We start from the raw sequence: 113,114 nt of genomic DNA, 5'->3' as shown, positions 1-113,114 counted from the left end.
ATGCCGTTGTAGACGTTGACGAACGCGTAGTCGAAGTCGTAGTCCTCCTTCACCACGAAGTCGTCGTGCGCGTTGAACGTCTTGGCGGCGTAGATGCCGTACGGCGCCTTGCCCTCCCACACGTTGTCGCCGTCCCAGTACGACGGGATGAAGATCCAGTTGTCGTAGAAGGTGTTCTGCCGGGTGTCGTAGACGCAGTGGGCGGAGGTCGCCACCAGGTTGCGGTACTTGCCCTGGACGGAGCTGGCCGAGCAGTACCGCCAGTTCTTCGGGTTGCGCGGATCGGTCCTGGGCAGCGTGAAGAACACCCGGCCGACCGTGTTGGGCAGGTTGACCTGCCTGCTCTTGCCGGCCTTGGCCTTCTCCCCGCCGATCGGCGGGACCGATCCTGGCGGCCCGTCGGGCGTCTGGTTGCCGCCCCTGCCGCCCCTGCCGACCTTGACGCCCCTGGACGACACGTCGAGCGCGCCGTCGTAGTCGGTGGCGAGCCTGATGCGGTCGGGCGTCCAGAACTGCACGGCCTGCTCGGCGGGGGTCGCCGCGTTCCTGGACACGACGTCGGGGGCCGAGGCCGCCTCCGCCGCGGCGCCGGTGGCCGGGCCGGCGGCCAGAGCGGCGGTCACCAGCGCGGTGAGGGGGATCGCGATGCGCCTTGCTCGGGAAAACATGGAACTCCTCTCGGTTCTCGGCGGCCCAGAGCGGGGTGCTGCGCCCCGGTGGGCCAGGAAAACGTTGAGAACGCTAATGAATGGCGCAACCCGTCAGCCAGAAAGCGACGCGAAAAGGTCGGCCCCGGTTCCGTTTCGTTATGGAAATAGCGAAATTGCATGTATTCAAAAAGGGCATTCTCGCAGGTCAGAGCCGCGACGATGAGTCTGCAGCAACAGCGGTAACGCTGATTATCAAACGCCCCTGCTTATCAACCGAATGTTGTTCTGGTTAGATGTCCGTATGGATCCACGCACCCCCTGTCTCATCGGCATCGCACAACGCACCGTCCGCGAACAGCCCGGCCCGGAACCGCTCGATCTGTGGGAGTCGGTCGCCCGCGAGGCGGCCGAGGACGCCAGGCTGCCCCCCGGACGGCTCGACTCGATCCAGATCGTGCACACCGACTCCTGGCAGTACGACTCGCCCACCGGGCGGCTGGCCGAGCGCCTGGGCGCCACGCCGAGCCACACCGCCTACTCCAAGGTCAGCGGCACGGCTCCGCAGCTCCTCATCGGCGCGGCCGCGGCCCGGATCGCGGCGGGCGACCTGGACTGCGCGCTGATCACCGGGGCCGAGGCGCTGGCCACCCGGCGGGCCTACCGGCGGGCGGGCGAGCACGTGCCGTGGAGCCACGCCGCCGATCCCAAGCCGCCCTACGGCTGGGAACGGCCCCCGCACCCCGCCGAGCTGGCTCATGAGCTGTTCCTGCCCGTGCACACGTACGCGATCATGGAGACCGCGCGCCGGGCGGCCGCCGGGATGACGGTCGAGGAGGAGATGCTCGACCGGGGCCGGATGATGGCGCCGATGACGGAGGTGGCCGCGGCCAACCCGCATGCGTGGCGGCGGGCCGTGCGCACGCCCGAGGAGCTGGTGAAGGGCAACCGGTTCGTCGGCTGGCCGTACACCAGGAACACCGTGGCGGTCATGGAGGTCGACCAGGCGGCGGCCGTCGTCCTGGCCTGCGCGGAGCTGGCCGACCGGCTGGGGGTGCCGCAGGAGCGGCGGGTCCACCTGCGCGGCTGGGCGTACGCCGAGGACACCTGGGAGGTGGCGGCGCGGCCCGCGCTCGGCTCGTCGCAGGCGATCGGGGCCGCCGCCGAGGCCGCCTTCCGGCGCGCCGGGCTCGCTCTCGCCGACATGGACGCCCTCGACCTGTACAGCTGCTTCGCCGTCGCGTTGCGGCAGGCGTGCGACGCGATCGGGCTCGACCCCTACGACCGGCGCGGCCTGACGGTCACCGGCGGCCTGCCGTACGCCGGCGGCCCGGCCAGCGACTACGTGCTGCACTCGACGGCCACGATGGCCGGGCTGCTGCGCGCGCAGCCGGGCCACGGGCTGGTGACCGGCGTGGGGATGCACCTGACGAAGCACACGTACGCGGTGTGGTCCAGCGAGCCCGGCGGGCCGCCCGGGGACGCCGTCCCGGTGTTCACGGCGGCCGGGGTGCCCGTCGTGGGCTCGTACGCGGGGCCCGCCACCGTTGCCGGCTACACGGTCGCGCACGGCCCGGACGGCGAGCCGGACAAGGGCATCCTCGTCGTCGACCTGCCGTCCGGCGGGCGGGCGCACGCGCACGTGCTGGAGCCAGAGCTGCTGGCCGACGCCATGTCCCGGGAGCTCGTGGGGCAGCGGGTCGCCCTGGTCGCGGGCGACGGGCCCAACGTGGCCACCTGGTGATCCGGCCGAGGTTGTGAAGTTGTGACCTCGTGCGGCGACTTCGCCGGGTTCGAGGGCTTGCGCGGGCGGATGTCGCTCAATTGAACTGGGGGTGAAGGGCGCAACCCGCACTAACCCGGCGAGGCACGTCGTGTCCGACCAGTTCGACGTCATCGAGGCAGGGGGGCGCGGCCGCCGCCGGTGGATCGGGCTCGCGGTGGTGCTGGCTCTGCTGGTGGTCCCGGCCGTCAGCCTGCTGCTCAGCCGCGACCCGGGGCCGCAGCCGCCCGCGCCGTCCGCCACCACGCCCATCCGCTCCCTCACCAGGATCGAGAACGGCCCCAACGCCCTGCGCATCCCGGCCAGGACCAAGGGCCACGACGAGATCATCGACGTCGTCTTCCCCGACGGGCTGAAGGCCGAGGTGCGCTACCCGGCCGACCTCGACCTCAACGAGCTGGGGGTGCGGCCGTTCCAGGGCGCGTGGATCGACGGGCGGTTCCGGCAGTTCAGCGTGCCGTACAACGGGATCGCCGAGGTGACCGGCGGCGGCCGGCCGATCCGGAGCTACGGCCCCGGCGTCACCCTGTGGCCGCCTCAGCCCGGCGGGGGCAGCGGGCAGGTGCTGCTCTTCGCGTTCGGACGCTGGCGGGTGGCGATGCAGGACAGGGGTGAGGGGCTGACCTTCGACCAGCGCGCGGCCCTGGCGCGGGAGCTGCACGGGAAGGTGACCCGGGACGGCTACCTGGTGCTGTCGGGCGAGGGATCGGTGCGGCTGGCCCGTCCGGGGGCCGTGACCCAGGAGGGGCCGGCCGGGCCGCAGCTCTGGTTCGGCGGGGGAGTGCGGGAGATGGTCGTGCTGGCGCCCACGCCCGACTGCGTCAGGAAGGCCCGGCTGCCGAAGGTGATCGAGGGGCGCGGGCGTCCGGGGGAGTGGACGTGCCGGGGGGACGTGGAGGTCGCCGTCGCCGGCTCCGACGAGTTCCGGCGCCGCGCCCTGGCGGGGATCCGGGTGACGGTCCGGCGGTGAGCGGCGGGGCGGTGTCGCGGGCGGCGGCGGGTCGGTTAGTAGGGTGCGGCCATGTTCGCCGTAACCGCCACACAGACCGATCCCGACAATCCGCTCGCCGGGCTGACGCTCGGTGAGCACCCCGACCCGAAGGCGCCCGACGGCTGGACGACCGTCTCGGTACGCGCCGCCGCCCTCAACCACCACGACCTGTGGACGCTCAAGGGCGTGGGCATCAGGCAGGACCGCCTGCCGATCGTGCTCGGCTGCGACGCCTCCGGCGTGGACGAGGACGGCAACGACGTCATCGTGCACGCCGTCATCGGCACGGGCGCGGACGAGACGCTCGACCCCAGGCGCTCGCTGCTGTCGGAGGTGCACGACGGGACGTTCGCCGAGCGGGTAGCCGTGCCGCGGCGCAACCTCGTGCCCAAGCCGGCCGCGCTCACCTTCGAGGAGGCCGCCTGCCTGCCGACGGCCTGGCTGACCGCGTACCGCATGCTGTTCGACAAGGCCGGGCTCGAACCGGGCTCGACCGTGCTGGTGCAGGGCGCCGGCGGCGGCGTCGCCACCGCGCTGATCGCGCTCGGCCGCGCGGGCGGTTTCCGGGTCTGGGCGACCAGCCGGTCGGAGGAGAAGCGCGAGCGGGCCCGCGAGCTGGGCGCCGACCAGGTCTTCGAGACGGGCGCGCGGCTGCCCGAGCGGGTGGACGCGGTCATGGAGACCGTCGGCCAGGCCACCTGGGACCATTCGCTCAAGTCGCTCAGGCCGGGCGGTCGCATCGTGGTCTCCGGAGCCACCAGCGGCGCGGTCCCGCCCGCCGACCTCAATCGCGTCTTCTTCCTGCAACTGTCCGTGGTCGGCACCACCATGGGCACCCGCGACCAGCTCCAGCGGCTGGCGGTGTTCCTGGAGCAGACCGGCGTGCGGCCGGTGATCGACCGCGCGCTGCCGATGACCGAGGCCCGGGACGGCTTCGCGGCCATGGCCGAGGGGGAGATCTTCGGAAAAATCGTCTTTACCAGCTGAATAAGTGAAGGGTTACTTGTCCGCCTTCCGGGTGATACAGGAAGAATGACGTCGTATCACCCTGGAGGCGTTCACCATGAACGTTGAGCCGTTCGGCCCGGGTTCGATGCACTGGGACACCGCGGGCGAATACCGCAACCTGCTCGTAGCCGGCAGCGCGCTGGTCCTCCAGACCATGCATCCGGCGGTCGGCGCGGCCGTGGCGGAGCACTCGACGTACAAGGACGACCCGTGGGGGCGGCTCAACCGCACGCTCGCCTCCGTCCAGAAGTGGGTCTACGGCGGTGAGGGCGGCCTGGCCGAGGGGCGGCGGCTGCGCGAGCTGCACCGCTCCATCAGCGGCGTGGACGAGCACGGCCGCGCCTACCACGCCCTGAACGGCGAGGCGTGGGCCTGGGTGCACCTGTCGCTGTTCGAGCGGTTCATCACGCTCAACCGCTACTTCGGCACCCCGTACACCGAGGAGCAGCAGCGCCGCATGTACGCCGAGTCGCGGCAGCTCGGCGCGATCCTCCACGTGCCGGAGCGGGAGATGCCGGCGGACCTGGAGGCGTTCTGGCGCTACTTCGACACGATGATCGCCGACCGGCTGGAGCCGCACCCGACGGCGCTGGAGGTGCTCGCCGTCATGCGCGGCACGCCCGCCCCGCCCGGCCTGCCGAGGCCGCTGCGCCGCCTGTGGACGCCGGTGGGGCTGGGATCGGGGGAGTTCAACCACTTCGTCACCGTCGGCACCCTGCCGCCCGCCGCGCGCAGGAAGCTGGGCCTGCGCTGGACGGCCCGGGACGAGCGGCGGCTGCGGCACCTCGGGCACGCCGTGGCGATGCTGACCGCGCGCCTGCCCGAGCGCCTGCGCTACATGCCGGTCGCCTACCACGCCCGCAGAGCGGCCCGCGGCCACGCGCGCCCGCAACCCTCGCACCGCCCGCTGCGCTCGGCCTAGCGCCCGCTGGACGGCGGCTCAGCGCTGGAGGATGTCGCGGATGCGGGCGGAGGTCTCGTCGAGCACGGTGTGCAGCTCGTGCAGCTTCTGCGTGGTCAGGGCGGCGTCGGCGGCCTGCGTGCGGGCCTGGGCCACGAAGTCGGCCAGCAGCTCGCCCAGCTCGCTGTCGAGCTCGGTCCGGCGCACGGTGTCGCCGCCCAGCGTGGTCCAGATGTCTGACCAGATCCGGCGCCACTCGCCGGCCAGCCGGTCGCTCTCCACCTGCCACTGGTTGGCGTGCGCCATCCACTGCCGCTTCTGCTGCTCCTTGAGCCGTTTGAGCTCCTCGGCCCGCGCCTTGGCGTCGTCGCGGGCGCCGGTGCGCACGTCCTTGGCCATCCGGGTCAGCTCGTCGCGCAGCGACTTGACCGTGTCGCGGACGTCCTCCTTGACCTCGCGGGCGATGTCGCGCACGGAGGCGGAGATCTCCTGCTCCAGGTCGTCGAGCTCGTCGAGCCGGGCGTTGAGCTCCTCGCGGCCCTTGTCGGTGATGGAGAACACCTTCTTGCCCTCGATCACCTCGTGCGTGACCAGGCCCTCCTCCTCCAGGCGGGCCAGCCGGGGGTAGATCGTGCCGGGCGAGGGCGAGTAGACGCCGAGGAAGCGGTCCTGGAGCAGCCGGATGACCTCGTATCCGTGCCGCGGGCTCTCCTCCAGCAGCTTGAGCAGGTACAGCCGGAGCCGGCCGTGACCGAAGACAGGGCTCATTCCTTCTCTCCCTTGAGCAGCGCGACCTCGCCCGAGACGGTGTACGCCGACAGTGAGGCCATGCCGCCCCCCAGCCGTCCGGACAGCGTCTTGGAGCCGGGGCCGTTGTTCCCCGACAGCCCGCCGAACGTGGAGCTCAGCCTGCCGGAGGTGGACCTCATGCTGACGTCGGACTCGACGTTCTCCGGCACCCGCACCAGGATGGCACCCGAGACGCTGTTGAGCGTCACATGACTCGTCGGCCGGAGCGTCAGGTCGGCGGTGATGCGGCCGGACACCGTGCTGGCCTTGAGCCGGCGCGGGCTGCCGTCGGCGAGGGTCAGCTCGCCCGAGACGGTCTTCAGCGCCAGGTCGCCCTCCATGGCCCGGCTCTCGATCGAGCCGGAGACCGTGGTGGCGCTCACCTCGCCGCTCACGCCGTCGAGGACGACCTCGGAGGACACGCTCTTGACCCGGGTGGACCGCTCGAACCCGGCCAGCACCGTGGACGCCGAGACCACCTCCGTGTTCACCCGGCAGCCCCTGGGCACGGTGAGCGTGAGGTTGGTCCTGCGCTTGTCGCGCCGCAGCCAGCCGAGCAGCCCGTCCAGGGTCAGGCCCTCGTAGGTGACGACCAGCTCCTTGGTCAGCGGGTCGTAGCTGACCAGCAGCGGCGCGGCCGACTCGATCTCCGTCAGCTCCAGCGTGGGCGGGCCCTCGCTGGCCAGGACGGCCAGCCTGCCGGCGACGATCCGCACGTCAAGTGACTCAACCGGCCCGAACGTGAGCTGCTCGGGAGCGTCCAGCGTCCACTTCTCCATGAACGTATGCCTCCTTGACGAGTACGTCTCCTACGAGAACACGATATGTCGCGTTACTCGAAAACTCAAGATGTATCGCGTCTTGGCGGCGGAAACCCGTCAGTCGTCGTCCTCGTCGTCGAGGCGGGCCAGCCAGGTGGCCAGGCGCTCGATCGGGGTCTCGAACTCGGGGTTGAGATCGACGAACTCGCGCAGCCGCTCGCCCAGCCAGAGCACGCTGACCTCTTCCTCGCCGCGCCGATCGACCAGCTCCTCGATCCCTCGATCGGTGAAGTACATGGGTTGTCTCCTTCGTGCAGGCAGGGGCCTCACCCTGCCGGTCAACACAGGCCGGTCAACACAGAAGCCCCCGGCCGGACGGCCGGGGGCTCACTGGCGGCCTGCTCAGCCGAAGAGCTGGTGGAGGATCTCCTCCAGCTCGGTGTCGTGCGAGTTGTGCGAACCCGTCGCGGGCGAGCTGTTCGGGGTCCGCGAGACGCGGCGCAGCGACCGGCCGCCGAGCGTCTGCGGGTCTTCGGCCAGCTTCAGCGTCAGGTAGGGCCACGGGCCCATGTTCACCGGCTCGTCCTGGGCCCACACCAGCTCGGCCTGCTGCCCGTAGCGGGCCAGCTCGGCGGTGAGCTCCTCGGTGGGGAACGGGTAGAGCCGCTCAAGACGGACGATCGCGACGTCGTCACGGCCCGTCTTGTCGCGCTGCGCGGCCAGGTCGTAGTAGAGCTTGCCCGAGACCAGGACGACCCGGGTGACCTTGGCCGGATCGACCGTGGTGTCGCCGATGACCGGCTGGAAGGTGCCGGTGGTGAAGTCGGACGCCTTCGACGTGGCCGCCTTGTGCCGCAGCAGCGACTTGGGCGTGAAGACCACCATCGGCTTGTGCCGGTTGGACTCCACCTGCCAGCGCAGCAGGTGGAAGTAGTTGGCCGGCGTGGACGGCTGCGCGACCGTCATGTTGTCGAGCGCGCAGACCTGCAGGAACCGTTCGATCCTGGCCGAGGAGTGGTCGGGGCCCTGGCCCTCGTAGCCGTGCGGCAGCAGCAGCACGACGGAGGAGCGCTGGCCCCACTTCTGCTCACCGGACGAGATGAACTCGTCGATGATCGTCTGGGCGCCGTTGACGAAGTCGCCGAACTGCGCCTCCCAGGCCACCAGGGCGTCGGGACGCACGACGCTGTAGCCGTACTCGAAGCCGAGCGCCGCGAACTCGCTGAGCAGCGAGTCGTAGACGTAGAACTTCGTGGTGCCCTCGTTGAACTGCTTCAGCGGCGTGTGGTCGGCGCCGGTCATCCGGTCGACCAGCACCGCGTGCCGCTGGGTGAACGTGCCGCGCCGGGAGTCCTGGCCGACCAGGCGCACCGGGTGGCCGTCGATCAGCAGCGAGCCGAACGCCAGCGTCTCGCCCATCGCCCAGTCGATCGAGTCGGTCTCGACCATCTGGCCGCGGCGCTGCAGCACCGGCGCCAGGCGCGGGTGCGGCGTGAAGCCCTCGGGCAGGTTGAGCTGGGTGTCGACGATGCGCTTGAGCGTCTCGTCGCTGATCGCCGTCGGCGTGTCGGCGTGGGACCACTTGACGACCTCGGCCGGGGGCACCCGCATGGCGGCCGCCTCCTTGGGCTTCTTGGCCGCCTCGCGCGTCTCGGTGAACGCCTGCTCCAGCTTGGCCTGGTAGTCGCGCAGCGCCGACTCGGCCTCCTCGACCGTGATGTCGCCCCGGCCGATCAGCGCCTCGGTGTAGAGCTTGCGGGTGGAGCGCTTGGCGTCGATCAGGTCGTACATCAGCGGCTGGGTGAAGGCGGGGTTGTCGCCCTCGTTGTGGCCGCGGCGGCGGTAGCAGATGAGGTCGATGACGACGTCCTTGCGGAACGCCTGGCGGTATTCGTAGGCCAGCTGGCCCACGCGCACCACGGCCTCGGGGTCGTCGCCGTTGACGTGGAAGATCGGCGCCTGGATCATCCGCGCGACGTCGGTCGCGTAGACCGACGAGCGGGAGGAGGCCGGCGAGGTGGTGAAGCCCACCTGGTTGTTGACCACCACGTGCACGGTGCCGCCGGTGCGGTAGCCGCGCAGCTGCGAGAGGTTGAGCGTCTCGGCCACCACGCCCTGGCCGGCGAAGGCCGCGTCGCCGTGGACGAGGACGGGAAGGACGGTGAAGCCCTCCTCGCCGCGCTCCAGGAGGTCCTGCTTGGCCCGGACGACGCCCTCCAGCACCGGGTCGACCGCCTCCAGGTGGGAGGGGTTGGCCACCACGGACGCCGTGATCGTCTTGCCGCTCGGGGCGGTGAACTCGCCGCTCGCGCCCAGGTGGTACTTGACGTCGCCGGAGCCGTGGGCGGTGCGCGGGTCGATGTTGCCCTCGAACTCGCCGAAGATCTGCGCGTAGGACTTGCCCACGATGTTGGCCAGCACGTTGAGCCGGCCGCGGTGGGCCATGCCGATGACGACCTCGTCGAGGCCCTCGTCGGCGGCGTCGCTGATCACCGAGTCGAGCAGCGGGATCAGGGACTCGCCGCCCTCCAGCGAGAAGCGCTTCTGGCCGACGAACTTCGTCTGCAGGAACGTCTCGAACGCCTCGGCGGTGTTGAGCCGGGACAGGATGTTCAGCTGCTCGTCGCGCTCGGGCGAGGCGTGCGGCTTCTCCACCCGCGCCTGGATCCAGGCCCGCTCCTCGGGGTTCTGGATGTGCATGTACTCGATGCCGACCGTGCGGCAGTAGGAGTCGCGCAGCACGCCCAGGATCTCGCGGAGCTTCATCAGCGGACGGCCGCCGAAACCGCCCGTGGCGAACTCGCGCTCGAGATCCCACAGGGTCAGCCCGTGGGACTGGATGTCGAGGTCGGGGTGCTTGCGCTGCTTGTACTCCAGCGGGTCGGTCTCGGCCATCAGGTGGCCGCGCACGCGGTAGGCGTGGATCAGCTCGATGACCCGGGCCGACTTGGCCACGTCGTCGTCGTGCGAGGCCGAGATGTCCTGGACCCAGCGCACCGGCTCGTACGGGATGCGCAGGGCCTCGAAGATCTCGTCGTAGAAGCCGTCCTCGCCGAGCAGCAACCGGTGGATCTGGCGCAGGAAGTCGCCCGACTGGGCGCCCTGGATGATCCGGTGGTCGTAGGTGCTGGTCAGCGTCATGACCTTGGAGACGGCCAGGCGCGACAGCGTGTCGGGCGAGGCGCCCTGGTACTCGGCCGGGTATTCCATCGCGCCGACGCCGATGATCGTGCCCTGGCCGGGCATCAGACGCGGGACGGAGTGGACGGTGCCGATCGTGCCGGGGTTGGTCAGCGAGATCGTGGTGCCGGAGAAGTCGTCGACGCCCAGCTTGCCCGCACGGGCCTTGCGGACGACCTCTTCGTAGGCCACCCAGAACTGGCGGAAGTCCATCTCCTCGGCGCCCTTGATCGAGGGCACGAGGAGCTGGCGCTCACCGTTGCTCTTCTGGACGTCGATCGCCAGGCCGAACCCGACGTGCTCGGGCTTGACCAGCGTGGGCTTGCCGTCGATCTCCGTGTAGGAGTAGTTCATCTCCGGCATCGCCTTCAGCGCCTTGACGATCGCGAAGCCGATCAGGTGGGTGAAGGAGATCTTGCCGCCACGCCCCCGCTTGAGGTGATTGTTGATCACGATGCGGTTGTCGATGAGCAGCTTGGCCGGGATGGCCCGCACGCTGGTCGCCGTGGGGACCGTCAGGGACAGGTCCATGTTGGCGGCGGTGCGCGCGGCGGCGCCGCGCAGCTTCACCTCCTCGGCGCCCTTGGGCACCGGGGTGGCCGGCTGCTTCGGCTTCTCGGCTGCCGGAGGCGCCTTCGGGGGCGCCTTGGGAGGTGCGGGCGCGGTCGCAGTGCCGTTCGCCGCCTCCCTGACCGGGGTCCGGCCCGGTCCGTAATCAGGGTTGTAGTCAGCGAAGAAGTTCCACCAGGCCTTGTCGACAGACTCTGGATCTTGAAGGTACTTCTGGTACAGCTCGTCGACAAGCCACTCGTTCTGACCAAAGCTTGCCAGCGGGTTTGTCCGCGACGACTCAGACGACACGGCGGAAATCGCCCTCTTCCGCAGATCGGCGTTGATGTTAGAGAACCTGTCCAAGGCTACTCGCCCGGACCGGCAGCGCGCGCCGAAGAGCACGCGCCGCCTCGAACGATCCTCTCAGGACACGCCGAAGAGGTCACGCCCGCCTAGTCAATCCAGGGAGAGCCGCCATTGTTACTGTTTGGTATCAACGTATGGCCGGCAGGTTTATTTCCCTCCGGGCACGATTCTGCTGGTGATCCGCACCCCGGGTGACAGCTCCTCCAGCAGGCCCGCCAGCTCCTTGCCGGCCTGCCGGAGCTCCTCCATCGACATGGGCTCCAGCCGTTCGAGGAGGAAGATCGCGTTGGTCGTCTCCTCGGTGAGCCGGGTGCGCGCCACCTGACGCCAGTTCCACCGGCGGCAGGTCACGCCGGCGTCGTCGCGCCAGATCACCTCGCCGGGCTCGGGCTGCCCGAGCGCCTCCTCCGAGTGCTCGTCGCCGCTCGCCCGCACCAGCCGCGCCGGGCCCTGGTAGCGGTCGAGGTCCTCGCCGCCGATGGGCAGCGCGTGCTTGACGCTGATCGTGTTGTACGCGTCGACCACCCGGTTGATCTCCGGCAGCGGCATGCGCCGGGTCAGGGCGTCGACCGAGGGCCTGGTGCGCTGCGGCTTGGCGCCGAAGGCGCGGTAGGCGTCCTTCCAGGCGTCGATCTTGTCGCTCTGCACCTCGGCCGCCGACGCCTCGGCCAGCCAGGCGCGGGTGCGGTCGTCGGTGGGGCCGTTCCGCAGGCCGTGGGCCAGCATGACCAGCACGGCGAAGTCGGGGCGCAGGGCGAGGACGGCGTCGTCCACGCGGATGTCGTCGAGCATCCGCCCAGTTTAGAAGGTCGGGGAGTTCGCAAAAATCCCTTTGCAAAAAAGGCTTTGCGGTCTACGCTCGTGCTCATGGAGGAGCAGTACAGGATCAGTGACCCGCAGGTGCTCAAAGTGGTCGCCCACCCCTTGCGGGTGCGGCTGCTCGGGCTGCTGCGCAGTGACGGCCCGGCCACCGCCAGCGAGCTGGGCCGCAAGGTCGGCGAGAGCTCCGGCTCGACCAGCTACCACCTGCGCGAGCTGTTCAAGTACGGATTCATCGAGGAGGACCCCGACCGGCGCGACGGCCGCGAGCGCCGCTGGCGGGCCCGCCACCGCTACACCTCCTGGGACAACCAGGAGCTGTCCGGCACCCCCGAGGGCCGGGAGGCGGTCCGGATCATGCGCATGCGCCAGGTCGAGGTGCTCGCCCGCGTCAACCAGGACTACGACGAGCGCGAGTGGTCCCCCGAGTGGGTGCGGGCGGCCGGGCTGAGCGACGACGTCGTCGAGCTGCCCGCGGCCGGGCTGAGGGAGTTCAACGACCGGGCCATGGAGCTGCTGCGCGACCTCGCCGCCCGCTACTCAGGCGACCCCGACGCCCGCCAGGTCAACATCTGGATGGGCGGTTTCCCCCGCGACGGTTCTCCCGCCGACGGTTCTCCCAGCGATGGTTCTCCCGCCGACGGCTTTCCCAGCGACAAGGAGCAGGACCGATGACCGCTCGTTCCGCGTTACGGCGCTACATGCTCGTCAGCTTCCTGACCTGGCTGCCCCTGGGCCTGATGGCCGCCGTCATGGTGCTGCTGATGACCGACAGAGGGCTCAGCCTGACCCAGATCGGCCTGGCGGTGACCGTGTTCTCGGTCGTCACCGTCAGCCTGGAGCTGCCCACGGGCGGCTTGGCCGACGTCATCGGACGGCGGATGGTGCTGGCCGCCTCGGCGGTGTTCACCGCGGCGGCGCTCGCGCTGATGAGCGTCTCGACGACGTTCGGGATGTTCCTCGTCACCTGCGTGATCAAGGGCGTGGCCAGGGCGCTGTCCAGCGGCCCTGCCACCTCCTGGTACGTCGACACCCTGCACGAGCTCGAAGGCGAGGACGCCGACCTCAAGCCGGGCCTGGCGCGCGGCGGCGCGCTGGAGTCGGTGGCCATGTGCGCCGGGGTGCTGGTCGGCGGCGCCGTGCCGCTGCTGGTGCCGCCTGGGACGATCACGCCGCTGGCCGTGCCGCCGCTGCTGGGGGCCGTCGCGGCCGTCGTCCTGCTGGTCGTGGTGGTGTTCGCGCTGCCCGAGCCGGCCCACGCGCGGCGGAGGCTGGGGAGCGTGCTGCGCGAGGTGCCCTCGACGGTGGTCGGCGGGATCCGGCTGGCCGCGGGGGGAGCGGTGCTGCGCCGCCTGATGCTCGCCGCCGCCGCGTCCGGCGTGCTGCTGATGACGATCGAGCTGCTGACCCCCGGCCGCCTGGCCGAGCTGGCCGGCACCTCCGAGCGCGGCAGCCTGGCCTACGCCGTCGTGGCGGCGCTGGGATACGCCGCCAGCGCCACGGGCAGCGCGATCGCGCCCCGCGTGGCGCGCCTGGCGGGCGGCTCGGCCCGCGGCGCGGCCATGGGCGCGGTGCTCTGCGCGCTGTCGGTCGGCTCGCTGGCCGCCACCGCCGGGCTGGACGGCGTGCCCGGCCTGGTGACGGCCGGGCTGGCCTACCTCGTGATGTTCGCCGGGCTGTCGGTGACCGGGCTGCTCTGCCTGGAGATGCAGCACAACGCGGTCTCCGCCGCCGAGCGCACCACGGTCACCTCGACGTCCTCGCTCTCGCTCCAGGCGGGCGGGGTGCTGGCCAACTCCACGCTCGGCGTCCTGGCCGCGCAGGCGGGCGCGTCGGCCGCCTGGTGGGTGGCCTCGGCGGTGGTGCTGGCCTCGGCGCTGCTGTTCGCCGCGATGCCGAGGCCGGGGGTCACAGGCTCCAGTCGAGTTCCGGTCCTACCGGAACGATCCTGCTCGGGTTGATGTTCGTCTGGGTCATGTAGTAGTGGCGTCTGATGTGGTCGAAGTCCGTGGTGTCGCGGAAGGCGGGGATCGCGTAGAGCCTGCGGGTGTACGCCCACAACGCCGGATAGTCGGTCAGCCGCCTGATCGAGCACTTGAAATGGCCGTGGTAGACCGTGTCGAACCTGACCAGCGTGGTGAACAGCCGCACGTCGCTGTCGGTGAGCGTGCCGAACAGGAACTCCGACTCCGCCAGGCGCACCTCCAGCAGGTCGAGCGTGGTGAACACGCGGGCGACCGCCTCCTCGTACGCCTGCTGCCCGCGGGCGAAGCCGGCCTCGTAGACCGCGTTGTTGAGGCCGTGGTAGAGGCGGTCGTTCATGATGTCGATGTCCGGGCGCAGGCGTTCGGGGTACAGGTCGGGCGCGGTGCCCCACGACGTCTCCAGATCGAGGGTGATCTGCGGGAAGTCGTTGGTGACGAGGCGTTCTTCCTGGATGTCCCAGATGCACGGCACGGTGTAGCGGCCCGTGTAGCCCGGTTCGGTCGCGTGGTAGAGCTCCGACAGGTACGGCGGGTCGCCGTCGGGGATCCGCCAGCCCTTCTCGTCGCGGATGGGGTCGACGATCGTGACGTCCAGCAGGTCCTCCAGGCGGAGCAGGGCGCGGACGATCAGCACGCGCTGTGCCCACGGGCAGGCGTAGGAGGCGTAGAGCCGGTAGCGGCCGGGCTCGGGCGGCCCGAGCCGTTCGGTGAAGCGGTTCGGCTGCCGGACGAAGCGGCCATCGTCCGAGATCTCGCGGCTCAGCTTCATGACCCCTAGTAGAACATGATTCGGGACCAGAACTATATTCGGGGCCATGGCTAAGTTCGTGGTGACTCCTTCCAGCGTGGCGCAGCGTGAGGCATGGATGAGCGGGGCGGTTCCCGTCGTCGAGCGGGTCCGGCCGGGGCTGTGGTCGATCCCGGTGCCCATCCCGGTCAACCCGCTGCGGTACGTGCTGGTCTACGCCCTCGAACTGCCCGGCGGCGTGGCCATCGTGGACGCCGGATGGAACACCGACGAGGCCTACGACGCCCTCGCCGCCGGGCTGGCCGTGGCCGGGTACGGGATCGCCGACGTCAGGGCCGTCCTGGTCACCCACCTGCACCCCGACCACTACGGCCTGGCCGGACGCGTCCGCGAGGCGTCGGGCGCCTGGATCGGGCTGCACCCGGCCGACGCGAAGCTCGTGCGCGAGCGGTACGACGACGACGCCATCGACTCGCTCGTCCAGCGGGAGCGGGCCCTGCTCCGCCGCTCCGGCGTGCCCGACCTGAGCCTGGACGAGCTGGCCGGGGCCTCCATGATGATCAGGCACATGGTCACGATGGCCCGTCCCGACCGGCTGATCGAGGACGGCGAGGACCTCGGCCTGCCCGGCTGGGACCTGCGGGCCGTCTGGACCCCCGGCCACACGCCCGGCCACCTGTGCTTCGTCTCGCCGGAGCGCAGGCTGCTGCTGTCCGGCGACCACGTGCTGGCGAAGATCACGCCGATCGTGGCCGTGCACCCCCAGTCGGGCCCCGACCCGCTGGCCGACTACCTCGGCTCGCTGGCCGCCGTCCGCGAGCTGGAGGTGGACGAGGTGCTGCCCGGCCACGAGTACCGCTTCCTGGAGCTGGCCGCACGCGTCGACCACGTGCTGGCCCACCACGACGAGCGGCTGTCCGAGATCGAACGGGTCGTCGGCGAGGACGACGGCGTGACCTGCTGGGACGTCGCCACCCGGCTGAGCTGGTCGCGGCCCTGGGAGACGATCCCGCCGTTCATGCGCCGGGCGGCCAACAACGAGACGCTGGCCCACCTGGTATGGCTGGCCGGACGGGGCAGGGTACGCAGGGGGGAGGGCGAGCCCGAGCTCTGGAGACGCGCCTGAGCCGGTCGGTTATCGTACTCCTACCAGAATGTTGTTCTCTTGCTCTGGAGGTTCGATGCTTCGGTTCGATGACAGGGTCGCGATCATCACGGGCGCCGGGCACGGCCTCGGCAGGGCGCACGCGCTCCTGCTCGCCGAGCGGGGCGCCAAGGTCGTGGTCAACGACCTCGGCGGCGCGCTCGACGGCACCGGCGCCTCCACCGGCCCCGCCGCCGAGGTGGTCGAGCTCATCACCAAGAACGGCGGCCAGGCCGTCGCCAACACCGACAATGTCGCCACCCCCGAGGGCGCGAGGGCGCTCGTGCAGACCGCCGTCGACGCGTTCGGCCGGGTCGACGTCGTGGTCAACAACGCGGGCATCCTGCGCGACAGGTCGTTCGGGAAGATGACCGTCGAGGACTTCGACAGCGTGCTGGCCGTGCACGTGCGCGGGTCGTACCTGGTCAGCCAGGCGGCCTACCCGCTGATGAAGGAGGCCGGGTACGGCCGCATCGTCAACACCTCCAGCCCGGCCGGCCTGTTCGGCAACTTCGGCCAGGCCAACTACTCCACCGCCAAGATGGGCCTGGTCGGGCTGACCAAGACGCTGGCCATCGAGGGCGCGCGCAACGGCATCAAGGCCAACGCCATCGCCCCCGTCGCCTGGACCAGGATGACCGAGGCGCTGCTGCCGGCCGAGTTCGAGGCCAAGTTCACGGCCGAGCGGGTGAGCGCGCTGGTGGCCTACCTCGTGCACGACTCGTGCGAGTCGAGCGGGGAGGTCTTCACCGTCGGCGGCGGGCGGGTGGCCCGGGTGTTCGTGGCCGAGGGGCCCGGCTGGAAGGCCGACGACCTCACCCCCGAGGCGATCGCCGACAACTGGGGCTCGGTGATGGCCGAGCAGCCGTACGTGCTGACGGCCGGCGACTCGATGAAGGCCATGCTCTAGCGCCGGAGCCTGCCGGAAGCCGGTCATCGCCCGCAGGGGCGGTGGCCGGCTTCCGTGCGTTCGGGAGGGTTCTGGCGAACGTCGCAAGCCAGGCTTTGTTCGATCTTCGGCATAAGTCCGCGAGGTTCGGTCGAATCAGACTCTTGATTTGCCGCATGAGTGATCTTATTGTTCCCGCATGACCCCCCAGCCGGGCTCGGCTGCCGACGTCCTGACGCTCATCAGCGCCGGATCGGCGACCACCCGTTCCGATCTCGCGCGCCTCACCGGACTGGCCAGATCCACGATCTCCCAGCGGGTCGACGCGCTCATCGAGCGCGGCCTGGTCGAGGAGAGCGAGAGCGGCGAGTCCACCGGCGGCCGCCCCCCGCGCCAGCTCCGCCTGCACACCGAGGAGCACGCCTTCGCCGGCGTCGACCTCGGCGCCACCCACTGCCGGGTCGCGCTCATGGACCTGACCGGCGGCCTGCTGGCCGAGTGCGAAGACCCGCTGGAGATCGGCGAGGGCCCCGACAAGGTGCTCGCCCACGTCGACCAGCGGCTCGACCGGCTGCTCGGCGAGGCCGGACGGCCCCGCGCCGCGCTGCGCGCCATCGGCATCGGCGTGCCCGGCCCGGTGGAGTTCGCCACCGGCCGCCCCAACAACCCGCCGATCATGCCCGGCTGGAACGACTACCCCGTCCCCGAATACTTCGACGGCATCCAGGTGCTCGTCGACAACGACGTCAACGTCATGGCGCTCGGCGAGCACCGCAACGCCTTCGCCGGCACCAGCCACCTGCTGTTCGTCAAGGTCGGCACCGGCATCGGCTGCGGCATCGTGGCCGACGGCAAGCTCCACAGAGGAGCCCAGGGCTCGGCCGGCGACATCGGGCACATCCGCGTCAGCGGCCACGACGACGCCGGCTGCCGCTGCGGCAACAGCGCCTGCCTGGAGGCCGTGGCCGGCGGCGCCGCCATCGCCCGGCGGCTCGCCGAGCTCGGGCTGGCCGCCGAGACCGGCGCCGACGTCGTCGCGCTCGTCCAGGCCGGCAACACCCAGGCGCTGCGGCTGGTCAGGGAGGCCGGCCGGCTCATCGGCGAGGTGCTGGCCGGCCTGGTCAACTTCTTCAACCCCGAGGTCATCGTCATCGGCGGCGCGCTGTCCCGCGTCCACGAGCACCTGCTGGCCGGCATCAGGGAGACCATCTACCGCCGGTCGCTGCCGCTGGCCACTCACCACCTGTCCATCACCCCGAGCCGCACCGGGATCAACGCCGCCGCTCTCGGCGCGGGCCTGCTCGCCATCGAGCACTACCTGTCACCGGACAACATCAACCGCATCGTCAACGCCTGAAGGGGACCCCCGATGCTGGTCATGAAGGGCATCGTCAAGCAGTTCCCCGGCGTGCGCGCGCTCGACGGGGTCGATCTCGACGTACGGGCGGGCGAGGTCCACTGCCTGCTCGGCCAGAACGGCGCCGGCAAATCCACCCTGATCAAGGTGCTGGCCGGCGTCCACCAGCCCGACGAGGGCACGATCGTCTTCAACGACGCGCCCGTCCGGCCCGCCAGCCCCATCGACGCCATCCGGCTCGGCTTCGCCACCATCTACCAGGAACTCGACCTGGTCGACGGCCTCAGCGTCGCCGAGAACATCTTCCTCGGCCACGAGCACGCCCGCTTCGGGTTCGTCAACCGCCAGGCCGGCCGCCGGGCCGCCCGCGAGGTGCTGGATCGCCTCGGCCACGGCGAGATCCGCCCCTCCACCGAGGTCGGACGGCTCTCACCGGCCGCCAAACAGGTCGTCTCGATGGCCCGCGCCCTCTCCCACGACGCCCGCCTGATCATCATGGACGAGCCGTCGGCCGCCCTGGCCCACGACGAGGTCGCCAACCTGTTCCGCATCATCCGCGAGCTCACCGCCCAGGGCGTGGCCGTCGTCTACATCTCCCACCGGCTGGAGGAGATCCGCGAGATCGGCGACCGCGTCACCGTGCTCAAGGACGGCCGCACCGTCGCCGTCGGCCTGCCCGCCCGCGACACCCCCACCGCCCAGATCGTCTCCCTCATGACCGGCCGCAACGTCGAGTACGTCTTCCCGCCCCGCCCCACCCGGCCGCCCGGCGAGGAGGTGCTGCGCGTGGAGAACCTGACCGCGCCCGGCCTCTTCGCCGACGTCTCCTTCTCCGTGCGCGCCGGCGAGATCGTCGGACTGGCCGGGCTCGTCGGCAGCGGACGCTCCGAGATCCTGGAAGCCGTCTACGGAGCCCGGCCCGCCTCCGGCCGCGTCACCCTCGCCGGCCGCCCCGCCCGCCGCCGCGTGACCGGCGCCGTCCGGCAGGGCATGGGCCTGGCCCCCGAGGAGCGCAAGGCCCAGGCCCTGCTGCTCGACCAGAGCGTCACCGCCAACATCACGCTCGGCACCCTGCCGCAGTTCGCCAGGTTCGGCTGGATCGACCGCGGCCGCGAACGAGCCGAGGCCGCCCGCCTGGCCGAGCTCCTCGACATCCGCCCGCCCGACCCCGAACGCCCGATCAGGACCCTGTCGGGCGGCAACCAGCAGAAGGCCGTGCTCGCCCGCTGGCTGCTCGGCGGACGCAGACTGCTGCTGCTCGACGAGCCCACCCGCGGCGTCGACGTCGGCGCCCGCGCCGAGCTGTACGCCGTCATCCGCGACCTGGCCGACCAGGGCATCGGCGTGCTCCTGGTCTCCAGCGAGGTGCCCGAGGTGCTCGGGCTGGCCGACCGGGTGCTCGTGCTGCGCGAGGGCGCCGTCATCCACGAGGGCCAGGCGGCCGGCCTGGACGAGCACCGCGTACTGGACATGATCATGGATGGGAGGGCCGCGTGATGAGCGACCCCATAGAGGCGCCCGAACGACCCGCCGCCGGGCTCGCCCGGCCGAGACCGTCCCTGCTGAACGGGGTCGCCGAGATCCGCCACCTCGGCCTGCTGGGCGCGCTGGCGCTGCTCGTGGTCGTCGGCCTGGTCACCCGGTTCGACAACTTCGCCACCACCTCCAACCTGGTCAGCATCCTGGCCCTGGCCGCCACCATCGGCGTGATCACCGTCGGGGCCACCTTCGTGATCATCGGCGGCGGCATCGACCTGTCCGTCGGCGCCGTCATGGCCCTCGCCTCGGTCTGGGCCACCACGCTGGCCACCCAGTCGTACGGGCCGGTGGTGATGGCCGTCTGCGCGATCCTCGTCGGCACCGGGGCCGGGCTGGTCAACGGCCTGCTGATCGCCTACGGGCGGATGGTGCCATTCATCGCCACCCTGGCCATGCTGGTGGCCGCCCGCGGCCTGGCCCAGCGCATGTCCGACAGGAAGACGCAGCTCATCCACGTCGAGAGCATCGTGCAGCTGTCCACCACGCGGCTGCTCGGCATCCCGCTGCTGGTCTACGTGTTCGCCCTGGTCGTGGTGCTGGGGTGGATCGTGCTCAACCGCACCACGTTCGGCCGCCGCACGTACGCGGTCGGGGGCAACCCCGAGGCGGCCAGGCTGGCCGGCATCGACGTACGCAGGCACACGATGCTCCTGTACGCCCTGTCCGGCTTCTGCTGCGGCGTCGCCGCGATCCTCATCATGGCCCGTACGACGACAGGCTCGTCCACCCACGGCGACCTGTACGAGCTCGACGCCATCGCCGCCGTCATCATCGGCGGCACCCTGCTCACCGGAGGCCGGGGCACGATCATCGGCTCGATCCTGGGCCTGCTGATCTTCACCCTCATCACGAACCTGTTCATCCTCAACGGGCTCAACACCAGCGACCAGCTGATCGCCAAGGGCCTGATCATCGTCGTCGCCGTCCTTCTCCAGCGGCGGAACCTGAAAGCGAGAGCAACATGAGTGAGAACGTCGCGCGCAGGGGATTCCTCGTCGGCGGGGCAGTGCTGTTAGCGGCGGGTTGCACCAGCAACGAGCCGGCGGCCGCTCCCTCGTCGGCGGCGCCCGCGCCCGCCCCCGCCGCGAGCGGCAACGACGAACCCGGCCAGAAGGTGACGATCGGCTTCTCCGCGCCGGCCGCCGACCACGGCTGGATCGCGGCCATCGCCAAGAACGCCGAGAGCGCGGCCAAGCAGTACGGCGACGTCGACTTCAAGGCCGTCGAGCCGACCAACGACATCAACCAGCAGATCTCCGCCGTCGAGTCGCTGATCGCGGCCAAGGTGAACGCCCTGGTCATCCTGCCGAACGACGGCCAGCAGCTCAACCAGGTCGCGCTGCAGGCGACGCAGGCGGGCATCCCGGTCATCAACCTCGACCGGGTGTTCCCCGACAAGCTGGCCTACCGGACGTGGATCGGCGGCGACAACTACGGCATGGGCGTCGCGGCCGGGCACTACATCGGCAAGCAGCTCAAGGACAAGGGCGTCGCGAACCCGGTGATCGTGGAGATCCAGGGCATCGCCACGCTGCCGCTGACCCAGGACCGCAGCAAGGGCTTCGCCGACGCGCTGAAGACGTACGGGTTCAGCGTCACGGCCAAGCAGGACGCCAAGTTCACCGTCGAGACCGGCAACCAGGTGGCGACCTCGCTGCTGCAGGCGCACAAGAAGATCGACGCCCTGTGGAACCACGACGACGACCAGGGCGTCGGCGTGCTGGCCGCCATCAAGGAGGCCAACCGCGACGAGTTCGTCATGGTGGGCGGCGCGGGCTCGCTGAACGCCATGAAGGAGATCCAGGCCGGCACGTCGGTGCTCAAGGCCACCGTCACCTACAGCCCGACGATGGCCTCCTCGGCCGTCAGGCTCGCCAGGTTGATCGCGCAGGGCAAGGGCATGAGTGACCTCGTGGAGAATCAGGTTCCCCAGTCGATCACCCTCGCGTCGGAGACGATCACCAAGGAGAACGTCGACAAGTATCTGGCGCTCGGATTCGAATCCTGATCGGGGGTTGCATGTCAGACAAGACCACCATCGGCGTGGGCATGATCGGCTACGCGTTCATGGGCCGCGTCCACTCCCAGGCCTGGCGGAGCGTCGGCGCGTTCTTCGACCTGCCGCTCGCGCCGCGCATGGCGGTGCTGGCGGGCCGGTCGAAGGAGCAGACCGCCGCCGCGGCGGCCCGGCTCGGCTGGGCCGACGTCGAGACGGACTGGCGGGAGCTCGTCCGGCGGGACGACGTGCAGATCGTCGACATCTGCACGCCGGGCGACTCGCATGCCGAGATCGCGATCGCCGCGCTGCGCGCCGGCAAGCACGTGATCTGTGAGAAACCGCTGGCCAACACCGTCGCCGAGGCCGAGGCCATGGTCGCGGCGGCGGCCGCGGCGCCGGGCAGGAGCATGGTGGCCTTCAACTACCGGCGGGTCCCCGCGGTGGCCCTGGCCCGCCGGTACGTCGAGGAGGGCAGGCTCGGCGAGATCCGGCACGTACGCGCCCAGTACCTCCAGGACTGGATCGTGGACCCGGAGTTCCCGCTGGTGTGGCGGTTGCAGAAGGACAAGGCGGGCGCGGGGGCGCTCGGCGACATCGGCTCGCACATCGTGGACGCCGCCGAGTTCGTCACCGGTCAGCGCGTGGCAGGCGTGTCGGGGCTGACGGAGACGTTCGTCAAGGAGCGTCCGCTGGCGGGCGAGTCGGCGGGGCTGGCGGCCTCCCGCGCCGAGGAGCGGGGGGCGGTCACGGTCGACGACGCCGCGCTGTTCATCGGCCGGATGTCGGGCGGCGCGCTGGCCTCCTTCGAGGCCACCAGGTTCGCGACCGGGCGCAAGAACGCGATGCGCATCGAGGTCAACGGGCAGCTCGGCAGCCTGGCGTTCGACTTCGAGTCGATGAACGAGCTGTGGTTCAGCCAGGGCGGGGGCGGGTTCGAGCGGATCCTGGTGACCGAGCCGGACCATCCCTACGTGGGGGCGTGGTGGCCGCCGGGGCACGGGCTCGGCTACGAGCACACCTTCACCCACGAGATCAAGGACTTCCTGGAGGCCGTAGCGGCCGGCACCGACCCTTCGCCGTCGTTCGCCGACGGGCTGCGGGTGCAGCGCGTGCTGGCGGCGGTGGAGGCGAGCGCGGCCGACGGCGGCAGGTACACCCCTGTGGAGGACTCATGAGACCAGTAACGCTGTTCACCGGGCAGTGGGCGGACCTGCCGTTCGAGGAGGTGTGCAGGCTGGCGGCCGAATGGGGCTACGACGGCCTGGAGATCGCCTGCTCGGGTGACCACTTCGACGTGGCGCAGGCGGTGGCGGACCCGTCGTACGTGGAGCACAAGCGCGCCCAGCTCGACAAGCACGGCCTGAAGGTGTGGACGATCTCCAACCACCTCGTCGGCCAGGCCGTCTGCGACCATCCGATCGACGAGCGGCACAAGGCGATCCTGCCGGCGCGCATCTGGGGCTCGGGCGACCCGGAGTCGGTGCGGCGGGCCGCGGCCGAGGACATGAAGGACACCGCGCGGGCGGCGGCGGCGCTCGGCGTGGACACGGTGGTGGGGTTCACCGGGTCGTCGATCTGGCACACCGTGGCCATGTTCCCGCCGGTGCCGGCGTCGATGGTGGAGGCCGGCTACCAGGACTTCGCCGACCGCTGGAACCCGATCCTCGACGTGTTCGACGAGGTGGGGGTGCGTTTCGCGCACGAGATCCACCCGAGCGAGATCGCCTACGACTACTACACGACGCAGCGGACGCTGGAGGCGATCGGGCATCGTCCGGCGTTCGGGCTGAACTGGGACCCCTCGCACATGGTGTGGCAGGACCTCGACCCGGTGGCGTTCATCCTCGACTTCAAGGACCGGATCTACCACGTCGACTGCAAGGACACCCGGGTCCGGATCGGCGACGGGCGCAAGGGGCGGCTGTCGTCGCACCTGCCCTGGGCGGACATGCGCCGGGGCTGGGACTTCGTCTCCACCGGGCGCGGCGACGTGCCGTGGGAGGACTGCTTCCGGGCGCTCAACTCGATCGGGTACGACGGGCCGATCTCGATCGAGTGGGAGGACGCGGGGATGGACCGGCTGGACGGCGCCCGGGAGGCGCTGGGGTACATCCGGCGGCTGAACTCCATCACGCCGCCCGCCACGGCCTTCGACGCGGCCTTCTCCACCACGTAGGGACCACGTAGGGCGGTCACGGGCCGGGCGACCGCGCGTCCGGCCCGTGCCGGACGTCCGGGGCGGGCCGGCGGGCGGTCATCAGCCCGACGATCATGATCAGCCCGCAGACGAGGAACGGCCAGCCGTACGGCCGTCGTGGCGCCCAGCCGTCGAAGGTGGTCGCCACCCCCACCAGGGTGACGGCGGCCGCCGCGAGCCACCCGAGCGCCCGCCCGGCCGCGCGGGCGCGCAGCCACGCCAGCAGGATCGCCAGGACGATCCCCGGCCAGGCCATGAGGACCAGGTCCCAGGCGTGGGCGGGCCCCGGCGCGTGGGCGCGCAGCGCGCCGTTCAGCGGGCCGGCGGCGAGGTAGAGCGGGAAGGCCATGACAGCCATGGCCAGGTCGCCGTACAGGCCGTCGCCGAGGCGGCCGTCCTGGGTCAGCCAGGTCAGCGTCAGCACCGCGGCCCCGTACGCGCCCGGCGCGAGCGCCGCTGACAGTCCCTGGACCCTGGCGATGGCTGCGATCATCGGACGCCTTCCCCTGCCACGTCACCGCTCCGGCGATCCCACGGTAGGGCCCCCGGCGGGCCGCGGCCGGGCGCATGGGAAACCCTTGCCGCAACCGGTCAGGACGCTGGGGGAGCGGGTGGCGGGCCGTCGCCGTCCTTGGCGCACGCCGGCGCGTCCGCCTCCGCGCCCCCGACAGCGCCGCCGGTGGCGCTGCCGGGGCTCTGCCGGACGCCCAGCTCGACGCAGCAGTGGCCCGGCCGCGGGATCAGGGTGGCCTGGACGGCCGGGGCGTCGAGGCCGTCGAGGAAGCCGGCCAGGAACGCGTGGTTGATGCCGCAGACCAGCTCGGGAGCCTTGGCGGCCAGGGGGTGGAAGGGGCAGTTGCGCAGCCGGACCAGGGTTGGGGTGTCGCGGCTGGGCTCGAAACCGTGGCGTTCGAGGACCTGCTGGGCGCAGGTCAGGGCGCGCTCGGGGCCGAGCCGGGCGCCGCGCAGCCCGCCGCGCTCGGTGTGGCCGAGGTCGTGGCCGCGCTCGCGGGCCAGGCGGCGGGCGGCCTGACCGGCGCTCTCGCCGGGCGTCTCGGCCAGCACGGCGTCGAGCAGGATGTCGGCCAGCAGGACGGGTTCGCGCTGGGGGATGCTGACCTGGACGTCGAGGTCGGAGGGTTCGTACACCTTGGGGGCGCGGCCGACGCGGCGCAGCCCGCCCGGCTGTTCGTAGCGGGTGGCGAGGAGCCCGGCGTCCACCAGTTTGTCCAGGTGGAAGGCGGCGAGCTTGCGGGAGATCCCGACGCTCTGGGCCGCCTCGTCGCGGGTGACGGGCCGCCCGGCGCGGCGGATGAACTCGTACATGCTGCGGCGCAGGTCGTCGCTGAGCGCGGCGACCGCCGCGAGGCTCGTGGAGTCGGACGTCACGCATCCACCTTAACGCCTAGAAAACTTGTGAATCATCTGAAGCCATGCCTTTGTGCTGGGGAGGTTGACGCCGCCGCCGAATATGTCCAAGACTTGTTGGTGAAATAGGAGGTGGGTCATGGACGAGCTGACCGGCCGGGCCAAGCGGCCGGTGACGGCGCTGGCCGGCCCGTACGGGCATCCGGCGCACCCGATCCTGGTCACGGTGCCGATCGGGGCATGGGTGGCCAGCCTGGTCTTCGACGTCGCCTCGCACGTGGTGTCGCCGGGCGGCTTCCTGGCCCAGGGGTCGGTCTGGCTGATCGCCCTCGGCGGCCTCGGCGCGCTGGCCGCCGCCTGCGTGGGGTTCCTTGACCTGTTCGCCATCCCGCCCCGCACGCCCGCCTTCCGCACCGGCCTGGTGCACATGGCGCTCAACCTGGCGGTCACCGCCGGGTACGCGGCCGGGTTCGCCTGGCGGCTGGGCGGCGGCCCGCCGGGGCCCGTGCCGGTGGGGCAGGTCGCGCTGTCGGCGGCGTGCCTGACCGTGCTCGCGGTGTCGGGCTACCTGGGAGGCAAGCTCGCCTTCCGGTACGGCGTCCGGGTCGCCGGCGAGGAGACCCAGGCCGAGGGGTTCACCACCGGCCCGCCACGGTGAGGTGCCGCCTTCGGACACCCGTCCTCTGACATACGAACGGCTCATCTGGAAAGAAGGAAGATCGTGGAGATCGCGGCACTGATCACCTGGCTCGTCACCGCCGCCGGCGGCTTCTACATGCTCGGCACCTGGATCGCCCGCGGCGGCGTGGCCCAGCAGAAGGCCGGCGAGTCCCGGCTGCCCGCCCCGGTGCTCTTCGGGCACTTCCTGCTCGCCGCGGCGGGCCTGGTCGTGTGGATCATCTACCTGTTCGCCGACGCCCGCGGGCTGGCCTGGCTCGCGTTCGGGCTGCTCGTGCCGGTCGCGCTGCTCGGGTTCGTCATGCTGGCGCGGTGGATCCCCGTCCACCGGGCGCGCGTCGCCCGGCTCGGCTCCGGCCCGGCGGCGCCCGGCTCGCCGGTTCCGGCCGAACGGCACTTCCCCGTCGCGGTCGTGGCGGGGCACGGGCTGTTCGCGGTCGTGACCGTCGTCCTGGTGCTGCTCACCGCGCTCGGCGTGGGCGGGAGCTGACGTGCGCCGCGATCACCACACCCTTCGCCCAGGAACAGGACAGGAAGAGGAGATCCGACCATGCCTGCACCCGCGACCATCGTGATCGCCGGCGGCGGCCTCGCCGCCGCCAAGGCCGCAGAGGCCCTGCGCGGCGAGGGCTTCGACGGCCGGCTCGTGCTGGTCGGCAGGGAGACGCACCTGCCGTACGAGCGGCCGCCGCTGTCCAAGGACTACCTCCAGGGCGCCGGCGAACGCGACAAGATCTTCGTCCACGACCGTTCCTGGTACGCCGAGCACGACGTCGAGCTGCGGCTGGGCGTCGAGGTCACCGGCATCGACCCGGCCGGCCACCGGGTCGCCCTGAGCGACGGCGGGCAGCTCGGCTACGACCGGCTGCTGCTGGCCACCGGCTCCCGGCCGCGCCGTCCGGACATCCCCGGGGCCGACCGGCCCGACGTGCTGTACCTGCGCACCGTCGACGACAGCGAACGCCTGCGTGCCACCCTGGCCGGCGCGGGCCGCGTCGCGATCCTCGGGGCTGGCTGGATCGGCCTGGAGGTGGCCGCCGCCGCCCGCGCCGCGGGGGCCGAGGTCACCGTGATCGAGACGGCGTCCGCGCCGCTGCTGCGCGTGCTGGGGCCGCACGTCGCCGGGGTGTTCACCGCGCTGCACCGCGAGCACGGCGTGCGCTTCCTCTTCGACGCCCGCCCCGCCGAGATCACCGACGCCGGGGTGCTGCTCGACGACGGGTCCCGCGTCGAGGCGGACGTCGTCGTGGCCGGCGTCGGGGCCGAGCCGGACACCGACCTGGCGCGGGCCGCCGGGCTGACCGTCGAGGACGGCGTCAAGGTCGGGGCCGACCTGCGCACCTCCGACCCCGACATCTTCGCGGCCGGCGACGTCGCCAACGCCTACCATCCGCTGCTGGGCCACCACGTCCGGGTCGAGCACTGGGCGAACGCGCTCAACCAGCCCGCCACCGCCGCCCGCGCGATGCTCGGCCGGGACGGCGACTACGACAACCTGCCCTACTTCTTTACCGACCAGTACGACCTGGGCATGGAGTACGTCGGCCACGTCCCGCCCGGCCGCACGCCCGACGTCGTGGTCCGCGGCGACCTGGAGGCCCGCGAGTTCATCGCCTTCTGGCTGGACGAGCAGGACAGGGTGCTGGCCGCGATGAACGTCAACGTCTGGGACGTCACCGACCACACCCAGGCCCTCATCCGGTCGCGCAGGCCCGTGGACCGGACCCGGCTCGCCGACCCCGGCACCCCTCTCGACCGGCTCCTGCCCTCCTGAGGCGAAGGTCGCGGCACGGGACGGCCCGTCCCGTGCCGCACCGGAGACGGTCAGCGCACGACGCGGCAGACCAGGGCGTCGGAGGCGCCGCGCAGCGCGGACATCACCACGTCCGTGGTGAGGAACTTGCAGGCCAGGTACGGGTCGCCGGAGCCGGCGTACGTCATCGGGCCGGGGCCGCCGGTGTAGCAGCGCAGGCCGCCGGCCTCGTAGAAGCCGATCCACGAGGACGAGCTGACCTTGGCGTGACAGTAGTCGCCGATCGAGACCGGCCCGAAGGTGACGTCCACGACGGCGGCCTGGGCGGGCGCGGCGAGGGCGAGCAGGCCGGCGGAGGCGAGGGAGAGCAGGGCGAGGCCGCGACGAAGCATGGATACTCCTTGGGGGGTGGTGGGCACTCAACCCGGAGTATCCGTTAGGAAACTTTCCTTAGCAATGGGTCCGCGACCGGTTCCGCCGATCGCCGTCCGACCTGCCCGGGGCCGGAGAGTCGTGCTCCGGCCCGGGGATCGGCGCTCAGTCCATGATGACGATCTGGCGGAGCACCTCGCCGCCGCGCAGGGCCGCGACGGCGTCGTTCAGATCGCCGAGCCGGATGCGGGCGCTGATCAGCGATTCCAGGTCGAGCTGTCCCGCCTTGTGGAGCTTGGCGAAGTAGGGGAAGTCGTGCCGCACGTCGGCCTCGCCGTACAGGCTGGACAGCAGCTTCTTGCCCTCGAACAGCAGGCTGAAGGCGGAGATGGAGACCATGTCGTCCACCGCGCCCGCGCCCACCACGATGACGTCGCCGCCCGCCCGGGTGAGCTGCCAGGCGCTCTGGATGGTCGCCGACTTGCCGACGACCTCGAAGCCGTAGTCGAAGCCGCTGCCGCCGGTCAGCTCGTTCAAAGCCTCGGGCACCTGCTCGGGCGTGATCGCGTGCGTCGCGCCGACCTTCTTGGCCAGGGCGTGCTTGGACTCCAGCGGGTCGACGGCGAGGATCGTCCTGGCGCCGGAGACGCGGGCGCCCTGGATGACCGACAGGCCGACGCCGCCGCAGCCGATCACCACGACCGTGGAGCCGGGACGCACCTTGGCGGTGTTGATCGCGGCGCCCACGCCGGTCGTGATGCCGCAGCCGATCAGCGCCGCCGCCTCCCACGACACGTCGTCGTCGATCTTGATCGCGCCCTGCCAGGGCACGATGACCTCCTCGGCCCAGGTGCCGCAGCCCGCCATGCCGAACGCCGTCGCGTTGTCGCCGCCGAAGCGGAAGTTGCCCTTGCTGAAGGACTCGATGACGTACTTCATGCACATGTACGGCTGCCCGCCCACGCACAGGTCGCACGACTGGCAGGCCGGGCGCCAGCTGATCACCACGTGGTCGCCCGGCGCGACCGACGTGACGTGCTCGCCCACCTCGACCACCTCGCCCGCGCCCTCGTGGCCCGGGATCAGCGGCACCGGCTGCGGAAGCACGCCGGACATGGCCGACAGGTCCGAGTGGCACACGCCCGTGGCTCTGATCCGTACGCGGACATCGGTCGGCCCGACGGGGGCCAGGGTGATGTCGTCGCGGATGTCCAGCTTGTCGTTGCCTACGGCGTGCAGGATCGCGGCGCGCATGGGGTTCCTCCTCCGGCTACGGCTAGTCCTCTAGCGACAGGGCGGCTTTCGGGCAGGACCTGACCGCGCTGCGGACGCGGTCCTGCATCTCGGGGGGTGGTTCGGGGAGCAGGATGTGCAGCTGGTCGTCGTCGTCCACCTCGAAGACCTCGGGCGCGAGCCCCATGCACACGGCGTTGGCCTCGCAGACCAGTTCATCGACCTTGATCTTCATGTGAGCCTCCTGTGATCCCATGAGACCACTTTGGTGCGCTCGACGACGTAGGCGATCCGTTTTCTGCCGGTCTGCTCGACGTAGGGGGTCAGCAGGTCGTCCGGCACGCCCGGTGTCATCCTGCGCGCGATCATCATGCCGATGGCGAGCACCCGGTCGCGGTCGTCCACCTGCTCGGCCACGCCGTACACCAGGACGCCGCGGAGCTGGTCGTAGTCGTCGCCCGCCTCGACCAGGCAGCTCACCCGCGGGTCGCGGGCCAGGTTGCGGGCCTTTTGCGCCTTGCCGTACGTCCAGAAGGCGATGCGGCCCTCGTCCAGCCCGTAGAACATGGTCACCAGGTGCGGTGTCCCGTCGGGGTTGATGGTCGCGAGCTGGACCTTGCGCGAACCCTCCAGGAACGCCGTGACCTCGTCGTCGGACATCGCGATGCGAGCGCGCTGATTCACGTGCCAAGTAGAACAGGTTGCAAAGAAGCACGGCAAGAGGTCCCTGGAATGTTGTTCGGTTCGGCTAGGGTGCATGCCTATGACGATGCCGCCGGAGCTGCTGCAGGCAGCGGAGCACGCCAAGGGATTCATGCCGCCGAAGGAAGGTCTGGCCCTGTTCGAGGCGGCCTGCCGCTACGGCGGCCTGGGGCCGCTCTGCGAGATCGGCACCTACTGCGGCAAGTCGGCGATCTACCTCGGCGCGGCGGCCCGGCACACCGGCTCGGTGGTCGTCACCGTCGACCACCACCGCGGCTCGGAGGAGATCCAGCCCGGCTGGGCCCACCACGACCCGGCCCTGATGGACCCGCGCTTCGGGCGGATGGACTCCCTGCCCTTCTTCCGCGCCGCCGTCGCCGCCGCCGGGCTGGAGGAGGAGGTGATCGCCGTCGTCGGGCGGTCCGACCGGGTGGCCGCGTTGTGGAACACGCCGCTCGGCCTGCTGTTCATCGACGGCGGCCACTCAGAGGAGCCGGTGACCCGCGACTACGAGGGCTGGGCGCCGCACGTCATGGAGGGCGGCGCGCTGGTCTTCCACGACATCTATCCCGACCCGGCCGACGGCGGGCAGGCGCCGTACCGGGTCTACCTGCGGGCCCTTGAGTCGGGCGCCTTCCGCGAGGTGTCGGCCGAGGGCTCGCTGCGCGTGCTCGAACGCGTCGGCCAGGGCGTCTAGCGCCGGTGGCGGCGGTTCCACGACCGGCGGGTGTGGGCCTGCCAGCGCTGGAAGTCCTCGTGGGTGTGGGCGTCGTGGCCGAGGGCCAGCAGCGCCTGGTCGGTCCAGGCGGCCGCCTCGTCGGGCGCGGCGTCGGCCAGGATCGGCACGGCCAGCCGCGCGTGGTCCGGCAGCGCCCCCGACCGCAGCCGCGCCGTGACCGCGAAGGCGCAGCCCTGGGCCAGGTGGGCGCGGAAGCCGTCGGCGCCGGCGTGCTCGGTCAGCCACCACAGCTCGTCGCTGTCGGCGCCGCCGGTGTACGTGGCCGCGAACCCCACGCCGCTCCACAGGTCGGCCCGCCGGCTCGCCGGGAAGCCCGCGATGCGCGCGCCGACGTCGTCCGGCGAGGCGCAGTCGTGGTACCACAGCAGCCGGCCGAGGCCCTGGTCGAAGACCGCGCAGTGGGCACGGGTGAGCAGGTCGGGCATGCTCCTGCGGCCCACCATGCGGTCCGCGCGCGACAGGCTCCACTGGAAGCCGAAGCCGTCCACGGCCAGCCAGCGCATCAGCGGGTGCGCCCGCCGCGCGCCCCAGACCGGACGCAGCCGCAGCAGCGCGTAGCCGCGTCCGGCGCCGACGTACGCGGCGTGGCGGTGATGCTGGGCGGGGCCGGCCAGTAGCTCGTGAAGGCGCCGGCCCCGGGTCAAGGTGAGCAGGTCGAGCACGGTGCAGGCGGCCGCCGCGCCCTCGTGGCCGAAAGGCCGCTGCTCGGGTGAGAGGTCTTCGATCTTCTCGACTTCGCGCGACATGACCGCGTTGAAGCCGAACACGTACGACTGCTCGGAATCCGTGAAGACCGTCCGGGGAGCCCCGGGGCGCAGCCGGAACCTGCGCCGGCCCAGATCGGACTCCGAAGGATCCTTGGCCAGAAACCTCCGCAGCCCCCTCGCCGGGGACAGTGTCGGCTCGATCCTGACCTGGTCCAAGAACGCTGTTGTGCCCGTGTCGCCCACGCTTCCCCCGAAGACGCCTCCTACGGCCAGACACGAAGCTAGTAACCCCATTGCGCCGTTCACCGGCGGCGCACCGGATGTCCCCGGCAAAGAACCCGCAAAAGCCCTTGCGCCGCCGCCCCGCGGGATCAGCCGGGAGGCGCCGGCCTGAACGACTGACGCTCCACGCACCCGCACGCCTCCGGATCCGACACCGACGTGCCCGCGATGTCGCGGAACAGCCCGGAACCGGGGGACAGGCGCTGCAACGCGTCGGCGGCGAGGATGGCCGCGGCCGCGGTGTAGCCGGAGCGCTCGTGCGGGAAGTGCTTGCGGTTGACGAACTGCCAGCCGGTCCAGTACGAGCCGTCCTCGTGCCGCAGGTGCTGCACGTCGGCGAAGAGCGCGGCGGCCCGCGTACGGTCGCCCATGGCGTCCAGGGCCAGCACCAGCTCGCACGTCTCGGCCCCGGTCACCCACGGCTGGTCGGACACGCACCGGATGCCGAGCCCCGGCACCACGAACGTGGACCACTCGCGCTCCAGCAGCTCGGCCGCCTGCCGCCCGCGCACCGCGCCGCCCAGCACCGGGTAGTACCAGTCCATCGAGAACCGGCTCTTGTCGGCGAACGCCTCCGGGTGCGCCGACAGCACGTGGGCCAGCCGGTCGGCGGCCAGCTCCCAGTGCGGCTGCGGGTCGCCCAGGTGGTCGGCGAGCAGCACGCCGCAGCGCAGGCCCTGGTGGATCGAGGAGCACCCGGTCAGCAGCGCGTACGCCGCCGCCCGGCCGTGCGCGTCCCGCTCCCAGACGATCTCGCCCCGCTCGGTCTGCAGGCCCACCACGTAGTCGAGCGCGGCCTTGACCATGGGCCAGTGGCGCTCGGCGTGCTCGCGGTCGCCGGTGACCAGATGGTGGTGCCAGACGCCGGCCGCGACGTAGGCGGCGTGGTTGGACTCGCCGCCCGCCTCGGTGGCCACGCCGTCCAGCAGCTTCATCGGCCAGGAGCCGTCGGGGCGCTGGTGACGGGCCAGCCACTCCCAGCCGCGCCGCACCGGCTCGGTCAGCCCGGCCACGGACATGCCCATCAGGCACTCGACGTGGTTCCACGCGTCCACGTGCCCCTCGGGCCAGGGCACGCCGCCGTCGTCCTGCTGGATGGCCGCGATGCTGAGGGCCGTGCGGACGACCTCCTCGCGGGAGATCATGGCTTCTTGACGTAGAGGACCACGCTCTTGCCGATGAGCGGGTTGAGCAGCGCCTCGGCGATCCTGGTGGCGGCCGGGCGCTTCATGATGTCCCACACCAGCAGCTCGTGGTACGCCTTGGCGACCGGGTGGTCGTCGTTGTTGACGCCCACCGCGCACTTGATCCACCAGTAGGGCGCGTGCAGGCCGTGGGCGTGGTGGTGCGGGCCGATCTCGAAGCCGACGGACTTGAGCTTGGCCGACAGCTCGGCCAGCGTGTAGATCCGCACGTGGCCGCCGGGGGCGGTGTGGTAGTCCTCGTCCAGGGCCCAGCAGATGCGCTCGGGCAGGAAGCTCGGCACGGTGATCGCCGCGGTGCCGCCCGGCTTGAGCACGCGGAAGATCTCCCGCATGGCGGTCATGTCGTCGGGGATGTGCTCCAGCACCTCGGCCGCGATGACCCGGTCGAAGCCGCCGTCCTCGAACGGCATGTCCAGCGCCGTGCCCTGGACGGTCTCGCCGGTCGCGCCCAGCGGCACCTCGCCCGCCTTGTCCATCGCCACGAACATGGCCGCCACGTTGTCCAGCTCGGCCTGGTCCATGTCGAAGGCGACGACGTCGGCGCCCTGGCGCAGCACCTCGAAGGCGTGCCTGCCGCCGCCGCAGCCCAGGTCGAGCACGCGCACGCCGGGGCCCACGGGGAGCCGGTCGAAGTCCACGGTCAGCACTTTGTCGCTTCTCCTTGATCAGCTCTTGGGGGCTTTGCGTTCGGGGGGTCAGCGGCGGCTCTTGTGCGCCGCCATCGCCTCGCGGTACGCCTCGACCGTCCGCTTGGCGACGACGTGCCAGGTGTAGCGCTCCATGACCCGGTCGTAGCCGGCCTTGCCCACCCGCTCGCGCTCCTCGGGGGAGTCGTGCAGGCGGCGCAGCACGGCCGCCAGCTCCTCGGCGTCGCCCGGCGGGACCTGCACGGCCGCGTCGCCCACGACCTCGGGCAGCGCGCCCGTCCGGCTGGCCACCAGGGGCGTGCCGCAGGCCATGTGCTCGACGGCGGGCAGCGAGAAGCCCTCGTACAGCGAAGGGACCACGGAGATCTCCGAGGTGGCGATCAGCTCGCCCAGCTCGTCGTCGGAGATGCCGTGCACGAAGCGCACCCGGTCCTGCAACGACAGCTCCTGGACCAGCCGCTCGGTCGGGCCGCCGGGGGTCGGCTTGCTGACCACGGTCAGGTTCACGTCGCGTTCGGTGGCGAGCTTGGCGACCGCGCGCAGCAGCGTGGCCACGCCCTTCATCGGCGAGTCCGCGCTGGCCACCGCGACGATCGAGCCCTTGCGGCGGGGCTTGTCCGGACGCGGGTGGAAGTAGCGGGTGTCCACGCCGAGCGGGATCAGCCGCATGTTGGCCTGCGGGACGTTGAAGTCCCGGTGGATGTCGGCCAGCGACGACTCGCTGACGGTGAGGATCGGGCTGAGCCTGGGGGCGACGCGGGACTGCATCTTCACGAACCCGTACCAGCGGCGCATGGTGAGCTTCTTGTAGCCCGTGGCGGCCTCCAGCTCGATCCGCCGGTCGACGCTGATCGGGTGGTGGATCGTCCCGACCACGGGGAACAGCTTCTGGATGCCGAGCAGGCCGTAGCCGAGGGTCTGGTTGTCCTGGACGACGTCGAAGTCGCCGACGCGCTTCTTCAGCTCGCGGTAGGCGCGCAGGGTGAAGGTGAGCGGCTCGGGGAAGCCGGCCGTCCACATGGTGCCGACCTCCAGGAGGTCGATCCAGTCGCGGTACTCGGCCAGCTTCGGGGTCCTGAACGGGTCCTCGTCCCGGTAGAGGTCGAGGCTGGGCACCTCGCGCAGGACGACGCCCTCGTCCAGCTCGGGGTAGGGCGGTCCGGAGAACACCTCGACGTGGTGGCCGAGCGCGACCAGCTCACGGCTCAGGTGCCGGAGATAGACGCCCTGCCCGCCGCAGGTGGGCTTGCTGCGATAGGACAGCAGCGCGATCCGCAGCGCCTCGCTCACGGACACCCCTTTCTCCGCCGGTAGGCCCATGTTTTCTGCGGTAAGGCCCCAAGAGGCGGGCGTGTACCGTGAAAGATGACCTTAGTCCGAGAAGGCTACCATTCGGTAGGTCACCTGGAATTGTTCACAACAGTCTCCACAGGCCGTGCGAACTGCGACATTAAGGTAACCGAGCGTGGTTCGGTGGAACAGGTTCTAGTGGGCTTTGGTGCTGCGTCCAGGCGCTTAGCTGTACATTCCCGTCCCAAAGGGACGCGGTGCGGGCCACCGTACCTACGTGATAGTTGGAGGACCCCTTGGCCAGGCGCGCTCTGATCACCGGCATCACCGGCCAGGACGGTTCCTACTTGGCCGAGCACCTGCTCGACCAGGGTTACGAGGTGTGGGGGCTGGCCCGCGGGCAGGCTAACCCGCGCGTCTCGCGCATGCGCAAGCTGCTGGCCGACGTCCAGGTGGTGCGGGGCGACCTGCTGGACCAGGGGTCGCTGATCTCCGCGGTGGAACGCGTTCAGCCCGACGAGGTGTACAACCTGGGGGCGATCTCGTTCGTGCCCATGTCGTGGGAGCAGGCCGAGCTGACCGCCGAGGTGACCGGTATGGGCGTCCTGCGGATGCTTGAGGCCATCCGGGTGTGTTCGGGCGTGTCGCGGGGCGGGGGATCGTCGGCCCCGGGGCAGATCCGCTTCTACCAGGCCTCGTCCTCGGAGATGTTCGGGCAGGTCACCGAGACCCCGCAGAACGAGCGCACCGCCTTCCATCCGCGCTCGCCGTACGGGGTGGCCAAGGCGTACGGGCACTTCCTCACGCAGAACTACCGCGAGTCGTACGGGATGTTCGCGGTGTCCGGGATCCTGTTCAACCACGAGTCGCCGCGGCGCGGCGCGGAGTTCGTCACCAGGAAGGTCACCCTCGGGGTGGCCCGGATCAAGCTCGGCCTGGCCACGGAGCTGCGACTGGGCAACCTGGAGGCGCGCCGCGACTGGGGCTACGCGGGCGACTACGTCAAGGCGATGCACCTGATGCTCCAGGCCGCCAACCCCGAGGACTACGTGATCGGCACCGGGCGGATGAAGTCGGTGCGGGAGCTGGTGGAGGCCGCCTTCACGGCCGCGGGGCTGGACTGGGAGCGGCACGTGGTGGTCGACCAGGCGCTGCACCGCCCGGCGGAGGTGGACCTGCTGTGCGCCGACCCGAAGAAGGCGCGGGCGCAGTTGGGCTGGGAGCCGCGGGTGTCGTTCGACGAGCTGGTCGCGATGATGGTCGAGAGCGACCTGCGCCTGCTGTCCGCCGGCGGCGACCCCGACCAGGACAGCTCCTGGCCCTAGAGCCGGTTCTGCACTCCTTGGCCCGCCCGGTCCGGTGCGGGCCTTTTTGCTGCTTACGGCCGCTCTTCGTGTGACCCATTGACAAAGAGGATTTTTACGTAAAAGATTGTTTTTGCGATGAGAGATGTCCTGTATCTGGAACAGATCGAGCAGGCCGAGGCGCTGCTCAAGCCGCAGCGCGTCGAGGTGCTGAGGCAACTGGCCGAGCCGCGTACGTGCTCGGAGGTCGCCGAACGTCTCGGGCAGACGCCGCAGCGGGTCTACTACCACGTCAAGCGGCTGGTCGAGGCCGGTCTCGTGGAGCTGGTGTCCGAGCGGAAGGTGCGCGGCGTCCACGAGGGCATCTACCAGGCCGGCGCCCGGTCGTACTGGCTGTCGCCGCGGCTGGTCGGGCGGATCGGGCTGCGCAAGGCGCGCGACGAGCTGAGCCTGGGCTACCTGCTCGACCTCATGGAGGAGGTCCAGGCCGACATCGCCGCGCTCGACCGGGACGCGCCCGAGCTGCCGTCCATCGGCCTGTCCGGAGAGATCCACGTGCGTCCGGAGAGCCGCCAGCAGTTCCTGAACGACCTGCAGGGCATGCTGCAGGAGCTTTTCACTCGTTACGGCGGCGCTGAGGGTGACGCCTTCAAGCTCGCCGTCGCCTGTTACCCCAAGGGAGAAGAGCATGAGTGAGCCGATGATCGCGAAGGTCCGCGTCCAGGCGCCGGTCAAGGAGGTGTGGCACGCGCTCACCGACCCGGCCGCGGCCCGGGTCTGGCTGGCCGAGCACGTCGAGGTGGACCTGCCGGACCGGTTCGCGTTCTGGGGCCGGACGACGCCGGAGGGCGACGCGCCGCACCAGCGCGTGCTGTCGGCCGACGAGCGCGGCGTGCGGTTCGCCTGGCTGCTGGACGGCGTCGAGACGACCGCCGAGCTCACGGTCGAGGAGGACGGCGAGTCGGCCACGATCGTCTCGGTGTCGCAGTCGCACTTCGACTTCCAGGACGTCGTCACCGGCGCCAGCATCCGCGGCGTGCTCCAGACGTACTGGTTCCAGGTGCTGGCCAGCCTGGCCGAGCACGTCGAGGGCCGCCCGCTCACGCCGCGCGCCGACTTCACCGCCCGCGAGCTGCGCGCCGAGGTCACCATCGACGCGGCGCCCGCCCAGGTCTTCGAGTCGCTGGTCGACTCCGAGACGGTGAGCAAGTGGTTCGGGATGCCGATCGAGATCGAGCCGTACGCCGGCGGCCGGTTCGCCATGGGCGGCTTCGCGAACGACCCGTCGCCGGCCAAGGTGCTGGAGCTGGAGCCGGAGCGCCGGTTCTCCGTCGACTGGGGCGGCGCGGGGGTGAGCTCCTGGGAGCTGGCCGGATCCGAGGGCCGGACGCGGCTGACGCTCGTGCAGAGCGGTTTCGACGCCGGGCGCCCGCCGTACGCGGCCTGGGGCGGAATGTTGTCCGGGGTGGCTGAGCTGCGGCGTTACCACGAGGTGCCGGACTGGCGGCCGATGTGGGTCGCCTGACCGCGCCGGGTCAGCCCGGTTGATCCCGCCCGCCGTCCGGCAGGTGGTCGAGGACGGTCTCGGCGATCGTGGCCAGCACCTCGATCTGCTCCCGCGACAGCAGGTCGATGAAGTGCCTGCGCACCGACGCCACATGGGCGGGCGCCGCCTCCTGGATGGCCCGCAGCCCTCCGTCGGTCAGCACGACCACGGCCCCGCGCCCGTCGCCCTCGAACCCCTCGCGGGTGACCAGCCCCCGCTGCTCCATCCGCGAGATGTGCCGGGACAGGCGGCTCTTCGACCAGAGCATGCGGTCGGCCAGCGCGGTGAGCCGCCACCGGTGGCCGGGCGTGGAGCTCAGCGCCGACAGGACGTCGTAGTCGGGGGCCGACAGCCCCGAGTCGCTCGCGAGGTCGCGGTTGACCTGGGCGTCCAGCAGCAGGCGCATCCTGCGATAGCCGATCCAGGCCCGGAACTCGGCGTCGTCCAGCCAGTTAGGCTCCATGACCCGGAAGTTTAGTTGACGTGTAACCGACCTCCGATCTAGGTTTACATGTAAACCAAAGCGGAGGAGGCGGGTCGTGTTCGGACTGGGCATATCGACGTCGGCGGCACCGGGGGCCGACCCCGTGGGCGACGCCCGCGCGGCCGAGGAGCTGGGCTTCGACTTCGTCTCGGCCTCCGACCACCCGTGCGGCGTCGAGCCCACGTACGAGCTGTGGACGATGCTGACCTGGGTGGCCGCCGCCACCTCGCGGATCAGGGTGGCGACGCGGGTGCTGGGGGTGCCGTACCGGCCGCCCGCGATGGTCGCCAAGATGGCCGAGACGCTGCACCGGCTCTCCGGCGGCCGGCTGATCCTCGGCCTCGGCGGCGGCTACTCCGACGAGGAGTTCCGCGCGTTCGGGCTCGGGGTGCCGACGCCGCGCGAGAAGGTGGACGGCATGGTCGAGGCCGTTCAGGTCATCCGCGGCCTGTGGTCGGAGTCGGACTTCAGCTACGAAGGCTCCCGCTACCGCACCGATCGGGCCACCATCGAGCCCAAGCCCATCAGCCCCATCCCGATCTGGCTGGGCACGTACGGGCCGCGCGCCCTCGACGCCACCGGCCGGCTGGCGGACGGCTGGATCCCGTCCCTGGGGTTCGCGCCGCCGGAGCGGGCGGCGGCCATGCGGGACCGGATCCTGTCGGCCGGGCGCGCCGTCGAGTGCGTCTACAACGTCACCTTCCGCATCGGTTCCCCCGGCGTGGACGAGGGCGTGGTCGCCGGCTCGGTGGCGGAGGTGACCGATCGTCTGGCGGCGTTCGTGGACCTGGGGTTCACGTCGATGAACTTCACGCCCCTCGGCCCCGGCCCGCGCGCCCAGGCCGAACGCCTGGCCCAGGACGTCCTGCCCGCCCTGCGCGCGGCGACCTCCTGACAGGCGCTTTCTGACGGGTGCTTTCTGACGGTCGGTCTCTGACGGGCGGTCTCTGATGGGCGGCGGTCTGCCGGGAGGGTGATCCGGGCCTGTGGCGAAGCCGCGGCGGGTGGCCGGACGGTTGTCCACAGAACGCGGTTCGGCCCTGCGGGGCCGGGGTGGGGGCGTCACCCTGGACCGCGTGAACGCCGCACTCTCGTTGCTCGGCCGCGCCGAGCGCATCACCCGGTCCTGCTGGCAGGCCGTCGTGTGCCGGCAGACGGCCGCACACGTCTGGGGGCTGAGCGTGCTCTCCGTCCCCGAGGCCGACTGGCCGGTGGAGGTGATGGCCCCCGCCCACCTGGCGATCCCCGGCTGCGTCACGTACGTGGGCGAACCGCCCGCCGAAGACGTCACCGGCCACCGGGGCGTCCGGCTCACCACCATGGCGCGCACGGCCCTCGACTGCGCCCGGTCGTTGCCCCGTCCTGAGGCGGTGGCGGCGCTCGACCAGTTCGCGCGGCGGGGCGTCGACATGGAGGCGCTGTGGCGTCGTCCGCTCAACTCCTGGCGGCTGCGCGACACGCTGAGCCTGGCCGACGCGGGCGCCGCCTCGCCCCGGGAGAGCTGGCTGCGGGTCGTCCTCGTCGACGGCGGCCTGCCCAGGCCCGCCACGCAGCTCGCCGTGCCGCTGGGCGGCGGCCGGCGCGCCTACCTCGACCTGGGGTGGGAGCCGTACCGGGTGGGGGTCGAGTACGACGGCCAGGAGCACCACACCTCGCCGGCGGACCGGCGGCGCGACGCGGCCCGCCGCGAGGAGCTGCGGCGGCTGGGCTGGCGGGTGATCGCCGTCCGTCGCGACGTCATCCCCGGCCAGATCGCCGGCCTCCTCCGGCACGTCGCCGACGCGTTGATCGAGCGTGGCTGGCAACCCGGTCCGGAGGGCACGGTCCGCGTCCTCCGCCAGATCCGGGCGGCCCGCCGCGGAACCGCTCGCCATCCCCGGCAGCGGCGGTTCTCGTGAGGGCGTCCGCGGCGGCTGGGAGGGCTTCTGCCGGGTCAGGCGATCGTGACCGGGAGCTCCTTGATGCCGTTGATGAAGTTCGAGCGCAGGCGGCGGGCCGGGCCGGCCTGGCGGATGCGCGGCCGGCGCCTGGCCAGCTGCTCGAACAGGACACGCAGTTCCAGCTTGGCGAGGTGGTTGCCGAGGCAGAAGTGCGCACCGCCGCCGCCGAACCCGATGTGCGTGTTGGGAGTGCGTCCGATGTCGAAGACCTCCGGGTCCGGGAAGACGGAGGCGTCCCGGTTGGCGGAGGAGTAGAAGACCACGACCTTGTCGCCGTCCTTGATGGGCTGCCCGCCGAGCACCTGGTCCGCCATCGACGTGCGCCGGAACAGGTTGACCGGCGAGACCCACCGGACGATCTCGTCGGCCGCCGTCCTGGCCAGCGTGGGGTCGGCCACCAGGCGGTCCCACTGGTCGGGGTGTTCGAAGAGGGCGAGCATGCCGCCGGAGGCCGCGTTGCGGGTGGTCTCGTTGCCCGCGACGATCAGCAGCAGGACGAACAGGTCGAACTCGTCCTCGCCGAGGGTTTCGCCCTTGTCGTCGGGCTGGAGGAGCTTGGTGATGATGTCGTCCTTGGGGGCGGCTCTGCGCTGCGCCGCGAGCTCGTTGGCGTAGGCGTACACCTCCATGGCGGCGCCGGAGCCCTCCTCGGGCGTGGCCGCATAGTCGGGGTCCTGGGCGCCGATCATGCGGTTCGACCAGGAGAACAGCTTGTCGCGGTCGGTCGCGGGAGCGCCGAGCAGCTCGCAGATCACGTACAGGGGGAGGGGGGCGGAGACCTCGGTGACAAAGTCCACCTCGCCGGAGCACTTGTCGAGCAGGTCGTCGCAGATGTCGCGGATGTGCTGTTCGAGGGCGCCGATCGTCCGGGGGGTGAAGCCGCGGTTGACCAGGGAACGCCGCCTGGTGTGCTCGGGCGGGTCCTGGTTGAGCATCATCAGCCGCTGGAGGGCGATCTGGTCCTCGGGCATCTCGTCGAAGAGGGCGAGCTTCTTGGCCGAGGAGAACAGGTCGGAGTGGCGGGACACGTGCACGACGTCCTCGTAGCGGGTGACCGCCCAGAACCCGGGCTCGCCGTCGTGCCAGTGGACGGGGGAGTTGGCGCGGAGCCAGGCGAGCTGTTCGTGGGGTGGGCCGGAAGTCGCGTAACGGTCCCTGTCGACGAGGTCGATATGCACGCGCGGTCACCTCTTGATCAAGCGCTTGGTTTATTCGTACTGAAACGTGTTCTATTACGCCACTGTACGCCCGTCAAGTAGCCCCACCCCGCCACCATCCCCGCCCCCGGCCACCCCCGCCATAACCCGGAAGCAGACAACCCCGTCCCCACCTCTGCCATAACCCAAGGAGCAGACAACCCCGTCCCCGCCCCGCCATGGCCCTGGAGCAGACAACCTCCTCACCGCTGACGGTTGCTCCGGTCGGTGTCGGGATGTACCACCCGTGCCCCCAAGCCGAGCACCCAGCGGTGCCACTCCCTGCCCCCCCGATGGCGATGAGCGTCAGCATTATGTGCGACCCGTCCCCCCCAGCGGTCCTAGTGCGAGGGGGCCCAGCAGGAACACCAGCGCGACCGGACGCCGCCACCCGGTGTCGCGCCGCCACGGCAGCAGCAGCCACAGCACGGCCACGAGCGCCAGGACGGCATAGAACGCGACGATCTGGGCCGGCGTTCCCAGATCGGAGGCGTACGCGATCGCGACGGCCCCCCGAGTCCCATGGCCCAGCTCGCCCGCCCCCACAGAAGCCCACGGCGAACAACCTCATCGACAAGATCGCCTGGACCCTTCCGGGCAGCAGCAAGATCGTCAGCACCCGCACCCGAGGTAGGAACGCCTACTACCTCCCCCGGCGGCAAACGCGAGCCCAGCGAAACCGCCCTCTGTGCCCGCGAGCGCCGCCCAGAACGCCACGCTGAACAGGGCCGGCCGGTCGGGGTCGCGCAGCCTGGCCAGAGAGGGCGGCATGCCCGACGACTCTGGCCGCGCGCGTGACGCCTGGGATCCTCCCTCAGGCCGATGACGATTGTCATGCTGGATTCAGACTCCAGGCTGATGTGCCGACCACACCCGGTTACCTAGCGTGTTGTTCCATGACCAGAGCCACACATCCCGTCTGGGCAGTGCTGATCACCGTGGCCGCAACGTTCGCGCAGGTCGTCGTCGGCACCGCCCCGGCGACCCTGCTGCTGGCCTCCGACCATCCCCTCCACCGGCCACTCGGCATGATCGGGATCACGCTGGCCGCGCTCGGGCTGGTCTATCTGATCCGGCGCTTCCTCGGCAGGCAGTCCTGGGCCGGCGTCGGCATGGAACGATCCCGGCGGGCCGTGCCGCAGCTGCTGCTGGGGGTCGTGGCGGGCGCGGTCCCGACGGTGGCCGCCATCCTGTTGTCGCTGGCGTTCGGCGTGACGTCCTTGGCGCCGACGGAGACGATCCTCGCCAATCTGGGCCTGGTGCCGTACGGCATCGCGTTCGCCCTGCTCAGCCAGGCGTTCCCGGAGGAGTTACTGTGGCGGGGGCACCTGTTCGACACCTTGTCGGCACGGTTGTCGCCGAGGGCCGTGCTGATCGTGGTGTCGGTGGGGTTCGGCGCGCTGCACATCCTCTCCAACAGCTCAGCCGACTCACCGGCCGAACGGCTGCTGTATGTGGTGCAGGCCGTCGCACTCGGATTCGCGTGCGCGGCGGCGCGGGTGCGTACAGGGGCGTTGTGGATGGCGGTCGGCGTGCACCTCGGCCTGCACACCGGCAACCTTCTGCTCCCGACGGAGGCCGTCCACTACGGCGTGCAACTCGTCATCCTCGCCTGCGCGCTCACCGCCAGCGGGCTGCTGCTGCTCCGGCACGGGAAGGGAGCCCGAGAGCAGGAGGCAAGCCACCCTGGGCCCAGCACTTAGGAGCCGGGCCACTGAACTTTGTCATCGCACGCCGCCGCCGGCTGACTCACCGGCGGGTACCCATCGTCCGACGATCGTGGCTCCCATCAGCCCAGCCCTCCGGACGTGGCCGACCGTCCACCCGGTCTCCACGTGTCCAGCTGCATCGCACGCCGACCACCCCCTCTGACTGAACCCGCTCGAACGGTGGCGGGTGTCCACGCCGACATGACCGCGTGGGAGTCCCCCTTGATCCCAGGGGCCGCGTGCACTGCGCGCCAACCCGCATCTCCTGGTCGAACCCCGTCGGACGTTGGGGGGGGGTGTTCCTTGGCGTCACTGCGCTTGAGTTGCCCTTGGTCCAGGGGCGTGTGTGCTGGACGCCGGTCGCGCCACCTGGCTGGACCCGGTCGGATGCAAGTGGGCGCGTCCGCCAGTGTGACCCGCTTGGTTTTCCTTGATCTAGGAGACCGTGGGCGTCTGCATGCTGGCCGGCGTCTTCTGGTCGGGCCTGGTCGAACGTTGGTGGGTGTCCGGGGCTGGCATTTCCCTCGATTCAAGGGGCACCTGCGCTGCACGCGGATTGCCGTCTTCTGGTCGAACCCGGTCGGACGTTGGTGGGGCGTTCTTGCCGCGTCGTCGTGCTGGAGGTGCGGTGGGCCGCGGCGTCTGAGCGTGGGGCAGTCGGGGTGGGGAGTGGAGGGGAGAAGGGCTAGGTACCTCCGATGTTTTTGGAGGGGGTGCGGAGTGACGGAGGAGGGGAACCTTCGGAGCTGTGCGGGGTGGAGGAGGGGTTGGGTGGGGTTCGAGGTGTCCTTCTGAGGTTACGGATCGGATGTATCCCGTTGGACGCCCTTGACACGCGCCGCCATGTCGCAGCAGCATCTGAGGCACAGACATCCGATGAATAAGTGAAGGGTGCGGTGTGAAGCTGCTGCGAGTGGGACCTGTCGGACAGGAGCGGCCGGTGGTGATGGACGCCTCCGGCACCCTGCGCGACATCGGGGAGCCCGAGATCGACGGGGCTTTTCTCGCCTCCGGGGGAGTGGCGCGCGTACGTGACGCGCTGGAGCGCGGCGACCTGCCCGTCGTCGACGCCGCCGGGCTGCGGGTGGGCGCGCCGATCGCCCGTCCGGGCAAGGTGGTCTGCATCGGGCTGAACTACCGCGACCACGCCGCCGAGTCCGGCGCGGAGCCGCCCGCCGAGCCCGTGGTGTTCATGAAGGCCGCCAACACCGTGATCGGCCCGTACGACGAGGTGCTGGTGCCGCGTGACAGCGTGAAGACCGACTGGGAGGTGGAGCTGGCGGTCGTGATCGGCCGGCGGGCCCGCTACCTCGACAGCCGGGACGAGGCCCTCGACGTGATCGCCGGGTACGCGATCTCCAACGACGTCTCCGAGCGGGAGTTCCAGCTCGAACGCGGCGGCCAGTGGGACAAGGGCAAGTCGTGCGAGACGTTCAACCCGCTGGGTCCCTGGCTGGTGACGGCGGACGAGGTCGGCGACCCGCAGAGCCTCGGGCTGCGCCTCTGGGTGAACGGCGAGCCGCGCCAGGACGGCGGCACCAAGGACATGATCTTCGACGTGGCCGAGATCGTGCGGTACCTGAGCCGGTTCATGGTGCTCGAACCCGGCGACGTGATCAACACCGGCACCCCGGCCGGGGTCGCGATGGGCATGCCCGGCCAGCCGTACCTGCGGGCGGGCGACGTGATGGAGCTGGAGATCGACGGGCTCGGCCGCCAGCGGCAGACGGTGGGGCAGGCCTGATGGCGTACAGAATCGTCGCGCTGGAGACGCACGACGTGCGTTTCCCCACGTCGCGGGAGCTGGACGGGTCGGACGCGATGAACCCCGACCCCGACTACTCCGCCGCCTACGTGGTGCTGAAGACCGACGACGGGGTCGAGGGGCACGGGTTCGCGTTCACCATCGGACGCGGCAACGACGTGCAGACCGGAGCGATCCGGGCGCTTGAGCCCTACGTGCTCGGCCGGGACGTCGAAGACCTCGGCGCGCTGTACAAGGAGCTGGTCGGCGACTCGCAACTGCGCTGGCTGGGCCCGGAGAAGGGCGTCATGCACATGGCGATCTCCGCCGTGGTCAACGCCCTGTGGGACCTGAAGGCCAGGCGGGCGGGCAAGCCGGTGTGGCGGCTGCTGTCGGAGATGTCGCCCGAGGAGCTGGTCGGGCTGATCGACTTCCGCTACCTGAGCGACGCGCTCACCCAGGACGAAGCCCTCCAGATCCTGAAAAACGCGGAAGAGGGGAAGGGAGAGCGGATCCAGCGGCTCATCGAGACCGGCTATCCCGCCTACACCACCTCCCCCGGCTGGCTCGGCTACGACGACGACAAGCTGCGACGCCTCTGCAAGGAGGCCCTCGACCAGGGTTTCGCCCAGATCAAGCTCAAGGTCGGCGCCGACCTCGACGACGACCTGCGCCGCTTCCGCGTGGCCCGCGAGGTCTGCGGCCCCGACTACCCGATCGCGATCGACGCCAACCAGCGCTGGGACGTCGCCTCGGCCATCGAGTGGGTCGGCGCGCTGAGCCCGTACCGGCCGCACTGGGTGGAGGAGCCGACCAGCCCCGACGACGTGCTCGGCCACGCCGCCATCGCCGAGGGCATCAGGCCGGTCCCGGTCGCCACCGGCGAGCACGTTCAGAACCGCATCGTCTTCAAGCAGCTCCTCCAGGCCGGCGCGATCTCCTACCTGCAGATCGACGCGGCCAGGGTCGGCGGGGTGAACGAGAACCTGGCCATCCTGCTGCTCGCGGCCAAGTTCGGCGTGCCGGTCTGCCCGCACGCGGGCGGCGTCGGGCTGTGCGAGCTGGTGCAGCACCTGTCGATGTTCGACTACGTGGCGATCACCGGCACGATGGACGGCCGCGTGATCGAGTACGTCGACCACCTCCACGAGCACTTCGTGCACCCGGTCGTCATCGACAACGGCCGCTACGTCGCCCCCATGGCGCCCGGCTTCAGCGCCGAGATGCACGCGGCGTCGATCGCCGCCCACACCTTCCCCGACGGCCAGGTATGGAGGGCCACGTCATGACGCTCAAGGCCATCGTGACCGGCGGCGGTTCAGGCATCGGCCTGGCCACCGCCACCCTGCTCGCGGCGCGCGGCATGAAGGTCGCCTGCCTCGACCTCGCCCCGCCCGGCGACCCCTTCGTGGGGATCAGGGCGGACGTGGCCGACGACGCGTCCGTGCGCGCGGCGGTGGCCGAGGCCGCGGAACGGCTCGGCGGCATCGACGTCGTGATCAACAACGCGGGCGTCGGCGCCCAGGGCACGGTCGAGGACAACCCGGACGAGGAGTGGCGGAAGGTCTTCGAGGTCAACGTGTTCGGCATCGTCCGGGTGAGCCGGGCGGCGCTGCCGTACCTGCGCAGGTCGCAGCACCCGGCCATCGTCAACACCTGCTCGATCGCGGCCACCGCAGGGCTGCCGCACCGGGCGCTCTACAGTGCGACCAAGGGCGCGGTGTTGTCGCTGACCCTCGCCATGGCCGCCGACCACGTCCGCGAGGGCATCCGCGTCAACTGCGTCAACCCGGGCACCGCCGACACCCCGTGGGTGGGGCGGCTGCTCGACTCGGCCGACGATCCCGAGGCCGAACGTGCGGCGCTGAACGCCAGGCAGCCGATGGGCCGCCTGGTCAGCGCCGAGGAGGTCGCCGCCGCGATCGCCTATCTGGCAGGTCCCGAGTCCGCCGCGACCACCGGCACCGCGCTCGCGGTCGACGGCGGCATGCAGGGGCTACGGCTCCGGCCAACCAACCAAGGAAGGTAACCCCCCATGAAGATCGGTCCGGTGGTCGCGAGCGCGGCCCTGCTGGCGGTCGTCGCCGCCTGCGGCTCCAGCGGCACGAACGGCTCCAGCGGCTCCAGCGGCTCCACGGCGGAAGGGGGAGGCGGCGGCAAGGTGGGCATCGACCACCCGCGCGCCGACTCCGACTTCTGGAACTCCTACATGAAGTACGTCCCGCAGATGGCGACCGAGCTCAAGGCCGACCTGATGCCCGCCACGAACTCCCAGAACGACGTCTCCAAGCTGGTCAACAACGTGCAGGCGCTGGTCGGCCAGGGCGCCAAGGCGATCGTCATGGCCCCCCAGGACACCGGCGCCATCGCCAACACGCTCCAGCAGCTGGAGAACAAGAAGATCCCCGTGGTCACCGTGGACACCCGGCCCGACAAGGGCAAGGTCTACATGGTCGTGCGCGCCGACAACCGCGCGTACGGCACCAAGGCGTGCGAGTTCCTCGGCGAGAAGCTCGGCGGCAAGGGCAAGGTCGTGCAGCTTGAGGGCGCGCTCAGCTCGATCAACGGCCGCGACCGGTCCGAGGCGTTCAACGAGTGCATGAAGACGAAGTTCCCCGGCATCACGGTGTTCAGCGAGCCGACCGAGTGGGAGGGCAGCAAGGCGGCGTCCATGCTGCAGACCCGCCTGGAGCAGAACCCGGATATCAAGGGCATCTACATGCACGCCGGCGGCGTGCACCTGGCCCCGACGCTCCAGGTGCTCAAGCAGAAGAACCTGCTGGTGCCGCCGACCGACCCCAAGCACGTCTTCGTGGTCTCCAACGACGGCATCCCGCAGGAGTTCGAGGAGATCCGCAAGGGCAACATCGACGCCACGGTGTCGCAGCCGGCCGACCTCTACGCCCGGTACGCGGTCTTCTACGCCAAGGCGGCGGTCGACGGCAAGACGTTCCAGCCAGGCCCGACCGACCACGGCAGCACCATCATCCAGCTGCCCAACGGCTTCGAGGACCAGCTCCCGGCGCCGCTGGTGACGAAGGACAACGTGGACGACCAGAACCTCTGGGGTAACCAGGTCAAGTGATGAAATATCACGTTGAAGCCCGAAATGTCGTCAAGCGTTTCGGCCCGACCACCGCGCTGAACGGCGCGGAGATCGCCATCGCCGAGGGCCAGACCCACGCCCTCGTCGGCCGGAACGGCGCGGGGAAGTCCACCCTCGTGTCGATCCTCACCGGGCTCCAGCGGCCGGACGAGGGCGAGGTGCTGTTCTCCGGGGAGACGGCGCCCGCCCTGGCCGACCGCGACGCCTGGCGGCAGCGCGTCGCCTGCGTGTACCAGAAGTCCACGATCATCCCGGCGCTGACGGTCGCGGAGAACCTGTTCGTCAACCGCCAGACCGGCCGCGGCCGGATGATCAACTGGCGGGCGCTGCGGGCCAAGGCGCGCGAGCTGCTGGACACCTACGAGGTGGACGTCGACCCGCAGGCGCTGGCCGGCGAGCTGGGCGTCGAGCAGCGGCAGCTCGTGGAGATCGCGCGGGCGCTGTCGTTCGGCGCCCGGTTCATCATCCTCGACGAGCCCACCGCCCGGCTCGACGGCCCGGCCATCGAGCGGCTGTTCACCCGCATGCGCTCGCTGCGCGAGCAGGGCGTCACGATGATGTACATCTCCCACCACCTGGACGAGGTGTACGAGATCTGCCAGAGCGTCACGGTCTTCCGCGACGCCCGGCACATCGTGACCCGGCCGGTCGCCGGGTTCCCCCAGGACGAGCTGGTGGACGCGATGACCGGCGAGGCCACGGCCGCCTACGAGTCCCGGCAGCGCGTGCCGGGCGAGGCGGTCGTGCTGTCGGGCGCGGGCCTGTCGCTGACCGGCCGCTACCAGGACGTGGACATCTCGGTCAGGTCCGGCGAGGTCGTGGGCCTGGCGGGCTCGGCGAGCAGCGGCAAGGTCGGCCTGGCCGAGACCCTGGTCGGGCTGCGGAAGCCGGACACGGGCGTGGTCACGATCGACGGCACCCGGGTCAAACCGGGCGACGTGCCCGCCGCCATGCGCGCCGGGCTCGGGTTCGTGCCCGAGGACCGGCACCACGAGGGTTTCGTGCCGATGCTGTCGGTGGGGGAGAACGCGACCCTGCCGATCGCCCACAAGCTGGGCGCCTACGGCATCGTCTCGCCCGCGCGGCGCCGGGAGAGGGCCGTCCAGATGATCGGGAGCCTGGACATCAAGACCGAGGGGCCCGACCAGCCCGTCGGCGACCTGTCCGGCGGGAACGCGCAGAAGGTCGTGTTCGCGCGGGCGCTCGTGGACGACCCGAGGGCGCTGGTCGTGATCAACCCGACCGCGGGCGTCGACGTCAAGGCCAAGCAGGCCCTGCTCGGCGCGGTCGAGGACGCGGTCGGCCGGGGCGCCGGGGCCGTCGTGGTCTCCGACGAGCTCGACGACCTGCGCATCTGCGACCGGGTGCTGGTGATGTTCCACGGCAGGGTCGTCAAGGACGTGCCGCGTGGCTGGACCGACCACGAGCTCGTGGCCGTGATGGAAGGCATACAAGAGTGACCACTTTGACTGCTCCGGCCCCCCGGCTGAGGCTGGCCAGGTTCCGCGACCTGACCCTGGTGCCGGTGATCCTGCTCCTGCTCGTCGTGGGCGCGTTCCTCGACCCGACCTTCCTGACGGCGGGCAACCTGACGAACGTGCTCCAGCAGCAGGCGGCGATCTCGCTGCTCGTGCTGGCCGAGGCGATGATCCTGATCGCCGGGAAGTTCGACCTGTCGCTGGAGTCGACGGTCGGCACCGCGCCCGGCATCGCCGTGATGCTGGTCGTCCCGGCCTCGGCGGGCGGGTTCGGCCTCGGGCTGCCCGGCTGGCTGGTGATCCCCCTGGCCCTGCTCGTGGGCGCGGCCATCGGCGCGTTCAACGGGTTCCTGATCATCAGGTTCCAGCTCTCGGCGTTCATCGTCACGCTGGCCATGCTGATCATCGTGGACGGCCTCCAGCAGGGGCTCACCCAGGGCAAGACGCTGTTCGAGCTCCCCGAATCGCTGCTCTACCTCGGCAGCGCCACCTGGCTCGGCCTGCCCGCCGCCATCTGGATCGCCGCGCTGCTGTTCGCCGCCGGCATCTTCGGCCTGACCTACCTCCGGCTCGGCCGCTCCCTGTACGCCATCGGCGGCAACGCCGACGCCGCCCGCGCCGCCGGCATCCGGGTGGACCGCGTGCTGTTCGGCGTGTTCGTCCTCGGCGGGATCCTGGCCGCCACGGCCGGCATCCTGGAGACCGGACGTCTCGGCGCGATCGGCAACGAGATGGGCGACGGCTGGATCTTCATGGTCTTCGCCGCGGCCGTCATCGGCGGCGTCAGCATGGACGGCGGCAAGGGCACCGTCCTCGGCGCGCTGACCGGCGTGCTGGTCATCGGCCTGGTGCAGAACATCCTCACCCTCATCGGGGTCTCCGGCTTCTGGCAGCCGGTCATCTACGGTGGCATCATTCTCATCGCACTGATCATCAGCAGGATCGCCGGCGGAAAGGCGCAGGACTGATGGAACGCCTCGCCCTGCGCACCAGGCTCCGGCCCGGCTGCGAGGAGACCTACGAGCGGGAGCACGCCACGATCCCGGCCGCCCTGGAGTCCGCGCTGCGCGCCCACGGCGTGATCTCCTGGCGCATCTTCCGCGACGGCCTCGACCTGTTCCACTTCGTGGAGGTCGAGGACTACGCCGCGCTGCAGGCTGCGCTCAAGGACGACCCCGCCGACCAGGCGTGGCAGCGCCAGATGAACCGCCTGCTCGACGGCGACTTCGACCAGTCGGCGGGCGGCCTGCGCCAGGTCTGGGAGCTGACGTGATCGACCTGCCCCGCGTCGGCCTCGGCGGAGCCCCGCTCGGCAACCTCTACCAGGCGATCTCCGGCGAGCAGGCGCGGGCCACGGTCGACGCGGCCTGGGACAGCGGCGTGCGGCTCTTCGACACCGCGCCCCACTACGGGCTGGGGCTGTCCGAACGCCGCCTGGGCGCCGCGCTCGCCGAGCGGTCGGGCTACGTCCTGTCCACGAAGGTGGGCCGGCTGGTGGTGCCCTCGCGGGTGCGCGACGACGACGAGATGTTCGACGTCCCGGTCGGGCTTGGCCGCGCCTGGGACTTCTCGGCCGACGGCGTGCGCGACTCCCTGGAGGACTCCCTGGCCCGGCTCGGCCTGCCGGAGATCGACATCGCGCTCATCCACGACCCCGACGACCACCTGGAGCAGGCGCTGGCCGAGGCGTACCCGGCCCTGGCCGAGCTGCGGGAGCAGGGCGTGGTCAAGGCGATCGGCGTCGGGATGAACCAGTGGCAGGCGCCGCTGCGCTTCGTCCGGGAGACCGGCGTCGACGTCGTCATGCTCGCCGGGCGCTACACGCTGCTCGACCAGTCGGGGCTGCCGCTGCTGGACGAATGCGCCGAGCGCGGCGTCCGGGTGCTGGCCGCCGGGGTCTTCAACAGCGGCCTCCTGGCCACGCCGGCCCCGTCGGGCACCTTCGACTACGCGCCCGCGCCGGCGCCGCTGCTGGACCGGGCCGCCCGGATCGCCGGCGTCTGCGAGCGCCACGGCGTCTCGCTGCCGCAGGCGGCCATGGCCTTCCCGCTGCGCCATCCGGCCGTCGCCTCGATCGTGCTGGGCGCCCGCGCGCCCGAGGAGGTCCTGGCCAACGCCGCCCTGTGGTCCCGCCCGGTCCCCGAGGAGCTGTGGCTGGAACTGGCCGGCGAGGGCCTGCTCGGCTGACCGCGGCCGGGCCCCCGCCCGGCCGCCGTCGTCGTCGTTCAGTGCACCTGTACGTACGCGCCGAAGGCCAGCGCCACGTCCCACACCCGGGAGAAGACGATCACCCGGCCGCCGTCCAGCCCGCCGCAGGAGACCGGTTTGCTGATGGCCGACGTGATGCCCTGGGCCGCGACGTCGTCGTACCAGTTGGTGTAGGAGTAGACCGGGCCGCCGCTGTCGCCATGGGCCACGGCGCAGCCGCCGACCACGCTCTTGGCCCTGACCATGTGCTTGACGTACTGCCCGTTCGAGTACGTGCCGCTCCACCCGGTCTCGGTCACCTTGATCAGGCAGTACTCGCCCAGCGACGCGCCCGAGTTGCACACGAAGTTGCCGACGTGCGCCTTCCACAGCGCGACCACCCGGTTGCTGGTGGCGGCCGCCGGACCGCCGTCGAAGACGTCGGCCGTGGCGTCGGCCAGGACGATCGCGGCGTCCCGCTTGGGCAGCCGCCACTGCAGGTCGCCCATGCGGTTCGCCGGGCTGCCCGAGCCGCCGCCGTCGTAGAAGGCGTCCCAGAACTCGCCGCAGTGGGCGGCGGTCAGGAAGCCGGGATTGCCGTTCTTGTCGTAGACGGCGAACCCCGAGGTGCAGCCGGAGCCGGTCCTGGCGTTCCAGGTCCGGCCGCCCGCGTAGTAGCTCGGGACGTCGTCCTGCCTGCTGTAGGCCGGGTCGAAGCGCTCGCCGCGCTCCAGCGTGATCGGCGCGGCGGCGTCGGCGGGCCGCTGGAGCTGGTCGGGGACGGTGTCCTCGTCCGGGACCGAGAGCCGCACGCCGCTCCCGTCGGCCTGCGGGGCGGCGCCCGTCACCTGTCCGGACTCGCTCCACTTGTCGGCCTCGGCGAGGAGGTCGGCGTAGGAGAAGGCGGACGGGAGCACCGAAACCGGGGCGGTCAGCCGTCCCTCGTCGATCACGGCCCGCACGGGCTCGGGCACCTGGCCCTTCCAGTACAGGCGCACCTCGTGGTTCTCGGGCGCGACGATCACGCCGCCGTACCCGTCGGAGGTCTCGGCCACGGCCGTGACGCGGTCGGCGACGGCGTTCAGCCGGGTCTGCTCGGCGAAGAGCGCGTCCCAGCTCGCGAAGCCGCCGGGGACCTGGCCGCGCGGGCCGGTCGAGTCCCTGGCCGGCGGCTTGCCCCCGGCGTCGGCGGCCTGCCGGGTGAGGCCGGGGCCGGAGTCGGTGACGGCCGAGGCGGCTCCGGCGCCCACGAAGGGCACGACGGCGCACGCCAGGATCAGCACCGTACGGCGTAAGCGGATGTTCTGCATGGATCCCCCCCATGTCTGGATGAGGGGCCATCACAGCAGCGATCCGGCACGCCTACCGCGTCCAAGTACCGCTCCGCGCTGTGCTGTGCGGGCTTGCGGCCCTCAGGAGGGGATGAACAGCCAGGACGTGGACGTGCCGGACTCGTAGCGGGAGTCCAGGCGTTTGGCCAGCACGCCGGGCAGGCCCTGCTCGCGCGCCGCCTGCCGGACCGCGCCGGGCTCGCCTGGCCAGGAGGGCGCGGTCTGCCAGCGGGGACCGGCCAGCCCGAGCGACTCCAGGGCGGCCCGCCGGTCGGCGAACGGCTCGTCCACCAGGGAGCGGCCCTCGTCGTACAGCAGGTCCTGGACGACCAGGATCTCGGTGCCGGCCAGCGTGACCACCTCGCCGTCCAGCACCGCCGTCCGGCTGCCGAACGACTCGGCCAGCGGGCGCAGCCAGGGATGCTCGCGGGCGGCCGTCGTGCGCCCGCCGTCGACGGGGACCAGGAGCCGGCGTCCGCCCCAGGCGAACTCGAAGGCGTAGGCGGCGGCGTCCCTGGGCGGCCGGGCGCGCTCGGTGGGCAGCATGGGCTCCACGTCGGGGAACGGGTCGCGGACGGGGGCGTCCATGCGGTGGATCATCCAGTTCTTGCCCCGCGTCCGGAACAGCACGAACCGCCCGGAGGCCCGCCGGCCGTGCAGGACGAACTTGACCTCGCGCTCGGACCACTTCTCGGTCTCGTACGTGCCGGTGTCCCAGACGGTCATGGTGCCGCCGCCGTACTCGCCCTTGGGGATCTCGCCGTGGAAGGTGAGGTACTCCATCGGATGGTCCTCGGTGTGCACCGCCAGGTGGTTGGTGCCGGGGTCGGCGGGCAGGCCCTTGGGGACAGCCCAGGAGGCCAGCACGCCGTCGCGTTCCAGCCGCAGGTCCCAGTGCAGGGAGCGGGCGTGGTGCTCCTGGATGACGAACGCGGCGCCGCCACCGTCCTCGGGAGGGGTGGCGGGCACGGGCTCGGGGGTCCGGCTGGGGTCGCGTTTGCTGCGGTATCGCTCCAGTTTGTCGGCCACGACACGGTTACTACCCGGGGAACGGGCGCCGATCAGTCGAGGGCCTTGCGCAGCCACGCCTCCACGCCCGCCACGTGCACGGTGGCCCACGACCGCGCCACGTCCGGCTGGCGGGCGGCGATGGCCTCGTAGATCGCGGTGTGCTGCTCGCGGGTCTTCTCCATCGCGCCCTCCTGGGTGAGGCCGCGCCACACCCGGGCCCGAGTGGTCGGACCTGACAGGCTCTCGATGAACGAGCAGAGCACGCTGTTGCCCGACCCGCGCGCGATGCGCTGGTGGAACTCCAGGTCGTTGGCGACCAGTTCCTCGACCGTCGGCTGCGCGGGCAGCGAGTCGAGGATGAGCCGCAGCTCCTCGATGTCCTCGTCGCGCATCAGCTCGGTGGCCATGGCCGTCGCGGCCGGCTCAAGGATGCGCCGCACCTCGAAGAACTGGATCACCGTGTCGTCGCGGTGCAGGTCGAGCACGAACGACATGGTGTCGAGCAGCAGGTGCGGCTCCAGGCTGGTGACGTACGTGCCGTCGCCCTGGCGCACGTCGAGCACGTTGATCAGGGCGAGCGCGCGCACGGCCTCGCGCAGCGAGTTGCGCGACAGTCCGAGCCGCTCGGCGAGGTCGGCCTCCTTCGGCAGACGATCTCCGGGAGTCAGCTCCCCGGAGAGGATCATCTGCTTGATCTTGTCGATGGCCGCGTCGGTGACCGCCACACTCTTCTCCCTAGACATCGGATGTCTAGGAGTCTAGAGCCTGGAAGCGCACGGGATCGACGTCCGGGACGCGGCGGATCAGGCCCCGGGTCTCCAGGGTGCGCAGATGGGCCGCGGCCTCGCCGGCCGCCATGCCGCGCAGCACGGGGGCCAGGTCGTCCCAGGGCCGGTTCCAGGTCATCATCGAGGCGACCTCCCAGATGGTCAGCGGTCGCGACCGCTCGGCCATGAGGGTGCGCAACCGGATCAGCTTCTCCTCGTGATGGTGGCGGATCTCGGCGGCGCGCGCGGCAACATCGGGAAATGTCCACTCGTGTGCCGGCAGGGCGTCCAGGGGGCCCAGCTCGCCGACCCGGTCGAGCGAGTCCAGGAAGTCGCCCAGCGGGTCGATGTCGTCGCGGTCGTAGGGATAGATCCCGATGTGCGGGGTGATGTCGGGAAGGACGTGGTCGCCGGTGAACAGCCGGTCGGCGTCCACCAGGTGCAGGCAGATGTGGCCCGGCGTGTGGCCGGGGGTGTGCACGGCGCGCAGCTTGCGGCCGGGCAGCTCCACCAGGTCGCCGTCGCGCAGCTCGCGGTCGGGCAGCGCGGGCGGCGTCGGCCGGGCGCCCATCGCCTCGCGCGCCTCGCCGGGGCCGGCGCCGGCCCGCCTGAGCATGTCGGACTGGAAGCTCGCGTGCTCCTCCGCGGCGAACCGGTGCATGAGCCGGACCAGCGCGGCGTCCTCCTCGTGCATGGCGATCCAGGCCCCGGACGCCTCCTTGACCTGCCCGGCCAGCCCGGCGTGGTCGGGGTGGAAGTGGGTGACGACCACGCCGCTCACGGTCGTGACGTCGAGCCCGAGCGCGGCCAGGCCGCCGCTGAGCGCCTGCCAGGCGTCGGGATGGTTCCATCCGGCGTCCACCAGCACCGGCCCGCGCGGCGACTCGACGGCGTAGACGAGCGTGTAGCCGAGCGGGTTGCCCGGGATGGGCACCGGCACGCTCCACACCCCGCCGCCGAGCTCCTGCGGCCGCTGTTCCGCGTACGGCCTGCGCCTGGTCTTCCCCACCGGTTCCCCCGATCGAGCACGTGCGTGTGAATGGTGGATCAGGCCAGGCGTTCGATGATCGTCGCCGTGGCCAGGGCGCCACCCGCGCACATGGTGACCAGCGCGGTGGTGGTGTCGGAGCGTTCGAGCTCGTGCAGGGCGGTGGTGATGAGCCGGGCGCCGGTGGCCCCGACGGGATGGCCGAGCGCGATGGCCCCGCCGTTGACGTTGACCCGGTCGAGATCGGGCTCGTGCACCGCGGCCCACGAGAGCACCACGGACGCGAACGCCTCGTTCACCTCGAACCTGTCGATGTCGCCCATGGTCATCCCGGCCGCCGTCAGCACCTTCGCGGTCGCCTCCACGGGACCGTCGAGATGATAGTAGGGCTCGGCCCCGACGAGCGCCTGCGCCAGGATGCGGGCCCGCGGCCGCAGCCCCTGCCGGCGGGCCTCCTGCTCGCTCGTCACCAGCACGGCGGCCGCGCCGTCGGAGATCTGCGAGGACGTGCCGGCGGTGTGCAGGGCGCCCTCGGCGACCGGTTTGAGCCCGGCCAGGCTCTCGACCGTGGTCTCGCGCAACCCCTGATCCCTGCGGACGGATCCGACGGGCACGATCTCCCGCTCGAACCGCCCGTCGGCCCACGCCTTGGCCGCCAGGCGCTGCGACCGCGCGCCGAACCAGTCGAGCCGCTCCCTGGTCAGCCCGCGCCGCCGGGCGATGCGTTCGGCCGCGGTGAACTGGTCGGGCAGGTCGATGCTCCAGTCGTCGGGACGCGGCCGCGCGGGGCGCACGTTGCTGCCGAGCGGCGCCCGGCTCATCATCTCGACCCCGCATCCGACGCCGGCCTCGATGACGCCCGCCCTGATCATCGCCGCCGCCAGGTGCACGGCCTGCTGCGAGGAGCCGCACTGGGCGTCGAGCGTGGTGACGCCGGTCTGGTAGGGGAGCCCGGCGTAGAGCCACGAGTGGCGGCCGACGTGGCCGCCCTGCTCGCCGGCCTGCGTGACGCACCCGGCGAACGTCTGGCCGATCGTGGCCGGATCGACGCCGGCGCGCTGGATCAGGCCGTTCAGCGCCGCGGCCAGCACCTGCTGCGGCTTGAGCTCCGACAGCCATCCCGCCCGCTTGCCGATGGGCGTGCGAACGGCCTCGACGATCACAGGTGTGCCCACAGTCGCCTCCAGAACGTTGCTCTGGCCGCGACTGTAACGCGTTCTACTTTCTGGTGGAAGCCTCGCTTCCGGCGGGGAACTCGGCCCGCAGCCCGAAAGTGTCGAAAAGTCGCAGGTCAAAGAACATGGCGACGTGGTTGATGCCTTCTTCGCGCATCGCCAGCACCATGATCGCGAAGCGGCGGTAGACGTCGTGCTCGCGGAAGTAGACGGCGAACGCGGGCTGGCCGTTGGCGGCCACGGGGAGCAGCCTGAGGTCGTGCGGCCGGCTGGCGGGGCACTGCGTGGAGACGAGCTCGCCGATCGCGTCGGGGCCTTCGTACCAGCCCACGTAGGGGGGCATCTCCCAGATCGCGTCTTTGGTGAACAGCGAGACCAGCTCGTCGACGTCGTAGTTCTCGAAGGCGGCGACGTAGCGGTCGAGCAGGTGGCGCTGCTCGGCGGACAGCGGCTCGACCTGGTCGTCGAGGCTCGGCGAGACCTCGCTGAGCTGCGCGCGGGCCCGCTGCAGGATGCTGTTGACGGCCGCCGTGGACAGGCCCACCGCCTCGGCGACCTCGGCCGCCCGCCACCTGAGCACGTCGCGCAGGATCAGCACGGCGCGCTGCCGGGGCGGCAGGTGCTGGAGCGCGGCGACGAGCGCGAGCCGGATGCTCTCGCGCGAGGTCACGATCGAGGCCGGGTCGCCGGCCGCCTCGACCCCGGCCAGCGTGTCGGGCACCGGCTCCAGCCAGGGCACCTCGCCGTCCTGGACCAGCGGCTCGGACGCCTCGGTGCTCGGCGCGCCGAGACCGGTCGGCAGCGGCCGCCGGCCGCGGCTGTCGAGCGCGGTCAGGCAGGCGGTGGTGGCGATGCGGTAGAGCCACGTGCGCAGCGACGACCGCCCCTCGAACCCGTCGTAGCCGCGCCAGGCCCGCAGATAGGTCTCCTGCACGAGATCCTCGGCGTCGTGCACCGACCCCAGCATGCGATAGCAGTGTGCGAACAGCTCGCGCCGCATCGGATCGGCCAGCCGGAGGAAGTCTTCGCTCGTCGGCTTGTCGCTCATGCCCCCTGTATAGCTTCCGCCACCGACAAAAAGCCGATTAGAGCATGACGGAGATGTCCGGAAGGGGCTAGATGTCGGCCAGGAGGCGGTTCGCGGCGGTCTCGATGCGCCGCTGGATCTGGTCGTACGTGCGCCGCCCGCGCAACATCTCCAGCAGCTCCTGCACCCACACGCTGGCCAGCGAGCCCGCGAGGTCGAGCTGCTCCTCGCCGGCCTGGTCGATCGTCAGCCCGTCGGCCGACACCCGCAGCAGCAGCCCCGTCATGCGGTCGCCGAACGGTGTCTGGACCTCGGCCATGATCAACGACCGGATCAGCGCGTCGGCCAGCTCCGGCTCGCGCATCAGCCCCCGCGTGGCCCTCATGAGCACGTCGACGGCCCGGCTGGCCGGCGTGGACGCCCCGGGCGGGCGGCGCTCGATGCTGCTCTCCAGCAGGTCGATCTCCTCGCCCACGACCGCCACCACCAGGTCCATCTTGGACGGGAAGTAGCGGTAGAGCGTGCCCAGCGCCACGCCCGCGCGCTCGGCGACCGTGCGCATCTGCATCGCCTCGACGCCGCCGCGCGAGGCCAGCGCGGCGGCGGCCTGGACGATGCGCTTGCGGCGTTGGTGCTGGCTGCGGGTGCGGACGCTGCGACCGCCCGCCGCGGCGCGGCCCTCGGCGGCCCCCTCGGTGTCGCTGGGGGGCGCGGAGAATGACCCGGGCGAGGTACGCATAAGAACACGTTATCTGATTTCTCGGCAACGCGGCTTGTTACTCGCGAGTCACAAACAGGCCGTATCGGCCCATGTCTACGGCGTTACAGGACTATGTCGGAACATGGCGAAGAAGGCCGGTACTGGACAGATATTAGAATCTGTTCTAGTTTGCCATTCGGCTTACCTAGCGCTTGCTGGAGGCTCGATGATCGCGCAGACGCTGGCGGCCCTGCTCCTCGACCGGGCGCAGGACGACCGACCTGGGCTGATGTTCGAGGGCGCGGTGTGGTCGTGGCGCGAGCACGTCGCCCGCTGCCGGGCGGCGGGGGCCTGGCTGAGCGGGCGCGGCACGGGCCTGCACGTGGGCGTGCTGGCGGAGAACGTCCCGGAGCTGCTTCTCGTGCTCGGCGGGGCGGCGCTCGACGGGCACGTGCTGGTCGCGCTGAACCCGACGCGCCCGGCTGAGGAGCTGGTGCGCGACGCCCGCGCCACCGACGTGGACCTCCTGCTCTGGGACGCCCCCTTCGCGGGCCCGGCCGCGTCGGTCGCCGAGGCGCTGGGCGTGGAGAGCATGCCGCTGTCCCTGGTGTCGTCCCTGGGGGCGGGCGGCGGGCGGGTGGGCGAGGCCGCGCCCGGGGACCTGGTGATGCTGATCTTCACGTCGGGGACCTCCGGCCGGCCCAGGGCCGTCCGGATCACGCAGCGCAAGCTGGCGCTGCCGGGGCTGAGCCTGGCCGCGCTGCTCACGCCCGAGGACGTCGTCTACTGCTCGATGCCGCTGTTCCACTCCGGCGCCCTGATGGCCGCCTACGCCCCGGCCGTGGCCTCGGGCGCGGCGCTGGCCGTGCGCAGGCGGTTCTCGGCCTCCGGCCTGCTGCCGGACGTGCGGCGGCACGGCTGCACCTACCTGCACTACGTCGGCAAGGCGCTCTCCTACGTCCTGGCCACCCCCGAACGCCCGGACGACGCCGACAACCCCCTCAGGATCGCCTTCGGCAACGAGGGCAGCGCGGTGGCGACCAGGCGGTTCGGCGAGCGGTTCGGCTGCCGGGTGATCGACGCCTTCGGCTCCACCGAGACGGCCATCTCCTTCAGCCCCGACCCCGGCGCCCCGCCCGGCAGCCTGGGCAGGCTGGGCGCGGGCGTGCAGATCCTCGACCCCGCCACCGGACGCCCGTGCCCGCCTGCCCGCATCGAGGGCGGCCGCCTGCTCAACCCGGACGAGGCCGTCGGCGAGCTGGTCAACACCGCCGGCCCCGGCCTGTTCGAGGGCTACTACAACGACCCGGACGCGGACGCCGAACGCCTCAGGAACGGCGCCTTCTGGTCCGGCGACCTGGCCTACGCCGACCCCGCCGGACACGTCTTCTTCGCCGGACGCGGCACCGAACGCCTGCGCGTGGACGGCGAGAACCTGGCCGTCGCCCCCGTGGAGGCCGCCCTGCGGGAGTTCGGCGGCGTGGTGGAGGCGGCCGTCTATCCGGTGCCGGACGCGGCGGCCGGCGACCAGGTGATGGCGGCGCTGGTCCTGGACGGCCCCTTCGACGCCGACGCGTTCGCCGCGTTCGTGGCGGGACGCACCGATCTGGGCCCCAAGTCCTTACCCCGCTATATCCGGATTTGTAGTGAACTTCCGCATACCCCCTCCCACAAGGTCATCAAGCGGATCCTGGCCAAGGAGGCGTGGCGGACCGGCGACCCCGTCTGGTGGCGCTCCCCGTCCGGATTGCGCCCCCTGACCGGCGTGGACGTCAAGGCGATCGAGGACGAGTTCGTCGAGCACGGCAGGCACCACCTCTTGGAGAGCTGATGGATTTCAACCTGGACGAGACCCAGCAGGACCTGAAGAAGCTGACCGCCGAAGTGCTGGCCAAGCAAGGAGAGGGCGGCCCGGCGGCCGAGCGGGGGGAGGGCGGCTCGGCGGGCGAGCGGGGTGACAGCGACTCGGCGGCCGAGGACGCGCTGTGGCGGGCCGGGCTCCTGGGCGTGTGCGCGTCCGAGGAGGCGGGCGGCGCCGGGCTCGGCCCCGTCGAGATGGCCGTGGTGCTGCGCGAGGTGGGTGCGCGGGCGGCGGCCGTACCGGCGTTGCCCGTCCTGGTGAGCACGCTGGCCCTGGCCCGGCACGGCAGCCCTGACCAGCGCGGGCGGGTCACGCGCGGCACCCTGGCCCGGCGCGAGCCCGGCCGGGCCCCGTCAGATCCGCCCGCCACGGCCGCCCGCCGCGAGGGCGACGGCTGGGCGCTGACCGGGCGCAAGGTCGCGGTGCCCTACCCGGCGGACGACGTCCTGGTCACCGCGGACGAGGGGCTGTTCCTGGTGGCGTCGCCGCCCGCGAGCCCCGAGTTCACCTCGACCGGCGAGCCGGCCGCCACGATCCGGCTGGACGGCACGCCCGCCGAGGCGGTGGCCGGGCCCGAGGCGGCCGCCGACGCCGGACGCCTGTTCACGGTGGCTGTCGCCGCGCAGGCGAGCGGCGTCCTGGCCGGGGCGCTCGACCTGACCACCTCCTACATCAGGACGAGACGGCAGTTCGGCCGGGTGCTGGCCGAGTTCCAGGCCGTCACCATGCAGATCGCGGACGTCTACATCGCCGGACGGGCCCTCGACGTGGCCATGTGGTCGGCGGCCTGGCGGCTGGCCGAGGGCCTGCCCGCCGACGAGGACGTGGCGCTGGCCGCGTTCCACGTCTGCGAGGCCGTCAAGGCGCTCTACACCTGCCAGCACCTGCACGGCGGCCTCGGGCTCGACGTCACCTACCCGCTGCACCGCCACTTCGCGCAGGCCAAGCACCTGTCCCACCTGCTCGGCGGCGCCGACGCCCAGCTCGACCTGATCGGAGCCCTCGTCTGATGCTGATCGACCTGACCCGGGAGCAGCGCGCGCTCCGCGACGAGCTGCGCGAGTACTTCCGCGGCTGCCTGACCGCTGAGGACCGCGCGAAGATCGCCGACGACCCGTTCGGCGAGGCGTACATGGAGCACTGCCGCCGGCTCGGCCGCGACGGCAAGCTCGGGCTGGGCTGGCCCAAGGAGTACGGCGGGGGCGGGTACGGCCCCCTGGAGCAGCAGATCTTCGCCAACGAGATCGCCCGCGCCGGGGTGCCGTACCCGATCATCACCGTGCAGACGGTGGGCCCGACCCTGATGCAGTACGGCACCCAGGAGCAGAAGGACCGGTTCCTGCCGCGCATCCTGGCCGGCGAGTGCCACTTCGCGATCGGCTACAGCGAGCCCGAGGCCGGCACCGACCTGGCCTCCCTGCGCACCACGGCGGTGCTGGACGGCGACCACTACGTCGTCAACGGCCAGAAGATCTTCACCAGCGGCGCGCACTACGCCCAGTACATCTGGCTGGCCGCCCGGACGAACCCCGAGGCCAAGAAGCACAAGGGCATCACGATGATGATCGCCGCCACCGACGACCCCGGCTTCTCCTGGACGCCGATCGTCACCATGGACGGCCGCCACCACACGAACTCCACCTACTACTCCGACGTGCGCGTCCCGGTGGACATGGTGGTGGGCGAGGTGGACAAGGGCTGGGACCTGATCGTCAACCAGCTCAACCACGAACGCGTCACCCTCGGCCCGGCCGGAAACCTCGGCCAGACCTACGACCGCTTCCTCGCCTGGGCCAGGCACGCCGGGCTGACCGACAATCCGGACGTACGCCGCGCCCTCGCCCAGGTGTGGGCCGCCTTCCGTACGAACGAGCTGCTCAACTGGCAGGTGGCGGCGAACATGGACCTCGGCTGGCTGGGCGCGCCCGACGCCTCGGCCACCAAGATCTACGGCTCCGAGCGCATGCAGGAGATCGGCCGGCTGGTGTGCGACGTCGTGTCCCGCTACGGCGACCCCTCCGACCCGGAGACGGCCGAGCTGGCCGAGCGCATGGACCACGGCGTCAAGGGCGCGGTGGTGCTGACGTTCGGCGGCGGGGTCAACGAGGTGCAGCGCGAGCTGATCGCGATGCTCGGCCTGAGCCTGCCGAGGCCGCCGCGATGACCGACACGACCGACACGACCCACACGACCGCCGCGACTACCGACACGGCGACCGGCACGACCGGCGCGATGACCGACGCGGAGCTGCACGAGCTGGCCGGCAAGCAGATGGCGATGGGGGAGCTGCGCGGCGCCCCCGCCGCCGACCCGGTGAACGCGCCCATGATCCGCCACTGGCTGGCGGCCATGGGCGACGCCAACCCGCGCTACCTGGAGGAGGGCGTGGCGCCGCCCGCGATGGCCCAGGTGTGGACCATGCAGGGGCCGGGCGCGCAGGCCAAGGACCGCTCGCCGGTGGACGACCTGCTGGCCGCGCTCGACGCCGCGGGCTTCACCGGGGTCGTGGCGACCAACTGCGAGCAGACCTACCACCGGTACGCCAGGATCGGCGAGCTGCTGACCCCCGCCACCCGCTTCACGTCGCTGGCCGGGCCGAAGCGCACCGCCCTGGGCGAGGGCTACTTCGCCACCTGGAACGTCACCTGGTACGGCGACGACGACCGTCCGGTCGCCGAGATGCTGTTCCGGGTGCTGAAGTTCCGGCCGAAGGCGCCTGCCCCGCGCGGGCGGGAGCCGTACCCGCTGCGGCCGGCGGTCAACGCGGACACCGCGTTCTTCTGGGAGGGGGCGCGGCACGGCGAGCTGCGCGTCCAGAGCTGCGCGGACTGCGGGGAGCTGCGCCATCCGCCCGGCCCGATGTGCCCGAACTGCCGCTCGGGGAACCGGTCGCACGTCGTCGCGAGCGGCCGCGGCACCCTCTACAGCTACGTCGTCCACCACCATCCGCCGGTGCCGGGGCGGGAGGTCCCGTTCGTGGTGGGCGTGGTGGAACTGCCGGAAGGAGTACGGATCGTGGGCAACGTCGTGGACTGCCCGGTCGAGAAGGTGGAGGTCGGGATGGCCCTGCGGGTGACGTACCGGTCGATGGACGACGAGCTCGTCCTGCCGATGTGGACGCCGGAGGAGCCGTGACCCCCGCCGCCGGAACGGCCCTGCCCGAGCTGGAGGTGGACCTGACCCCCACGACGGTGATCGCCACCGCCCTGGCCACCAGGGACTTCACCCCCGTGCACCACGACACCGCCAAGGCCCGCGCCCAGGGCTCGAAGGACATCTTCCTCAACATCCTCACCACCATGGGCCTGGTGGAACGCTACGTCACCGACTGGACGGGCCCGGAGGCGGTCATCACCAGCATCAACGTCAAACTGGGCGTCCCGGCGTACGCGGGGGACCGGCTGAGCTTCAGCGGCGTGATCGTCGAGCGCGACGGCGACCGGTACACCGCGCAGGTGCGCGGCAGGGTGAGCCTGGGCGACCACGCCACCGGCACCGTCACCTTCGTCCTGCCCGGGAGCGCGTGATGCCGGGCGGACGGGCCGCGATCGCGGGCATCGGGGCCACCGAGTTCAGCAAGGACTCCGGCCGGTCGGAGCTGCGGCTGGCGGCCGAGGCCGTGCTCGCCGCCCTCGACGACGCCGGGGTGCCGCCGTCCGACGTGGACGGCATGGTCACCTACACCCAGGACGCCAACCAGGAGATCGCCGTCGCCCGGGAGACCGGCGTCGGCGACCTCACCTTCTTCTCCCGCGTCGAGTACGGCGGCGGCGCGGCCTGCGGCACGGTCGCGCACGCGGCGATGGCCGTGGCCACCGGCATGGCCAGGACGGTGGTCTGCTACCGGGCCTTCAACGAGCGCTCGGGCCGCCGCTTCGGCCAGCCGAACGCCCGGCTGACCGGGGAGCCCACCTCCCAGGGCCTGGAGATGAGCTGGCACGTGCCGTACGGGCTGATGACCCCGGCCGCTTGGGTCGCCATGTTCGCGCGGCGGTACATGCACGAGTTCGGGGCGACGTCGGAGGACTTCGGGCGGGTGGCGGTGGCCATGCGCCGGCACGCCGCCACCAACCCGGCCGCCTGGTTCCACGGGCGGCCGATCACGCTGGAGGAGCACCAGGCGTCCCGGTGGATCGTGGAGCCGCTGCACCTGCTCGACTGCTGCCAGGAGAGCGACGGCGCGGTGGCGCTGGTCGTGACGTCCGCCGAACGCGCCCACGACCTGCGCAGGTCGCCCGCGGTGATCACGGCGGCGGCGCAGGGGGCGGGCGCGGGCCAGATGATGATGACGAGCTACTACCGGGACGACATGAGCGGCCTTCCGGAGATGTCCGTCGTCGGCCGGCAACTGTGGAAGATGTCCGGGCTGTCCCCGGCGGACATCCAGACGGCCATCCTGTACGACCACTTCACCCCGTTCGTCCTCGCCCAGCTTGAGGAGCTGGGCTTCTGTGGACGCGGCGAGGCCCCCGACTACCTGCGGGACGGCGGCATCGAGCTGGACGGCCGCCTGCCCGTCAACCCGCACGGCGGCCAGCTCGGCGAGGCGTACATCCACGGCATGAACGGCATCGCCGAGGCCGTCCGGCAGATCAGGGGGACGGCCGCCAACCAGGTGGCCGGGGCGCGGAACGTCCTGGTCACGGCGGGGACCGGCGTGCCGACGAGCGGCCTGATCCTCTCAGCATCGTGACGAACAGTTAAATATCGGTACTCAGGGTAATCATCCCCGTATGAGTGGAATCTGGGGGATCCTGGCACAGCCGGAACTGAAGATCGACTGGACCAGGATGCCCACCTACAACACGATCATGGCGGTCGCCGCCGGCGTCGGGTTGCTGCTCGTGGTCTCCTTCGGCCGCCGGCTGCTCAGGGGCGACCCGCTGGAGCACGTGGACGGCTGGGCGCTGGCGTTCGGCGCGGTCGGGACGATCCTGGCGGTCACCGGGCTGCACATGACGCTCACCTGGCCGCTGGCCGGGCAGGGCTTCCCGTTCGACAACATCATCTTCGGGGAGCCCTCGCTGGCGTTCGGCGTGCTGCTGCTGGCCGCCGCGCTCTACCTGTGGAAACGCTGGGGCGTGATCACCGTGGCGCCCGACCGGCGCAAGCTGGTGGCGCGCACGGCCGGGCCGATCTCGCTGTTCGTCTTCGGCATGGGGCTGGCCTGCTTCGGCATCGCGGCGGCGGGGTGGACGTACACGCTGTTCGCCGCGCCGCCGCAGGAGCCGATCTCGGGGGCCTTCGCCGACCTGCCGCTGCTGGAGGCCACCTTCATCTCCGGCCTGTACGTGCTGGTCGGGGTGGGCGCGGTGCTGTTCCCGTTCGCGCTGCGGGCCAGGGGCGGCCCGGTCACGACCGTGACCGGGGTGTGCTGGGGGATCGCCGGGGCGGCGTTCCTGCTGTTCGGCGCGCTGAACTACTTCACCCACATCGGGCTGATCGTCAACACCATGTAGGCGCTCACGGGCCCATGAACATCGGCACGGAGAAGAACACGATCATCGCGATGGCCACGCAGATCAGGAACCCGATCAACTCCCAGGCCCAGTCGTAGTGCCGCTGCCTGCGTCGCTTGAGCGCCTTCTTCCTGGCCGCGGCCTTCTTCTTGCCCGCCGGCTGCTTGCGGGCGCCGGGCTTGGCGCCGCCCCTCCCCGGCGAGCGGGCCGGTTCGGCGCCGGCCTTGCGCCGGGACGGGCCCTGGAGGTCGCGCGCGGGGTCCGGGTAGCGCGCACGGTCGGCTTCCAGCTCGCGGGCGAGCTCGAAGGCGAAGTCCGCCGCGCGACTGCGCCCGGACGCCGCCGCATCCGCCACGGCCGCATCGCCCAGGGCCGGGTCGGACAGGGCCGCATCGGCCAGGGCCGGGGCGGATGGGGCCGGGACGTGGGGTGGCTCGGGGGCGGGCATGCGGTAGACCGGTTCGGCGGCGGCCCTGGACCTCGGGGTGAACAGCGGCGCCGCCTCCTTGGCCGGCTGCTCCGCCGTCAAGGGGCGCAGGGAGGCGCGGGCCGGGTCCTGATGCGCCGGGACGTCCCTGATCGCGGGCATCTCCTGGGTGATGGGCTCGTCGTCCAGCACGTCCGCGGGGATGGGCGCGGCCAGGAAGAAGGGCCGCTCCCCGGGCGGCGGAACGGCGGCGCCCGTGGCCCGCCCCTCGGCCGGGGCGGCGGGCGGCGCGGTGAAGTCACCCGTGCTGAACGGCCGTACGGACGGGGCCGGGGGCTCGGGCAGCGGTTGCGGGGGCTGCGGGGGCCGCGGGGGCTTGGCCAGGAACGGCCGTACGGCCGCCGCCCGCGCGGCCGGGTCCCGCAGCGGCCCCATCGAGTCCAGCGCTCCGAGCGGGTCGCGCAGCTTGGGCATCGGCGCGGTCGTCGCCTCGTGCACGGACGGCCGTCCGGCGGGCGGCGGCGTGAGCAGGTCCGCCGGGAAGATGCCGGTGCTGGTCGCCGGGTCGGCCTCGGCGAGCGGCAGCGGCCACTGCGGCGGCGCGGGCCAGAGCGGCTTGACGAACAGCGGCCCAGGCTCGGCCGGCACCGATCCGGCGAAGTGCATCCGCAGGATCGCGGGCGGCTCCGGCCAGGGCAGACGTCCCAGGACGTCCCGCAGCGGCGCGACCGCGAGCGCGCCGTACACGTCGGCGACGGGCTTCGGCGCCCGGCCGCCGGCCAGCGCGGTCAGGGCCATGTCCAGGACCTCGCGGAAGCGGTGGCCCGCGCCGAAGGCGAGCTCGTCGGCGGTGTCGGGGGCGACGTCGAGCACCCAGGCCAGCTCGGCCCGGCTCAGCCCGCACACCGCGCACAGCACCAGCACCTCGCGCTGTTGCGGGCGAAGCTCGCGCAGTACGCGCTCGACCAGCGCCGAGGCCGGGTCGATGAGCGGGTCAACGACGGGCGGGGCGTAGACGACGTCCCGCCGGTGGATCTGGCGGCGGGCGTAGGCATACAGGGCGGCACGGGGCGGGGCGACGTCGGGCACGCCGGACAACACGGACGCCAGGACGTCGGACGCGGTGCCCGCATCGCCGAGCTGGTCGGCGCAGTACGCGAACAGCCCGGCGGCATGGCGGTCGTAGAGCTCTGCGATCAGTTCTGTGCGGGGGCGCTGACCGGTGAGCGGCTGGGACACGGGGCCGATCCTCTTGCTAAATGTGCGGACGCTGAGGTGAGGGGTACGCGTCTGGAGTTTGTGGAGGTAATCATGCCAACTCACCCAGGCCCGGCGCACCACTTGATCGGAAATTCCGGTAAATCTCCCTGGTCAGTGAAGCGTTTAAGCCGTCCCCCGTGGGGACACGGGGGTGAGGGTCGCCGTAGTCTTGTGGGCCACCGAGATCATGCGGCGGTCGTGGCAGGGGGGCCGCGGCCCTGCCATCGAGCGAGAGGTCACGCGTGATCACATTCGACGCTGTCACCAAACGCTATCCAGACGGCACCACCGCCGTGGACGCCCTCTCCCTTGAGGCGCCCACCGGCGAGATCACCGTGCTGGTGGGCCCTTCGGGCTGCGGGAAGACGACGTCCCTCCGGATGATCAATCGCATGATCGACGCTTCCGAGGGACAGATCCTCCTCGACGGGGTGCCCGTGAGCGGCATCGACCCGCCGACGCTGCGCCGCGGCATCGGGTACGTCATCCAGCAGGCCGGCCTCTTCCCGCACCGGAAGATCGTCGACAACATCGCGACGGTCCCGTACCTGCTGGGCTGGGACAAGAAGAAGGCCCGCGCGCGGGCGATGGAGCTGCTCGAACGCGTCGGCCTCGACCCGGCCTTCGCCGGCCGCTACCCGTTCCAGCTTTCGGGCGGGCAGCAGCAGCGCGTGGGCGTGGCCAGGGCGCTGGCCGCCGATCCGCCCGTGCTGCTCATGGACGAGCCGTTCAGCGCGGTCGACCCGATCGTCCGCACCAGCCTCCAGGACGAGCTGCTCAGGCTCCAGGCGGAGCTGAACAAGACCATCGTGTTCGTCACCCACGACATCGACGAGGCGATCAAGCTCGGCGACCGGGTGGCCGTGCTGCGCGTGGGCGGGCGGCTGGCCCAGCTCGCCGACCCCAAGACGCTGCTGTCGGAGCCGGCCAACGACTTCGTCCGCGAGTTCCTGGGCCACGACCGGGGGATCCGGCGGCTGCAGTTCATCTCCACGAAGGGGCTGCGGCTGCGTACCGACCTGACCGTGCGCGAACGGGCGGTCAGCGACGAGCCGTGGCTGCTGGTCGTGACCCCCGACGACCGGCCCGTGGGCTGGTTCGCCGGGTCGCGCCCCGACGAGCTGGAGCCGTACGGGACGTTCGTGCTCGGCCGCGACTCGATGCGCTCGGCCCTGGACGCGGCGCTGCTGTCGCCCTCCGGCTGCTCGGTCGCCGTGGACGAGGACGGCAGGGTCGTCGGCGTGGCCACCAGGGAGGCCCTGGACGAGGCGCTGGCGGAGGCCGCCGATGCGTGAGGGTCCGCCCAGCATCTGGGAGTGGATCGCGCGCAACTGGGACACCGGCCGCGCCGACAGCATCAGGAACCTGCTGACCGACCACCTGACCATGTCCCTGGTGCCGATCGTGGCCGCGCTGGTGCTGGCGCTGCCGCTAGGGCTGGCCTGCGTGCGCTGGCGCTGGCTCTACCAGCCCACCTCCGGCCTGATGAACGTCGTCTACGCGCTGCCGTCGCTGCCGGTGTTCATGCTGCTGATCTCGGTGACCGGGCTGTCGCAGACCACCGTGATCATCCCGCTGACCTTCTACGGCATGGCCGTGCTCATCCCGGCCGTGGTCGACGGGCTGAACTCGGTGCCCGACCACGTGCGCCAGTCGGCCGTCGCGATGGGGTTCACGCCCATGCGCCGCCTGCTGCAGGTCGAGCTGCCCATCGCCACGCCGGTGGTGCTGGCCGGGCTGCGCGTGGTCGCGGTCTCCAGCATCAGCCTGGTCAGCGTGGGCGCGCTGATCGGCCAGGGCGGGCTCGGCGGGCTGTTCACCCGGGCCTACCAGAACCCGTTCATGCCGCCGGTGGTCACCGGCATCGTGCTGATCGTCGCGCTGGCGCTGGTCGCCGACGGCCTGCTGGTCCTGGCCCAGCGCCTGCTCACCCCCTGGGTGCGCGCGCGGAAGGGGACGTCGTGAGCTGGTTGGGCTCGTTCTTCGGCTGGCTGGCCGACTTCTTCGGCACCGGGGCGAACTGGGCCGGCCCCGACGGCATCCCGGCGCGGCTGCTGGAGCACCTGGAGTTCTCGGCCCTGGCGCTGGTGCTGGCGATGCTGATCGCGGTGCCGCTGGGGCTGGCCATCGGCCACACCGGGCGGGGCGAGGTCGTGGTCGTCATCTCGGCGAACCTGGCAAGGGCGCTGCCGACGCTCGGCCTACTGGTGCTGTTCGTGCTGCTGCTCGGCACGTCCTCGATCTGGCCGGTGATCATCCCGCTGGTGCTGCTGTCGGTGCCGCCGATCCTGGTCAACACCTACGAGGGGATCAGGGGCGTCGATCCCGAGCTGCGCGACGCGGCGTACGGGATGGGGCTGCGCGGCGGGCAGGTGCTCGGCCGGGTGCTGGTCCCGGTGGCGCTGCCGCTGATCCTGCTCGGGCTCAGGCTGTCGGCGATCCAGGTGGTCTCCACCACGACGGTCGCGGCGTACACGGGGCTCGGCGGGCTCGGCCGGTTCGTGATCGACGGTTTCGCGACGAAGGATTATGCGAGCGTTGTGGGGGGTTCAGTACTGATTGTGCTGTTCGCGCTTGTCGTGCAGATCGTGTTCGCCCTCATCCAGAGGGTGACCGTTTCGCCGGGGGTGAGCCAGAGACTGAAGGTTCGATAGTCTCCGGTATTACCTGCCGCTTTAGAAGGGAAATAGACAGATGAGACGCATGATCGGCACCGCGGCGGTGCTCGTGTCGGCGACGCTGGCGCTGGCCGCCTGCGGTGGCGGGAGCGGCGGTGGGGGCAACCCGCTCGACACCACGAGCGCGGCGCCCAGCGGGTCGGCCGCGGCGGCCGGGGGCAAGGCCGTCATCGGCTCCTTCGACTTCGACGAGAGCGTGCTGCTCGCGTCGATCTACGCCCAGGCCCTTGAGGCCAAGGGCGTGCAGGTCGAGGAGAAGCCGCGCATCGGCAGCCGCGAGGCCGTCTACGACCAGGTCAAGAACGGCGGCCTGACCATCGTTCCGGAGTACAACGGCAACCTGCTGGCCTTCATCGACCTGAAGAACACCGCCTCGACGACCGACGAGGTCAACGCGGCGCTGAAGGAGAAGCTGCCGGCCGAGCTCGAAGTGCTCGACTCCTCCCCGGCCGAGGACAAGGACAGCCTCTCGGTCACCAAGGAGACCCAGACCAAGCAGTCGCTGAACTCCATCGAGGACCTGGCCAAGGTCTCCAAGAACATGGTCGTCGGCGGCCCGCCCGAGTTCAAGAAGCGGTGGGAGGCGCGCTTCAAGGAGGTCTACGGGCTTGAGTTCAAGCAGTGGGAGCCGAAGGGCCCGGCCACGGCCGACGCCCTGAAGGACGGCTCGATCCAGGTCGGCAACGTGTTCACCACGGACCCCAAGATGCTGGCCAACAACCTGGTGCCGCTCCAGGACACCAAGAACATCTTCCCCGCCCAGAACGTCACGCCGCTGCTGTTCAAGGCCGGCGCGAACGACACGATCCGCACCACGCTCAACGGCATCTCGGCCAAGCTGAGCACCCAGTCCCTGCTCGACATGATGCAGAAGATCTCCGTCAACAAGGACGAGCCCGCCACGGTGGCCAAGGAATGGCTGACCTCCAACGGCCTCGCCTGACGCCCGCGGCGGGGGCCTCCGGCCGGAGGTCTCCGCTGTGAGCGAGTTCACCGAGGCGATGGCGCAACTGGCCGCGGGCGTCGCGGTGATCACCGTCCGGGACGGGCGTGACGACCTGGGCGTGACCGTGTCGGCGCTGATGTCCGTCTCGGCCGAGCCGCCGCTCGTGCTGATCAGCCTGGCCTCCCGCGGCTATCTGTGCGAGGTGCTGCTCCGGCAGGACCGGTGGGCGGCCTCGCTGCTGTCCTCGGGCCAGGCCGCGATCGCCAGCCGGTTCGCCACCGCCGGCCGTCCCAGCGCCCGCCTCCTGCTGGCGGGCACCCCCCACCACCGGGGGGCGCACACCGAGGCGCTGGTGGTCGAGGGCGGTGTGGCGGCCCTGGAGGCCGAGACGACCCAGGTCGTCCCGGCCGGCGACCACACGCTCTTCGTCGCCCAGGTGCTCGCCGTCCCCTACGTCACCCCCGCGCTCCAGCCGTTGGTACGGCTGCGCGCCCGCTACCGGCCGATGGGATGCTGAATGCGCAGTTTCCTCTTCCTCCTGGGCGGCAACCGCCGTGACGGCAACACCGAGACCCTGGCCAGGCACGCCGCCGCCGCGCTCCCGCCGGAGGTCCGGCAGCGCTGGCTGCACCTCGACGACCACCCGCTGCCGCCCTTCCGGGACATCCGCCACACCGGCGACGGCCTCTACCCCGTGCCCGAGGGCGCGGAGAAGCTGCTCGCCGAGGCCACGCTCGACGCCACCGACCTGGTGATCGTCTCCCCGCTCTACTGGTACAGCGTCTCGGCCACCACCAAGCTCTACCTGGACCACTGGTCGGCCTGGATGCGCGTCCCCGGCTACGACTTCAGGGCGCGCATGGCGGGCAAGACCGTCTGGGCCGTCACCACGATCAGCGAGGAGGACGAGTCGGTGGCCGATCCGCTGATCGGCACGCTGCGCCTGTCGGCCGAGTACTTCGGGTCGTGGGGCGGCGCGCTGGTCGGCTACGCCAACCGCCCCGGCGACATCCTGCGCGACACCGGCGCCCTGGAGCGGGCCGCGGCCTTCTTCGGCCCCGGCGCTCGAAGTGCGGATGCAGGGCCGTCTTCCTGCCGGCCTTGACCAGCGTCTCGACGGCCCGGCCGGTGAGGTCGACGACGCCGTAGGAGCTGAGCCGGACCGGCCGGCCGGACAGCTCGGCCACCACGCGCGCGCCGCTGCCCGGCAGCGCGCCGATCGGCGGCTGCGCGGGCGCGGGCGCGGCGGCCGGGGCCGGCGCGACGGCGAGGGCGACGATCACGTGCGCTCCTTCGATCCCAGTGGATCACGGAGCATCCAAGATCGAATTACCTGATGACGTACCAACCGGGCAGAGAGAGCGGGCCGGTGGCGGGCAGGCCCAGCTCGGCCGACAGGCGGGCCAGCGGCCCCCAGGCGTCGAGCCGCATCCTGGCCAGGGCGGCGGACTTGTCCTCGCTGGACTCCGGGCCCCGCAGGCGCTCCAGCGGGTTGAGCCTGGGGTAGACCCGCACGGGCGCGTCGTCGGCCAGCCGGGCGCGCTCGCGGGCCAGGCCGAGGGCGTGCTCAAGGCCGCCCAGCTCGTCGACCAGGCCGTTGGCGTGGGCGTCCGCGCCGGTCCAGACCCGGCCTCTGGCCAGCTCGTGGACGCGCTCGCGGGTGAGGTCGCGGCTCTGGGCGACCTTCCCCACGAAGTCGTCGTAGATGCGGTCGAGCCAGGCGTTCACCCGGTCCCACTGCTCGGGGGAGAAGCCGCGGGCGGTGGAGAACATGCCGGCGTTCACCCCGTCGGCGACCAGTTCAGTATTTATCCCGATTTTTTGGAGCAAGTCAGTCATGACGGGCTTGCCGCCATAAACGCCGATCGAGCCGGTCAGCGTGCCGGGCTGGGCCACGATCACGTCGGCGCCCATGGACACGAAGTATCCGCCGGACGCGGCCAGATCGCCCATGGAGACGATCACCGGCTTCACCCGGCGGGTCAGCGTCACCTCCCGCCACACCGTGTCGGAGGCCACGTACGAGCCGCCGGGGCTGTCCACGCGGAAGACCACGGCCTTGACGTGCTCGTCCCGGCGGGCCGCGCGCAGCGCCGCGCTGATCGTGTCGGAGCCCATCGCGCCGCCCCCGCCGAGCGGGCTGCGGCCGCTGCGGCCGCTCCTGATCTGCCCGCTGCCGTGCACGAGCGCGATGCCGTCGGCCATGGGGTGCGGCAGCTTGCGCACCGCCGCGCTCCTGGCGTACCGGGAGACGAACAGCAGGTGGGTCTCGCCGCCCGTGGCCCGCCTGACCTCGTCGTAGACCTCGTCGCGGTAGGCGAGGCCGTCCACCAGGCCGGTCTCCTGCGCCTCGGCGGCGGTGAAGGGGCCGCGGCCGATCAGTTCGCGGACCTTGGCCGGGTCGAGCCTGCGGCCCTCGGCGATGCCGTGCACGAGCTGCTCGGCGACCGACTCCACGATGCGGGTCATCGACTCGCGGTGGGGGTCGGTCATGTGGTCCTGGGTGAAGGTGTTGACCGCGGTCTTGTACTCGTGCCGCTGCCCGGCCTCGACCGCCACGCCCAGCTTGGTCAGCGCGCCCTTGAGGAAACGCTGCTCCATCGCCACCCCGGTGAGCCCGACGTCGCCGCTGGGCTGGAGGTAGACCCGCTCGAAGGCGGTGGCCAGGTAGTAGGGCACCGTGCCGCCGCTGAACTCGCCGAACGTCTCGGCGTAGGCCACGGTCAGCTTGCCGGAGGCGCGGAAGCGGGTGACGGCCTCGCGCAGCTCCTGGACCATGGCCAGGCCCATGGGGTTGCCGCCGAGCTTGACCACCAGCGCCTTGACCCTGGAGTCCCGGCCGGCCCGCCGCAGGCCGGACAGCACGTCCGACAGACGGGTCTTGCGCATGGACAACACCGCGGCGACCGGGTCGGACGGCGGTCCTTCCGTGAGGCCCTCGGTGAGATCGAGCTCCAGGACCAGCGGGCCGGTGCGCCGCTGGCGAAGCTTGTCGACGGTTTCGAAGATCGCCCTGCCTGCGTCCATATAGCCACCCTAAGCGACACATTTCGCGTCGGGCCCGGAAGCGGTCCAGGCGGCCGCCCGGGTAGGGGCGTCCGCCTGGAAGCCGGGGCGATGCCGGGTCAGCGGCGGCTGTGCAGGGCGGCGTAAACGTCGATGCGCGGGGTGGTGAGCTGGGTGCCCGCGCTGGCGTACGCGATCGGCTTGCCGGTGCGCTTCAACGCGTCGAGGAGCTGGTCGGAGGTGGCGTGCGCGCGCTTCTGCCGCAGCAGCGCGAACGAGCCGGTGACGTGCGGGGCGGCCATCGACGTGCCGTTTAGCGTGGCGTAGGCGTTGCCGCTGATGGCGGCGGTGATCGAGACGCCGGGCGCGAACAGGTCGAGCAGGGCGCCCCGGTTGGAGAAGGAGGCCACGGCGTCCTGCTTGTCGGTGGCGCCCACGGTCACGACGTTGGAGACGCAGGCGGGCCAGGACACGGCGGCGTCGAAGCCGTTGTTGCCCGCGGCCACGACGGTGGCCACGCCCTTGGCCTGGAGCTGGTCCACCTCGGCCTTGAAGTCGGCGCCGTCGCCCGCGTCGCAGGAGGTGTCGTACTTGCCGCCGCCGAGGCTCAGGTTGACCGCGGCGATGTCGTACTGGTCGGCCAGCACGTTGGCGTACGCCATGCCGGTCAGGACCGAGGAGTCGTAGGCGAGCACGCAGGACGCCGCGGCGCCGCAGTAGGGGGAGTTGTCGAAGCGGCTGAAGACCTGGATCGCGATGATCTTGGCCTTGGGCGCGACGCCGGGGTTCGGGAACTCCTTGGTGGCCTGGCCCGCGGTGATGCCCGCGACGTGGGTGCCGTGGTAGCACAGGCCGTACTCGGGCCGGGGGGCGTTGCGCAGGCACGCCTCGGTCTCGGAGCTGGCCGCGCCGTCGCCGATCTGGAACTGGCTGCCGTTGGGGCACAGCGGCGTCGAGCCGTCGGCCGGGTCGGTGGCGGAGAAGCACGCCTGGGCCGCGATGCGGCGGCCGAAGGCCGGGTGGTCGTTGTCGATGCCGGAGTCGATGATCGCGACGGCGGTGCCCTTGCCCGTGAAGCCCTGCCGGTGCGCCCGGTCGGCGCCGATCAGCGGCACGCTCTGCGCCAGCGTGGGCTCGTTGAGCCGGTCCTTGCGGATCGAGACGACGTCCGCCTGCTCGGCGACCTTCTCCAGCTCGGCGCGGGTGCCGCGGTAGACGAAGAAGTCGAGCTTGCCGGCCAGCTCGGCGGGCGGCGTGGCCACGACGTTCCGCCGGTCCTGCCTGACCCCTTCCGCGCCGGCCAGGGCCGACTGCACCTGGGCGGGCTGGCGGACGCGGACGATGACGCGGTGCTCGCCCGTCGAGGTGACGGCCGGGTCGATCTTGGACTCGGGGTCGGCCAGGGCGGGGGTGGCGACCAGCGACGCAGCGGTGGCGGCGAGGGTGATCGCACCGGCCAGCAGAGACATGAGTCTCAACTGATCCTCCGGGGGGTCGGGGGGCGTTTGTGTAAAGAAGTGTAGATATTGGACAAGAGATGTCAGAGGGGTACTTGTGTTCTGTTACCGCTTCTTGTTCTGGTACGCGAAAGGGCCGGATCGTCGCGTCCGGCCCTCTCGCGGGTGCTGGTCTCAGGCTTTGGGAGTGCTCGGAGCCGTGGCGCCGAACACGTCGATGCGGGCCGTGCGCGCCTGGGCGCCGCCGGCGGCGTAGCCGATGCTCCGGCCCGTGGCCTGCAACCGCTGCAGGCTCTGCGCGACCGTGAAGTTCGGATACGCCTGCCGCATCAGCGCGAACGCCCCCGCCACGTGCGGCGCGGCCATCGACGTGCCGCTCTTGTCGGCGTAGGCGTCGTCCGGCACCGACGACCTGATGCCCACGCCCGGCGCGAGCAGGTCGAGCAGCGGGCCCCGGTTGGAGAAGTCGGCCACCGCGTCCCGGTCGTCGGTGGCGCCCACCGCGACGGCGGAGGAGATGCAGGCGGGCGCCGAGACGCCGTCGGCGAAGCCGTTGTTGCCGGCCGCGACCACGGGCGCGACCCCGAGGGAGATCAGCGTGTCGAAGTCCGGCTTGAGGCCCGCCGCGCTCGGGTCGGCGTCGCAGTTCTCCCGGTACGGTCCCCCGCCGCCCAGGCTCAGGTTCGCCGCGGCGACGCGCCGGGCCGCGGCCACCCGCGCGACGTACTCCAGCGCCAGCTTCTGGTCGGAGGTGTAGCTGAGGAAGCAGGGCGCCTGGGTGCCGATGACCGCGCACGTCATCGCGCTGTCGATGCGGCTGAACACCTGGATCGGCAGGATGCCGGCGGCGGGCGCGACGCCGTCGGCGGGTGCGCCGGTCGTCATCCGGCCCGCGGCGATGCCCGCGACGTGCGTGCCGTGCGAGCAGGCGTTGACGCCGTTCACGACGCACTGGGCGGTCTCGGCGTCCGCGGACCCCGGGCCGGTCTGGCTCGGCTGGTTGTTCGGGCAGAGCGAGACCGAGCCGTCACTGGCGTCGGAGGAGGAGAAGCACGCCTCGTCCACGATCCGGCCGGCGAAGAACGGGTGGTCGCGGTCGATGCCCGTGTCCAGGACGGCCACCGTGTAGCCGCTGCCCGTCCAGCCGGCCGCGTGGGCCCGGTCGGCGCCGATGATCCGGGTGCTGGTGTCCAGGACGGCCGGGCGCAGTTCGTCCTTGTAGACCGCCTGGACGCGGTCGTCCTTCCTGAGCTGGGCCAGCGTCTTGCCGTCCAGCTCGGCGACGAAGAAGTGGGACGACTGCGCCCCCTCCAGCACCCGGCTGCCCTCGGAGGCCTGTTCGAGATCCTTGGCCACGGCCTGCACGTTCTGCCCCGGCTTGAGCTGGATGATCGACCGGACCTTGCTCTTGGCCTTGACCTCCGCGACCAGGGCGGGACTGATGACCGGGTCGCCGGTGTCGCGCGCGTCGGCGCTTCCCGGTGGCGCCGCGCAGAGCACGGCGGATGTCGCGGCCAGCGCGGCAGCGCCGGTGAGCAGGGACCATAGCCTCACTGAGTCCTCCGAGGGTCAGACCGTCCGGTGTGAGGTGTCCATCCCCTGGTGTGACAAGTGTGATGTCGGTGACGTGTGTGAAAGCAGTGAAAGCTGAGCGGCTCTTTGCCTTGGGGCGGGGAAAGCGGGAAGGGCCGGTCGGAGGCGACCGGCCCTTCCCGTGAGAGGCGTTCAGAGCGACTTGAGCACGACCTTCGTCGCCTTCTTCAGGGCCGCCTTCGACGCCGCGCCGCTCAGCCGCACCTTCTCGGCGGCGGTCAGCACGGTAGTGCCGTTCCTGCCGTGCGCCCAGTTGAGCCAGGCCGTCAGCAGCGCGCTGTCCAGCTTGTCGCGGGACGTCTTCGTGCCCTTCAGCACCCGGTACGCCTTGCCCAGCGACGAGGCCTTGGTCAGCTCGGGGAACACCTTGCTGGCCTTGCCGATCAGCTTCAGGTAGCAGTTCAGCGTGCCGTCGGGGATCGTCCCGCTGCTGCGGTGGATCTCCACGGCCCACTTGCCGGCCGTCATCCTGGCGCCGGCCGTGCCGCGCGTGCAGACGGCGGCGGCCGACGGGGCGGGGGTCGGCGTGACGGTCACCGTCACCGTGACCGTGGGCAGCGGGACCGGCGTGACCGAGGACGTCGGGGCCGGCGCGGGCTGCCCGTCGTCCGTGGGGTCGGGGGCGGGCGTCGGGCCGCTGCCGTCCGTCGGGTCGGGCTCGGGGCCGCCGGTGGGGCCGGTCGTCGGCTGCTGCGTGATCGGCGGCTGGGTGCCGGTGCCGGCCAGGGCGGCGCCGACGTCCAGGCGGGGGGTGGTGACCTGGGCGCCGTTGGCCTCGTACTGGTAGGGGCGGCCCGTGGTCTTCAGCGTGTTGATCAGGTCGGCGACGGGCGTCTGCGGCGCGGCGGCCTTCATCAGCGCCAGCGCGCCGGCGACGTGCGGCGTCGCCATCGACGTGCCGCTGTGCGCGGCCATCTGGTTGTCCGGCACCGAGGACTGGATGTCCACGCCCGGGGCGAAGAAGTCGACCAGCGAGCCCCGGTTGGAGAAGTCGGCGATGGCATCGGCGCCGTCGTTCGCGCCGACCGCGACCGCCGAGGAGACGCAGGCGGGGTAGGAGGCGCCCTCGAAGAACTCGTTCCCGGCGGCGACCACGGTCGCGATGCCCTTGGCCAGCAGGGCGTCGATCTTCGGCTTGAAGACCGCGCCCTCCTCGGTGGCGTCGCAGTCGGTCTCCGACAGCGCGCCGCCCAGGCTCAGGTTCACCGCCGCGACGGGCTGGGTGAGCGTGGCCACGTAGTCCATGGCCAGCCGCAGCGACGACTCGAAGGCCAGCAGGCACGACGACTCGCCCATGCAGGTGTCCTCGTCGTTCACCCGGCTGAACACCTGCACCGCTATGATCCCGGCGCCCGGGGCCACGCCGCCGCTGCCGGCCGCGATGCCCGCGACGTGCGTGCCGTGCTCGCACAGGTTCACGCCGCCGGACAGGCACTTGGCGGTGGTGGCGTCGGCCGCGCCCTCGCCGATCTGCTGGGGCTGCCCGTTCGGGCACAGCGACTCCACGCCGCTCTCCACGGCCGAGAAGCACGCCTCGCCCGCGAGCCTGCCCCCGAAGTACGGGTGGTCGCGGTCGATCCCGGTGTCCAGGACGACGATGTTCTGCCCCGCGCCGGTGAAGTTCTTCTCGTGGGCCTTGTCCGCGCCGATCTGGGTGATGTTGGGCCCCACCTCGGCCGGCGCGTACGTCCGGTCGCGGTGGATGGAGGTGACGCGCGGGTCCTCGGCCAGCTTCGCCAGCTCCTCGGCGGTGCCCTCCACCACCATGAACGACTGGCTCTGCGGCTGCAGCAGCACGTCGACGCTCTGGGCCGCCGCCAGGCCGGCCACCGGCTCGTGCTGCGCGGCGTCGGTCAGCTCCACGATGGCACGGGTGGTGTCGCCGTCGAGCGCGAGGCCCTCCTCCAGCTTGCTCTGGGAGGGCGCGGGCGTCGGCGTCGCCGCGGGGTCGTCGGCGAACGCCGGGACGGAGGCCGATGACAGGGCCAGCACGATCGAGCACACGATCAGGGGGCGAAATCGCACGCGTCCTCCGAGGGGGATGATCTCGGAGTTTAGGGCGATTTATCCCGCCAGCACAGAGCCCGGCCCTGTTTCTCACCGAACTTTCAGCGCACGCACCTCAATCGTTCAGCGACCCTGAAGCCCCGGACGACCCTGAAGCCCCGGACGACCCTGAAGCCCCGGATGACCCTGAAGCTCCGGACGACGCTGAAGCATCGGACGACGCCGAAGCCTCGGGCGACTCCGAAGGCGCCTCCTTGGTCAGCCACACCGCGCCGAGCGGCGGCACCCGCAACGTCGTGGAGAACGGCAGCCCGTGCCACGGCTCGGCCTCGGCCTCGACCCCGCCCATGTTGCCCACGCCGCTGCCCCAGTAGTCGTAGGCGTCGGTGTTGACGACCTCCGCCCAGTGGCCGCCGTAGGGCAGGCCGAGCCGGTAGTTCTCGTGCGCCCCGCCGCTGAAGTTGACCACGCAGGCCGCCGCCGACCCGTCAGCCGCGTACCGGACGAACGAGAACGTGTTCCCCGACGCGTCGTCGGCGTCGATCCAGCGGAACCCCTCCGGCCTGGCGTCCTGCTCCCACAGCGCCGGGGTCTCCTTGTAGAGCCTGTTGAGGTCGCGGACGAGCCGCTGCACGCCCTTGTGCCCGTCGAACTCCAGCACCCACCAGTCGAGCCCGCGCTCCTCCGACCACTCCGAGCCCTGGCCGAACTCGCCGCCCATGAACAGCAACTGCTTGCCCGGATGCGCCCACATGAACGCCAGCAACGCCCTGAGCTGGGCGAAGCGCTGCCATTCGTCCCCCGGCATCTTGCCGAGCAGCGAGCCCTTGCCGTGCACCACCTCGTCATGGGACAGCGGCAGCACGTAGTTCTCGGAATAGGCGTAGATGAGGGAGAACGTCATCTGGTGGTGGTGGTACTGGCGGAAGATCGGCTCGCGGCGCAGGTATTCGAGCGTGTCGTGCATCCAGCCCATGTTCCACTTGAACCCGAAGCCGAGCCCGCCCAGGTGCACCGGCCGCGAGACGCCCGGCCAGGCCGTCGACTCCTCGGCGATGGTCGAGATGCCCGGCGCCTCCCGGTAGCAGACGGAGTTCATCTCCTTGAGGAACTCGACCGCGTCGAGGTTCTCCCGGCCGCCGTAGACGTTGGGGGTCCACTCGCCCTCGCGGCGCGAGTAGTCGAGGTAGAGCATCGAGGCGACCGCGTCCACGCGCAGGCCGTCCACGTGGAACTCCTTCAGCCAGTAGAGCGCGTTCGCGACCAGGAAGTTCTTGACCTCCCGGCGGCCGAAGTCGAAGACGTAGGTGCCCCAGTCGGGGTGCTCGCCCCTGGCCGGGTCGGCGTGCTCGTACAGCGGGGTGCCGTCGAAGCGGGCCAGGGCCCACTCGTCCATGGGGAAGTGGGCCGGCACCCAGTCCAGCAGCACGCCGATGCCGCGCTGGTGCATGCGGTCCACGAAGTGCCGGAACTCGTCGGGCGTGCCGAACCTGGCCGTCGGCGCGTAGTAGGACGTCACCTGGTAGCCCCACGAGCCGCCGAACGGGTGCTCGGCCACCGGCAGCAGCTCGACGTGCGTGAACCCCATGTCGGCCGCGTAGTCGGAGAGCTGGTCGGCCAGCTCCAGGTACGACAGCCCCGGCCGCCACGAGCCCAGGTGCACCTCGTAGACGCTCATCGGCCCGAGCTGCGCCGGCCGGTCGCGCCGCGCGGCCATCCAGTCGTCGTCGGCCCAGGTGTAGGACGACTCGTCGATCACGGAGGCGGTCATCGGGGGCACCTCGGTGCGCCGGGCCATGGGGTCGGCCTTGTCGCGCCAGAGCCCGTCGGCCCCGAGGATCTGGAACTTGTACCGCTCACCGGCCTCCAGCCCCGGGACGAACAGCTCCCACACGCCCGACCGGCCGAGCGAGCGCATCGGGTAGGCGGTGCCGTCCCAGTGGTTGAAGTCGCCGACGACCCTGATGCCGCGCGCGTTCGGCGCCCAGACGGCGAACGCGGTGCCCTCCACGTCCTGGTGCTCCATCACCCGGGCGCCCAGGACCTCCCACAGGCGCTCGTGCCGCCCCTCGCCGATGAGGTGCAGGTCCACCTCGCCCAGCGTGGGCCAATGCCGGTACGGGTCCTTGACCTCGTACGGCTCCCCGCCGGCGTACCGGACGCGCAAGGTGTAGTCGGGCACCTTGTCCAGCCCGGCGACCGTGGCCTCGAACACGCCGTGGGCCTGGTGTCTCATGTCGTGGGCCGTGCCGTCGTCGAGCACCACCTGCACCCGCTCGGCCAGCGGGCGCAGCGCGCGGAACACCACGCCGCCCGGGACCGGGTGTGCTCCGAGCACGGAGTGCGGATCGTGGTGCGCCCCGCCAGCGAGGCGGTCGAGCTCTGTCCTCATGGGCATGCTCCCAACCCTGCCTTATGATGACCGTCCATCTCAGGCACTGCCCGCTTTCACGGTGACAATCACCGAATGTGCAAAATCCCGGGATGATCGCAGAAGTATGCGGGATCGTCATGGATGATCCTTGGCCATGTCGTGGCCGGACACGCCCTATGCGTCGGGCACGAGGTCCTCCAGCGGCATGCCGGCCCCTTCGGCCAGGCCGGCCGCCAGCGCCGCCGCCCCCACCCCCGCCGTCACGACCGCCGTGATCCGGTCCACGTCGCCCCGCTCGCCCGCCGGCAGCGGCGCGCCGACGGACGCCCTGAGCGCGGCGGCCTTCCCGAGCAGCCGCGCCGCCTCCGCGTACCGGCCGCCGAGCGCCCGCGCCCCCGCCACCCCCTCCAGCCCGAGGGCGGTCGCGCGCGGGTCGCCCACGTTGCGGGCGGCGGCCAGCCCGCGAAGCTGGAACTCCAGCGCGCCCGCCGCGTCCCCGCGCAGCTCGGCCACGAACCCCAGCTCCGCCAGGATCAGCGCCGCGCCCGGCTCGCCGGAGACGTCCAGCACCCAGTCCAGCCAGGACAGCAGCAGCCGTTCGGCCTCGTCGAGCCGTCCCTGACGGCGCGCGCCGAGCGCCAGCCCGATCTCGGCGAACTCCTCGGCCGGACGGTTCGACTGCGACACCGCCAGCCGCCTGGCCCGCTCGTGGTGGTCGTCGGCCGCCGCGTGGTCGCCCCGCAGCATGGCGATCCGGCCCAGGCGCGACAGCGCGTCGGAGACCGAGCTCCACAGGCCCAGCTCCTCGGCCATGCGCAGGCCCTCCGCGCGCAGCTCAGCGGCGCGGTCGTAGTCGCCGATGATCTCGGCGTGGCTGCCCAGGCACTCCGCCGCCCGCAGCTCGCCCCAGCGGTCGCCGGTCCGCCGGAACAGCGCGAGGCCGCGCTCGCCGTCGCGCCGCATGCCCTCCAGGTCGCCGCGCATCCCCGCCCACCTGGCCCGGACGGTCAGGGTGGCGGCCATGCCCCACTCGTCGTCCAGGTCGGCGAACTCCGACAACGCCGTCTCGATCATGCCGGCGCTGACCGACAGATCGTCGTACCCGAACAGGGCGAAGCCGACGAACCACCGCGCCATGGCTCGCTCCCGGGCGTCCTCGACCGCCGTGAACAGCTGCGTCACGTCCGGGCCCGGCGGCCGGCCCACCAGCAGCCGCATGCCGGCCAGCCACGCCCTGGCCCGCGGGGCGCCCGGATCGTCGTCGGCCGCGATCGCCAGGGCCGCCTCCAGCGCCCGCTTGCCCTCGCCCAGCCGGCCGCGCAGCACCCAGTACCAGGCCAGGGCGTTCACCAGCCGCAGCGCCTCGGCGGCCGCGCCGAGCCGCACCGCCGTCTCCAGAGCCGCGCGCAGGTTGCCGCCCTCGGCGTCGAGCCGGGCGAGCGCGCGCCGCTGCCCGTGCCCCCGCAGGTACGGCTCCACCCGCTCGGCCAGGCCCGTGTAGTGGCGCACGTGCCGGAGCCGCACCTCCGCCGGCTCGCCGGCCGCCTCCAGCCGCTCCACGCAGTACGCCGCCACCGACTCCAGCAGCCGGAACCGCGGCTCCCCGTCGCCCCACGCCCGCACCACCAGCGAGCGGTCCACCAGCCTGGCCACCGCCTCCAGGACGTCCACGCCCGGCTCGGCGCAGACCTCCTCGGCCGCCTCCAGCGTGCACCCGTCGGCGTGCACGGCCAGCCGCCGCAGCACGACGCGCTCGTCCTCGCCCAGCAGCTCCCAGCTCCAGTCGATCATCGCGCGCAACGTCTGCTGCCGGGCGGGCGCGCCGCGGCGGCCGGAGGCGAGCACCCGGAACCGGTCGTCCAGCCGTTCGGCGAGCTGGCGCGGGGTGAGCGTGCGCATCCGCGTCGCGGCCAGCTCCAGGGCCAGCGGGATGCCGTCCAGGCGGGCGCAGATCTCGGCGACGTCGGCGTCCGGCTCGATGCCCGCGCGCGCGGCGAACAGCTCCGCCGCCGCCCGCGGCCCCAGCGGCGGCACGCTCCACAGCGCCTCGCCCTCGATGCGCAGCGACTCCTGGCTGGTGGCCAGGACGCGCAGCCCGGGAGCGGCCCGCAGCAGCCGTCCGGCCAGCGCGGCGACCTGCTCGACGACGTGTTCGCAGTTGTCCAGGACGAGCAGCGTCCGCGTGCCCTCCAGGACGTCGGCCAGCCGGGCGGTCAGGTCCTGCGCCGCGCCGCCCACGTCGTCGCGCAGGCCGAGCACCCCCGCGACCGCCTCGGCCACCTCGACCGCCGGCGCCCCGGCGCGCAGCCCCGCCAGCTCCACCAGCCACACCCCGCCGCCGAAGCCGGGCGGCCCGGGGGAGTCGGCCGCGGCGAGCGCGAGGCGGGTCTTGCCGACCCCGCCGGGTCCCGTCAGCGTGACCAGCCGGTTGGCGCGCAGCAGGGCGCGCACCTCCGCCACTGCCTCCTCCCGGCCCACGAGGCCGGTGAGCGGCGCGGGCAGGTTCGTCCGCCGCCGCTCCGGCCCGTCGAGCGCCGGGTCCTGCTCAAGGATCGCCTGGTGCAGCGCGACCAGCTCGGGGCCGGGGTCGAGCCCGAGCTCGCCGGCCAGCCGCGCCCGCAGGTCGGCGTAGCTGGCCAGCGCCTCGCCCTGCCGCCCGGCCCGGTACAGGGCCCGTACGTGCGCGGCCCGCAGCCGCTCGCGGAACGGGTGCTCGGCCACCAGGTCGGCCAGCTCGGCCGCCAGCAGCCCGTGCTCGCCCAGCGCGAGCCGCGCCTCGGCCAGCTCCTCCAGCGCCACCAGCCGCTGCTCGTCGAGCCTGGCCACGGCGGCCCTGGCGAACTCCTCGTCGGCGAACTCCGCGAAGGCCGCCCCCCGCCACAGGTCGAGGGCCTGCCGCAGCAGCCCGGCGCGGGCGCGCGGGTCGGCGCTGCGCTGCGCCTGCCCGACGAGGGCGGCGAACCGCCCGGCGTCCACGTCCTCGGGCTCGATCCGCAGCACGTATCCCGGCGCCCGGTACGCCACCAGCTCCCGGTCGCCCAGCACCCGGCGCAGCTGCGACACCTTCACCCGGAGCGCGGCCAGGGCGTTCGCCGGCGGCCTGCCGCCCCACAGGTCCTCGATCAGCCGGTCGGCGGAGACCGGCCGCCCGGCGTGGATCAGCAGGTCGGCCAGCAACGCCCGGACCTTGACCTCCAGCACCTGGACGGGCTCGCCACCGGGCCCCCACACGGCGAGCGACCCCAGCACCCCGAACCGCACTCCGCCCCCCATAAGCAACTCCGAATCAGACCATAACCCCCTGCGGGCAGGGTGAAGGCATCGCTCAGAACCTAAGGAATCACGAAATGTCACAGGAAATTTCCATCATCGGTCTCGGCCTCATGGGCGCGGCGCTCGCCGGCAGCCTGCTGGACGCCGGACACCGCGTCACCGTGTGGAACCGTTCGGCGGACAAGGCCGAGCCCCTGGTCGCCAGGGGCGCCACCCGCGCCGCGACGGTCGGGGAGGCGGTCGCGGCGAGCCCGCTGGTGATCGTCTGCGTGCTCGACTACCCGGCCGTGTACGAGCTGCTGGCCGACGTCCCGCTGACAGGGCGCGTCGTGGCGAACCTGACCACCGGGCGGCCCGCCGAGGCCCGCCAGGCGGCCGAATGGGTGGCCGCCCGCGGCGGCGACTACGTGGACGGCGGCATCATGGCCGTGCCCCAGATGATCGGCCGGCCCGGCGCGCTCGTGCTCTACAGCGGCTCGCAGGCGGCGTTCGACCGCTTCGAGGACGCGTTCCGCGCGATGGCCGAGCCACGTTTCGTCGGCTCCGACCCCGGGATGGCCCCGCTCCTCGACCTGGCCATGCTCACCGGCATGTACGGCCAGATCGCCGGCTTCCTGGAGGCGGTCGCGCTCGTCGACTCGGCCGGCTACTCGTTGACCGACTTCACGAGCACCCTCCTGGTCCCGTGGCTCAACGCGATGGCCGCCCTGCAACCTGAGTGGGTCAAGTCCGTCGAGTCGCGCGACTACACGACCTCGGTGTCGAACCTGGAGATCAACAGGTCCGGGCTGGAGAACCTGGTGCGCGCCTTCAGGGAGCAGCAGCTCAAGCCCGACCTCCTGCTGCCGCTGAAGGCGATCATCGACCAGCGCACCGCCCGCGGCCACGGCGCCGAGGGCCTGCCCGGCCTGGTCGAAGAGCTGCGCTGACCCCGGACCGCCCGTTCGCGCCGGTCAGGCGGGACGGGGGTGGAAGGCGGCGAGGGGGATGGAGACCCACGACGGGCGGTTGCGGGCCTCGTAGACCACCTCGTACACCGCCTTGGACAGCTCGAACGCCCGCAGCAGCGCCGCGTCCCCGACCGTGATCATGCCGCCGCCCTCGCGGTAGCCGTCCAGGAAGGCGGCGCGGTTGCGGTCGGCCCAGGCCTCGGCCCGCGGCTGGAGTTCGGCGGCCTGCGGGTGGTCGGCCAGCAGGTGCCTGGCCGCGTAGTCGAACGAGCGCAGCATCCCGGCCACGTCCCGCAGCGGCGACGACAGCGCCCGGCGCTCGGCCAGCGGCTGCCCCGGCTCGCCCTCGAAGTCGAGCACCACCCAGTCGGTGGGCGTGCGCATGACCTGGCCCAGGTGGTAATCCCCGTGAACACGCTGCACGGGCACTTCCCTGGTGAGCAGTTCCACCTGGTGGTAGGCGTCCTCCAGGGCCGCCACGTGCCTGCGCAGCTCGGGCACCTCGGCCATGGCCCGCCCGAGCTGCCGCCGGAAGCCCTCGGCCATGCGCTTGACCTCGGGAATCTCGACCACGTCCGTGGGGAACGCCGCGGCCAGCTCGTGGTGGACGCGGGCGGTGGCGACGCCCAGCCGTACGGACTCGGCGGCGAAGTCGCCGCCCGCCTCGGCGGCGGTGACCCCGGGCAGCGAGGCGTACAGGTCGCGGACGCTGGTCAGCGCGAGGTCCCAGCCGTCGTTGGCGTTGGACAGGTACTCCTGCATGAAGGCGAGCGTGGTGTCCGTGCCGTCCACGTCGGCCTCGATCCACCCGTACGGCTGGGCGATGTTCGGCGCGCTCCGGGCGGCCAGGGCGCTGATGATCTCCAGCTCCGGATTGACGCCCGGGATGAGCCGGCGGAACAGCTTGCAGATGTAGGAGTCGCCGTACACGAGCGAGGTGTTCGACTGCTCGGCCCCCAGCACCAGGCTGCGCTGGGAGGTGTCGATGACGACGCCGGGCGCGTGCCGCATGCGCAGGCCGCTGCGGGTCTCGTCGCCCGCCATGCCCTCCAGCAGCCAGCTCATGGCGTCGGCGTCATGGACGGCGTCGTAGAACCAGGTGTCGCCGAGGCTGCCGACGAGGGCGTGGCTGAGCCGGTCGGGCAGGTCGTGCCGCTCGCCCAGGAAGATCTGGTACCGGTCTCGCGCGCCCTCCTGCCAGACGGCCACGATCAGGTGCCGGAGCCCTGGCCTCAGCACGACGTCCGACTCGATCGACAGATCGTCGATCGGGCGCCCCTTGCCGCCGAACCATCGTTGGCGGCCGATCCATGCGGCAAGGAGCTCCTCTATCACGCCCTACTCCTCCTGGGTGTGTGCCGGTGGGAGTGTGAACCAATAGAACCCATGCCCGGGAAGCGTCAAAAGATACGGTAGTTCGCCAATTGCCGGGAATGGGACCCCTCCCATGGTTTCCACGGGGGAGACGCCGACGAATCTGCGCAGGTCAAGCTCGACCGGCTGCGGGAAGCGCGACAGGTTGTTGACGCACAACATCCGGTCGTCGCCCAGCTCCCGGACGAACGCGAGCACGCTGGGGTTGGAGGAGTTGAGCTCGGCGAACTCGCCGAGCCCGAAGACGGGGTGACGTTTGCGGATCTCGATCATCCGCTTGGTCCAGTGGAGCAGCGAGCCCGCGTTCTTCTGGTGGGCCTCGACGTTGATCGCCTGGTAGCCGTAGATCGGGTCCATGATCACGGGCAGGTAGAGCCGCCCGGGGTCGCAGTCGGAGAACCCGGCGTTGCGGTCGGGGTCCCACTGCATCGGGGTGCGGACGCCGTCGCGGTCGCCGAGCCAGATGTTGTCGCCCATGCCGATCTCGTCGCCGTAGTAGAGCACGGGGGAGCCCGGCAGCGACAGGAGCAGCGCGGTGAACAGCTCGATCTGGTTGCGGTCGTTCTCCAGCAGGGGAGCCAGCCGCCGGCGGATGCCGACATTCGCCCGCATACGCGGATCTTTGGCGTACTCCGTGTACATGTAGTCGCGTTCTTCGTCGGTCACCATTTCGAGCGTCAGCTCATCATGGTTCCGCAGGAAAATCCCCCATTGGCAATGTTCTGGAATTTTCGGCGTTTGTGCCAAAATTTCGGAAATCGGGTAGCGGGACTCCCGGCGGACCGCCATGAAAATGCGGGGCATGAGCGGGAAATGGAAGGCCATGTGGCATTCGTCCCCGCCGCCTACCGGATCGCCGAAATATTCCACGACGTCCGAAGGCCACTGATTCGCCTCGGCGAGCAGCACCCGGTCCGGGAAGAGCCGGTCGACCTCGCGCCTGATGCTCTTGAGGTATTCGTGCGTCCTGGGCAGGTTCTCGCAGTTGGTGCCCTCCTCCTCGAAGAGATAGGGCACCGCGTCCAGGCGGAAGCCGTCGATGCCGAGGTCCAGCCAGAACCGCAGCACCTCCAGCATGGCCTCCTGCACGTCCGGGTTCTCGTAGTTGAGGTCGGGCTGGTGGTGGAAGAAGCGGTGCCAGTAGTACTGGCCGCGCACCGGGTCGTAGGTCCAGTTGGACGTCTCGGTGTCGATGAAGATGATCCGCGCGTCCTGGTACTTCTCATCGGTGTCCGACCAGACGTAGAAGTCGCCGAACGGGCCTTCCGGATCGTGCCTGGAGGCCTGGAACCAGGGATGGGCGTCACTGGTGTGGTTCATGACGAGGTCGGCGATCACCCGCATGCCGCGTTTGTGCGCCTCGTCGACCAGCTTCACGAAGTCTCCCAGATCCCCGAACTCGGGCAGGATCTTCATGAAGTCGGCGATGTCGTAGCCGCCGTCACGCAGCGGCGACTCGTACAGGGGCAGCAGCCAGAGGCAGTCGACGCCCAGCCACTGCAGGTAGTCGAGCTTGCTGATCAGACCTCTGATGTCCCCGGTCCCGTCGCCGTTGGAGTCGGCGAATCCCCTGATCAGAACCTCGTAGAAGACGGCGCGCTTGTACCAGTAAGGATCGCGCGGCTTTTCCTCGTCAAAGGTGTTGGGAATGGGTGTGGAGCTCATGGGCTCCCCCAGAGGGGGCTCATGAGGAGGGCGCTTTCACACACGTTGAAGACTCCCCGCTGAATTCTGTTCTACCGTGGCGCGGCTCGTACGGTGAGAATGTGGGCAGGCTGGATGTGAGGGTCGAGACGCACATAGTTGCTCTGCCTCCAGCGGTAGGACTCGCCCGACAGCTCGTCGTCCACGACGAACTCGGCGTTCCAGTCGAGACCGATGGCGGGCAGGTCGAGATCTACCGTCGCCTCGTGGGTGTGGTGAGGATCCAGATTGACAACCGCCAGAACGACGTCGCCCAGCCCGTGCCTTCGTGTGGCCGTGTCATAGGCGCCCGGAAGCCGTTTGGAGAAGCAGACGATGTCCGGATGGTCGACCCTGTGGAACCGTAGGTTACGCAATTCCTGCAGCGCCGGATGCGCTCTTCGGAACAAATTCAGATGGGTGATGAGCGGGGCGAGGGTCCTTCCGTCGCGTTCGGCTGCCGCCCAGTCGCGTGGCTTGTACTGATATTTCTCACTATCTAGGTATTCCTCACTACCTGGGCGCACCGGAACGTTCTCGGCGAGCTCGTACCCGGAGTAGACCCCCCAGGTCGGCGACGTGAGAGCGGCCAGCACGGCCCTGATCCGGAACGCCGGGACGCCGCCGTGCTGCAGGTACTCGTGGAGGATGTCCGGGGTGTTGACGAACAGGTTCGGCCGCAGGAACGCGGACGTCTCGTGCGCCAGCTCGGAGAGATAGGTCTCCACGTCGAACTTGGAGTTCTTCCACGTGTAATACGTGTACGACTGGTGGAACCCCGTCTTGGCGAGCGTCTGGAGCATCGCGGGCCGGGTGAACGCCTCGGCCAGGAACACCACGTCCGGGTCGGTCGCGTGGATGTCGGCCAGCAGGCGCTCCCAGAACGCCACCGGCTTGGTGTGCGGGTTGTCCACCCGGAAGATCCGCACGCCGTGGTCCATCCAGTGCCGCAGCACCCGCCGGACCTCGGCGAAGATGCCCTCGGGGTCCCGGTCGAAGTTGATCGGGTAGATGTCCTGGTACTTCTTCGGCGGGTTCTCGGCGTAGGCGATCGTCCCGTCCGCCCGGATGGTGAACCACTCCGGGTGCTCCTTGACCCACGGGTGGTCGGGCGAGCACTGCAGGGCGAAGTCGAGCGCGACCTCCATGCCCAGGGCGCGGGTGCGGCTGACGAACTCGTCGAAGTCCTCAAGGGTGCCCAGGTCGGGATGGACGGCGTCGTGGCCGCCGTCCTCCGAGCCGATGGCCCACGGCGAGCCGGGCTCGTCGGGCTCGGGGCTCAGCGTGTTGTTGCGTCCCTTGCGGAAGGTCTGGCCGATGGGATGGATCGGCGGCAGGTAGACGACGTCGAAGCCCATCTTGGCGATGGCCGGCAGCCGCTTGGCCGCGGTCTCGAAGGTGCCCGACCTGGAGACGCCGGACTCGGTGACGACCGCGCCCTCGGACCTGGGGAAGAACTCGTACCAGGAGCCGTAGAGCGCCCTGCGCCGGTCGACCCTGACCTTGTGCGGCTTGGCCCTGGTCACCAGCTCGCGGAACGGATGCGCCGCCAGCAGCGCGGCCGTCTCGGGGAGCTGGGCGATGGACAGCCGGGCGCGCGGGTCGAGCTCCTCGTCCCGCAGCGTGGCCGCCACCGACAGCAGCGCCGCCCGGTGGCCGCACGCGCTGTCGCCGTTGCCGTTGCCCTTGCTGTTGCCCATGCCGTTCCTGGAGTGCCCGTTGCCGGGGCCGCCCTGGCCGCCGGGCGCGGGGCACTCGGCCGTACGGACGGCCTTGGCGGCCCGCTCGAACAGCCGGGCCCCCTCCTCGCACATGAGGTCGGTGTCGAGCCCACGCGGGATCTTGATCTCGGCGTCGTGCAGCCACGTCGCGATCGGATCGCTCCACGCCTCCACGCGGAACATCCAGTCGCCCTCGGCCGGCAGGCACACGTCCACGCCCCAGCGGTCGGTGCCGGGGGCGAGCTCGCGCATGGGTTTCAGGCGGCCACGCTGTCCGTCGGGCGAGGTGAGCACCACGCCCGCGGCCACGGCGTCATGGCCCTCTCGGAAGACGGTCGCCGAGACCTGGAAGGTCTCGCCGGCGACAGCCTTGGCGGGCCACTGCCCGCAGTCGACGACGGGGGAGATGTCCGTGATGGGAATTCGTCCGATCATCGCATTCGCAGGGTTTGCGACGGCGCGCTCGGCGCCGCCGGAGGCTTTCCGTATGTGCAAGAGTTCGCAACCGCGTGGGACCGCTGGATACGGCCTACCCCGGCAGTAACGATCCTTGCACGTAAATACTGGACAGCAGCGGATAGACCTCCCGAGTGTGTTCCCGGGAGAGCCAACAAAGAGGAAAGTTGCCCCAATCGTCCGGCTTCATGCTTGTTCCGGGCTGGGGTTTGAAGGTGCTTCTTGGGGGTGAAGGACTGAGAGGTCCCTCCTAGCCCGTAGGGTGCAGAAACGTGAGAGCTATCCGCCGGTTTACCGTCCGCACCGTCCTGCCCGCGGAGCTGGCCGCCCTGGGCGAGCTCGTGCACAATCTCCGCTGGTCCTGGCACCCGGAGACGCTCGACCTCTTCGCCGAGGTCGACGCGGCGCTGTGGGAACAGGTCGGTCACGATCCCGTGGCCCTGCTCGGCGCCGTCACGCCGGCCCGGCTCAACGAGCTGGCCGCCGACCGCCGTTTCCTCCGCCGCCTGGCCGACGCAGCAGACGACCTGCGCGAATACATGACATCGCCGCGCTGGTACCAGACGCTGCCCGACGTCGCACGCGCCATCGCCTATTTCTCCCCCGAATACGGCATCGCCGCCGCGATGCCCCAGTACTCAGGTGGTCTCGGCATCCTCGCCGGCGACCACCTCAAGGCGGCCAGCGACCTGGGCGTGCCGATCCTCGCGGTCGGCCTGCTCTATCGCCACGGCTACTTCACCCAGTCGCTGTCGCCCGAGGGCTGGCAGCTTGAGCACTACCCGGCGCTCGACGCCGGCGGCCTGCCGCTGACCCTGCTGAAGGACGGCGACGAGCCCGTCAAGATCCGTCTCGGCCTGCCCGAGGGCCGCGTCCTGCACGCCCAGGTCTGGGTGGCGCAGGTGGGCCGGGTGCCGCTGCTGCTGCTCGACTCCGACGTGGCCGACAACGACACCGCCGCCCGCGACGTCACCGACCGCCTCTACGGCGGCGGCACCGACCACCGGCTCATGCAGGAGCTGCTGCTGGGCGTGGGCGGCGTACGCGCCATCAGGGCCTACTGCCGCATCACCGGCCACGCCGAGCCCGAGGTCTTCCACACCAACGAGGGCCACGCCGGCTTCCTCGGCCTGGAGCGCATCCGCGAGCTGACCGAGTCGCGCATGTCGTTCGACGAGGCCCTGGAGGCCGTCCGCGCGGGGACGGTGTTCACCACGCACACGCCGGTGCCCGCCGGCATCGACCGCTTCCCCTGCGACCTGATCGAACGCCACTTCGGCGGCGACTCCGCCTGGCCGACCGTGCCCGTCGAGCGCATCCTGGCCCTGGGCGCCGAGGCCGAGCCCGGCCGCTTCAACATGGCCGTCATGGGCATGCGCCTGGCCCAGCGCGTCAACGGCGTCTCCGAGCTGCACGGCGCGGTCAGCCGGGAGATGTTCAAGGACCTGTGGCCCGGCTTCGACCTCGACGAGGTGCCGATCGGCTCGATCACCAACGGCGTGCACGCGCCCACGTGGGTCGGGCGCGAGTTCATGGAGCTGGCCGGCCGCGAGCTGCCCTCGCTGATCGAGCGCGCCCGCGGCTGGGAGGGCATCCAGAAGATCTCCGACCGGGAGATCTGGGAGATCCGCGGCAAGCTGCGCAGGCGGCTGGTCGAGGGCGCGCGCGAGCGGCTGCGCAGGTCGTGGCGCGAGCGCGGCGCCTCGGTCGCCGAGCTCGGCTGGATCGACGACGCGCTCGACCCCGACGTGCTGACGATCGGCTTCGCCCGGCGGGTGCCGTCGTACAAGCGGCTCACGCTCATGCTGCGCGACCCCAAGCGGCTGGCCCGGCTGCTGCTCGACCCGGACAAGCCGGTGCAGATCGTGATCGCCGGCAAGGCGCACCCGGCCGACGAGGGCGGCAAGAAGCTGATCCAGCAGATCGTCAAGTTCGCCGACCAGCACAACGTGCGCCACCGCATCGTCTTCCTGCCCGACTACGACATGACGCTCGGCCAGCTCATGGTCCAGGGCTGCGACGTGTGGCTGAACAACCCGTTGCGGCCGCTGGAGGCGTCCGGCACCTCGGGCATGAAGTCGGCGCTGAACGGCGGGCTCAACCTGTCGATCCGCGACGGCTGGTGGGACGAGTGGTACGACGGCACCAACGGCTGGGCCATCCCCACCGCCGACGGCGTCAGCGACCCCGACCGGCGCGACGAGCTGGAGGCCGGCGCCCTGTACGACCTGATCGAGCACGAGGTGTCCGACCGCTTCTACGACCGGCCGTTCGACGAGCTGCCGCGCAGGTGGATGGAGATGGTCAAGCACACCCTGGCCTCGCTCGGGCCCAAGGTGCTGGCCGGACGCATGCTCCGCGACTACGTCGTCGACCTCTACACCCCGGCCGCCAAGTCGGCCCGCGCGCTGTCGGCCGACTCCTACGCCGCGGCCAGGGCGTTCGCGGCCTGGCGGGTGCGCGTCACGCGGGCCTGGCCGGGGGTGCGGGTCGAGCACGTCGAGGCGTCCGGCGTGGGCGACGCCCCGGAGGTGGGCGCCTCGGTCGAGCTGCGGGCCACGATCGCGCTCGGCGACCTGGAGCCGGGAGACGTGCTGGTCGAGGCCGCGTACGGCAAGGTCGGGCCGCACGACGAGCTGGTCCGCCCGCGGTACGCGCGGCTGGCCGTCGAGTCACTGGAGGACGACGGTCACGCCCACTTCACGGGCCGGGTGCCGCTCGACCGTACGGGGGCCTTCGGATACACCGTCCGGGTTGTCCCGCATCACCCGTTCGCTGCCACTCCGGCGGAGTTGGGGCTGATCGCCGTCCCGGAGGAGCCGGTCGGAATGACGAACGGCACCTTGCGCTGATATATCCGGACGAGGTCGGCCCGGTGGTCGGGCGGTGCATAATCAGGACCGTGGACGACAGCGGGAACGGCCTGCGGGCTGACAATCTGGTGGCCACGGTCCGCGGTGTCCTGCCGTCCCTGACGCCTGCCGCGCAGACCGTCGCCCGGCTCATCCTGGAAGATCCGGCGACGGTCGCGCGCAGCACCATCACGGAGCTGTCGGCCGCCTCCGGCACCAGCGAGGCGACCATCGTGCGCACCGCGCGGCTGCTCGGCTTCGCCGGATATCCCCAGCTCAGGCTGGCTCTGGCGGCGGCGGCCGCGCAGCCCGACCGGCTCGTGCCCGGCGACCTGGCGCCCGACGACCCGCTGTCGGAGGTCATCCAGAAGGTGGCCAGGGCCGAGTCGGAGGCCATCAACGACACCGTCGCCCAGCTCACCAGCGAGCGCCTGGGCCTGGTCGTCGACGCGATCGTGGGGGCCAGGCGCATCGACGCCTACGGCGTGGGCGCCTCGGGATTAGTCGCCGAGGACGTCGCCCAGAAGCTGCTGCGCATCGGCCTGTCCAGCCACGCCTTCCAGGACGCCCACCTGGCCCTGACCAGCGCCGTCCTGCTGAAGGCGGGCGACGTGGCGATCGGCATCAGCACCTCGGGGGAGACCCCCGACGTGATCGAGCCGCTGCGCCGGGCGGGCGAGGCGGGGGCCACCACGGTGGCCGTCACCAACAACCCGCGCTCGACGATCGCGGAGCTGGCCGAGCACGTGCTGATCTCGGCCGGGCGCGAGACGGAGTTCCGTCCCGGCGCCCTGGCCAGCAGGATCAGCCAGCTCCTCGTCGTCGACTGCGTGTTCGTCGGCGTCGCCCAGCGCACGTTCGACTCCTCTCAGGAGGCGCTCGCGAGCACCAGGCGCGCCGTCAAGGAGTTCACCCGGAGAACGACACCTGCACGTCGTCAGCCTTGACGTACATCACGCGGTGGCCGAACTGGATCTCCAGGTACTTCGTCTTGCCCCTGACCACCGTGTGGTCCTCGAGGTTGAACGTGACCGCCCGGTAGTACTCGGTGGCGGCCGGCCCGGCCAGCGTGTACTTCTCGCCCGCCGAGAACGTGTACTGCAGCGGCGTCACCGCCTGGTACGGGATGCCGGCCGGGTACGCCTCCTGCTCCGGGTACGCCCGCCCGAACACCGGCACGGTCGCCCTGCCCGGCTTCGGCGTGACGACGAGCCCCATCGACGGGATCGCGGTCGGGGCGGCGGCCGGGTTGTGGAACCACGCCTTCTGGCCGAGGTACCAGATCGCCGTCCAGTCGCCCTGGCGGTCGGCGACGGCGAAGCGCTGGCCGGTGCTGGCCCTGGCGCTGTGGTCGTACACGCTGTAGAGCGAGCCGCCGGTCGGGTGCTTGCCGATGTCCTTGATCAGCGGGGCGTCGTCGCGCGGCTCGGTGCGCAGCCACACGGTGCCGGCGCTGAGCGGCGGGCAGGCCGCCTCGGGGTTCTTGCGGTCGCAGCCGTAGAAGTAGGGCTTGTTGGTGGCGAAGTCCGGCTTGATCATGACCGAGCCGGCCTGCGGGCCGCCGAACTGGTGCAGCGGCGCGCCCATGAGCTGGAAGTAGTGCGCCCAGTCCCAGAACGGCCCCGGGTCCTCGTGCATGCCGCGGACCGTGCTCGGGATCGTGCCGGGGACGTTGTCGTGGCCCAGGATGTGGGCGCGGTCGAGCGGCACGCCGTGCTTGAGCGCCAGGTAGCGGACGAGCCGGGCCGACGAGCGGTACATCGCCTCGGTGTACCAGGTGCTGCCCTCGGCCAGGAAGCCTTCGTGCTCGATGCCGATGGACTTGGCGTTGATGTACCAGTTGCCGGCCTGCCAGCCGACGTCCTTGGTCTTGATGTGCTGGGCGATGTGCCCGTCACTGGAGCGGACCGAGTAGTGCCAGCTCGCGCCGTAGTTCGGGTCCTGGTTGAGCTTGATCGACGGGAGGAAGTAGCCCTCCATGTCGTGGATGATGATGTAGTCGACCTTCTGGCTGACCGGCCGGTTCGCCAGGTCGTAGTGGCCGTAGTCGTCCGGCGGGAGCTCCTGGTAGGCCGAGGGGATCCACTCGCAGGAGATCGAGGCCGGGCACTCGACGCCGTCGCGCCGCGCGGGCCGCAGGCCGAGCTTCTCCAGCCACTTCTCGATCTTCTCCAGGTCCGGGACCTTGGGCAGGGTGATCTTCTGCCCGTCGTCCGTGGTGCGCTCGGCGCCCTCCTGGATGGTGGCGTAGACCTCGTCGGCGAAGAACTTGGCCGCGTCGGCCTCGTCGGCGCCGGAGTACTTGGCGACGGCTCCGTACCATTCGCCGGGGTCGGCGCTCAGGGGCGCGCCGAGGCTCTTCTGGTAGTCGGCGAGCAGCGCCGCGCCGCCGCGGATGTTGGCCGCGTCGTCGGTGCGCAGCCGCTCGTGGCTCTCGCCGGTGAGCTGCGCGGCGCGTTCCATCGTGCGCAGCGAGGCGGGGATCTCCGCCGGGGCGGGCGTCGCCGTGGGCGCGAGCGGCCTGCTCTCGTCGCCGCGGGCGTCCTCCTCGCCCTCTCCGTGGTGGTTCGAGCCGGTGTACGCGGCCGCGTCGGTCAGGTGCATCGGGCCGAACCCGGCGTCGCTCGACGGCTGGCCCGCGTGGGCGTCCCAGCGCGACTCCAGGTACGAGACGCCGAGCAGCACGCTCTGGGGGACCTTGAACTCGTCGGCCGCCGCGGCGAACGCCTGCTGCCGGTCGGCGGGCTCTTCGGCGTGGGCCGAGGGCACTTGGGTTAAGGGCAACAAGGCGACGACGGCGATCGCCAGCGCTCTGCGCATGAACCGCTCCTTGACTGGGGGGCGTGGTGCGCGTTCAGCGTCTCAACATTTTCCTTCTCTGGCGAGAACTTTGCGAAGATATTTTTCACCCCTTAACGGACTGTCGGACCGGCTCCGGCCGCCCGCCGCCCAGGACTACCAGGTGACGGGCTGGGTAGGCGGCCTGCGAGGAGAGGGGGAGCTGTCATGCCTCGACCCGGAAGTCACTCCTACGACAACGAGCGCCGCCGGCTGCGCAAGCAACTGGACCGGCAGGGGATGAGCGAGCAGGAGCTCAAGAAGCGGGTGGCCAGGAAACTCCAGTCGGACCCGGACAAGAGCCCGCGCAAGGTGGGCGGCGACCGCGCCGAAGGACCCAAGTCCGAACGGCCCCGCCGGGGGGAGCGCTGAGGCCCCGATGACCGCCATCATCGACCGCGTCGGCGTCCAGGACCTGCTCGCGACGCGCGACGCCCAGCTCGCCGAGGTGCTGCCCGAACGCGAGTACGCCTGGGCGCACCTGCCCGGCGCCGTGCATCTGCCGCTCGGCTCGCTCGACCGGCTGGCCGACGACCTGCTCGACCGGTCGCGTCCGGTCGTCGTCTACTGCCACGACTGGGTCTGCGACCTGAGCCCGCGCGCCGCCCACCGGCTGGCCCGGCTGGGCTTCGCCGACGTGCACGACTACGGCCCGGGCAAGATGGACTGGTTGTCGGCCGACCTGCCGTACGAGGGGGAGGCCGTCCTGGTGGGCTCCGGCGCCCGGCGCGACCCGGTCACGGCCGACCTGGAGGACCCGCTGGAGGAGCTCAGCGAGCGCATCGTCGCCGATCCGGCCGGGCTCGCCGTCGTGGTGGACCGGGACGAGGTGGTGCAGGGCGTCATCGGGTCGCGCGAGCTCAAGGGCGCCGACCTGACCGGCACCGCCGAGGCCGCCATGAACACCGGCGTCACCACCGTACGGCCCAGCGAGCAGCTCGACGCCCTGGCCACCCGCATGGAGGGCGCGAACGTCGACCACGTCGTCGTCACCCGCGCCGACGGCACCCTGGTCGGCCTCTACGGGCTCGGCGACCTGCGCGAACCCGGCTGGGAATCCGATCTCGGATAGCGGACGGGATTTGGAGCGGTCACCCGGCGTCTGCTAGCGTCAACAGCATGTCAGTGATCAGCCGATTTTGGCGCTATGTGGCGGCTCCGGGTGGAGCCGAAGGTCACATGCGCTGACTTACTGATCACCCGGAGCCCAAAGGCAGAGACGTCCCGTCTCTGCCTTTCGTCGTTCAGGCGGACGGCTCCGGGGGCCACGGATGTGGGCCGTACCGCCTTCGAACTTCCATCGAAAGCGGAGGACCAGCCCATGACCGCGACCAGCGACCTGCGCATCACCTCGTTCGAACCCCTGCCCACGCCCCGCGAGCTCATCGGTGAACAGCCGCTCGGCCCGGAGCGCGAGGCGCTGGTGGCGGCGAGCAGGAACGCCGTGCGCGACGTGCTCGCCGGCGACGACGACCGCCTGCTGCTCATCGTCGGCCCGTGCTCGGTGCACGACCCGGAGGCCGCGCTCGACTACGCCCGCCGCCTGGCCGCCGCCACGCGCGACCTCGGCGACGCCCTGTGCGTGGTCATGCGGGTGTACTTCGAGAAGCCGCGGACCACCATCGGCTGGAAGGGCCTGATCAACGACCCGGACATCGACGGCGGCCACGACGTCCAGCGCGGGCTGCGCCTGGCCAGGACGGTGCTGCTCGACGTGCTCGACACCGGGCTGCCGGTGGGCTGCGAGTTCCTTGAGCCGACCAGCCCGCAGTACATCGCCGACGCCGTCACCTGGGGCGCGATCGGCGCGCGCACGCCCGAGAGCCAGGTGCACCGCCAGCTCACCTCCGGCCTGTCCATGCCGGTCGGCTTCAAGAACGCCACCGACGGCGACGTGCAGGTTGCCATCGACGGTGTGAAGGCCGCCGCGCACCCGCAGGTGTTCTTCGGCATCGACGACGAGGGCCGGGCCGCGGTCGTCTCGACCACCGGCAACCCCGACTGCCACGTCATCCTGCGCGGCGGGCGCACCGGCCCCAACTACGACCCCCAGTCCATCGGCGACGCGCTGGCGCTGCTGGCCAAGGCCGGGCTGCCGGAGCGGCTGATCATCGACGCCAGCCACGGCAACAGCGGCAAGGACCACGTACGGCAGGCGGCCGTGGTGCGCGAGGTGGCCGGACGCCTGGCGGCGGGCGAGAAGGGCGTCGCGGGGCTGATGGTGGAGAGCTTCCTGGTGCCGGGGCGGCAGGAGCCCGGCCCGGCCGAGGGCCTGACGTACGGGCAGAGCATCACCGACGCCTGCGTGGGCTGGGAGGAGACCGAGCGCCTGCTGGCCGAGCTGGCCGACGCCGTGCGCGCCGGCCGCGCCGCCCGCTGACGGCCTCCCGGCGGCCCTGAGGTGATCGGCGGGCCGCCGGAGGCCCGGCAGGGCCGGTCAGGTGCGGCGGTCCAGCCGGAACGTCGGGTGGCCCGGCGTGCCCGGCTGGGCGTCCAGCGACTTGTCGTCCAGGATGGGCGCCGCGTCCTCGGCCACGAAGACGCGCACGTCCCCCTGCTCGATGACCTGGTCCCCGGCGTACGGCGTGCTCGCCAGCGACACCTCCAAGGCGCCCGCCTCGTCCGGCTTGGCGGCGATCCGCAGGCCGGCGTGCGCGGGCACGTCCTCGCCGACCATCAGGTCACGGATCGCGACCACGGCGTTGTCAGTCAAAGTCAGCACGATGCGCTCCTTCTCGCTGGAGACCCCCCGCCTCCCCCGCGACCAGGGCGGCAAACGCGCCGGGCCGGGATGAGCGCCCGCCGTGGGGGTAGCGGAGCGTCATGGCTGACAAGGACGCCGACAAGGACGCCGACAAGAACAAGGGCGTGCTGGACGCCCTGCTCGAACAGTGCGGCCAGACGTTCGCCGCCGAGGCGGGCATCCGGCTCGCCGACCGGCCGCGGCCGCTGTACCAGCTCCTCGTGCTGGCCACGCTGCTCAGCGCGCGCATCTCGTCCGGGGTGGCGGTGGCGGCGGCGCGCGAGCTGTTCGCCGCCGGGTACCGCACGCCGCGGGACATGGCGCGGGCGAGCTGGCAGGACCGCGTGGACGCCCTCGGCCGCGGCCACTACCGGCGCTACGACGAACGCACCTCGACCATGCTCGGCAGGGGCGCCGAGCTGCTGCTCGACCGCTGGAAGGGCGACCTGCGCAGGTTGCGCGACGAGGCCGGGGGCGACCCCGGGCGCATCGGCGAGCTGCTGCGGCAGTTCCCCGGCATCGGCCCGACCGGCGCCGACATCTTCCTGCGCGAGGTCCAGGGCGTGTGGCCGCAGGTCGCGCCGCACCTGGACGGCCGGGTCCTGGACGGCGCGGCCCGGCTCGGGCTGCCGCGCCAGGAACGCGGGCTGGCCCGCCTGGCCGGCTCCGGCGACGAGCTCGCCCGCCTGTCGGCGGCGCTGGTGCGCGTGTCGACCAGTAAGAAGGCCGCAGACGAGGTGCGGTCGGCCGCGGCGGGGTGAGCGGGGAGGGCTCTGTTAGGTTCGGCTCATGGGTGAGTTTGTGAGCGTCGAGGTGGCCGACCAGATCGCCACGATCCGTCTTGACCGTCCGAAGATGAACGCGCTCAACGTTCAGACGCAGCGGGAGCTCGTCGAGGCGGCGCTTCAGGTCGATGCCGACGACCAGGTGCAGGCGGTGATCCTCTACGGCGGCGAGCGGGTCTTCGCCGCCGGCGTGGACGTCAAGGAGATGGCCGACATGTCCTATGCCGACATGTCCACCCACTCCCGCACGCTCCAGGCGTGCTTCACCACGGTCGCCCGCATCGGCAAGCCGGTCATCGCCGCCGTCACCGGCTACGCGCTGGGCGGCGGCTGCGAGCTGGCCCTGTGCGCCGACTTCAGGGTGGCGGGCGAGTCGGCCCGGCTCGGCCAGCCGGAGATCCTGCTCGGGCTCATCCCGGGCGCGGGCGGCACGCAGCGTCTGCCCCGGCTCGTCGGCCCGTCCCGCGCCAAGGATCTGATCTTCACCGGCCGGCACGTCCCCGCCGCCGAGGCCCTGGCCATCGGGCTGGTCGACCGGGTGGTGCCGGACGAGCAGGTCTACACGGCGGCCCTGGAGTGGGCGGCCACCTTCGTCGGCGGCCCGGCCGTGGCGCTGCGCGCCGCCAAGCAGGCCGTCGACCAGGGGGCCGAGGTCGACCTCGACTCCGGCCTGGAGATCGAGCGCCTGCACTTCTCCGGCCTGTTCGCCACCGACGACGCCAGGATCGGCATGCGGGCCTTCGCGGAGAAGGCCAAGGCCAAGTTCACCGGACGGTGACCGCCCGGCCGCCATACGAATGCGACCCTTTGGAGTAGGCCGTCCGAGGGGAAGCGGGTTTGCCAGTATGGTGGCGTTTCATGATGCGCGTCCCGGTCCCCGCCCGGCTGCGTAAAGCCGTGCGTACGTGGTTCGACTCCCGTTACATCTCCGTCGCCGACCACCGGCAGGACATCCGGGACGCGCTCTGGGAGGTCCAGACCCTGCGCAGGGAGATGGCCACCCTCCAGGGCGAGGTCGAGCGGCTGCGGAACGCCCGTCCGCCGGCCGGGCCGGTGATCGACAAGGCCAGGGTCGACGACGCGTACCGGCTGGCGCAGGAGACCGCGCAGGCCCTCGACGGCGTGCTCCAGAACGAGGTGCTCGTCTGGCAGGCCATCGACGACCTGCGGGCCCGCGTCCCCGAGGGGGGCCGGCCGTGCGCGTGACCTGGTCCGGCACCGAGCTGACCTTCCGTCTCGACCCCGAGGACGAGATCACCGGCAGGGCGGCCGACGAGCATCCCGTCAAGCTGGCCACCAACTCCTGCTCGATCGGCGGCGTGCCCGCCGATGCCCACCCCGACCTGTTCGCCGTGGCCGCCTGGACGATCGTGGCGCCCTGGACCAGGCGGCGGATCACCTTCGACCGGGCCGTCTCCGCCGAGGTGGCCGCGGCCCTGCACGACGGCTGGGGCATCGAGGCCGGGCCGGTCGGGGCCGAGCCGCGCCGGGCCGGGGACCGGCTCGCCCTCTCCTACAGCGGCGGCGCCGACTCCGTGGCCGCGGCGGCCATCCACCCGTCGGCGCCGTTCGTGCACTTCCGGCGGGTGCCGCATCCGAGGGTGCCCAACCGGTGGCCGCACTACCGCTCCGACGTGCTGGCCAAGCTGGCCGAGCGGACCGGCCGCGAGCTGACCACCGTCACCTCCGACCTGGAGTTCACCCTCGCCGAGCCGCGTCCGGGCTATCCGGAGCACCACGCCGTCGCGGCGGGGGCGCTGCTGCTGGCCGACCGGATGAACCTCGGCGGCCTGGGCTTCGGCTATGAACTGGGTTCACGCTGGCTCGGCGGTGACCGTTACTTGTTGCGGTTCACGCCCGACAACCCCATGTGGGCGCCGCACGGCGCGTGGGGCCGGTTGTTCGCCGCCGCGGGCGTGCACATCGTCCTCCCGGTCGGCGGGGTGAGCGAGGCCGTCACCATGCGGCTGGCCCTGAACTCCGAGCTCAAGGACCAGGTGCGCTGGTGCCTGCGCGGCACCGACGGCCCCTGCCGCACCTGCGGCAAGTGCCTGTACAAGGAGCTCATCCAGGCCGCCGTCGAGCGCCGTCCGCTGGACACGCCCCTCACCGCCGACCGTCCCGTGGCCCGCAAGTGGCTGCGTCCGCCCCCCTTCGGGGGCCAGGAGATGGTCGAGTACGGCCTCGCCCGGATCCCCGGCGTCGAACGGTCGCTGTTCGCCAAGGCACTCGACCACTTCGAGGCCACCGAGGAGTCCACGAGCTGGCTCGACCACTGCTACCCGCCGGCGATCGAGGAGATCCCCGAGCCGTGGCGGGCGGAGGCGGCCGCCTTCCTGACCTCCCAGGTCGGCCTCATGACCGAGGCCGAGGTGCGGCGGGTGGAGACGTGGGGCGCGTGACCGTCCGCGGGACGGATCCTGCGAAGTGCGAGGAGTTGACTGCGTGAAGGTTTACCTGTCGGTGGACATGGAGGGCGTGACGGGGCTGACCGACCCCGAGGAGATGCACGCCGGCAAACGCGGCTACGACCGCGGCTGCGAGCTGATGACCGCCGACGCCAACGCCGCCGTCGAGGGGGCGTTCGCCGCGGGGGCGGGTTCGGTGCTGGTGAACGACGCCCACGGGTCCACCAAGAACCTGCGGATCGACCTCCTGGACCCGAGGGCGACCCTGATCCGGGGGCCGGGCAAGGCCCAGCGCATGGCTCAGGGGCTCGACGGCACGTTCCAGGCCGCGTGCTTCGTGGGCTACCACGCCAGGGCGGGCGTCCAGCACGGCGTGCTCAACCACACGTGGATGGGCAAGGAGATCCAGAACGTCTACCTCAACGGCGAGCTGTGCGGCGAGACCCGGCTGGTCGCGGCGTGCGCGGGCTTCCACGGCGTGCCCGTCGTGCTGGTGACCGGGGACGAGGCCGTCGGCGAGGAGGCGCGCGAGCTGCTCGGCGACGTCGAGACGGTCGCGGTGAAGAAGGGCATCGACAAGTTCTCGGCCGAGTTGCTGCCGCCGAGCGTCGCCCAGGCGCAGATCCGTGAGGCCGCCGCTCGCGGGCTTTCCCGGTTGAGCGACTTCACGCCTTATCGGGTGGAGGCGCCGTACACGCTGGGGGTGGAGTGGAACTCGACCGCCATCGCGGCGGCGGTGGCGCTGGTGCCCGGCGTGAAGACGGCCGGCTCCCGGCACACCGAGTTCACCACCGACGACTTCCGCCAGATCATGGCGCTGCTCGGGATCTTCGCCACCATCGGCGGCCAGGTGGCCTGCGGCAGCGGGCCGTACGGCTGAGATGTCGGTAACTGCTGACCTAGGGAGCGGGTGACGGTGGAAGGCGCGGCGCTGACCCGGCGGGGGCTGCTCGTCGGGATCGGAGCGGTGGGCGGCGCGGGCGCCATGTACGCCGCCATGGGCGCGCTCGGGCTCGCCCCCTCCGAGCAGGACAAGGAGTTCGCCGCGCCGCGCCCCGGCGACTTCTCCCTGCGCGGCAGGGGCGCGGCCAAGGTGGTGATCCTCGGCGCGGGCGTGGCCGGGCTGACGGCCGCGTACGAGCTGGGCAAGGCCGGCTACGACTGCACCCTGCTCGAAGCCAGGGGCAGGGCCGGCGGGCGGAACCTGACGCTGCGCGGCGGCGACCGCCTGACCGAGCTGAACGGCCCGGCCCAGGACGTCAAGCTGGGCGAGGGCGTCTACTTCAACGCCGGGCCCGGCCGCATCGCCCCCTGGATGGTCACCCTCGACTACTGCAGGGAGCTGGGCGTCCCGATCGAGACGTTCGTCAACAACAACGCCGCGGCGTACGTCCACACCAACGGCAGGACGGTGCGGGCCCGCACCGCCCGAGCCGACATGTACGGATATGTCGCGGAATTGCTGGCCAAGGCCACAAATATCGGCGCGCTCGACAAGGCGATCACCGCCGACGACCGGCAGCGCCTGCTGGAGTTCCTCCGCCGGTTCGGCGACCTGGGCCCCAAGCTCGACTACGAGGGCTCGCCCCGGCGCGGCTTCACCAAGTACCCGGCGCTCGACGCCGGCACCCCCGTCCCGCCTCCCGGCACCCTGCACGACGTGCTGGCCGCCGCCACCGGCCGGGCCATCACCAACGACTTCGGCTACGACATGGCCACCCCCATGTTCCAGCCGGTCGGCGGCATGGACGCGATCGTCACCAAGCTCACCGAGGCCGTAGGGGCCGACCGGATCAGAACCGGCGCCAAGGTAACCAAGATCACGACCCTGGACGACGGCGTCGAGGTGACGTACGACGGCGGCAGCGTCAAGGCCGACTACTGCATCGCCACCCTCCCCCCGCACCTCCTCGCCAAGATCCCGCACAACCTCGGAGCGCAGATCACCAGCGCACTGAGCACCCCCATCCCGGTCGCCGCCGGCAAGATCGGCCTGGAGTACGGCAGGCGCTGGTGGGAGCTGGAGGACCGCATCTACGGCGGCGTCACCGAGACCGACCTGGACATCACCCACATCTGGTACCCCTCCCACGGCTACCACTCCGAACGCGGCCTGATCGTCGGCTACTACAACACCGAGCAGAACGCCGAGCTGTACGGCTCACTCACCCCCGAGGACAGAAGGCGCAAGGCCCTCACCCAGGGCAGGAAGATACACGGCGACAAGTACCGCCAGGACCTGCTGTCCAGCGTCTCCATCGCCTGGCACCGCCAGGAGCACATCCAGGGAGGCTGGATGTACTGGCCGTCCTTTGATTCGTCCTTCACTCTTCTGCAACGCCCCGCCGGAAGGGTCTACTTCGCGGGTGACTGGCTCACCCACTTGATCGCCTGGCAGGCAGGCGCCATGGAGTCGGCCCGCAGCGCCGTCACCCTGCTGCACCGGCGGGTGCTGCAGTCCGCGTGACGTCGCACGCCACTTCCGAGACCGGCATAGGGTCGGTCAAGGAAGAGCGATCGAGGAGACGAGGATGACGTTGCACTGGGTGCCCGCGACCGAGCGCGCCGACCTGCTGGCCGATCCGGTGGCGTTCGCCGTGCCGGGCGTCGAGGGCGCCGAGGTGGCGGAGATCGACCCCGAGCTGGCCGACACGGCCGCGTTCTGCGAGCGCTACGGCGTACGGCTCGACGAGTCGGCCAACTGCGTGGTCGTGGCCGCCAAGCGCGGCGGCGAGACCCGTTACGCCGCCTGCATGGTGCTCGCGACGATGCGCGTCGACGTCAACGGCGTGGTGCGCAAACACCTCGACGCCCGCAAGGCGAGCTTCGCGCCGATGGCCGACGCGGTCGAGCTCACCGGCATGGAGTACGGCGGCATCACCCCGCTCGGGCTGCCCGGCGACTGGCCCGTCCTGGTCGACGTGCACGTCGCCGAGCATCCCAGAGTGGTGATCGGCAGCGGCGTGCGCGGGTCGAAGCTCGCCGTGCCGGGCGCCGCGCTGGCCGGGCTGAAGGGCGCCGAGGTCCTGTCCCTGACGACCTGAAGGCCCCGAGGCCGAACTGAAGCCAATTCGAGACCGTTGGATGGGAAACCGATGAGGCCGTATCGGACGTTGTACGAGTGGGAATGTGGCCTCATGGTTCATCTCGTGGGCGGGGATTAAGCCGATATGGTGCTTCATGCCATGAACGATGACCGACTAGGCCCTTACCGGCTGCTCAGGCGGCTCGGTGAAGGCGGGATGGGCGTTGTCCACCTCGCTGTCGACCCCCAGGGGCGACAGGTGGCGGTCAAGGTCCTGCGCGGAGAGGTCGCCGGTGACGAGGTCGCCAGGCGACGGCTTTCGCGTGAGGTCGAGACCATGCGCCGGGTCCGCAGCAAATTCATCGCAGAAGTGGTCGATGCGGATGTAACCGGTCATCGTCCGTACATCGTCACGCGTTACGTGCCCGGCCGTCCTCTCGACGAGATCGTCAAGGACGACGGGCCGCTCGACCTGCCCGCGCTGGTCCGGCTCGCCCACGGGGTGGCCTCCGCGCTGGCCGTGGTCCACTCCGTCGGCGTGATCCACCGCGACCTCAAGCCGGGCAACGTGCTGATCCTCGACGGCGAGCCCGTCCTGATCGACTTCGGCATCGCCCAGGCGGTCGACGCGACCAGGCTGACCCAGACCGGCATGTTCATCGGCACCCCCGGCTACCTCGCGCCCGAGATCATCGAGGGCCAGGAGGCCGGCCCCGAGGTCGACATCCACGCCTGGGCGGGCACGCTGCTCTACGCCGCCACCGGCCAGCCGCCCTTCGGCAAGGGCACGCTGGAGATGATCTTCTACAACATCACCGCCGGGAAGGCCGACATCAGCGGCGTCCCGGCCGAGCTGCAGCCGCTGCTCAAGGCGGGCTTCCAGCGCAACCCGGCCAAGCGGCCCAAGGCCGCCGACCTGGCCGAGCAGACGGCCCGCATGCTGCCGAGGCCGCCGCACGGCGGGCCCGACGAGATCTCCACCGTCCCCCGGCCCGACGCGCCCGACGACTTCCCGACCAGGCGGCCGCCGTTCGTGGGGGAGAAGCCGTCCTACGACGTCTCCACGCCGCCGATGACGCCGCGCCGGCTGATCGACGGCCAGGAGCAGCCGGTCGCGCCGCCCGCCGACCCGCACTTCGTCTCCCTGCTGCCCAACCAGGCGGCCGGGCTGCCCGGTGCCGGGTTGCCCAGTGCCGGGCTGCCCGGTGCCGGGCTGCCCGAGCAGGGCGTGGCGCTGCCGGACCAGGGCGCGGGCGACCCGTGGCCGACCCGCCGGGTCTCGCCGGAGGAGCTGCGCCAGATCCAGCGCGAGGCCGGGCCCAGCCAGCCCTGGCCGCAGCAGCAGCCCCCGCTCCAGCCCCAGCCTCACTCCCAGCCGCAGCCGCAGGTCAACCCGCACGAGGCCGACGTGCCCACCCGGCGGGTGCGCCCGGACTCGGCGGAGTTCGGCCGGCTGAGCTCCGGCCCCCAGCCGGTGGACCACGGCCGGCTCGGGTCCGGCGCCCAGCCGGTGGACCACGGCCGGTTCGGCTCCGGCCAGGAGGCGGCGAACTACGGCCCGGTGCCCGTGCAGCCGCCGCCCTACATCCCGGCGCAGCCGCAGTACCCGCCCCAGGACCAGCAGGCCGCTCGCGAGCCGTACAACGCGGGCGGGCGTCCTGGGCAGGCGTTGCAGCGCTCGAAGGCGTACGGGGTGGCGAGCGCCATGCTGCTGATCCTCATGATCGTGGCGGCGGTGACGGCCCCCGTCCTGGTGGCGGTGGTGGCGATCCCGATCGCCGTGCTGCTGCGCGCCGCCGACCTCGCCCAGCCGGCGCTCAGCGGCCGCAGGCCCGCCGGGTCCGCCGCCCTCGACGTGCTCAGGGTCCTCGCCCAGCCGCGGGCGCTGGCCAAGTCCGTGGGCATCACGGTCGCGCTCGTCCTGTACGCCCTGATCCTCGGCCTGCCGGTGACGCTGCTGCTCAGCGTGGTGGTCAGGATGAACTCGGCCAACGCCCTCGCCTGGGGGGCCGCGGTCGCGCTCTGGACCCTCTGCGCGGGGCCGGGCGTCGAGGGCCCGGGGCGGCAGATGCGCAGAACGCTCTCATCGCTCGTACCCTCTAGGACAGCGGCCATGGCGATGGCGGGAGTCCTGGCGGCGGGCGCCGCCCTCTCGCTGATCCTCGCCTACGGCACGTTCGGGGACACGCCAAGGGGGAGTGTATGGAGTCCACTGGACGTCACACCCGTGACAGAGCAACTCAGCAGCCTGAAGGGCGGCGGCTGAGCCGAGGAAGGTGGCGATGAGCATCCAAGCGCCGGAACGCCTCGGCCCCTACCGCATCGTCAGGAAGATCGGCGAGGGTGGCATGGGGGTCGTCCACCTGGGTCTCGACGGTGAGGGCCGCGAGGTCGCCATCAAGGTGCTCCACCCGCACGTGGCCGCCGACCTCAAGGCCCGCGACCGGCTCACGCGCGAGGTCGAGACCATGCGCCGGGTGCGCAGCCCGTACGTCGCCGAGGTCATCGACGCCGAGCTGGTGGGGGGCCAGCCCTACGTCGTGACCCGCTTCGCCCCGGGGCGCACGCTGGAGGAGACCGTGCTGACCGAGGGCGCCCTGGAGGCGCGGCAGGTCATCAGGCTGGCCCAGGGGCTGTGCCAGGCGCTGGTCGCCATCCACGCGGCCGACGTGATCCACCGCGACTTCAAGCCGTCCAACGTCATGCTGGTCGACGGCGAGCCGCTGGTCATCGACTTCGGCATCGCCCACCTGGTGAACGCGACCCGGCTGACCCAGACCGGCATGTTCGTCGGCACGCCCGGCTACCTGGCGCCCGAGATCATCCGCGACTCCGACATCACCCAGGCGGCCGACGTGCACGCGCTGGCCTCGACGGTGTTCTTCGCCGCCACGGGCGCGCCGCCGTTCGGCACCGGGACGTTCGAGGCGGTCTGCTTCAACATCATGGAGGGGCGGGCCCAGCTCGACCGGGCGCCCGCGTGGCTGCGCGGCTGGCTGTCGCGCGCGCTGCGGGTCGATCCCGCCGCCCGGCCGGGCGCGCATGAGCTGCTGCGGATGGCCAGGGAGCTCGACCCTTCGGTGACGTCGTTCAACGAGATCGAGGGGCCGACCGGCACCAAGCGCATCGGCAGCGGCACCCGCGCCATGGACACGTTCTCCGACCTGCTGCCGCCGGTCGAGTACCGCAAGGCCGCGCCGCCGCCCCCGCCCCCTCCGCCGCCCGCGCGGCGGGAGGAGCGGCCGCCGCCCTACGTGCCCGCGCCCACCTCGGCGCGCCCGGTGCCGCGCACCGACCAGCGGGTGGCCGGCTACCCGGCGCCGCCGCCGCAGCCGCGCCCCTACACGCCGCCGCCCCAGCCGCGCGGCCACGTGCCGCCGGCGGAGCGCAAGAGGTACCTGTTCGGCGCCCAGGTGACCGGGTTGCTGCTGCTGGTCACGCTGGTGGCGCTGACCGTCATGATGCCCGTCGTCATGGGGGCGGTGGCCGTCGCGCTCGCGGTGGTGCTGCGGGTGGGCGAATACCTGTTCGGCGACATGGTCAAGCGGCGCCAGATCCGCGGCAGCAGCTCGGCCGACCCGCTGCTCGCGCTGGTCGGCACGCCGTGGGCGCTGGTCAAGGCCGCGCTGGTGACGCTGGTGCACGTGCCGCTCGCGCTGCTGTTCGGCGCGTGCGTGTGGGGGGCGCTGCACTGGGCCGGCGGCATGGGCACCAACCAGGCCGCCGCCTACGCGGCCGGCGCGTTCGCCGGGGGCCTGTTCGTGCTCCCGGGCGGCGGCGCGCCGCGCAAGGCCGTGACCCGTACGCTCACCGGCGTGCTGCGCAGCCCCGGCGCCGCGCTGGTCGCGGTCGTCGCGGTGGGCACGGCGGCGCTGTTCGCGGCGATGTTCGCGCTCGGCCAGGACCCGGTCTGGACGCCCTGGCGGGCCCCGCAGAGCGTGATCGACGACCTGGCGAGCGAGGCCAGGCAGAGCACGATCGGGCTGATCACCGGACTGATCGAAAGTCTGCTCGACGGGCTGGGGTTGGGCTTCCTGACTCCGTGGTCGTGAGTGTCCCCCTCGGCCCGACGGGGGAGAGATGAGGTATGAGCGAGCGCCTCGGCCCTTATGAGCTTCTCTCCAGGCTCGGCGCGGGCGGCTTCGGCGAGGTCCATCTGGCGCTCGACGTCCAGGGGCGCACGGTCGCGGTCAAGGTGCTGCATCCGCACGTCGCGGCCGACGCCCTCGCGCTGGGCAGGCTCGACCGCGAGGTGGAGACGATGCGCCGGGTCGGCGGGCCGCACGTCGCCGAGGTGCTCGACGCCTCGCTGGAGGGCCCCAGACCCTACCTGGTGACCCGCTACGTCCAGGGCCGCCCGCTCAGCGCCGTGCCCGTGCCCGTCGCCGAGCTGGGCCCCCTGGCCTCGGGGCTGGCCGACGCGCTGCTGGCCATGCACGAGTCCGGGGTGGTCCACCGCGACCTCAAGCCGGCCAACGTGATGATGAGCGAGGACGGCCCGGTCGTCATCGACTTCGGCATCGCCAGCGCGCTCGACTCGCTGTCGGTCACCGCGTCCGGCGCGGTGGTCGGCACGCCCGGCTACCTGGCTCCGGAGATCTTGGAAGGCGGCGGCGCGGGCGTCGAGGCCGACGTGTTCTCCTTCGGCGCGACGCTCGCCTACGCCGCCACCGGGCGGCAGCCGTACGGGCAGGGGCCGGCCTCGGCGGTGGCCTACCGGGTCGTGCACCACCCGCCCGACCTGGAGGGCGTGCCGGACTGGCTGGCGCCGCTGTTACGCGAGTGCCTGTCCACCGACCCCGCCGCGCGGCCCACGGCCGCGCAGATCTGCGCCCGGCTGGGCGTCGCCCCCGTCCCGCACGTACGGCAGGCCGGCCCCCGTCCCTCGGCCCCGGTGGCGCGTCCGCGGCCGGCCGACGACATGAGCACGAGGGAGTGGCGGCCGGGCGACGGCCGTCGCGGGTCGGTCGAGGAGTCCAGGGCGCGGCACCGGGAGAAGGTGCGCAGGCGGTGGCTGATCGGCTCGGGCCTGTTCGTGTCGCTGCTGGCGGCGGCCGCCCGCGAGCCGCTGCCCGAGGTGGCGCTGTTCCTGCTGGCCGCCTACGTGCTGGCGGTGGTGAGCGACGCCGGGGTGGCGCTGCTCTCGCGCGGGCCCTACCGGCGCAGCCGGATGGTGGCCGACCTGGTGAGCGTGGCGGGCGCGGTGGGGGTGTGCTTCGGGCTCGCCGCGGTGTTCAGCACGTTCACACTGGCCCTGTTCGCGGGTACGGCCCTGGTGGTGGGCATCGTGTTCCTGTTGTCCGCCTGATTTCCCCGCGGGGGCGATCGGAACGTACCGAATAAAGTTCGGTATGGTGGGAAGGGTAGGGGCTTCACGCGGGAACCGCTGGTTTGCGCGTAAGCTACCCACGGGTAACATGACCGCGGGAGCCAGGGCACGACTCTGACCCACCCCGTGTCAGGAGCCCGTCGGGAACCTGGCAGTCTGGTCAGCATTGCATTCGGCGCCTATCGCAGCGACGCGGTGGGCGCACGCGAACACGGGAGGTCGGCCACCGGCCATGAACATCGTCGTCTGCGTGAAGCAGGTCCCCGATACGGCGACCGAGCGCAAGCTGCGGTCCGATGACAACACGCTCGATCGTGACGCCGTCGACGGCGTGGTCAACGAGCTTGACGAGTACGCGGTCGAGGAGGCGCTGAAGCTCAAGGAGGCGCACGGTGGCGAGGTCACCGTGCTCACCATGGGCCCGGGCAAGGCCACCGAGACCATCCGCAAGGCCCTGGCGATGGGCGCCGACAAGGCGGTCCACCTGAGCGACGACGCGCTGCACGGCTCCGACGCGCTGTCCACCTCGTACGCGATGGCCCAGGTGCTCAAGAAGATCGGGTTCGACCTGGTCGTCCTGGGCTCGGAGTCGACCGACGCCCGCACCGGCGTGCTGGCCGCGATGCTGGCCGAGCGCCTGGGCACGGCTCAGCTCACGCTGGCCAACAAGGTCGAGATCGAGGGCTCCTCGATCAGCGTCCAGCGCATCACCGACTACGGCTTCGACAAGGTGCAGGCCTCGCTGCCGGCCGTCGTGTCCGTGGTCGAGAAGATCAACGAGCCGCGTTACCCGTCCTTCAAGGGCATCATGGCGGCCAAGAAGAAGCCGGTCGAGACGCTGGCCATCGCCGACGCCGAGATCGACGCCGCCCAGGTCGGCCTGGGCGCCGCCTGGTCGGAGGTTGTCGACTTCGCCGCCGCGCCGCCGCGCGCCGCCGGCACGATCGTCAAGGACGAGGGCGACGGGGGCTCGAAGGCCGCCGACTTCCTCGCCTCCAAGAAGTTCATCTGAGAACGGGGGTTTTACTGATATGTCGGAGATTCTCGTTCTGGTGGAGCAGGTCGACGGCGAGGTCAAGAAGGTCACGCTCGAACTGCTGACCCTGGCCCGCTCGCTCGGCACGCCCGCCGCCGTCTGGGCCGGCCCCGGCCTCGGCGACGCCGCCAAGGCCAGGCTGGCCGAGTACGGCGCCGAGACGATCTACAACGCCGGGTCCGCCGACATCGTCGACCACGTGGTGGCGCCCAAGGCCGAGCTGCTGGCCCAGCTCGTGGCCGAGAAGTCGCCCGCCGCGGTGCTCGTGGCCGCCACGGCCGAGGGCAAGGAGGTCGCCGGTCGCCTGGCCGTCAAGACCGACTCCGGCGTCATCACCGACGCCGTGGGCCTGTCCGAGGGCTTCGTGGCCGACCAGTCGATCTTCGGTGGCGGCGTCAACGTGCACTCCAAGGTGCGCAGGGGCACCCCGATCGTCGCCGTGCGTCCGAACTCGACGGCCCCGCAGGCCGCCGCGGGCGCCGGCGCGGTCGAGGAGGTGTCGGTCGCGCTGAGCGAGGCGGCGAAGGCCGCCCGCATCGTCGAGCGCGTCAAGCAGGAGAAGGGCGCCAGGCCCGAGCTGACCGAGGCCGCGATCGTGGTCTCCGGCGGCCGGGGCGTGGGCTCCGCCGAGAACTTCTCCGTCATCGAGGGCCTGGCCGACACGCTGGGCGCGGCCGTCGGCGCCTCGCGCGCCGCCACGGACGCCGGCTGGTACCCCCACCAGTTCCAGGTGGGCCAGACGGGCAAGACGGTCTCGCCGCAGCTCTACATCGCGGCCGGGATCTCCGGCGCCATCCAGCACCGGGCCGGCATGCAGACCGCGAAGACCATCGTCGCGATCAACAAGGACCCCGAGGCCCCGATCTTCGAGCTCGCCGACTACGGGGTCGTGGGCGACCTGCACCAGGTCGTCCCGCAGCTCACCGAAGAGATCAGCAAGCGCAAGTAGCGTCAGGGATCAGCGGGCGCGCACAGCGCCGAGGGGGGGGGGGGGGGGGGGGGGGGGGGGGGGGGGGGGCCGCGCCCGGGGCCCGGCGGGGCGGGGGGGGGGGGGGGGGGGGGGGGGGGGGGGGGGGGGGGGCGGGGGGGGGGGGGGGCCGCGGCCGCTGTACCAGCTCCTCGTGCTGGCCACGCTGCTCAGCGCGCGCATCTCGGCCGGGGTGGCGGTGGCGGCGGCGCGCGAGCTGTTCGCCGCCGGGTACCGCACGCCGCGGGACATGGCGCGGGCGAGCTGGCAGGACCGCGTGGA

Annotated in this window: 101 protein-coding genes (1 of these 101 running past the window's edge); 63 read left to right on the top strand and 38 right to left on the bottom strand. The window is 71.6% G+C overall.

The genetic code is table 11. From position 1 onward, the window contains the following. Positions 1 to 668 carry the 5' portion of a trypsin-like serine peptidase gene (locus ACIBST_RS46055; RefSeq protein WP_397179791.1) on the bottom strand. The gene continues 472 nt to the left of window position 1, outside the view, so only the first 668 of its 1,140 coding nucleotides appear in the window; the start codon lies at positions 666 to 668; its stop codon lies off the left edge, out of view. 283 nt (positions 669 to 951) lie between these two features. Here ACIBST_RS46055 and ACIBST_RS46050 point away from each other — a divergent pair, with 283 nt between their 5' ends. The 4 genes from ACIBST_RS46050 to ACIBST_RS46035 all read left to right on the top strand — a co-directional run bounded on the left by ACIBST_RS46050 (position 952) and on the right by ACIBST_RS46035 (position 5,351). Further along, positions 952 to 2,391: an acetyl-CoA synthetase gene (locus ACIBST_RS46050; RefSeq protein WP_397179790.1), complete on the top strand. Its 1,440-nt coding sequence runs from the start codon at positions 952 to 954 to the stop codon at positions 2,389 to 2,391. Positions 2,392 to 2,521: 130 nt separating this feature from the next. Continuing rightward, positions 2,522 to 3,400, top strand: a complete 879-nt coding sequence (locus ACIBST_RS46045; RefSeq protein WP_397179789.1) for a hypothetical protein — start codon at positions 2,522 to 2,524, stop codon at positions 3,398 to 3,400. A 51-nt stretch (positions 3,401 to 3,451) separates the two neighbouring features. Further along, positions 3,452 to 4,408, top strand: coding sequence for a zinc-binding dehydrogenase (locus ACIBST_RS46040; RefSeq protein WP_397179788.1), 957 nt, complete (start codon positions 3,452 to 3,454; stop codon positions 4,406 to 4,408). A gap of 76 nt (positions 4,409 to 4,484) precedes the next feature. Then, complete coding sequence (locus tag ACIBST_RS46035; protein ID WP_397179787.1) at positions 4,485 to 5,351, top strand: oxygenase MpaB family protein; 867 nt, start codon at positions 4,485 to 4,487, stop codon at positions 5,349 to 5,351. A gap of 18 nt (positions 5,352 to 5,369) precedes the next feature. Here the strand turns inward: ACIBST_RS46035 and ACIBST_RS46030 are convergent, their stop codons facing one another. The 5 genes from ACIBST_RS46030 to ACIBST_RS46010 form a co-directional block, all read right to left on the bottom strand. Beyond that, a complete protein-coding gene (locus tag ACIBST_RS46030; protein WP_397179786.1) occupies positions 5,370 to 6,098 on the bottom strand; it encodes a helix-turn-helix transcriptional regulator in 729 nt (242 codons plus the stop codon). Next, positions 6,095 to 6,898 carry a DUF4097 family beta strand repeat-containing protein gene (locus ACIBST_RS46025; protein WP_397179785.1) on the bottom strand — a complete coding sequence of 268 codons (804 nt, stop codon included), beginning with the start codon at positions 6,896 to 6,898 and terminating at the stop codon, positions 6,095 to 6,097. Before ACIBST_RS46025 ends, ACIBST_RS46030 begins: the two co-directional genes overlap by 4 nt. Positions 6,899 to 6,997: 99 nt before the next feature. Further along, a complete protein-coding gene (locus ACIBST_RS46020) occupies positions 6,998 to 7,177 on the bottom strand; it encodes a DUF6104 family protein (RefSeq protein ID WP_352323532.1) in 180 nt (59 codons plus the stop codon). A 105-nt stretch (positions 7,178 to 7,282) separates the two neighbouring features. Then, entirely contained in the window at positions 7,283 to 10,921 is a 3,639-nt protein-coding gene (locus tag ACIBST_RS46015; protein ID WP_397179784.1) for a multifunctional oxoglutarate decarboxylase/oxoglutarate dehydrogenase thiamine pyrophosphate-binding subunit/dihydrolipoyllysine-residue succinyltransferase subunit, read from the bottom strand. A 204-nt stretch (positions 10,922 to 11,125) separates the two neighbouring features. Then, entirely contained in the window at positions 11,126 to 11,770 is a 645-nt protein-coding gene (locus ACIBST_RS46010) for a B3/4 domain-containing protein (protein WP_397179783.1), read from the bottom strand. Between the two features lie 75 nt (positions 11,771 to 11,845). On the opposite strand from ACIBST_RS46010, the gene ACIBST_RS46005 reads away from it, so the two are divergent. Together ACIBST_RS46005 and ACIBST_RS46000 are read left to right on the top strand one after the other, a co-directional pair. Beyond that, the gene (locus ACIBST_RS46005) at positions 11,846 to 12,472 is read left to right on the top strand and encodes a winged helix-turn-helix domain-containing protein (RefSeq protein ID WP_397179782.1); all 627 of its coding nucleotides are present in this window, start codon (positions 11,846 to 11,848) and stop codon (positions 12,470 to 12,472) included. Next, complete coding sequence (locus ACIBST_RS46000; protein WP_397179781.1) at positions 12,469 to 13,758, top strand: MFS transporter; 1,290 nt, start codon at positions 12,469 to 12,471, stop codon at positions 13,756 to 13,758. The genes ACIBST_RS46005 and ACIBST_RS46000 overlap by 4 nt, the downstream gene beginning before the upstream one ends. On the opposite strand, the gene ACIBST_RS45995 is transcribed toward ACIBST_RS46000, so the two are convergent. Next, positions 13,706 to 14,551 (bottom strand): glutathione S-transferase family protein, encoded by an 846-nt coding sequence (locus ACIBST_RS45995; protein ID WP_397179780.1) that lies wholly within the window; start codon positions 14,549 to 14,551, stop codon positions 13,706 to 13,708. The genes ACIBST_RS46000 and ACIBST_RS45995 overlap by 53 nt on opposite strands. Before the next feature lie 46 nt (positions 14,552 to 14,597). Here ACIBST_RS45995 and ACIBST_RS45990 point away from each other — a divergent pair, with 46 nt between their 5' ends. The 8 genes from ACIBST_RS45990 (at position 14,598) to ACIBST_RS45955 (ending at position 23,634) form a co-directional block, all read left to right on the top strand. Then, on the top strand, positions 14,598 to 15,656 hold the full coding sequence (locus ACIBST_RS45990) for an MBL fold metallo-hydrolase (protein WP_397179779.1): 1,059 nt from the start codon (positions 14,598 to 14,600) through the stop codon (positions 15,654 to 15,656). Between the two features lie 55 nt (positions 15,657 to 15,711). After that, complete coding sequence (locus ACIBST_RS45985) at positions 15,712 to 16,584, top strand: SDR family oxidoreductase (RefSeq protein ID WP_397179778.1); 873 nt, start codon at positions 15,712 to 15,714, stop codon at positions 16,582 to 16,584. A gap of 178 nt (positions 16,585 to 16,762) precedes the next feature. Further along, a complete protein-coding gene (locus ACIBST_RS45980; protein WP_397179777.1) occupies positions 16,763 to 17,920 on the top strand; it encodes an ROK family transcriptional regulator in 1,158 nt (385 codons plus the stop codon). Between the two features lie 12 nt (positions 17,921 to 17,932). Further along, entirely contained in the window at positions 17,933 to 19,417 is a 1,485-nt protein-coding gene (locus ACIBST_RS45975) for a sugar ABC transporter ATP-binding protein (RefSeq protein WP_397179776.1), read from the top strand. Then, on the top strand, positions 19,417 to 20,424 hold the full coding sequence (locus ACIBST_RS45970; RefSeq protein WP_397179775.1) for an ABC transporter permease: 1,008 nt from the start codon (positions 19,417 to 19,419) through the stop codon (positions 20,422 to 20,424). Before ACIBST_RS45975 ends, ACIBST_RS45970 begins: the two co-directional genes overlap by 1 nt. Then, entirely contained in the window at positions 20,421 to 21,467 is a 1,047-nt protein-coding gene (locus tag ACIBST_RS45965) for an ABC transporter substrate-binding protein (protein ID WP_397179774.1), read from the top strand. Before ACIBST_RS45970 ends, ACIBST_RS45965 begins: the two co-directional genes overlap by 4 nt. Positions 21,468 to 21,478: 11 nt before the next feature. Then, complete coding sequence (locus ACIBST_RS45960; RefSeq protein WP_397179773.1) at positions 21,479 to 22,633, top strand: Gfo/Idh/MocA family protein; 1,155 nt, start codon at positions 21,479 to 21,481, stop codon at positions 22,631 to 22,633. Continuing rightward, the gene (locus ACIBST_RS45955) at positions 22,630 to 23,634 is read left to right on the top strand and encodes a sugar phosphate isomerase/epimerase family protein (RefSeq protein ID WP_397179772.1); all 1,005 of its coding nucleotides are present in this window, start codon (positions 22,630 to 22,632) and stop codon (positions 23,632 to 23,634) included. The genes ACIBST_RS45960 and ACIBST_RS45955 overlap by 4 nt, the downstream gene beginning before the upstream one ends. Positions 23,635 to 23,650: 16 nt before the next feature. On the opposite strand, the gene ACIBST_RS45950 is transcribed toward ACIBST_RS45955, so the two are convergent. Together ACIBST_RS45950 and ACIBST_RS45945 are read right to left on the bottom strand one after the other, a co-directional pair. Continuing rightward, positions 23,651 to 24,148, bottom strand: a complete 498-nt coding sequence (locus ACIBST_RS45950) for a hypothetical protein (RefSeq protein WP_397179771.1) — start codon at positions 24,146 to 24,148, stop codon at positions 23,651 to 23,653. A gap of 98 nt (positions 24,149 to 24,246) precedes the next feature. Continuing rightward, complete coding sequence (locus ACIBST_RS45945) at positions 24,247 to 25,044, bottom strand: helix-turn-helix transcriptional regulator (protein ID WP_397179770.1); 798 nt, start codon at positions 25,042 to 25,044, stop codon at positions 24,247 to 24,249. Between the two features lie 118 nt (positions 25,045 to 25,162). Here ACIBST_RS45945 and ACIBST_RS45940 point away from each other — a divergent pair, with 118 nt between their 5' ends. From ACIBST_RS45940 to ACIBST_RS45930, 3 genes are all read left to right on the top strand, one after another. Then, on the top strand, positions 25,163 to 25,681 hold the full coding sequence (locus ACIBST_RS45940; RefSeq protein WP_397179769.1) for a DUF2231 domain-containing protein: 519 nt from the start codon (positions 25,163 to 25,165) through the stop codon (positions 25,679 to 25,681). Between the two features lie 63 nt (positions 25,682 to 25,744). Further along, positions 25,745 to 26,191: a hypothetical protein gene (locus tag ACIBST_RS45935; RefSeq protein WP_397179768.1), complete on the top strand. Its 447-nt coding sequence runs from the start codon at positions 25,745 to 25,747 to the stop codon at positions 26,189 to 26,191. 60 nt (positions 26,192 to 26,251) lie between these two features. Further along, entirely contained in the window at positions 26,252 to 27,475 is a 1,224-nt protein-coding gene (locus ACIBST_RS45930) for an NAD(P)/FAD-dependent oxidoreductase (protein WP_397179767.1), read from the top strand. A 50-nt stretch (positions 27,476 to 27,525) separates the two neighbouring features. Here the strand turns inward: ACIBST_RS45930 and ACIBST_RS45925 are convergent, their stop codons facing one another. The 4 genes from ACIBST_RS45925 to ACIBST_RS45910 all read right to left on the bottom strand — a co-directional run bounded on the left by ACIBST_RS45925 (position 27,526) and on the right by ACIBST_RS45910 (position 29,743). Continuing rightward, complete coding sequence (locus ACIBST_RS45925) at positions 27,526 to 27,846, bottom strand: hypothetical protein (protein WP_397179766.1); 321 nt, start codon at positions 27,844 to 27,846, stop codon at positions 27,526 to 27,528. 145 nt (positions 27,847 to 27,991) lie between these two features. After that, positions 27,992 to 29,080 (bottom strand): Zn-dependent alcohol dehydrogenase, encoded by a 1,089-nt coding sequence (locus ACIBST_RS45920; RefSeq protein ID WP_397179765.1) that lies wholly within the window; start codon positions 29,078 to 29,080, stop codon positions 27,992 to 27,994. Between the two features lie 22 nt (positions 29,081 to 29,102). Next, positions 29,103 to 29,294 carry a ferredoxin gene (locus tag ACIBST_RS45915; protein WP_397179764.1) on the bottom strand — a complete coding sequence of 64 codons (192 nt, stop codon included), beginning with the start codon at positions 29,292 to 29,294 and terminating at the stop codon, positions 29,103 to 29,105. Continuing rightward, a complete protein-coding gene (locus ACIBST_RS45910) occupies positions 29,291 to 29,743 on the bottom strand; it encodes a pyridoxamine 5'-phosphate oxidase family protein (RefSeq protein WP_352324010.1) in 453 nt (150 codons plus the stop codon). Before ACIBST_RS45910 ends, ACIBST_RS45915 begins: the two co-directional genes overlap by 4 nt. Positions 29,744 to 29,828: 85 nt before the next feature. Here ACIBST_RS45910 and ACIBST_RS45905 point away from each other — a divergent pair, with 85 nt between their 5' ends. Then, a complete protein-coding gene (locus ACIBST_RS45905; protein ID WP_397179836.1) occupies positions 29,829 to 30,458 on the top strand; it encodes a class I SAM-dependent methyltransferase in 630 nt (209 codons plus the stop codon). Here ACIBST_RS45905 and ACIBST_RS45900 read toward each other — a convergent pair. From ACIBST_RS45900 to ACIBST_RS45885, 4 genes are all read right to left on the bottom strand, one after another. Then, positions 30,455 to 31,423 carry a DUF1702 family protein gene (locus ACIBST_RS45900; protein WP_364330745.1) on the bottom strand — a complete coding sequence of 323 codons (969 nt, stop codon included), beginning with the start codon at positions 31,421 to 31,423 and terminating at the stop codon, positions 30,455 to 30,457. The genes ACIBST_RS45905 and ACIBST_RS45900 overlap by 4 nt on opposite strands. Before the next feature lie 155 nt (positions 31,424 to 31,578). Beyond that, positions 31,579 to 32,634, bottom strand: a complete 1,056-nt coding sequence (locus ACIBST_RS45895) for a prenyltransferase (RefSeq protein WP_397179763.1) — start codon at positions 32,632 to 32,634, stop codon at positions 31,579 to 31,581. Beyond that, on the bottom strand, positions 32,631 to 33,341 hold the full coding sequence (locus ACIBST_RS45890; RefSeq protein ID WP_352324013.1) for a methyltransferase domain-containing protein: 711 nt from the start codon (positions 33,339 to 33,341) through the stop codon (positions 32,631 to 32,633). Before ACIBST_RS45890 ends, ACIBST_RS45895 begins: the two co-directional genes overlap by 4 nt. Positions 33,342 to 33,389: 48 nt before the next feature. Continuing rightward, positions 33,390 to 34,661, bottom strand: coding sequence for a glycosyltransferase family 4 protein (locus ACIBST_RS45885; protein ID WP_397179762.1), 1,272 nt, complete (start codon positions 34,659 to 34,661; stop codon positions 33,390 to 33,392). Between the two features lie 266 nt (positions 34,662 to 34,927). Between ACIBST_RS45885 and ACIBST_RS45880 the strand changes: the two genes are divergently transcribed. From ACIBST_RS45880 to ACIBST_RS45870, 3 genes are all read left to right on the top strand, one after another. Next, a complete protein-coding gene (locus ACIBST_RS45880) occupies positions 34,928 to 35,956 on the top strand; it encodes a GDP-mannose 4,6-dehydratase (protein WP_397179761.1) in 1,029 nt (342 codons plus the stop codon). Positions 35,957 to 36,073: 117 nt separating this feature from the next. Beyond that, a complete protein-coding gene (locus tag ACIBST_RS45875; protein WP_352324016.1) occupies positions 36,074 to 36,631 on the top strand; it encodes a helix-turn-helix domain-containing protein in 558 nt (185 codons plus the stop codon). Next, a complete protein-coding gene (locus tag ACIBST_RS45870; RefSeq protein WP_397179760.1) occupies positions 36,624 to 37,460 on the top strand; it encodes an SRPBCC family protein in 837 nt (278 codons plus the stop codon). Before ACIBST_RS45875 ends, ACIBST_RS45870 begins: the two co-directional genes overlap by 8 nt. Before the next feature lie 10 nt (positions 37,461 to 37,470). On the opposite strand, the gene ACIBST_RS45865 is transcribed toward ACIBST_RS45870, so the two are convergent. Beyond that, positions 37,471 to 37,944, bottom strand: a complete 474-nt coding sequence (locus tag ACIBST_RS45865) for a MarR family winged helix-turn-helix transcriptional regulator (RefSeq protein ID WP_397179759.1) — start codon at positions 37,942 to 37,944, stop codon at positions 37,471 to 37,473. A gap of 76 nt (positions 37,945 to 38,020) precedes the next feature. Between ACIBST_RS45865 and ACIBST_RS45860 the strand changes: the two genes are divergently transcribed. Next, positions 38,021 to 38,860 (top strand): LLM class flavin-dependent oxidoreductase, encoded by an 840-nt coding sequence (locus ACIBST_RS45860; protein ID WP_397179758.1) that lies wholly within the window; start codon positions 38,021 to 38,023, stop codon positions 38,858 to 38,860. A gap of 181 nt (positions 38,861 to 39,041) precedes the next feature. Next, entirely contained in the window at positions 39,042 to 39,863 is an 822-nt protein-coding gene (locus ACIBST_RS45855) for a DUF559 domain-containing protein (RefSeq protein WP_397179757.1), read from the top strand. Positions 39,864 to 39,898: 35 nt separating this feature from the next. On the opposite strand, the gene ACIBST_RS45850 is transcribed toward ACIBST_RS45855, so the two are convergent. Next, on the bottom strand, positions 39,899 to 41,083 hold the full coding sequence (locus tag ACIBST_RS45850) for a cytochrome P450 (RefSeq protein WP_358288833.1): 1,185 nt from the start codon (positions 41,081 to 41,083) through the stop codon (positions 39,899 to 39,901). 914 nt (positions 41,084 to 41,997) lie between these two features. On the opposite strand from ACIBST_RS45850, the gene ACIBST_RS45845 reads away from it, so the two are divergent. From ACIBST_RS45845 to ACIBST_RS45805, 9 genes are all read left to right on the top strand, one after another. Then, the gene (locus ACIBST_RS45845) at positions 41,998 to 42,804 is read left to right on the top strand and encodes a lysostaphin resistance A-like protein (RefSeq protein ID WP_397179756.1); all 807 of its coding nucleotides are present in this window, start codon (positions 41,998 to 42,000) and stop codon (positions 42,802 to 42,804) included. A gap of 904 nt (positions 42,805 to 43,708) precedes the next feature. Further along, a complete protein-coding gene (locus tag ACIBST_RS45840) occupies positions 43,709 to 44,554 on the top strand; it encodes a fumarylacetoacetate hydrolase family protein (RefSeq protein WP_397179755.1) in 846 nt (281 codons plus the stop codon). Further along, on the top strand, positions 44,554 to 45,843 hold the full coding sequence (locus ACIBST_RS45835; RefSeq protein WP_397179753.1) for an L-fuconate dehydratase: 1,290 nt from the start codon (positions 44,554 to 44,556) through the stop codon (positions 45,841 to 45,843). The genes ACIBST_RS45840 and ACIBST_RS45835 overlap by 1 nt, the downstream gene beginning before the upstream one ends. Then, complete coding sequence (locus tag ACIBST_RS45830; RefSeq protein WP_397179752.1) at positions 45,840 to 46,583, top strand: SDR family NAD(P)-dependent oxidoreductase; 744 nt, start codon at positions 45,840 to 45,842, stop codon at positions 46,581 to 46,583. Before ACIBST_RS45835 ends, ACIBST_RS45830 begins: the two co-directional genes overlap by 4 nt. A 6-nt stretch (positions 46,584 to 46,589) precedes the next feature. Next, the gene (locus ACIBST_RS45825; protein WP_397179751.1) at positions 46,590 to 47,639 is read left to right on the top strand and encodes a sugar ABC transporter substrate-binding protein; all 1,050 of its coding nucleotides are present in this window, start codon (positions 46,590 to 46,592) and stop codon (positions 47,637 to 47,639) included. Then, positions 47,639 to 49,120 carry a sugar ABC transporter ATP-binding protein gene (locus tag ACIBST_RS45820; protein WP_397179750.1) on the top strand — a complete coding sequence of 494 codons (1,482 nt, stop codon included), beginning with the start codon at positions 47,639 to 47,641 and terminating at the stop codon, positions 49,118 to 49,120. Before ACIBST_RS45825 ends, ACIBST_RS45820 begins: the two co-directional genes overlap by 1 nt. After that, positions 49,117 to 50,106, top strand: a complete 990-nt coding sequence (locus ACIBST_RS45815; RefSeq protein WP_397179749.1) for an ABC transporter permease — start codon at positions 49,117 to 49,119, stop codon at positions 50,104 to 50,106. The genes ACIBST_RS45820 and ACIBST_RS45815 overlap by 4 nt, the downstream gene beginning before the upstream one ends. Further along, positions 50,106 to 50,411 (top strand): L-rhamnose mutarotase, encoded by a 306-nt coding sequence (locus ACIBST_RS45810; protein WP_358288817.1) that lies wholly within the window; start codon positions 50,106 to 50,108, stop codon positions 50,409 to 50,411. Before ACIBST_RS45815 ends, ACIBST_RS45810 begins: the two co-directional genes overlap by 1 nt. Further along, positions 50,408 to 51,325, top strand: a complete 918-nt coding sequence (locus ACIBST_RS45805; RefSeq protein ID WP_397179748.1) for an aldo/keto reductase — start codon at positions 50,408 to 50,410, stop codon at positions 51,323 to 51,325. Before ACIBST_RS45810 ends, ACIBST_RS45805 begins: the two co-directional genes overlap by 4 nt. A gap of 38 nt (positions 51,326 to 51,363) precedes the next feature. Here the strand turns inward: ACIBST_RS45805 and ACIBST_RS45800 are convergent, their stop codons facing one another. The 7 genes from ACIBST_RS45800 to ACIBST_RS45770 all read right to left on the bottom strand — a co-directional run bounded on the left by ACIBST_RS45800 (position 51,364) and on the right by ACIBST_RS45770 (position 58,363). Next, complete coding sequence (locus tag ACIBST_RS45800) at positions 51,364 to 52,635, bottom strand: S1 family peptidase (protein WP_397179747.1); 1,272 nt, start codon at positions 52,633 to 52,635, stop codon at positions 51,364 to 51,366. A gap of 102 nt (positions 52,636 to 52,737) precedes the next feature. Further along, entirely contained in the window at positions 52,738 to 53,685 is a 948-nt protein-coding gene (locus ACIBST_RS45795; protein ID WP_397179746.1) for a DNA polymerase ligase N-terminal domain-containing protein, read from the bottom strand. 32 nt (positions 53,686 to 53,717) lie between these two features. Then, positions 53,718 to 54,392 carry a FadR/GntR family transcriptional regulator gene (locus tag ACIBST_RS45790; protein WP_397179745.1) on the bottom strand — a complete coding sequence of 225 codons (675 nt, stop codon included), beginning with the start codon at positions 54,390 to 54,392 and terminating at the stop codon, positions 53,718 to 53,720. A gap of 25 nt (positions 54,393 to 54,417) precedes the next feature. Continuing rightward, complete coding sequence (locus tag ACIBST_RS45785; RefSeq protein WP_397179744.1) at positions 54,418 to 55,443, bottom strand: MBL fold metallo-hydrolase; 1,026 nt, start codon at positions 55,441 to 55,443, stop codon at positions 54,418 to 54,420. 38 nt (positions 55,444 to 55,481) lie between these two features. Next, on the bottom strand, positions 55,482 to 56,597 hold the full coding sequence (locus tag ACIBST_RS45780) for a steroid 3-ketoacyl-CoA thiolase (protein WP_397179743.1): 1,116 nt from the start codon (positions 56,595 to 56,597) through the stop codon (positions 55,482 to 55,484). A gap of 43 nt (positions 56,598 to 56,640) precedes the next feature. Then, entirely contained in the window at positions 56,641 to 57,645 is a 1,005-nt protein-coding gene (locus ACIBST_RS45775; RefSeq protein ID WP_397179742.1) for a sigma-70 family RNA polymerase sigma factor, read from the bottom strand. Positions 57,646 to 57,712: 67 nt separating this feature from the next. Continuing rightward, positions 57,713 to 58,363 carry a TetR family transcriptional regulator gene (locus ACIBST_RS45770; protein ID WP_397179741.1) on the bottom strand — a complete coding sequence of 217 codons (651 nt, stop codon included), beginning with the start codon at positions 58,361 to 58,363 and terminating at the stop codon, positions 57,713 to 57,715. A 187-nt stretch (positions 58,364 to 58,550) separates the two neighbouring features. Here ACIBST_RS45770 and ACIBST_RS45765 point away from each other — a divergent pair, with 187 nt between their 5' ends. The 7 genes from ACIBST_RS45765 to ACIBST_RS45735 are packed head-to-tail and all read left to right on the top strand — an operon-like array spanning position 58,551 to position 65,644. After that, the gene (locus ACIBST_RS45765) at positions 58,551 to 60,155 is read left to right on the top strand and encodes an AMP-binding protein (RefSeq protein ID WP_397179740.1); all 1,605 of its coding nucleotides are present in this window, start codon (positions 58,551 to 58,553) and stop codon (positions 60,153 to 60,155) included. Further along, positions 60,155 to 61,195 carry an acyl-CoA dehydrogenase family protein gene (locus ACIBST_RS45760; protein ID WP_397179739.1) on the top strand — a complete coding sequence of 347 codons (1,041 nt, stop codon included), beginning with the start codon at positions 60,155 to 60,157 and terminating at the stop codon, positions 61,193 to 61,195. Before ACIBST_RS45765 ends, ACIBST_RS45760 begins: the two co-directional genes overlap by 1 nt. Beyond that, positions 61,195 to 62,349 carry an acyl-CoA dehydrogenase family protein gene (locus tag ACIBST_RS45755; RefSeq protein ID WP_397179738.1) on the top strand — a complete coding sequence of 385 codons (1,155 nt, stop codon included), beginning with the start codon at positions 61,195 to 61,197 and terminating at the stop codon, positions 62,347 to 62,349. Before ACIBST_RS45760 ends, ACIBST_RS45755 begins: the two co-directional genes overlap by 1 nt. Continuing rightward, positions 62,346 to 63,320 carry a bifunctional MaoC family dehydratase N-terminal/OB-fold nucleic acid binding domain-containing protein gene (locus tag ACIBST_RS45750; protein ID WP_397179737.1) on the top strand — a complete coding sequence of 325 codons (975 nt, stop codon included), beginning with the start codon at positions 62,346 to 62,348 and terminating at the stop codon, positions 63,318 to 63,320. Before ACIBST_RS45755 ends, ACIBST_RS45750 begins: the two co-directional genes overlap by 4 nt. After that, positions 63,317 to 63,712: a MaoC/PaaZ C-terminal domain-containing protein gene (locus tag ACIBST_RS45745; RefSeq protein ID WP_358288785.1), complete on the top strand. Its 396-nt coding sequence runs from the start codon at positions 63,317 to 63,319 to the stop codon at positions 63,710 to 63,712. Before ACIBST_RS45750 ends, ACIBST_RS45745 begins: the two co-directional genes overlap by 4 nt. Beyond that, the gene (locus ACIBST_RS45740) at positions 63,712 to 64,878 is read left to right on the top strand and encodes a lipid-transfer protein (protein ID WP_397179736.1); all 1,167 of its coding nucleotides are present in this window, start codon (positions 63,712 to 63,714) and stop codon (positions 64,876 to 64,878) included. Before ACIBST_RS45745 ends, ACIBST_RS45740 begins: the two co-directional genes overlap by 1 nt. 40 nt (positions 64,879 to 64,918) lie before the next feature. Continuing rightward, entirely contained in the window at positions 64,919 to 65,644 is a 726-nt protein-coding gene (locus ACIBST_RS45735; RefSeq protein WP_397179735.1) for a DUF981 family protein, read from the top strand. Positions 65,645 to 65,648: 4 nt separating this feature from the next. Here ACIBST_RS45735 and ACIBST_RS45730 read toward each other — a convergent pair whose 3' ends face one another. Then, positions 65,649 to 67,310 (bottom strand): sigma factor-like helix-turn-helix DNA-binding protein, encoded by a 1,662-nt coding sequence (locus ACIBST_RS45730; RefSeq protein WP_397179734.1) that lies wholly within the window; start codon positions 67,308 to 67,310, stop codon positions 65,649 to 65,651. Positions 67,311 to 67,573: 263 nt separating this feature from the next. Here ACIBST_RS45730 and ACIBST_RS45725 point away from each other — a divergent pair, with 263 nt between their 5' ends. From ACIBST_RS45725 to ACIBST_RS45700, 6 genes are read left to right on the top strand one after another with little or no spacing between them, the layout of a single operon-like run. Further along, positions 67,574 to 68,626 (top strand): ABC transporter ATP-binding protein, encoded by a 1,053-nt coding sequence (locus tag ACIBST_RS45725; RefSeq protein ID WP_397179733.1) that lies wholly within the window; start codon positions 67,574 to 67,576, stop codon positions 68,624 to 68,626. Then, entirely contained in the window at positions 68,619 to 69,296 is a 678-nt protein-coding gene (locus ACIBST_RS45720; protein WP_397179732.1) for an ABC transporter permease, read from the top strand. The genes ACIBST_RS45725 and ACIBST_RS45720 overlap by 8 nt, the downstream gene beginning before the upstream one ends. Continuing rightward, positions 69,293 to 69,985 (top strand): ABC transporter permease, encoded by a 693-nt coding sequence (locus ACIBST_RS45715; protein ID WP_397179731.1) that lies wholly within the window; start codon positions 69,293 to 69,295, stop codon positions 69,983 to 69,985. The genes ACIBST_RS45720 and ACIBST_RS45715 overlap by 4 nt, the downstream gene beginning before the upstream one ends. A gap of 40 nt (positions 69,986 to 70,025) precedes the next feature. Then, on the top strand, positions 70,026 to 70,952 hold the full coding sequence (locus ACIBST_RS45710; protein WP_397179730.1) for an ABC transporter substrate-binding protein: 927 nt from the start codon (positions 70,026 to 70,028) through the stop codon (positions 70,950 to 70,952). A gap of 37 nt (positions 70,953 to 70,989) precedes the next feature. Then, complete coding sequence (locus tag ACIBST_RS45705; RefSeq protein WP_352352263.1) at positions 70,990 to 71,472, top strand: flavin reductase family protein; 483 nt, start codon at positions 70,990 to 70,992, stop codon at positions 71,470 to 71,472. Further along, positions 71,473 to 72,060, top strand: a complete 588-nt coding sequence (locus ACIBST_RS45700; protein WP_397179729.1) for a flavodoxin family protein — start codon at positions 71,473 to 71,475, stop codon at positions 72,058 to 72,060. 224 nt (positions 72,061 to 72,284) lie between these two features. Here ACIBST_RS45700 and sppA read toward each other — a convergent pair whose 3' ends face one another. The 6 genes from sppA to ACIBST_RS45670 form a co-directional block, all read right to left on the bottom strand. Beyond that, the gene (gene sppA, locus ACIBST_RS45695; protein WP_397179728.1) at positions 72,285 to 73,982 is read right to left on the bottom strand and encodes a signal peptide peptidase SppA; all 1,698 of its coding nucleotides are present in this window, start codon (positions 73,980 to 73,982) and stop codon (positions 72,285 to 72,287) included. A gap of 98 nt (positions 73,983 to 74,080) precedes the next feature. Beyond that, positions 74,081 to 75,430 carry a S8 family peptidase gene (locus ACIBST_RS45690; RefSeq protein ID WP_397179835.1) on the bottom strand — a complete coding sequence of 450 codons (1,350 nt, stop codon included), beginning with the start codon at positions 75,428 to 75,430 and terminating at the stop codon, positions 74,081 to 74,083. A gap of 162 nt (positions 75,431 to 75,592) precedes the next feature. Next, positions 75,593 to 76,972, bottom strand: coding sequence for a S8 family peptidase (locus tag ACIBST_RS45685; protein ID WP_397179727.1), 1,380 nt, complete (start codon positions 76,970 to 76,972; stop codon positions 75,593 to 75,595). Between the two features lie 171 nt (positions 76,973 to 77,143). After that, complete coding sequence (locus tag ACIBST_RS45680; RefSeq protein WP_397179726.1) at positions 77,144 to 79,036, bottom strand: S8 family peptidase; 1,893 nt, start codon at positions 79,034 to 79,036, stop codon at positions 77,144 to 77,146. A gap of 97 nt (positions 79,037 to 79,133) precedes the next feature. Further along, positions 79,134 to 81,410 carry a 1,4-alpha-glucan branching protein GlgB gene (gene glgB / locus ACIBST_RS45675; protein WP_397179725.1) on the bottom strand — a complete coding sequence of 759 codons (2,277 nt, stop codon included), beginning with the start codon at positions 81,408 to 81,410 and terminating at the stop codon, positions 79,134 to 79,136. 156 nt (positions 81,411 to 81,566) lie between these two features. Next, positions 81,567 to 84,665, bottom strand: coding sequence for a BTAD domain-containing putative transcriptional regulator (locus ACIBST_RS45670; protein ID WP_397179724.1), 3,099 nt, complete (start codon positions 84,663 to 84,665; stop codon positions 81,567 to 81,569). 74 nt (positions 84,666 to 84,739) lie between these two features. Here ACIBST_RS45670 and ACIBST_RS45665 point away from each other — a divergent pair, with 74 nt between their 5' ends. Then, positions 84,740 to 85,594 carry an NAD(P)-dependent oxidoreductase gene (locus tag ACIBST_RS45665; RefSeq protein ID WP_397179723.1) on the top strand — a complete coding sequence of 285 codons (855 nt, stop codon included), beginning with the start codon at positions 84,740 to 84,742 and terminating at the stop codon, positions 85,592 to 85,594. Between the two features lie 24 nt (positions 85,595 to 85,618). Here ACIBST_RS45665 and ACIBST_RS45660 read toward each other — a convergent pair whose 3' ends face one another. The 3 genes from ACIBST_RS45660 to ACIBST_RS45650 all read right to left on the bottom strand — a co-directional run bounded on the left by ACIBST_RS45660 (position 85,619) and on the right by ACIBST_RS45650 (position 90,828). Next, on the bottom strand, positions 85,619 to 86,950 hold the full coding sequence (locus tag ACIBST_RS45660; protein ID WP_397179722.1) for an aminoglycoside phosphotransferase: 1,332 nt from the start codon (positions 86,948 to 86,950) through the stop codon (positions 85,619 to 85,621). Between the two features lie 3 nt (positions 86,951 to 86,953). Continuing rightward, complete coding sequence (treS, locus tag ACIBST_RS45655) at positions 86,954 to 88,654, bottom strand: maltose alpha-D-glucosyltransferase (RefSeq protein WP_352352254.1); 1,701 nt, start codon at positions 88,652 to 88,654, stop codon at positions 86,954 to 86,956. A gap of 71 nt (positions 88,655 to 88,725) precedes the next feature. Beyond that, on the bottom strand, positions 88,726 to 90,828 hold the full coding sequence (locus ACIBST_RS45650) for an alpha-1,4-glucan--maltose-1-phosphate maltosyltransferase (RefSeq protein WP_397179721.1): 2,103 nt from the start codon (positions 90,826 to 90,828) through the stop codon (positions 88,726 to 88,728). A 293-nt stretch (positions 90,829 to 91,121) separates the two neighbouring features. On the opposite strand from ACIBST_RS45650, the gene glgP reads away from it, so the two are divergent. Together glgP and ACIBST_RS45640 are read left to right on the top strand one after the other, a co-directional pair. Next, on the top strand, positions 91,122 to 93,701 hold the full coding sequence (gene glgP, locus ACIBST_RS45645; protein ID WP_397179720.1) for an alpha-glucan family phosphorylase: 2,580 nt from the start codon (positions 91,122 to 91,124) through the stop codon (positions 93,699 to 93,701). A 50-nt stretch (positions 93,702 to 93,751) separates the two neighbouring features. Further along, complete coding sequence (locus tag ACIBST_RS45640) at positions 93,752 to 94,648, top strand: MurR/RpiR family transcriptional regulator (RefSeq protein ID WP_364330608.1); 897 nt, start codon at positions 93,752 to 93,754, stop codon at positions 94,646 to 94,648. Here the strand turns inward: ACIBST_RS45640 and ACIBST_RS45635 are convergent. After that, positions 94,611 to 96,521 (bottom strand): N-acetylmuramoyl-L-alanine amidase, encoded by a 1,911-nt coding sequence (locus ACIBST_RS45635; RefSeq protein ID WP_397179719.1) that lies wholly within the window; start codon positions 96,519 to 96,521, stop codon positions 94,611 to 94,613. The genes ACIBST_RS45640 and ACIBST_RS45635 overlap by 38 nt on opposite strands. Before the next feature lie 186 nt (positions 96,522 to 96,707). Here ACIBST_RS45635 and ACIBST_RS45630 point away from each other — a divergent pair, with 186 nt between their 5' ends. The 3 genes from ACIBST_RS45630 (at position 96,708) to ACIBST_RS45620 (ending at position 98,919) form a co-directional block, all read left to right on the top strand. Further along, entirely contained in the window at positions 96,708 to 96,911 is a 204-nt protein-coding gene (locus ACIBST_RS45630; RefSeq protein WP_352322071.1) for a hypothetical protein, read from the top strand. Positions 96,912 to 96,918: 7 nt separating this feature from the next. Next, positions 96,919 to 97,611: a CBS domain-containing protein gene (locus tag ACIBST_RS45625; protein ID WP_397179718.1), complete on the top strand. Its 693-nt coding sequence runs from the start codon at positions 96,919 to 96,921 to the stop codon at positions 97,609 to 97,611. Between the two features lie 249 nt (positions 97,612 to 97,860). Further along, positions 97,861 to 98,919, top strand: a complete 1,059-nt coding sequence (locus ACIBST_RS45620; protein WP_397179717.1) for a 3-deoxy-7-phosphoheptulonate synthase — start codon at positions 97,861 to 97,863, stop codon at positions 98,917 to 98,919. Positions 98,920 to 98,976: 57 nt separating this feature from the next. On the opposite strand, the gene ACIBST_RS45615 is transcribed toward ACIBST_RS45620, so the two are convergent. Then, on the bottom strand, positions 98,977 to 99,261 hold the full coding sequence (locus ACIBST_RS45615) for a Fe-S cluster assembly protein HesB (RefSeq protein WP_352328823.1): 285 nt from the start codon (positions 99,259 to 99,261) through the stop codon (positions 98,977 to 98,979). Positions 99,262 to 99,362: 101 nt separating this feature from the next. Here ACIBST_RS45615 and ACIBST_RS45610 point away from each other — a divergent pair, with 101 nt between their 5' ends. The 12 genes from ACIBST_RS45610 to ACIBST_RS45555 all read left to right on the top strand — a co-directional run bounded on the left by ACIBST_RS45610 (position 99,363) and on the right by ACIBST_RS45555 (position 112,814). Beyond that, positions 99,363 to 100,043, top strand: a complete 681-nt coding sequence (locus ACIBST_RS45610) for an endonuclease (RefSeq protein ID WP_397179716.1) — start codon at positions 99,363 to 99,365, stop codon at positions 100,041 to 100,043. A gap of 28 nt (positions 100,044 to 100,071) precedes the next feature. Next, the gene (locus ACIBST_RS45605; RefSeq protein ID WP_358003064.1) at positions 100,072 to 100,845 is read left to right on the top strand and encodes an enoyl-CoA hydratase-related protein; all 774 of its coding nucleotides are present in this window, start codon (positions 100,072 to 100,074) and stop codon (positions 100,843 to 100,845) included. A gap of 80 nt (positions 100,846 to 100,925) precedes the next feature. Next, positions 100,926 to 101,273, top strand: coding sequence for a hypothetical protein (locus ACIBST_RS45600; protein WP_397179715.1), 348 nt, complete (start codon positions 100,926 to 100,928; stop codon positions 101,271 to 101,273). Next, positions 101,264 to 102,469 carry a DUF6395 domain-containing protein gene (locus ACIBST_RS45595; RefSeq protein ID WP_352352244.1) on the top strand — a complete coding sequence of 402 codons (1,206 nt, stop codon included), beginning with the start codon at positions 101,264 to 101,266 and terminating at the stop codon, positions 102,467 to 102,469. Before ACIBST_RS45600 ends, ACIBST_RS45595 begins: the two co-directional genes overlap by 10 nt. A gap of 43 nt (positions 102,470 to 102,512) precedes the next feature. Next, a complete protein-coding gene (locus tag ACIBST_RS45590; RefSeq protein ID WP_397179714.1) occupies positions 102,513 to 103,355 on the top strand; it encodes a M55 family metallopeptidase in 843 nt (280 codons plus the stop codon). 30 nt (positions 103,356 to 103,385) lie between these two features. Continuing rightward, positions 103,386 to 104,942, top strand: a complete 1,557-nt coding sequence (locus ACIBST_RS45585; RefSeq protein WP_397179713.1) for a flavin monoamine oxidase family protein — start codon at positions 103,386 to 103,388, stop codon at positions 104,940 to 104,942. Positions 104,943 to 105,006: 64 nt separating this feature from the next. After that, complete coding sequence (locus tag ACIBST_RS45580) at positions 105,007 to 105,519, top strand: YbaK/EbsC family protein (protein ID WP_397179712.1); 513 nt, start codon at positions 105,007 to 105,009, stop codon at positions 105,517 to 105,519. 126 nt (positions 105,520 to 105,645) lie between these two features. Beyond that, positions 105,646 to 107,766 carry a serine/threonine-protein kinase gene (locus ACIBST_RS45575; protein ID WP_397179711.1) on the top strand — a complete coding sequence of 707 codons (2,121 nt, stop codon included), beginning with the start codon at positions 105,646 to 105,648 and terminating at the stop codon, positions 107,764 to 107,766. Between the two features lie 16 nt (positions 107,767 to 107,782). Then, the gene (locus ACIBST_RS45570) at positions 107,783 to 109,552 is read left to right on the top strand and encodes a serine/threonine-protein kinase (RefSeq protein ID WP_397179710.1); all 1,770 of its coding nucleotides are present in this window, start codon (positions 107,783 to 107,785) and stop codon (positions 109,550 to 109,552) included. Between the two features lie 35 nt (positions 109,553 to 109,587). Then, entirely contained in the window at positions 109,588 to 110,808 is a 1,221-nt protein-coding gene (locus tag ACIBST_RS45565; RefSeq protein WP_397179709.1) for a serine/threonine-protein kinase, read from the top strand. 253 nt (positions 110,809 to 111,061) lie between these two features. Continuing rightward, a complete protein-coding gene (locus tag ACIBST_RS45560) occupies positions 111,062 to 111,841 on the top strand; it encodes an electron transfer flavoprotein subunit beta/FixA family protein (RefSeq protein ID WP_352329623.1) in 780 nt (259 codons plus the stop codon). Between the two features lie 19 nt (positions 111,842 to 111,860). Continuing rightward, the gene (locus tag ACIBST_RS45555) at positions 111,861 to 112,814 is read left to right on the top strand and encodes an electron transfer flavoprotein subunit alpha/FixB family protein (RefSeq protein ID WP_397179708.1); all 954 of its coding nucleotides are present in this window, start codon (positions 111,861 to 111,863) and stop codon (positions 112,812 to 112,814) included. The last annotated feature ends 300 nt before the right edge of the window (positions 112,815 to 113,114 follow it).

It is taken from the genome of Nonomuraea sp. NPDC049684 (assembly GCF_044465345.1).
Lineage (GTDB): Bacteria > Actinomycetota > Actinomycetes > Streptosporangiales > Streptosporangiaceae > Nonomuraea.
This window is presented reverse-complemented; position numbering and strand designations above follow the sequence as displayed.

What these genes read in the sequence shown, in the direction of transcription:
- ACIBST_RS46050 (WP_397179790.1), top strand. Translation starts at nt 952, where the DNA reads ATGGATCCACGCACCCCCTGTCTCATCGGCATCGCACAACGCACCGTC.
- ACIBST_RS46040 (WP_397179788.1), top strand. Translation starts at nt 3,452, where the DNA reads ATGTTCGCCGTAACCGCCACACAGACCGATCCCGACAATCCGCTCGCC.
- ACIBST_RS46035 (WP_397179787.1), top strand. Translation starts at nt 4,485, where the DNA reads ATGAACGTTGAGCCGTTCGGCCCGGGTTCGATGCACTGGGACACCGCG.
- ACIBST_RS46030 (WP_397179786.1), bottom strand. Translation starts at nt 6,098, where the DNA reads ATGAGCCCTGTCTTCGGTCACGGCCGGCTCCGGCTGTACCTGCTCAAG.
- ACIBST_RS46025 (WP_397179785.1), bottom strand. Translation starts at nt 6,898, where the DNA reads ATGGAGAAGTGGACGCTGGACGCTCCCGAGCAGCTCACGTTCGGGCCG.
- ACIBST_RS46020 (WP_352323532.1), bottom strand. Translation starts at nt 7,177, where the DNA reads ATGTACTTCACCGATCGAGGGATCGAGGAGCTGGTCGATCGGCGCGGC.
- ACIBST_RS46010 (WP_397179783.1), bottom strand. Translation starts at nt 11,770, where the DNA reads ATGCTCGACGACATCCGCGTGGACGACGCCGTCCTCGCCCTGCGCCCC.
- ACIBST_RS46005 (WP_397179782.1), top strand. Translation starts at nt 11,846, where the DNA reads ATGGAGGAGCAGTACAGGATCAGTGACCCGCAGGTGCTCAAAGTGGTC.
- ACIBST_RS46000 (WP_397179781.1), top strand. Translation starts at nt 12,469, where the DNA reads ATGACCGCTCGTTCCGCGTTACGGCGCTACATGCTCGTCAGCTTCCTG.
- ACIBST_RS45995 (WP_397179780.1), bottom strand. Translation starts at nt 14,551, where the DNA reads ATGAAGCTGAGCCGCGAGATCTCGGACGATGGCCGCTTCGTCCGGCAG.
- ACIBST_RS45990 (WP_397179779.1), top strand. Translation starts at nt 14,598, where the DNA reads ATGGCTAAGTTCGTGGTGACTCCTTCCAGCGTGGCGCAGCGTGAGGCA.
- ACIBST_RS45985 (WP_397179778.1), top strand. Translation starts at nt 15,712, where the DNA reads ATGCTTCGGTTCGATGACAGGGTCGCGATCATCACGGGCGCCGGGCAC.
- ACIBST_RS45980 (WP_397179777.1), top strand. Translation starts at nt 16,763, where the DNA reads ATGACCCCCCAGCCGGGCTCGGCTGCCGACGTCCTGACGCTCATCAGC.
- ACIBST_RS45975 (WP_397179776.1), top strand. Translation starts at nt 17,933, where the DNA reads ATGCTGGTCATGAAGGGCATCGTCAAGCAGTTCCCCGGCGTGCGCGCG.
- ACIBST_RS45970 (WP_397179775.1), top strand. Translation starts at nt 19,417, where the DNA reads ATGAGCGACCCCATAGAGGCGCCCGAACGACCCGCCGCCGGGCTCGCC.
- ACIBST_RS45965 (WP_397179774.1), top strand. Translation starts at nt 20,421, where the DNA reads ATGAGTGAGAACGTCGCGCGCAGGGGATTCCTCGTCGGCGGGGCAGTG.
- ACIBST_RS45960 (WP_397179773.1), top strand. Translation starts at nt 21,479, where the DNA reads ATGTCAGACAAGACCACCATCGGCGTGGGCATGATCGGCTACGCGTTC.
- ACIBST_RS45955 (WP_397179772.1), top strand. Translation starts at nt 22,630, where the DNA reads ATGAGACCAGTAACGCTGTTCACCGGGCAGTGGGCGGACCTGCCGTTC.
- ACIBST_RS45950 (WP_397179771.1), bottom strand. Translation starts at nt 24,148, where the DNA reads ATGATCGCAGCCATCGCCAGGGTCCAGGGACTGTCAGCGGCGCTCGCG.
- ACIBST_RS45940 (WP_397179769.1), top strand. Translation starts at nt 25,163, where the DNA reads ATGGACGAGCTGACCGGCCGGGCCAAGCGGCCGGTGACGGCGCTGGCC.
- ACIBST_RS45930 (WP_397179767.1), top strand. Translation starts at nt 26,252, where the DNA reads ATGCCTGCACCCGCGACCATCGTGATCGCCGGCGGCGGCCTCGCCGCC.
- ACIBST_RS45925 (WP_397179766.1), bottom strand. Translation starts at nt 27,846, where the DNA reads ATGCTTCGTCGCGGCCTCGCCCTGCTCTCCCTCGCCTCCGCCGGCCTG.
- ACIBST_RS45920 (WP_397179765.1), bottom strand. Translation starts at nt 29,080, where the DNA reads ATGCGCGCCGCGATCCTGCACGCCGTAGGCAACGACAAGCTGGACATC.
- ACIBST_RS45915 (WP_397179764.1), bottom strand. Translation starts at nt 29,294, where the DNA reads ATGAAGATCAAGGTCGATGAACTGGTCTGCGAGGCCAACGCCGTGTGC.
- ACIBST_RS45905 (WP_397179836.1), top strand. Translation starts at nt 29,829, where the DNA reads ATGCCGCCGGAGCTGCTGCAGGCAGCGGAGCACGCCAAGGGATTCATG.
- ACIBST_RS45895 (WP_397179763.1), bottom strand. Translation starts at nt 32,634, where the DNA reads ATGATCTCCCGCGAGGAGGTCGTCCGCACGGCCCTCAGCATCGCGGCC.
- ACIBST_RS45885 (WP_397179762.1), bottom strand. Translation starts at nt 34,661, where the DNA reads ATGGGCCTACCGGCGGAGAAAGGGGTGTCCGTGAGCGAGGCGCTGCGG.
- ACIBST_RS45875 (WP_352324016.1), top strand. Translation starts at nt 36,074, where the DNA reads ATGAGAGATGTCCTGTATCTGGAACAGATCGAGCAGGCCGAGGCGCTG.
- ACIBST_RS45870 (WP_397179760.1), top strand. Translation starts at nt 36,624, where the DNA reads ATGAGTGAGCCGATGATCGCGAAGGTCCGCGTCCAGGCGCCGGTCAAG.
- ACIBST_RS45865 (WP_397179759.1), bottom strand. Translation starts at nt 37,944, where the DNA reads ATGGAGCCTAACTGGCTGGACGACGCCGAGTTCCGGGCCTGGATCGGC.
- ACIBST_RS45845 (WP_397179756.1), top strand. Translation starts at nt 41,998, where the DNA reads ATGACCAGAGCCACACATCCCGTCTGGGCAGTGCTGATCACCGTGGCC.
- ACIBST_RS45835 (WP_397179753.1), top strand. Translation starts at nt 44,554, where the DNA reads ATGGCGTACAGAATCGTCGCGCTGGAGACGCACGACGTGCGTTTCCCC.
- ACIBST_RS45830 (WP_397179752.1), top strand. Translation starts at nt 45,840, where the DNA reads ATGACGCTCAAGGCCATCGTGACCGGCGGCGGTTCAGGCATCGGCCTG.
- ACIBST_RS45825 (WP_397179751.1), top strand. Translation starts at nt 46,590, where the DNA reads ATGAAGATCGGTCCGGTGGTCGCGAGCGCGGCCCTGCTGGCGGTCGTC.
- ACIBST_RS45820 (WP_397179750.1), top strand. Translation starts at nt 47,639, where the DNA reads ATGAAATATCACGTTGAAGCCCGAAATGTCGTCAAGCGTTTCGGCCCG.
- ACIBST_RS45810 (WP_358288817.1), top strand. Translation starts at nt 50,106, where the DNA reads ATGGAACGCCTCGCCCTGCGCACCAGGCTCCGGCCCGGCTGCGAGGAG.
- ACIBST_RS45800 (WP_397179747.1), bottom strand. Translation starts at nt 52,635, where the DNA reads ATGCAGAACATCCGCTTACGCCGTACGGTGCTGATCCTGGCGTGCGCC.
- ACIBST_RS45775 (WP_397179742.1), bottom strand. Translation starts at nt 57,645, where the DNA reads ATGAGCGACAAGCCGACGAGCGAAGACTTCCTCCGGCTGGCCGATCCG.
- ACIBST_RS45770 (WP_397179741.1), bottom strand. Translation starts at nt 58,363, where the DNA reads ATGCGTACCTCGCCCGGGTCATTCTCCGCGCCCCCCAGCGACACCGAG.
- ACIBST_RS45765 (WP_397179740.1), top strand. Translation starts at nt 58,551, where the DNA reads ATGATCGCGCAGACGCTGGCGGCCCTGCTCCTCGACCGGGCGCAGGAC.
- ACIBST_RS45760 (WP_397179739.1), top strand. Translation starts at nt 60,155, where the DNA reads ATGGATTTCAACCTGGACGAGACCCAGCAGGACCTGAAGAAGCTGACC.
- ACIBST_RS45755 (WP_397179738.1), top strand. Translation starts at nt 61,195, where the DNA reads ATGCTGATCGACCTGACCCGGGAGCAGCGCGCGCTCCGCGACGAGCTG.
- ACIBST_RS45750 (WP_397179737.1), top strand. Translation starts at nt 62,346, where the DNA reads ATGACCGACACGACCGACACGACCCACACGACCGCCGCGACTACCGAC.
- ACIBST_RS45740 (WP_397179736.1), top strand. Translation starts at nt 63,712, where the DNA reads ATGCCGGGCGGACGGGCCGCGATCGCGGGCATCGGGGCCACCGAGTTC.
- ACIBST_RS45735 (WP_397179735.1), top strand. Translation starts at nt 64,919, where the DNA reads ATGAGTGGAATCTGGGGGATCCTGGCACAGCCGGAACTGAAGATCGAC.
- ACIBST_RS45720 (WP_397179732.1), top strand. Translation starts at nt 68,619, where the DNA reads ATGCGTGAGGGTCCGCCCAGCATCTGGGAGTGGATCGCGCGCAACTGG.
- ACIBST_RS45710 (WP_397179730.1), top strand. Translation starts at nt 70,026, where the DNA reads ATGAGACGCATGATCGGCACCGCGGCGGTGCTCGTGTCGGCGACGCTG.
- ACIBST_RS45700 (WP_397179729.1), top strand. Translation starts at nt 71,473, where the DNA reads ATGCGCAGTTTCCTCTTCCTCCTGGGCGGCAACCGCCGTGACGGCAAC.
- sppA (WP_397179728.1), bottom strand. Translation starts at nt 73,982, where the DNA reads ATGGACGCAGGCAGGGCGATCTTCGAAACCGTCGACAAGCTTCGCCAG.
- ACIBST_RS45690 (WP_397179835.1), bottom strand. Translation starts at nt 75,430, where the DNA reads ATGTCTCTGCTGGCCGGTGCGATCACCCTCGCCGCCACCGCTGCGTCG.
- glgB (WP_397179725.1), bottom strand. Translation starts at nt 81,410, where the DNA reads ATGAGGACAGAGCTCGACCGCCTCGCTGGCGGGGCGCACCACGATCCG.
- ACIBST_RS45670 (WP_397179724.1), bottom strand. Translation starts at nt 84,665, where the DNA reads ATGGGGGGCGGAGTGCGGTTCGGGGTGCTGGGGTCGCTCGCCGTGTGG.
- ACIBST_RS45665 (WP_397179723.1), top strand. Translation starts at nt 84,740, where the DNA reads ATGTCACAGGAAATTTCCATCATCGGTCTCGGCCTCATGGGCGCGGCG.
- treS (WP_352352254.1), bottom strand. Translation starts at nt 88,654, where the DNA reads ATGAGCTCCACACCCATTCCCAACACCTTTGACGAGGAAAAGCCGCGC.
- ACIBST_RS45650 (WP_397179721.1), bottom strand. Translation starts at nt 90,828, where the DNA reads ATGATCGGACGAATTCCCATCACGGACATCTCCCCCGTCGTCGACTGC.
- ACIBST_RS45635 (WP_397179719.1), bottom strand. Translation starts at nt 96,521, where the DNA reads ATGCGCAGAGCGCTGGCGATCGCCGTCGTCGCCTTGTTGCCCTTAACC.
- ACIBST_RS45630 (WP_352322071.1), top strand. Translation starts at nt 96,708, where the DNA reads ATGCCTCGACCCGGAAGTCACTCCTACGACAACGAGCGCCGCCGGCTG.
- ACIBST_RS45625 (WP_397179718.1), top strand. Translation starts at nt 96,919, where the DNA reads ATGACCGCCATCATCGACCGCGTCGGCGTCCAGGACCTGCTCGCGACG.
- ACIBST_RS45620 (WP_397179717.1), top strand. Translation starts at nt 97,861, where the DNA reads ATGACCGCGACCAGCGACCTGCGCATCACCTCGTTCGAACCCCTGCCC.
- ACIBST_RS45610 (WP_397179716.1), top strand. Translation starts at nt 99,363, where the DNA reads ATGGCTGACAAGGACGCCGACAAGGACGCCGACAAGAACAAGGGCGTG.
- ACIBST_RS45605 (WP_358003064.1), top strand. Translation starts at nt 100,072, where the DNA reads ATGGGTGAGTTTGTGAGCGTCGAGGTGGCCGACCAGATCGCCACGATC.
- ACIBST_RS45600 (WP_397179715.1), top strand. Translation starts at nt 100,926, where the DNA reads ATGATGCGCGTCCCGGTCCCCGCCCGGCTGCGTAAAGCCGTGCGTACG.
- ACIBST_RS45580 (WP_397179712.1), top strand. Translation starts at nt 105,007, where the DNA reads ATGACGTTGCACTGGGTGCCCGCGACCGAGCGCGCCGACCTGCTGGCC.
- ACIBST_RS45575 (WP_397179711.1), top strand. Translation starts at nt 105,646, where the DNA reads ATGGTGCTTCATGCCATGAACGATGACCGACTAGGCCCTTACCGGCTG.
- ACIBST_RS45570 (WP_397179710.1), top strand. Translation starts at nt 107,783, where the DNA reads ATGAGCATCCAAGCGCCGGAACGCCTCGGCCCCTACCGCATCGTCAGG.
- ACIBST_RS45565 (WP_397179709.1), top strand. Translation starts at nt 109,588, where the DNA reads ATGAGCGAGCGCCTCGGCCCTTATGAGCTTCTCTCCAGGCTCGGCGCG.
- ACIBST_RS45560 (WP_352329623.1), top strand. Translation starts at nt 111,062, where the DNA reads ATGAACATCGTCGTCTGCGTGAAGCAGGTCCCCGATACGGCGACCGAG.
- ACIBST_RS45555 (WP_397179708.1), top strand. Translation starts at nt 111,861, where the DNA reads ATGTCGGAGATTCTCGTTCTGGTGGAGCAGGTCGACGGCGAGGTCAAG.